The 112,710-nt window shown below is 70.3% G+C and carries 102 protein-coding genes, 3 tRNA genes and 2 pseudogenes (2 of these 107 cut by a window edge); 66 read left to right on the top strand and 41 right to left on the bottom strand.

The genetic code is table 11. From position 1 onward, the window contains the following. The 9 genes from ACLF3M_RS02700 to ACLF3M_RS02660 form a co-directional block, all read left to right on the top strand. On the top strand, positions 1–810 hold the end of the coding sequence (locus tag ACLF3M_RS02700; RefSeq protein ID WP_430655298.1) for a GumC family protein. Its footprint begins 1,428 nt before the window's first position; only the last 810 of its 2,238 coding nucleotides appear in the window; the start codon falls outside the window, past its left edge; the stop codon is at positions 808–810. Position 811: 1 nt separating this feature from the next. After that, entirely contained in the window at positions 812–2,137 is a 1,326-nt protein-coding gene (locus tag ACLF3M_RS02695) for an O-antigen ligase family protein (protein WP_430655297.1), read from the top strand. Between the two features lie 10 nt (positions 2,138–2,147). Continuing rightward, positions 2,148–3,359 (top strand): glycosyltransferase, encoded by a 1,212-nt coding sequence (locus tag ACLF3M_RS02690; RefSeq protein ID WP_430655296.1) that lies wholly within the window; start codon positions 2,148–2,150, stop codon positions 3,357–3,359. 341 nt (positions 3,360–3,700) lie between these two features. Then, on the top strand, positions 3,701–4,699 hold the full coding sequence (locus tag ACLF3M_RS02685) for a UDP-glucuronic acid decarboxylase family protein (RefSeq protein ID WP_430655295.1): 999 nt from the start codon (positions 3,701–3,703) through the stop codon (positions 4,697–4,699). Positions 4,700–4,765: 66 nt separating this feature from the next. Continuing rightward, positions 4,766–6,202, top strand: coding sequence for an exopolysaccharide biosynthesis polyprenyl glycosylphosphotransferase (locus ACLF3M_RS02680; RefSeq protein ID WP_430655294.1), 1,437 nt, complete (start codon positions 4,766–4,768; stop codon positions 6,200–6,202). A 41-nt stretch (positions 6,203–6,243) separates the two neighbouring features. Continuing rightward, positions 6,244–7,254, top strand: a complete 1,011-nt coding sequence (locus ACLF3M_RS02675) for an NAD-dependent epimerase/dehydratase family protein (protein ID WP_430655293.1) — start codon at positions 6,244–6,246, stop codon at positions 7,252–7,254. After that, positions 7,254–8,021 carry a WecB/TagA/CpsF family glycosyltransferase gene (locus ACLF3M_RS02670; protein WP_430655292.1) on the top strand — a complete coding sequence of 256 codons (768 nt, stop codon included), beginning with the start codon at positions 7,254–7,256 and terminating at the stop codon, positions 8,019–8,021. Before ACLF3M_RS02675 ends, ACLF3M_RS02670 begins: the two co-directional genes overlap by 1 nt. Before the next feature lie 70 nt (positions 8,022–8,091). Continuing rightward, positions 8,092–9,585, top strand: a complete 1,494-nt coding sequence (locus ACLF3M_RS02665) for a glucosamine inositolphosphorylceramide transferase family protein (protein WP_430655291.1) — start codon at positions 8,092–8,094, stop codon at positions 9,583–9,585. Continuing rightward, positions 9,582–10,319, top strand: a complete 738-nt coding sequence (locus tag ACLF3M_RS02660) for a class I SAM-dependent methyltransferase (RefSeq protein ID WP_430655290.1) — start codon at positions 9,582–9,584, stop codon at positions 10,317–10,319. The genes ACLF3M_RS02665 and ACLF3M_RS02660 overlap by 4 nt, the downstream gene beginning before the upstream one ends. A gap of 49 nt (positions 10,320–10,368) precedes the next feature. Here ACLF3M_RS02660 and ACLF3M_RS02655 read toward each other — a convergent pair whose 3' ends face one another. Then, the gene (locus ACLF3M_RS02655; RefSeq protein WP_430655289.1) at positions 10,369–12,690 is read right to left on the bottom strand and encodes a right-handed parallel beta-helix repeat-containing protein; all 2,322 of its coding nucleotides are present in this window, start codon (positions 12,688–12,690) and stop codon (positions 10,369–10,371) included. A 375-nt stretch (positions 12,691–13,065) separates the two neighbouring features. On the opposite strand from ACLF3M_RS02655, the gene asnB reads away from it, so the two are divergent. From asnB to ACLF3M_RS02630, 5 genes are read left to right on the top strand one after another with little or no spacing between them, the layout of a single operon-like run. Then, the gene (gene asnB / locus ACLF3M_RS02650; RefSeq protein WP_430655288.1) at positions 13,066–15,030 is read left to right on the top strand and encodes an asparagine synthase (glutamine-hydrolyzing); all 1,965 of its coding nucleotides are present in this window, start codon (positions 13,066–13,068) and stop codon (positions 15,028–15,030) included. After that, positions 15,027–15,308, top strand: a complete 282-nt coding sequence (locus tag ACLF3M_RS02645) for an acyl carrier protein (protein WP_430655287.1) — start codon at positions 15,027–15,029, stop codon at positions 15,306–15,308. The genes asnB and ACLF3M_RS02645 overlap by 4 nt, the downstream gene beginning before the upstream one ends. Then, complete coding sequence (locus tag ACLF3M_RS02640) at positions 15,298–16,839, top strand: class I adenylate-forming enzyme family protein (protein ID WP_430655286.1); 1,542 nt, start codon at positions 15,298–15,300, stop codon at positions 16,837–16,839. Before ACLF3M_RS02645 ends, ACLF3M_RS02640 begins: the two co-directional genes overlap by 11 nt. Beyond that, positions 16,839–17,834, top strand: a complete 996-nt coding sequence (gene nadE, locus ACLF3M_RS02635; RefSeq protein ID WP_430655285.1) for an NAD(+) synthase — start codon at positions 16,839–16,841, stop codon at positions 17,832–17,834. The genes ACLF3M_RS02640 and nadE overlap by 1 nt, the downstream gene beginning before the upstream one ends. Further along, positions 17,831–18,970, top strand: a complete 1,140-nt coding sequence (locus tag ACLF3M_RS02630; RefSeq protein ID WP_430655284.1) for a hypothetical protein — start codon at positions 17,831–17,833, stop codon at positions 18,968–18,970. Before nadE ends, ACLF3M_RS02630 begins: the two co-directional genes overlap by 4 nt. Positions 18,971–18,995: 25 nt before the next feature. Here ACLF3M_RS02630 and ACLF3M_RS02625 read toward each other — a convergent pair whose 3' ends face one another. Further along, positions 18,996–19,763 (bottom strand): SDR family NAD(P)-dependent oxidoreductase, encoded by a 768-nt coding sequence (locus ACLF3M_RS02625; RefSeq protein ID WP_430655283.1) that lies wholly within the window; start codon positions 19,761–19,763, stop codon positions 18,996–18,998. A gap of 147 nt (positions 19,764–19,910) precedes the next feature. Here ACLF3M_RS02625 and ACLF3M_RS02620 point away from each other — a divergent pair, with 147 nt between their 5' ends. The 5 genes from ACLF3M_RS02620 to ACLF3M_RS02600 are packed head-to-tail and all read left to right on the top strand — an operon-like array spanning position 19,911 to position 24,997. Further along, positions 19,911–21,521, top strand: coding sequence for an ABC transporter substrate-binding protein (locus ACLF3M_RS02620; protein WP_430655282.1), 1,611 nt, complete (start codon positions 19,911–19,913; stop codon positions 21,519–21,521). Continuing rightward, on the top strand, positions 21,518–22,531 hold the full coding sequence (locus ACLF3M_RS02615) for an ABC transporter permease (RefSeq protein ID WP_430655281.1): 1,014 nt from the start codon (positions 21,518–21,520) through the stop codon (positions 22,529–22,531). The genes ACLF3M_RS02620 and ACLF3M_RS02615 overlap by 4 nt, the downstream gene beginning before the upstream one ends. Continuing rightward, on the top strand, positions 22,528–23,430 hold the full coding sequence (locus tag ACLF3M_RS02610; protein ID WP_430655280.1) for an ABC transporter permease: 903 nt from the start codon (positions 22,528–22,530) through the stop codon (positions 23,428–23,430). The genes ACLF3M_RS02615 and ACLF3M_RS02610 overlap by 4 nt, the downstream gene beginning before the upstream one ends. Next, positions 23,427–24,260: an ABC transporter ATP-binding protein gene (locus ACLF3M_RS02605; protein ID WP_430655279.1), complete on the top strand. Its 834-nt coding sequence runs from the start codon at positions 23,427–23,429 to the stop codon at positions 24,258–24,260. The genes ACLF3M_RS02610 and ACLF3M_RS02605 overlap by 4 nt, the downstream gene beginning before the upstream one ends. Next, entirely contained in the window at positions 24,257–24,997 is a 741-nt protein-coding gene (locus tag ACLF3M_RS02600) for an ABC transporter ATP-binding protein (RefSeq protein WP_430655278.1), read from the top strand. The genes ACLF3M_RS02605 and ACLF3M_RS02600 overlap by 4 nt, the downstream gene beginning before the upstream one ends. A gap of 59 nt (positions 24,998–25,056) precedes the next feature. Here ACLF3M_RS02600 and ACLF3M_RS02595 read toward each other — a convergent pair whose 3' ends face one another. Continuing rightward, a complete protein-coding gene (locus tag ACLF3M_RS02595; RefSeq protein ID WP_430655277.1) occupies positions 25,057–25,986 on the bottom strand; it encodes a helix-turn-helix domain-containing protein in 930 nt (309 codons plus the stop codon). Positions 25,987–26,197: 211 nt separating this feature from the next. On the opposite strand from ACLF3M_RS02595, the gene ACLF3M_RS02590 reads away from it, so the two are divergent. The 6 genes from ACLF3M_RS02590 (at position 26,198) to ACLF3M_RS02565 (ending at position 31,525) form a co-directional block, all read left to right on the top strand. Beyond that, entirely contained in the window at positions 26,198–27,370 is a 1,173-nt protein-coding gene (locus ACLF3M_RS02590; protein WP_430655276.1) for a 4-hydroxybenzoate 3-monooxygenase, read from the top strand. 39 nt (positions 27,371–27,409) lie between these two features. Further along, positions 27,410–28,135 carry a protocatechuate 3,4-dioxygenase subunit beta gene (pcaH, locus tag ACLF3M_RS02585; protein ID WP_430655275.1) on the top strand — a complete coding sequence of 242 codons (726 nt, stop codon included), beginning with the start codon at positions 27,410–27,412 and terminating at the stop codon, positions 28,133–28,135. 3 nt (positions 28,136–28,138) lie between these two features. Then, positions 28,139–28,774, top strand: coding sequence for a protocatechuate 3,4-dioxygenase subunit alpha (pcaG, locus tag ACLF3M_RS02580; protein ID WP_430655274.1), 636 nt, complete (start codon positions 28,139–28,141; stop codon positions 28,772–28,774). Between the two features lie 157 nt (positions 28,775–28,931). Further along, positions 28,932–29,162, top strand: a complete 231-nt coding sequence (locus ACLF3M_RS02575) for a hypothetical protein (RefSeq protein ID WP_430655273.1) — start codon at positions 28,932–28,934, stop codon at positions 29,160–29,162. A gap of 319 nt (positions 29,163–29,481) precedes the next feature. Then, positions 29,482–30,588 carry a hypothetical protein gene (locus ACLF3M_RS02570; protein WP_430655272.1) on the top strand — a complete coding sequence of 369 codons (1,107 nt, stop codon included), beginning with the start codon at positions 29,482–29,484 and terminating at the stop codon, positions 30,586–30,588. Between the two features lie 145 nt (positions 30,589–30,733). Continuing rightward, positions 30,734–31,525, top strand: coding sequence for a hypothetical protein (locus ACLF3M_RS02565; RefSeq protein WP_430655271.1), 792 nt, complete (start codon positions 30,734–30,736; stop codon positions 31,523–31,525). Between the two features lie 22 nt (positions 31,526–31,547). On the opposite strand, the gene ACLF3M_RS02560 is transcribed toward ACLF3M_RS02565, so the two are convergent. The 4 genes from ACLF3M_RS02560 to ACLF3M_RS02545 all read right to left on the bottom strand — a co-directional run bounded on the left by ACLF3M_RS02560 (position 31,548) and on the right by ACLF3M_RS02545 (position 36,708). Next, complete coding sequence (locus tag ACLF3M_RS02560; RefSeq protein ID WP_430655270.1) at positions 31,548–32,096, bottom strand: recombinase family protein; 549 nt, start codon at positions 32,094–32,096, stop codon at positions 31,548–31,550. 1,084 nt (positions 32,097–33,180) lie between these two features. Next, complete coding sequence (locus tag ACLF3M_RS02555) at positions 33,181–34,041, bottom strand: DNA adenine methylase (RefSeq protein ID WP_430655269.1); 861 nt, start codon at positions 34,039–34,041, stop codon at positions 33,181–33,183. Next, the gene (locus tag ACLF3M_RS02550) at positions 34,038–36,218 is read right to left on the bottom strand and encodes a DGQHR domain-containing protein (RefSeq protein ID WP_430655268.1); all 2,181 of its coding nucleotides are present in this window, start codon (positions 36,216–36,218) and stop codon (positions 34,038–34,040) included. Before ACLF3M_RS02550 ends, ACLF3M_RS02555 begins: the two co-directional genes overlap by 4 nt. Before the next feature lie 415 nt (positions 36,219–36,633). Further along, positions 36,634–36,708: transfer RNA gene (locus ACLF3M_RS02545), tRNA-Thr, on the bottom strand. 100 nt (positions 36,709–36,808) lie between these two features. Here ACLF3M_RS02545 and ACLF3M_RS02540 point away from each other — a divergent pair. The 3 genes from ACLF3M_RS02540 to ACLF3M_RS02530 are packed head-to-tail and all read left to right on the top strand — an operon-like array spanning position 36,809 to position 40,187. Next, complete coding sequence (locus ACLF3M_RS02540) at positions 36,809–37,927, top strand: efflux RND transporter periplasmic adaptor subunit (RefSeq protein ID WP_430655267.1); 1,119 nt, start codon at positions 36,809–36,811, stop codon at positions 37,925–37,927. Then, positions 37,924–39,168, top strand: coding sequence for an ABC transporter permease (locus ACLF3M_RS02535; protein ID WP_430655266.1), 1,245 nt, complete (start codon positions 37,924–37,926; stop codon positions 39,166–39,168). Before ACLF3M_RS02540 ends, ACLF3M_RS02535 begins: the two co-directional genes overlap by 4 nt. Positions 39,169–39,221: 53 nt before the next feature. Next, the gene (locus tag ACLF3M_RS02530) at positions 39,222–40,187 is read left to right on the top strand and encodes a Bug family tripartite tricarboxylate transporter substrate binding protein (RefSeq protein ID WP_430655265.1); all 966 of its coding nucleotides are present in this window, start codon (positions 39,222–39,224) and stop codon (positions 40,185–40,187) included. A gap of 168 nt (positions 40,188–40,355) precedes the next feature. On the opposite strand, the gene ACLF3M_RS02525 is transcribed toward ACLF3M_RS02530, so the two are convergent. After that, the gene (locus ACLF3M_RS02525; protein WP_430655264.1) at positions 40,356–40,808 is read right to left on the bottom strand and encodes a DUF3237 domain-containing protein; all 453 of its coding nucleotides are present in this window, start codon (positions 40,806–40,808) and stop codon (positions 40,356–40,358) included. Positions 40,809–40,842: 34 nt separating this feature from the next. Between ACLF3M_RS02525 and ACLF3M_RS02520 the strand changes: the two genes are divergently transcribed. Continuing rightward, positions 40,843–41,646 (top strand): ABC transporter ATP-binding protein, encoded by an 804-nt coding sequence (locus ACLF3M_RS02520; protein ID WP_430655263.1) that lies wholly within the window; start codon positions 40,843–40,845, stop codon positions 41,644–41,646. Positions 41,647–41,655: 9 nt separating this feature from the next. Here ACLF3M_RS02520 and ACLF3M_RS02515 read toward each other — a convergent pair whose 3' ends face one another. Continuing rightward, positions 41,656–42,690, bottom strand: a complete 1,035-nt coding sequence (locus ACLF3M_RS02515) for a Rieske 2Fe-2S domain-containing protein (protein WP_430655262.1) — start codon at positions 42,688–42,690, stop codon at positions 41,656–41,658. A gap of 213 nt (positions 42,691–42,903) precedes the next feature. Here ACLF3M_RS02515 and ACLF3M_RS02510 point away from each other — a divergent pair, with 213 nt between their 5' ends. The 15 genes from ACLF3M_RS02510 to ACLF3M_RS02440 all read left to right on the top strand — a co-directional run bounded on the left by ACLF3M_RS02510 (position 42,904) and on the right by ACLF3M_RS02440 (position 56,531). After that, positions 42,904–43,941, top strand: coding sequence for an ABC transporter substrate-binding protein (locus ACLF3M_RS02510; protein ID WP_430655261.1), 1,038 nt, complete (start codon positions 42,904–42,906; stop codon positions 43,939–43,941). A 172-nt stretch (positions 43,942–44,113) separates the two neighbouring features. Further along, a complete protein-coding gene (locus ACLF3M_RS02505; protein WP_430655260.1) occupies positions 44,114–44,299 on the top strand; it encodes a hypothetical protein in 186 nt (61 codons plus the stop codon). A gap of 82 nt (positions 44,300–44,381) precedes the next feature. Continuing rightward, positions 44,382–45,185 (top strand): UDP-2,3-diacylglucosamine diphosphatase, encoded by an 804-nt coding sequence (locus tag ACLF3M_RS02500; protein WP_430655259.1) that lies wholly within the window; start codon positions 44,382–44,384, stop codon positions 45,183–45,185. 29 nt (positions 45,186–45,214) lie between these two features. Next, positions 45,215–46,270 carry a glycosyltransferase family 4 protein gene (locus tag ACLF3M_RS02495; protein WP_430655474.1) on the top strand — a complete coding sequence of 352 codons (1,056 nt, stop codon included), beginning with the start codon at positions 45,215–45,217 and terminating at the stop codon, positions 46,268–46,270. Between the two features lie 60 nt (positions 46,271–46,330). Then, positions 46,331–47,017, top strand: a complete 687-nt coding sequence (locus ACLF3M_RS02490) for a lysophospholipid acyltransferase family protein (RefSeq protein ID WP_430655258.1) — start codon at positions 46,331–46,333, stop codon at positions 47,015–47,017. Beyond that, a complete protein-coding gene (locus ACLF3M_RS02485) occupies positions 47,014–48,369 on the top strand; it encodes a 3-deoxy-D-manno-octulosonic acid transferase (RefSeq protein WP_430655257.1) in 1,356 nt (451 codons plus the stop codon). The genes ACLF3M_RS02490 and ACLF3M_RS02485 overlap by 4 nt, the downstream gene beginning before the upstream one ends. Further along, positions 48,369–49,355 (top strand): tetraacyldisaccharide 4'-kinase, encoded by a 987-nt coding sequence (gene lpxK, locus ACLF3M_RS02480; RefSeq protein WP_430655256.1) that lies wholly within the window; start codon positions 48,369–48,371, stop codon positions 49,353–49,355. Before ACLF3M_RS02485 ends, lpxK begins: the two co-directional genes overlap by 1 nt. Positions 49,356–49,360: 5 nt before the next feature. Then, the gene (locus tag ACLF3M_RS02475) at positions 49,361–50,125 is read left to right on the top strand and encodes a glutathione S-transferase family protein (RefSeq protein WP_430655473.1); all 765 of its coding nucleotides are present in this window, start codon (positions 49,361–49,363) and stop codon (positions 50,123–50,125) included. A 71-nt stretch (positions 50,126–50,196) separates the two neighbouring features. Next, the gene (locus ACLF3M_RS02470) at positions 50,197–50,793 is read left to right on the top strand and encodes a TetR/AcrR family transcriptional regulator (RefSeq protein ID WP_430655255.1); all 597 of its coding nucleotides are present in this window, start codon (positions 50,197–50,199) and stop codon (positions 50,791–50,793) included. Continuing rightward, on the top strand, positions 50,790–51,824 hold the full coding sequence (locus tag ACLF3M_RS02465) for an efflux RND transporter periplasmic adaptor subunit (protein WP_430655254.1): 1,035 nt from the start codon (positions 50,790–50,792) through the stop codon (positions 51,822–51,824). Before ACLF3M_RS02470 ends, ACLF3M_RS02465 begins: the two co-directional genes overlap by 4 nt. Then, positions 51,821–53,119: an ABC transporter permease DevC gene (devC, locus tag ACLF3M_RS02460; RefSeq protein WP_430655253.1), complete on the top strand. Its 1,299-nt coding sequence runs from the start codon at positions 51,821–51,823 to the stop codon at positions 53,117–53,119. Before ACLF3M_RS02465 ends, devC begins: the two co-directional genes overlap by 4 nt. Beyond that, positions 53,119–53,808, top strand: coding sequence for an ATP-binding cassette domain-containing protein (locus ACLF3M_RS02455; RefSeq protein ID WP_430655252.1), 690 nt, complete (start codon positions 53,119–53,121; stop codon positions 53,806–53,808). The genes devC and ACLF3M_RS02455 overlap by 1 nt, the downstream gene beginning before the upstream one ends. A gap of 45 nt (positions 53,809–53,853) precedes the next feature. Next, the gene (locus ACLF3M_RS02450; protein WP_430655251.1) at positions 53,854–55,074 is read left to right on the top strand and encodes an MFS transporter; all 1,221 of its coding nucleotides are present in this window, start codon (positions 53,854–53,856) and stop codon (positions 55,072–55,074) included. A gap of 219 nt (positions 55,075–55,293) precedes the next feature. Beyond that, positions 55,294–55,728, top strand: coding sequence for a helix-turn-helix domain-containing protein (locus ACLF3M_RS02445; protein ID WP_430655250.1), 435 nt, complete (start codon positions 55,294–55,296; stop codon positions 55,726–55,728). A gap of 134 nt (positions 55,729–55,862) precedes the next feature. Next, positions 55,863–56,531, top strand: coding sequence for a hypothetical protein (locus ACLF3M_RS02440; protein WP_430655249.1), 669 nt, complete (start codon positions 55,863–55,865; stop codon positions 56,529–56,531). Between the two features lie 319 nt (positions 56,532–56,850). Here the strand turns inward: ACLF3M_RS02440 and ACLF3M_RS02435 are convergent, their stop codons facing one another. From ACLF3M_RS02435 to ACLF3M_RS02425, 3 genes and pseudogenes are all read right to left on the bottom strand, one after another. After that, positions 56,851–57,543, bottom strand: a complete 693-nt coding sequence (locus ACLF3M_RS02435; protein ID WP_430655248.1) for a calcium-binding protein — start codon at positions 57,541–57,543, stop codon at positions 56,851–56,853. A gap of 169 nt (positions 57,544–57,712) precedes the next feature. After that, a pseudogene (locus ACLF3M_RS02430) lies at positions 57,713–58,603 on the bottom strand (calcium-binding protein); the annotation flags it as partial. Then, positions 58,501–58,713 (bottom strand): annotated as a pseudogene (locus ACLF3M_RS02425) (hypothetical protein); the annotation flags it as partial. The pseudogenes ACLF3M_RS02430 and ACLF3M_RS02425, both read right to left, overlap by 103 nt. A gap of 306 nt (positions 58,714–59,019) precedes the next feature. On the opposite strand from ACLF3M_RS02425, the gene ACLF3M_RS02420 reads away from it, so the two are divergent. Continuing rightward, complete coding sequence (locus tag ACLF3M_RS02420) at positions 59,020–59,277, top strand: hypothetical protein (protein ID WP_430655247.1); 258 nt, start codon at positions 59,020–59,022, stop codon at positions 59,275–59,277. Positions 59,278–59,288: 11 nt separating this feature from the next. Here the strand turns inward: ACLF3M_RS02420 and phnE (ACLF3M_RS02415) are convergent, their stop codons facing one another. The 7 genes from phnE (ACLF3M_RS02415) to phnC all read right to left on the bottom strand — a co-directional run bounded on the left by phnE (ACLF3M_RS02415) (position 59,289) and on the right by phnC (position 66,916). After that, positions 59,289–60,143, bottom strand: coding sequence for a phosphonate ABC transporter, permease protein PhnE (gene phnE / locus ACLF3M_RS02415; RefSeq protein WP_430655246.1), 855 nt, complete (start codon positions 60,141–60,143; stop codon positions 59,289–59,291). Continuing rightward, complete coding sequence (gene phnE / locus ACLF3M_RS02410) at positions 60,140–61,030, bottom strand: phosphonate ABC transporter, permease protein PhnE (protein ID WP_430655245.1); 891 nt, start codon at positions 61,028–61,030, stop codon at positions 60,140–60,142. Before phnE (ACLF3M_RS02410) ends, phnE (ACLF3M_RS02415) begins: the two co-directional genes overlap by 4 nt. Before the next feature lie 139 nt (positions 61,031–61,169). Beyond that, on the bottom strand, positions 61,170–62,126 hold the full coding sequence (phnD, locus tag ACLF3M_RS02405; RefSeq protein WP_430655244.1) for a phosphate/phosphite/phosphonate ABC transporter substrate-binding protein: 957 nt from the start codon (positions 62,124–62,126) through the stop codon (positions 61,170–61,172). Next, the gene (phnD, locus tag ACLF3M_RS02400; RefSeq protein ID WP_430655243.1) at positions 62,123–63,082 is read right to left on the bottom strand and encodes a phosphate/phosphite/phosphonate ABC transporter substrate-binding protein; all 960 of its coding nucleotides are present in this window, start codon (positions 63,080–63,082) and stop codon (positions 62,123–62,125) included. The genes phnD (ACLF3M_RS02405) and phnD (ACLF3M_RS02400) overlap by 4 nt, the downstream gene beginning before the upstream one ends. Before the next feature lie 189 nt (positions 63,083–63,271). After that, complete coding sequence (phnE, locus tag ACLF3M_RS02395; RefSeq protein ID WP_430655242.1) at positions 63,272–65,059, bottom strand: phosphonate ABC transporter, permease protein PhnE; 1,788 nt, start codon at positions 65,057–65,059, stop codon at positions 63,272–63,274. Between the two features lie 7 nt (positions 65,060–65,066). Further along, positions 65,067–66,029, bottom strand: a complete 963-nt coding sequence (gene phnD / locus ACLF3M_RS02390) for a phosphate/phosphite/phosphonate ABC transporter substrate-binding protein (RefSeq protein ID WP_430655241.1) — start codon at positions 66,027–66,029, stop codon at positions 65,067–65,069. A 59-nt stretch (positions 66,030–66,088) separates the two neighbouring features. Further along, on the bottom strand, positions 66,089–66,916 hold the full coding sequence (gene phnC / locus ACLF3M_RS02385) for a phosphonate ABC transporter ATP-binding protein (RefSeq protein WP_430655240.1): 828 nt from the start codon (positions 66,914–66,916) through the stop codon (positions 66,089–66,091). A gap of 192 nt (positions 66,917–67,108) precedes the next feature. On the opposite strand from phnC, the gene ACLF3M_RS02380 reads away from it, so the two are divergent. From ACLF3M_RS02380 to ACLF3M_RS02355, 6 genes are all read left to right on the top strand, one after another. After that, positions 67,109–67,453, top strand: a complete 345-nt coding sequence (locus tag ACLF3M_RS02380; protein WP_430655239.1) for an NIPSNAP family protein — start codon at positions 67,109–67,111, stop codon at positions 67,451–67,453. A gap of 111 nt (positions 67,454–67,564) precedes the next feature. Beyond that, positions 67,565–68,506 (top strand): metal ABC transporter solute-binding protein, Zn/Mn family, encoded by a 942-nt coding sequence (locus ACLF3M_RS02375; RefSeq protein ID WP_430655238.1) that lies wholly within the window; start codon positions 67,565–67,567, stop codon positions 68,504–68,506. Between the two features lie 63 nt (positions 68,507–68,569). Further along, positions 68,570–69,274, top strand: coding sequence for an endonuclease V (locus ACLF3M_RS02370; RefSeq protein WP_430655237.1), 705 nt, complete (start codon positions 68,570–68,572; stop codon positions 69,272–69,274). A 105-nt stretch (positions 69,275–69,379) separates the two neighbouring features. Further along, complete coding sequence (locus tag ACLF3M_RS02365) at positions 69,380–69,742, top strand: DUF423 domain-containing protein (protein WP_430655236.1); 363 nt, start codon at positions 69,380–69,382, stop codon at positions 69,740–69,742. Then, positions 69,743–70,657, top strand: a complete 915-nt coding sequence (locus ACLF3M_RS02360) for an SAM-dependent methyltransferase (protein ID WP_430655235.1) — start codon at positions 69,743–69,745, stop codon at positions 70,655–70,657. Continuing rightward, positions 70,637–70,719 (top strand) — tRNA-Leu (locus ACLF3M_RS02355). The genes ACLF3M_RS02360 and ACLF3M_RS02355 overlap by 21 nt, the downstream gene beginning before the upstream one ends. 13 nt (positions 70,720–70,732) lie before the next feature. Here ACLF3M_RS02355 and ACLF3M_RS02350 read toward each other — a convergent pair. The 12 genes from ACLF3M_RS02350 to ACLF3M_RS02295 form a co-directional block, all read right to left on the bottom strand. After that, complete coding sequence (locus ACLF3M_RS02350; protein WP_430655234.1) at positions 70,733–71,668, bottom strand: transglycosylase SLT domain-containing protein; 936 nt, start codon at positions 71,666–71,668, stop codon at positions 70,733–70,735. 198 nt (positions 71,669–71,866) lie between these two features. Next, positions 71,867–73,210: an aldehyde dehydrogenase family protein gene (locus ACLF3M_RS02345; protein WP_430655233.1), complete on the bottom strand. Its 1,344-nt coding sequence runs from the start codon at positions 73,208–73,210 to the stop codon at positions 71,867–71,869. Beyond that, positions 73,207–74,478, bottom strand: a complete 1,272-nt coding sequence (locus ACLF3M_RS02340) for a hydroxysqualene dehydroxylase (RefSeq protein ID WP_430655232.1) — start codon at positions 74,476–74,478, stop codon at positions 73,207–73,209. The genes ACLF3M_RS02345 and ACLF3M_RS02340 overlap by 4 nt, the downstream gene beginning before the upstream one ends. A gap of 118 nt (positions 74,479–74,596) precedes the next feature. Further along, positions 74,597–76,243, bottom strand: a complete 1,647-nt coding sequence (locus tag ACLF3M_RS02335) for a squalene/phytoene synthase family protein (protein ID WP_430655472.1) — start codon at positions 76,241–76,243, stop codon at positions 74,597–74,599. Then, complete coding sequence (locus ACLF3M_RS02330; protein WP_430655231.1) at positions 76,194–77,330, bottom strand: glycosyltransferase; 1,137 nt, start codon at positions 77,328–77,330, stop codon at positions 76,194–76,196. The genes ACLF3M_RS02335 and ACLF3M_RS02330 overlap by 50 nt, the downstream gene beginning before the upstream one ends. Then, on the bottom strand, positions 77,330–78,154 hold the full coding sequence (locus tag ACLF3M_RS02325) for a lysophospholipid acyltransferase family protein (RefSeq protein ID WP_430655230.1): 825 nt from the start codon (positions 78,152–78,154) through the stop codon (positions 77,330–77,332). Before ACLF3M_RS02325 ends, ACLF3M_RS02330 begins: the two co-directional genes overlap by 1 nt. 93 nt (positions 78,155–78,247) lie before the next feature. Then, positions 78,248–79,837 carry a phytoene desaturase family protein gene (locus tag ACLF3M_RS02320; RefSeq protein WP_430655229.1) on the bottom strand — a complete coding sequence of 530 codons (1,590 nt, stop codon included), beginning with the start codon at positions 79,835–79,837 and terminating at the stop codon, positions 78,248–78,250. Positions 79,838–80,086: 249 nt separating this feature from the next. After that, on the bottom strand, positions 80,087–81,691 hold the full coding sequence (gene crtI, locus ACLF3M_RS02315) for a phytoene desaturase family protein (RefSeq protein ID WP_430655228.1): 1,605 nt from the start codon (positions 81,689–81,691) through the stop codon (positions 80,087–80,089). 57 nt (positions 81,692–81,748) lie between these two features. After that, positions 81,749–83,389: an acyl-CoA dehydrogenase gene (locus ACLF3M_RS02310; RefSeq protein ID WP_430655227.1), complete on the bottom strand. Its 1,641-nt coding sequence runs from the start codon at positions 83,387–83,389 to the stop codon at positions 81,749–81,751. 221 nt (positions 83,390–83,610) lie between these two features. Continuing rightward, a complete protein-coding gene (locus ACLF3M_RS02305; protein ID WP_430655226.1) occupies positions 83,611–84,318 on the bottom strand; it encodes a hypothetical protein in 708 nt (235 codons plus the stop codon). Between the two features lie 148 nt (positions 84,319–84,466). Further along, complete coding sequence (locus ACLF3M_RS02300) at positions 84,467–85,306, bottom strand: aldose epimerase (RefSeq protein ID WP_430655225.1); 840 nt, start codon at positions 85,304–85,306, stop codon at positions 84,467–84,469. Position 85,307: 1 nt separating this feature from the next. Continuing rightward, a complete protein-coding gene (locus tag ACLF3M_RS02295) occupies positions 85,308–86,147 on the bottom strand; it encodes an NAD-dependent epimerase/dehydratase family protein (protein WP_430655224.1) in 840 nt (279 codons plus the stop codon). A gap of 143 nt (positions 86,148–86,290) precedes the next feature. Here ACLF3M_RS02295 and ACLF3M_RS02290 point away from each other — a divergent pair, with 143 nt between their 5' ends. Further along, positions 86,291–86,446, top strand: a complete 156-nt coding sequence (locus ACLF3M_RS02290) for a hypothetical protein (RefSeq protein ID WP_430655223.1) — start codon at positions 86,291–86,293, stop codon at positions 86,444–86,446. A 51-nt stretch (positions 86,447–86,497) separates the two neighbouring features. Continuing rightward, a complete protein-coding gene (locus ACLF3M_RS02285; RefSeq protein WP_430655222.1) occupies positions 86,498–87,856 on the top strand; it encodes an amidase in 1,359 nt (452 codons plus the stop codon). A 74-nt stretch (positions 87,857–87,930) separates the two neighbouring features. Here ACLF3M_RS02285 and ltnD read toward each other — a convergent pair whose 3' ends face one another. After that, complete coding sequence (ltnD, locus tag ACLF3M_RS02280; RefSeq protein ID WP_430655221.1) at positions 87,931–88,833, bottom strand: L-threonate dehydrogenase; 903 nt, start codon at positions 88,831–88,833, stop codon at positions 87,931–87,933. A 160-nt stretch (positions 88,834–88,993) separates the two neighbouring features. Continuing rightward, complete coding sequence (locus ACLF3M_RS02275) at positions 88,994–89,419, bottom strand: MarR family winged helix-turn-helix transcriptional regulator (RefSeq protein ID WP_430655220.1); 426 nt, start codon at positions 89,417–89,419, stop codon at positions 88,994–88,996. Positions 89,420–89,491: 72 nt separating this feature from the next. Between ACLF3M_RS02275 and ACLF3M_RS02270 the strand changes: the two genes are divergently transcribed. The 4 genes from ACLF3M_RS02270 (at position 89,492) to ACLF3M_RS02255 (ending at position 94,002) form a co-directional block, all read left to right on the top strand. Continuing rightward, positions 89,492–90,523 carry a 2,5-dihydroxypyridine 5,6-dioxygenase gene (locus tag ACLF3M_RS02270; RefSeq protein WP_430655219.1) on the top strand — a complete coding sequence of 344 codons (1,032 nt, stop codon included), beginning with the start codon at positions 89,492–89,494 and terminating at the stop codon, positions 90,521–90,523. Then, on the top strand, positions 90,523–91,224 hold the full coding sequence (locus ACLF3M_RS02265; RefSeq protein ID WP_430655218.1) for an alpha/beta fold hydrolase: 702 nt from the start codon (positions 90,523–90,525) through the stop codon (positions 91,222–91,224). The genes ACLF3M_RS02270 and ACLF3M_RS02265 overlap by 1 nt, the downstream gene beginning before the upstream one ends. A gap of 5 nt (positions 91,225–91,229) precedes the next feature. Continuing rightward, entirely contained in the window at positions 91,230–92,495 is a 1,266-nt protein-coding gene (locus ACLF3M_RS02260; protein WP_430655217.1) for an acyl-CoA dehydrogenase family protein, read from the top strand. A 79-nt stretch (positions 92,496–92,574) separates the two neighbouring features. After that, positions 92,575–94,002: an AMP-binding protein gene (locus tag ACLF3M_RS02255; RefSeq protein WP_430655216.1), complete on the top strand. Its 1,428-nt coding sequence runs from the start codon at positions 92,575–92,577 to the stop codon at positions 94,000–94,002. A gap of 136 nt (positions 94,003–94,138) precedes the next feature. Here the strand turns inward: ACLF3M_RS02255 and eutC are convergent, their stop codons facing one another. Further along, positions 94,139–94,879 carry an ethanolamine ammonia-lyase subunit EutC gene (gene eutC / locus ACLF3M_RS02250; RefSeq protein WP_430655215.1) on the bottom strand — a complete coding sequence of 247 codons (741 nt, stop codon included), beginning with the start codon at positions 94,877–94,879 and terminating at the stop codon, positions 94,139–94,141. Next, positions 94,876–96,237, bottom strand: coding sequence for an ethanolamine ammonia-lyase subunit EutB (locus tag ACLF3M_RS02245; protein ID WP_430655214.1), 1,362 nt, complete (start codon positions 96,235–96,237; stop codon positions 94,876–94,878). Before ACLF3M_RS02245 ends, eutC begins: the two co-directional genes overlap by 4 nt. Before the next feature lie 94 nt (positions 96,238–96,331). Between ACLF3M_RS02245 and ACLF3M_RS02240 the strand changes: the two genes are divergently transcribed. From ACLF3M_RS02240 to ACLF3M_RS02230, 3 genes are all read left to right on the top strand, one after another. Next, positions 96,332–96,883, top strand: a complete 552-nt coding sequence (locus tag ACLF3M_RS02240; RefSeq protein ID WP_430655213.1) for a thiamine pyrophosphate-binding protein — start codon at positions 96,332–96,334, stop codon at positions 96,881–96,883. Positions 96,884–96,887: 4 nt separating this feature from the next. Continuing rightward, positions 96,888–97,481, top strand: a complete 594-nt coding sequence (locus ACLF3M_RS02235) for a thiamine pyrophosphate-dependent enzyme (protein ID WP_430655212.1) — start codon at positions 96,888–96,890, stop codon at positions 97,479–97,481. Between the two features lie 124 nt (positions 97,482–97,605). Further along, complete coding sequence (locus ACLF3M_RS02230) at positions 97,606–98,580, top strand: hydroxyacid dehydrogenase (protein ID WP_430655211.1); 975 nt, start codon at positions 97,606–97,608, stop codon at positions 98,578–98,580. Between the two features lie 85 nt (positions 98,581–98,665). Here ACLF3M_RS02230 and ACLF3M_RS02225 read toward each other — a convergent pair whose 3' ends face one another. Continuing rightward, on the bottom strand, positions 98,666–99,637 hold the full coding sequence (locus tag ACLF3M_RS02225; RefSeq protein ID WP_430655210.1) for a Bug family tripartite tricarboxylate transporter substrate binding protein: 972 nt from the start codon (positions 99,635–99,637) through the stop codon (positions 98,666–98,668). A 47-nt stretch (positions 99,638–99,684) separates the two neighbouring features. Continuing rightward, positions 99,685–100,461, bottom strand: coding sequence for an enoyl-CoA hydratase/isomerase family protein (locus tag ACLF3M_RS02220; protein ID WP_430655209.1), 777 nt, complete (start codon positions 100,459–100,461; stop codon positions 99,685–99,687). Between the two features lie 82 nt (positions 100,462–100,543). Here ACLF3M_RS02220 and ACLF3M_RS02215 point away from each other — a divergent pair, with 82 nt between their 5' ends. Next, complete coding sequence (locus ACLF3M_RS02215) at positions 100,544–101,719, top strand: enolase C-terminal domain-like protein (protein WP_430655208.1); 1,176 nt, start codon at positions 100,544–100,546, stop codon at positions 101,717–101,719. 278 nt (positions 101,720–101,997) lie between these two features. Here ACLF3M_RS02215 and ACLF3M_RS02210 read toward each other — a convergent pair whose 3' ends face one another. Then, positions 101,998–103,023, bottom strand: a complete 1,026-nt coding sequence (locus tag ACLF3M_RS02210) for an alpha/beta fold hydrolase (RefSeq protein WP_430655207.1) — start codon at positions 103,021–103,023, stop codon at positions 101,998–102,000. Positions 103,024–103,136: 113 nt separating this feature from the next. Next, positions 103,137–104,483 carry an O-succinylhomoserine sulfhydrylase gene (gene metZ / locus ACLF3M_RS02205; protein ID WP_430655206.1) on the bottom strand — a complete coding sequence of 449 codons (1,347 nt, stop codon included), beginning with the start codon at positions 104,481–104,483 and terminating at the stop codon, positions 103,137–103,139. A gap of 264 nt (positions 104,484–104,747) precedes the next feature. On the opposite strand from metZ, the gene ACLF3M_RS02200 reads away from it, so the two are divergent. From ACLF3M_RS02200 to ACLF3M_RS02185, 4 genes are all read left to right on the top strand, one after another. Then, positions 104,748–104,822, top strand: a tRNA-Gly gene (locus tag ACLF3M_RS02200). Positions 104,823–105,573: 751 nt separating this feature from the next. Beyond that, complete coding sequence (locus ACLF3M_RS02195) at positions 105,574–106,113, top strand: hypothetical protein (RefSeq protein ID WP_430655205.1); 540 nt, start codon at positions 105,574–105,576, stop codon at positions 106,111–106,113. Between the two features lie 293 nt (positions 106,114–106,406). Beyond that, entirely contained in the window at positions 106,407–107,978 is a 1,572-nt protein-coding gene (locus ACLF3M_RS02190) for an ABC transporter substrate-binding protein (RefSeq protein WP_430655471.1), read from the top strand. Continuing rightward, positions 107,975–109,486 carry a M81 family metallopeptidase gene (locus tag ACLF3M_RS02185; RefSeq protein WP_430655204.1) on the top strand — a complete coding sequence of 504 codons (1,512 nt, stop codon included), beginning with the start codon at positions 107,975–107,977 and terminating at the stop codon, positions 109,484–109,486. Before ACLF3M_RS02190 ends, ACLF3M_RS02185 begins: the two co-directional genes overlap by 4 nt. A gap of 34 nt (positions 109,487–109,520) precedes the next feature. Here ACLF3M_RS02185 and ACLF3M_RS02180 read toward each other — a convergent pair whose 3' ends face one another. Beyond that, positions 109,521–110,129 carry a hypothetical protein gene (locus ACLF3M_RS02180; RefSeq protein WP_430655203.1) on the bottom strand — a complete coding sequence of 203 codons (609 nt, stop codon included), beginning with the start codon at positions 110,127–110,129 and terminating at the stop codon, positions 109,521–109,523. 318 nt (positions 110,130–110,447) lie between these two features. Continuing rightward, entirely contained in the window at positions 110,448–111,596 is a 1,149-nt protein-coding gene (locus tag ACLF3M_RS02175) for a hypothetical protein (protein ID WP_430655202.1), read from the bottom strand. Between the two features lie 306 nt (positions 111,597–111,902). Here ACLF3M_RS02175 and ACLF3M_RS02170 point away from each other — a divergent pair, with 306 nt between their 5' ends. Then, positions 111,903–112,710: the 5' end (the start) of a hypothetical protein gene (locus ACLF3M_RS02170; RefSeq protein ID WP_430655201.1), read on the top strand. 1,040 nt of this gene lie beyond the right edge of the window; the window shows 808 of its 1,848 coding nt (coding positions 1–808); its start codon is at positions 111,903–111,905; its stop codon lies beyond the right edge, outside the window.

The raw sequence follows: 112,710 nt of genomic DNA, 5'->3' as shown, positions 1-112,710 counted from the left end.
CTGTGGGTCGTGCTGCGGGAGCTCCGCCGCGGCAGCCTGCACGATCCCGACGGCGTGGAGGAGCTGCTGCAGATGCCGACCATGGCGCTGATCCCGCGCGTCGGCGCACTGCAGCGGGTGCGCGGCATGTCGGGCACGCGGCTTTTCGACGAGACGGCCTTCGGCGAGGCGATCCAGCTGATCCGCGTGCAGATCGGGCGGCTCGCGCCAGGACGCGGCGGGCGCATCGTGCTCTTCACCTCGGCGATCAGCGGCGAGGGCAAGACCTCGGTCGCGACGGCCTGCGCGCGGATGGCGGCGCGGGCGGGCGAGAGCGTGATCGTAATCGACTGCGACATGCGGCGATCGCGCATCGAGCGGATCTTCGGCAAGGCACGCCACGGGCTGGCGGAGCTGCTGTCCGGCCGCTGCGCGCTGGAGGACGCGGTGCAGACCGACGCGCAGACCGGGCTCAGCTACATCGCGTCCCATCCGCGCCGCGGCGGCATGCCGATGGACATGCTGGGCAGCGAGGAGATGGAGGCGCTGCTGCGCCGCCTGGTGGAGCAGTACGACCTGGTGGTGCTCGACACGCCGCCGGTTCTGGCTGTCGCCGATGCGCTGGCGGTCGCGCCCTTCGCCGACGCCACGCTGATGGTGGTGGACGCCGAGCGTACGCCGCGCCAGACCGTGCGCTCGGCGCTGAACCTTTTGATGCAGGCGGGCATCGACGTCGGCGGTATCATCCTGTCGAAGGTCAAGGCGCGCCACGCCCACAACTACGGCTATGAGCCGCGCTCGGGCGGACTCGCCCTGCCGCGGATCGGCTGAGATGCGCGCCGTCCCGCAGGAGAGGTTCCGCGCTGCCGCGATGCGCCCGGCCCGCCGGACCGAGGCGGAGCGGGCGCGCCGGCGCTGGATGCAGGCGGCGGTGCCGGCGCTGGTCTGCATCGTCCTAGCCTTCCACCAGGTGCTGCCGAAGCCGCCCGCGACCTCGAGCGACTTCTCGCCCTCCCGCGGGCTGGAGTTGCTGCTGATCGGCGCCGCGGTTCTGATCGCGATGACGCTGCCGGCGCGGCGCCACGCCCTGCCGCCGGTGTCCGGCTGGGCGATGGGGCTGGTGCTGTCCTTTGCAGGCTGGGCCTTCATCACCTCCATCTGGTCGCCGCTGCCGCTGACCGGGGCGGTGAAGGCGATCGAACTCGCGGCGATCAGCGTGGTGGGCTGGCGCATCGCATCCTCGGCGCCTGGCGAGGGCGAGGAGCGGCGGCGCGCGGTGTCGGATGCGGTGTTGCGCGCGCTGATGTTCGCGGTCGCCGTGCTGATCGTCTGCAACACCATCGCGATGCGCAACCCGCTGCCCATCGTGACGGACGAGGAGCCGGGCTTCAGCAACGAAGGCCAGCGCGATCGCCTCATGCTGGGCTTCAACCACCCGCTGTCCAGCGCCGCCATGCTGGCCTTCGGGGTGGTCTTCGCCTACGACACCAACCTGAAGCCGGCGAGCAAGGTGGCCGCGATGGGCTTCCTCGGCGTGCTGCTGCTGCTGTGCGACGCGCGCGGCCTGACCGCCGCGATTCCGGTCGGCATCGCGCTGGGCCTGTGGTTCCGCGCGAAGCCGTCGCTGATCATCGCCTGGATCGGGCTGATCGCGGTGGTCGCGGTGGTCGGCGGGGTGGCGCTGCTGCTGGCGTATGTGGATCCCGTCACGCTCCTGATCCGCGCCTTCGGCGAAGACGCCGTCACGCTGAACTCGCGCGCCGGTCTCTGGGCCTATGTCATCGACATCGCGATGCAGTATCCGCTGGGCGGCGTCGGCTTCTTCGGCACGCGGTTCTACATCCTCGCGGCCTTCCCCTTCGCCGGGCATGCGCACAACAGCTTCCTCGAGGTCTTCGTCTCCACCGGACTGCCGGGGCTGGCGCTGCTGCTGGGCTTCGTCGGGCTGGCGATCGGGCGGCTGCTGCGCAGCGGCGATCCGCTGCTCGCGGGATTGATGCCGCTGGTGCTGGCGGAAGGCAACCTGAACCCGCTGTTCTTCGTGCCGGCGGTGCCGATGATGCTGTTCACGCTGGCGCTGTTCGTGGCGTCCCCGAGGGAGGCGTCGGCGAGTTCCCGCGCGCCTGCCGCGCTGCGCCCCGCCGCGGCCTGGCGCTGAGGATCGCGTGATGCGCGTGCTGATGCTGCACAACCACTACCAGCTGCCCGGCGGCGAGGACGAGTGCTTTGCCGCCGAAGCCGCGCTGCTGGAAGCGCATGGGCACGAGGTCGAGCGGTTCGTGCTGCACAACGACGAGGTGCCGCGGCTCGGCCTGGCGCGGACGGCCGCGCGGACGATCTGGAACGCCGAAGCATACCGCGCCCTGCGGGAGCGCATCCGGCGGCATCGGCCCGATGTCGTGCATGCGCACAACCTGTTCCCGCTGATTTCGCCGGCGGCGTTGCGGGCGGCCAAGGCGGAAGGCGTGGCGGTCGTGCTGACTATGCACAATTTGCGCCTGTTCTGCGTCCGCCCGACCTTGTTCCGCGACGGCCGTGTCTGCGAGGACTGCGTGGGCCGCGCCTTCGCCTGGCCCGGGGTGCTGCACGGCTGCTATCGCGGCAGCCGGCCGATGAGCGCGGGCGTCGCGGCGATGAGCGGCATCCACCGGCTGCTCGGCACCTGGCGGGACTGCGTGGATGTCTTCGTCGCGCTGACCGGCTTCGTGCGGAGCAAGATGGTGCAGGGCGGCATCGCGCCCGACCGGATTATGTTAAAGCCGAACTTCCTGCTGCACGATCCCGGTCCCGGCCCGGCGGAGCGGCCGCAACATGCGGTGTTCGCTGGCCGGCTGACGCAGGAAAAGGGCGTGCCGGCGCTGATCGAGGCCTGGCGGCGCCTGCCCGGCGACGCGACGCTCGAGCTCTTCGGCGACGGGCCGCTGAACGATCTCGTGCGGCAGGCGGCCGGGCAGGACACCCGCATCATGCCGCGCGGCCACCAGCCGTTGCCGGTGGTGCAGGAGGCGATGCGCCGCGCCGGGCTGGTCGTCGCGCCGTCGGAAGTGCCGGAGACCTTCGGCCGCATCGCGATCGAGGCCTTCGCCGTCGGCACGCCCGTGCTGACCGTCGCGCTGGGCGGCCTGGGAGAGCTGGTCGAGGACGGTGTGACGGGTGCGCTGGTGCCGCCCGGTGATCCCGTCGCGCTCGCCGCGGCGGCGCAGCGGATGCTTGGAGATCCCGCTTCCCTCCGTCGCATGGGCGAGGCGGCGCGCGCGACCTTCGAGAAGCACTTTACGGCGGAGGCGAATCACGCGGCCCTGATGCGCGTCTACGCCGCGGCGCGCGGACGGGCGGCGTTGCTGGAAACTACGTCGGAACGAGCCGCCATCGCAAAATAGTATACGGGAACACTCGCGGATCGTCGAGGCGTCAACGCGGATTCTCAAATCAAGCGCGGATCGCAGGTAAGTTACGAGCAGAAAGACGCGATGGTGCTGTCGTTCTTCTACTGTCCCGCGGCGGGCCTGCCGGCGGGCGGGGCAGTGCCGCTTCGGGCGCCGGACCCGCCGCGGCAGGCAGAGAGGAAGACAATACAATCGCATACACGTCATTTGGTCCGAAGGAAGGCGGCGTGTATCACCCAAGCATAGAACGATCCGAGCCGACACTAACTTTCTAAGTGACTTGATCGTTACAAGAACAACGTCGGTTTGTGGTTCCGTTTCGAAGGAGAGCTGCCATGTCGGGCGTGAACAGGCGAATCCTGGTGACAGGCGGCGCGGGATTCATCGGGTCGCACCTCTGCGAGCGGCTCGTGCGCTCCGGCGAGGACGTGCTCTGCGTGGACAACTACTTCACGGGCACCCGCGCCAACATCGCCGCGCTGATCGGCGACCCCCGCTTCGAGGCGATGCGCCACGACGTCACCTTCCCGCTCTACGTGGAGGTGGACCGCATCTTCAACATGGCCTGCCCGGCGTCCCCCGTGCACTACCAGCACGACCCCGTGCAGACCACGAAGACGTCCGTGCATGGCGCGATCAACATGCTCGGCCTGGCCAAGCGCACCCGCGCGCGCATCCTGCAGGCCTCGACGTCGGAGGTGTATGGCGACCCGCGCGAGCATCCGCAGGCCGAGCCCTACTGGGGCCATGTCAACCCGATCGGGCCGCGCGCCTGCTACGACGAGGGCAAGCGCTGCGCGGAGACGCTGTTCTTCGACTATCACCGCCAGCACCGTCTGGAGATCAAGGTCGCGCGCATCTTCAACACCTATGGGCCGCGCATGCATCCGAATGACGGGCGCGTGGTGTCCAACTTCGTGGTGCAGGCACTGCGCGGCGATCCCATCACGGTCTATGGCGACGGCACCCAGACACGCAGCTTCTGCTACGTGGACGACCTGGTCGACGGGCTGCTGAAGCTGATGGACAGCCCGGGCGACGAGACAGGCCCGGTCAACCTCGGCAATCCCGTCGAGTTCACCATGCTGCAGCTCGCCGAGCTCGTGCTGACGCTGACGGGATCCTCCTCGCGCATCGTCAAGGCGCCGCTGCCGGCGGACGATCCGAAGCAGCGCCGGCCCGACATCACGCGGGCGACGAAGCTGCTGGACTGGAAGCCGACGACGCCGCTCGAGGAGGGGCTGAAGCCGACCATCGCCTATTTCCGCCTCGCGCTTGGCCTCGGCCCGGCGCGCAGCATCCACGCGCCGCGCGCCGCCGCCGGTACGCCCTGACGACGCCGCAGGGCGCCCCCCGCGCCCTGCAGCGAGCCCTCGTGCTTCCCCCCAACCGAGGTGACCATGATCCACTCTCATGCCGTCGCCGAACTGCGCGAGCTGATCGCCGACCCCTCGCCGCGCGCTCGCGCGGCGGGGCCGGCGTCGCGCGCGAACGACGACGCGCTGCGCGTGACGCTCGTGCTGATCGATGCGATGCAGGTCATGCTGGTCGGCCTGCTGACGCGCCATGCCTTCCCGCCGGTGGCGGCGGAGATCGGCACCGGGCAGACGCTGGGCCTGGCGCTGATCGCGGCCGTGCTGGCGACCACGCTGCGCCGCGCGATGCGCCCCGCCGGGGAACAGGACTGGCTGCGGCCGCCGCATGCCGCGGCCGCGCGCGCGCTGGCCGCGACCTGCATCGCGCTCGGCGCGCTCGCGGTCGTCATCCTGCTCAGCCGGCCGGAGGCGGCGCCGCAGGCCGCGGAATGGGTGCTGCTCTGGGCCTTCGTGTCGGGCGGCATCTCGGCGGGGCTGCGGCGCGGCACGGCGGCGCTGGCCGGGCGCATCGACGGCGCGGTGCCGCGCATGGCGATCGTCGGCACCACGGCGGAGACCGAGCCGCTGGTGCAGGCCCTCGCGCGCGACGTGCGTGAAGACTGGCGCTTCGCCGGCCGCTTCGACGACGCCTCGGACGATGACATTGCGCGGCTGATGCGCCTGGTGCAGGCGGGCGAGGTGCAGGTGGTGGCGCTGGCCATGCCGGGCTGCGACGCCGCGCGCATTGCGGCGCTGCGCGAACGGCTTCTCGACCAGCCGGTGCTGCTGTGCCTGGCCTTCGACGGATCGGCCTTGGCCTGGACGCCGCGGCGCACCGCGCTGCGCCTGATGGACATCGCGGGCACGCCGCATCGCGGCGGCGCCGGCGTCGCCAAGCGGGGGCTCGACCTTTTGGTCGGCGCGGCGGCGCTGGTGGCGCTGTCGCCGGTGCTGCTGGCGGCAGCGGTGGCGGTGAAGCTGACCTCGCCGGGGCCGGTGCTGTTCCGCCAGTGGCGCTTCGGAGCGGGGTCGCGCCCCATCGAGGTGCTGAAGTTCCGCACCATGCGCACCGACAGCTGCGACGTCACCGGCGCGCAGCGCACGGTCGCGCGCGATCCCCGCGTGACGCCGGTCGGCCGCTTCCTCCGCCGCAGCTCGATCGACGAGCTGCCGCAGCTCATCAACGTGCTGCGCGGCGAGATGTCGCTGGTCGGGCCGCGCGCGCATCCCATGCACATGCGCGTCGAGGGCGACTACTACTTCGAGGCGGTGGCGAACTACCGCGCGCGCCACCTGGTGCGGCCCGGCATCACGGGCTGGGCGCAGGTCAACGGGTCCCGCGGCGAGGTGGACACGCTGGAGAAGGCGCGCCGGCGTGTCGCGCTCGACCTCTGGTATATCGAGAACTGGTCGCTCGCCCTGGACCTCCGCATCCTGCTGCGCACCGCGCTCGGCGGCTTCGCCTCCACCAAGGCGGACTGACGATGTCCGCCGCGATCCCGACATTCCCCAAGGAGACTGACATGGACGGCATGCACAACCTGCGCCCGGTCGTCGTGACCGGCGCCGGCGGCTTCATCGGCGGGCACCTCGTCGCCGCGCTGCTGCGCGAGGGCCGGATGGTCCGTGCTGTGGATCGCAAGCCCGCGCGCGAATGGTACCAGCGCTTCGCCGACGCCGAGAACCTGGTGCTCGACCTCTCGGGCATCGAGGCCTGCCGCACGGCCGTGCGCGGCGCGTCGGAGGTCTACAACCTCGCCGCCGACATGGGTGGCATGGGCTTCATCGAGACGCACAAGGCGGAGTGCATGCTCTCCGTCCTGATCAGCACGCACATGCTGCAGGCCGCGGCCGAGGCGGGCGTGCGGCGCTTCTTCTACAGCTCCTCCGCCTGCGTCTATGCCGCGGGCAAGCAGACCCAGGCCGACGTGACGGCCCTGCGGGAGGAGGATGCGTATCCCGCCATGCCGGAGGACGGCTATGGCTGGGAGAAGCTGTTCACCGAGCGGATGTGCCGCCACTTCCGCGAGGACTACGGCCTCGAGACGCGGATGGCGCGCTACCACAACGTCTACGGGCCGCACGGGACCTGGAATGGCGGGCGGGAGAAGGCGCCGGCCGCGATCTGCCGCAAGGTGCTGGAAGCCAAGCTGTCGGGCAGCCACGAGATCGAGATCTGGGGCGACGGCGAGCAGACCCGCAGCTTCATGTTCATCGACGACTGTGTCACCGGCACGCGGCGCATCATGGACAGCAGCTTCCTCGAGCCGCTGAACCTCGGCAGCGACGAGCTGGTCTCCATCAACCAGCTCGTGGACATCGTGGAGACGATCGCGGGCGTGCGGCTGCGGCGCCGCTACAAGCTCGATGCGCCGAAGGGCGTGCGCGGGCGCAACAGCGACAATACGCTGATCCAGCGCGTGCTGGGCTGGGCGCCCGGGATCTCGCTGCATGACGGCATGGAGCGCACCTATCGCTGGATCCATGACGAGATGGTGCAGGGCGCCAGGGCGCGCGTCCACGAGACCGCCTGATGTCCCCGCCGCGCGTGAATGTCCTTGGCGTCGGCGTCAGCGCGCTCAATCCCGCGCTGGCCGTCGAGACGATCGCCGGCTGGATCGCGCGGCGGGAACGTCGCTATGTCTGCGTCAGCGGCGTCCATGGCGTGATGGAGAGCCAGCGCGACCCCGCCCTGCGCCGCATCCACAACGAGGCCGGCCTCGTTACGCCGGACGGCATGCCTCTGGTGTGGATGCTGAAGGCGGCCGGCCACCGCGAGTCCGACCGCGTCTACGGCCCCGACCTGATGCTGGCGCTGCTGGCGGAGTCCGAGAAGCGGGGCTGGCGCCACTACCTCTATGGCGCGTCGGAGGAGACGCAGGCCGCGCTGCGCGCCTCCATCGCACGCCGCTTCCCCGGCGCGACCGTCGCTGGCGGCTGGTCGCCGCCCTTCCGCCCCCTGACCGAACAGGAGGAGGAGGACGCGGTGGCGCGCATCAACGACAGCGGGGCCGACATCGTCTGGGTGGGCCTGTCCACGCCGAAGCAGGAACGCTGGATGGCGTCGCATCGCGCGGTGCTCGACGCGCCGGTGCTGATCGGCGTCGGCGCCGCCTTCGACTTCCACGCCGGCCGGGTCCGTCAGGCGCCGCGCGCGATCCAGCGCAGCGGCATGGAATGGGCCTTCCGCCTGGCTATGGAGCCGCGACGGCTGTGGCGCCGCTATCTCCGAAACAACCCGGAATTCGCGATGCTGGTGCTGGCGCAGAAGACCGGGCTGAGGCGCTGGAGCATCGAATGACACGGGTTGCCGTGCCGGCCAGGCTGCCCTCGCCGGCGGGTGCGCGCGGCGCGATGCGGAGCGCCGTGCCGTGAACGAGATTGCCGCATCGTACCCGCCTACCGAGGTGGGGCGCCACGCCGCGAGCGGGGCCGCCGCGCCGATCTGCCTGCTCGTGCCGCGCGTGCTCCGCTGGCATTTGGACCTGCTCACCCGGCTGGCGCGTGAACTGCCCGGCGCCCGGCCACGGCTGGTCGCCGCGGGACGGGCGACGACGGCGGGCTTCGTGCTGCGACATCGCGTTCCGGGACTGCAGCCGGGCGACGTGGAGCCGGAGCGCGACGCGCCGCCGGACGGCGTCGCCATCGACCTCACCGGCGCCGCCGTGCCGGCCGGTGCGGCGCTGCAGCCGCTGTTCGACGGCAGGCCCGGCGACGCCGCTCTGCTGAATGCGCTGCTCGCCGGGCGGAACCCGCACCTGCAGGTGCGGCGAAGCGGCGAGGTCGTCGCGCAGGGCTCGGCCTCGCTCGACGCCGCGAACACGCTGGGCGAGGCCTTCGACGCCGTGATCGACCGGCTCGGCCTGCTGCTCGCGCGCCTGCAGAGGGTAGGACCGGACGATGCCGTGCCGGCCGCTGCCGTCGAGCCCGCCCTCATGCCGGGCGCGCGCGCGGTGCTGCGCGACAGCGCGCGGCGCTTCGGCACCATCGCCGCGCGCGGCCTGTTCCGGCTTGCCTTCCAGCCCGGCCATTGGCGCATCGGCTGGCGTCTGGTGGATGGCGACGTCTGGTCGCGCGGCGACCTCGGCGGCGTCCCCTGGAACGTGCTGCCGAGCCCGCCCGACGCCTTCTACGCCGATCCCTTCGTCATGACGCACAAGGGCCGGCAAGCCCTGTTCTTCGAGGAGTTCGACCGGCGGCGCGGCAAGGGCCACCTTGCCGCGATCGAGTGCGGCGCGCAGGGCCCCGAGGGGCCGGTCATGACCGTGCTCGACATGCCCTGGCACCTCTCCTATCCCCAGGTCTTCGAGCATGCCGGCGAGGCCTGGATGGTGCCTGAGAGCATCGGCGCGCGCCGCGTCACGCTCTACCGCGCCGTGCGGTTCCCCGACCGTTGGGAGCGCGAGGCCGACCTGCTCACCGACATCGAGGCCAACGACCCGACGCTGCTGTTCCACGAAGGCCGCTGGTGGATGTTCGCGACGGTCGGCACCGGGGCGGGCTCCGGCTCCGACGTGCTGTGCATCTTCGTCGCACCGTCGCTGACCGGTCCGTGGCGGGCGCATCGTGCGAATCCGGTCCTGCTGAGCGGGGAGGCCGCGCGCGCCGCGGGCGTCTTCCTGCGTCGCGAAGGCAAGCTGTGGCGGCCCGTGCAGGAATGCGGCACGCGCTACGGCGCGGCGCTCGGCCTGGCCGAGGTCACGCGGCTCGACGAGGGCGGTTTCGCCCAGGTGGTACGGCACGCGATCCCGCCAGGCGGCCCGTGGCCCGGGCGACGGCTGCACACGTTGAACCGCGATGGCCGGCTCGAGGTGATCGATGGATCTGCCCGCGTGCCACGCATTGCATTCTGGGGAAAGCCATGACCTACAACCACGCCCAGTCGCTGCGCGCCTTGGCTCGGCACCTGATGTTCCGTTCTGGGCTGGACAGCGTTCGAATCGGTCTCAACCGGTGGCGCGGATTCAACATGGACCACCTGTCCGTAGGCGGCGAGCGCGCCCAGGTGTTCTCCGCGGTCTACCGCGACGGCATCTGGGTCCATCGCGAGGGCCAGGACAGCCGGTCGGGCATCGGGTCGACCAGCGACGCGACGCAGCTGCTGCGCAGCCGCCTGAAGGCGGTGCTGGACGAACTGCATTGCCGACGGCTCGTCGATGTCGGGTGCGGAGACTTCAACTGGATGCGCCACGTGCAGGGCGACTGGGATTACATCGGGCTGGATATCGTCGAGGACGTGATCGCTCGCAACGCCGAGCGGTATGGCGGGCCGCGCCGCGCCTTCCAGGTGCTTGATGCGACACGCGACCCCCTGCCGGCCGGCGATGTCGTGCTGTGCCGGGAGGTGCTCTTCCACCTGTCGCATGCTTCGGCGCTCGGGGCGGTGCGCAACATGGCGGCATCCGGGGCGCGCTGGCTGGTCGCGACGTCGGACATGCAGTTCTGGTTCAACGCCGACATCCGCGACGGCGACTACCGGCGGCTCAATCTCTGCCGGCCGCCCTTCCGGCTGCCGCCGCCGCAACGGATCATCCCAGACGATTCCGTCGCCCCCGGCCGCGTATTGGGCATCTGGCCGATGGAGTCGGTACAGGCATGAGGCGAAGCCCGCGTCCCGGCGGATCCCGCCGGGACGCGGGCCGCCTGCTTCAGCCGAACAGGAAGTCGCCCGCGGCGACCTTGGTCACGTTCTCCAGAAAGACATGGTGGCTGGTGCCGTTGCCGTAGAACACGTCGGTGCCGGTGACGCCGTTGTAGGTCGCGGCCTTGGTCGTCACCTGGGTTGCCGTGATGTTGCGGAACAGGATGTGGTCGCTGCCGGATTCGAAGTCGGTGATGCGATCGAAGCCGGCGCGCGGCCCGATGATGAAGGTGTCGCTGTCCCCGCCGCCGGTCATGATGTCGCCGCCCGCGCCACCGCGAATCGTGTCCTCGCCGGCCGTGCCGGTCAGCTTGTCGGCCGCGGTAGTGCCGGCGAGGCTCGCGCCGGCCGCCTCGACGAAGGCGATGCCCTTGGCGCCGTTGCTCGAGAACGCCAGGCTGCCGCCGACGACCGCCTTGCCGTCGTAGCTGACCGCATCGACATAGAGGTTGCGGTCGGTCGTCGTGGTCCCGCCCCAGTCGTCGTTGAGGAAGTTGACCGAGACGCTGTGCGTGCCGGCCGCCCAGTTCCCCTTGATCGTCAGCGTGTCGGACTGCCCCGAGCCGTGCAACGCCGAGGCGGTCCAGGTGCCGCCCTGCTGCACGCCGTCCACGCTGACGGTGTACTGCGCGCTGCCGTTCCAGGCATCCTGCGAGATCTTCAGCACCAGCGTGTCGGGCCCGGTGCCGACATTCAGCGCGACCGGCACGGAGGTCGGCGCGGCGGCCTCGGTGAAGGCGAGGCTCTGGGCGCCGTTGGTCAGCAGCGTCGCGGTCGCGCCGACGACCGCGGTCCCGCCATAGCTCATCGCGTCGACATAGAGGTTGCGGTCGGTCGTCGCGCTCCCGCCCCAGTCGTCGTTGAGGAAGGTGACGGCGACGCTGTGCGTGCCGGCCGCCCAGTTCCCCTTGATCGTCAGCGTGTCGGATTGCCCCGAGCCGTGCAGCGCCGAGGCGGTCCAGGTGCCGCCCTGCTGCACGCCGTCCACGCTGACGGTGTACTGCGCGCTGCCGTTCCAGGCGTCCTGCGAGATCTTCAGCACCAGCGTGTCGGTGCCGCTGCCATAGGCCAGCGCGGCGGGCGTGAAGCCCGTCGTGCCCCCGGTCGTGCCGCTCCCGGTCGTGCCGCCGGTGGTGCCGCCGGCGGTGCTGCCGGTGGTGCCGCCTGTCGTGCCGCCGCCCGTCGTCGTGCCCGACCAGGTCGCGTTGTAGATCGAGCCCGATCCCGCGGTGTCGTAGCCCAGCGCCTGCCACTGCGCGGCGGTGACGGTGCCACCATACACGAACTTCGCGGTGCCCGAGAGGTTGTAGTCGTCGTTGCCGAAGGTGATGGACCCGTCATTCGTCGCGGTGCCGCCGACGCCGTGCTGCCCGCTGGTCGCGATGACGGTGTTGTCGTGGATGCTGACGTTGCGCGTCAGCCACTCGCCCTGGCTGCCGGTGCCGCGGCTGCCCTCGTACAGCCAGATGCCGCCGCCGTTGTTGGCGATCACGTTGTTGTAGATGTCGGCGTTCTGGGCGTTGTAGACATAGATGCCGCCGCCCTGGAAACCCTCGTAGAGCGTCTTGTTATTGTCGGTGATCGTGTTGTTGCGGATCACCGTACCGTAGTCGAGCTCGATGAAGATGCCGCCGGCGGCGTTGCGGGTGATGGTGTTGCCGTCGATCACGGTGCCGGAGCAGTTGATGTCGGTCCAGATACCGGGGCCCGCCACGGTGTCGTGCACGTAGTTGTTCAGGAACTGCACGTTCGTGGTCTGCGCCAGCTTGACCGCCGCGCCGCTGCCCGTGGCGCTGAACGGCGATTCGCCCGACATGTGGTTGTTGGAGAACTCGCAGTTCTGGATGATCGCGCCGCTCACGTTCCACGACGCGATCGCGTTGTCGGCGTTGTCGTGGAAGTAGCAGTCCTGCACCAGCATGCCGCCGCCCAGCATCAGCACCGGCCCGTCCGCATTGCCGTAGAACTGGTTGCCGAGCACCTTCCAGCCACTGGAACCGCCGTCGGTGCCGAGGATGCCGATACCCGAACCCGGCGCGGCATAGTCGGTGAAGGAGATCCCGGCGATGGTGACGTTCGATACGCCCTGGCCCCAGAAGGCCTTCGTCGCGCCGTTGCCGTCGAGCACCGTGCCCTGCTGGCCGTAGAACTGGTCGCCGTTGCGCGGCGAGATGGTCTGGCCGTAGAAGGTCCCAGAGCCGAGCAGGAAGGCGGTGCCGGCCGGGTATTTGCTCACCACGGACATGATGTCCGTGCCCGCCGCGATGAACACCGCGCCTGCCGGCGCCGAGTAGGTGGTGCCGGTCAGACCGACGCTGGTTGAAGCCATGTGGCGTACCCTCAATCTGTGGTTGATCACAGCAATGAGAGCGCAGCGTCCCGGTATCAAGTCGCGATATCTGTCGTTTCGTCGCGCTTCGTCGCAATCGAAGCGAAGCCGGAATCAACGGCGAACCGGCGAGCCATGACTCTTCTGGAACGACTCTGGTTCATCGTGCCTCGAGATGGCCTAGACTGCGACTATCGGCCCGGTTTCAGCGAAGTACTCGGAGATGGCTTCGCCTGTTCTTGCCGCCTGCCGCGGCGAACCGCCGTCGTGACGGCTTGCACGCGCATCCGTGAGCGCCATCCAACGAACTCTTGTGGCGCCGAGACGCACGGCAGGGCCTAGCCTGCGGACCGCTTCATCGGGACCGAAGATTTCATGTGCGGCATCGCCGGCTATCTCTGTCAATCCGCGCCCCCTGATCCGGCCGACCGCCTGCTGCATGCGATGCTGGCCGAGGTCGCGCATCGCGGGCCGGACGGGCAGGGCGTCTTCCGCGACGGGGCCTGCGGCCTGGCCCATGCTCGGCTGTCCATCGTGGACCTCGCGGGCGGCGCGCAGCCCATGCTGGACGAGACCGGCGACCTCGCCATCAGCTTCAACGGCGAGGTCTTCAACCATGTCGAGCTGCGTGAGGAGCTGGCCGCGCGCGGCGTGCGCTTCCGTACGCGTTCGGACACCGAGGTGATCCTGAAGCTCTACGAGCGCGAAGGGCCGGACTGCCTGGCCAAGCTCAATGGCGACTTCGCCTTCGCGATCTGGGACCGCCGGCGGCAGCGCCTAATGCTGGCGCGCGACCGGGTCGGCGTGCGCCCGCTCTACTACGCGCTGCGCGGCGGGCGGCTCGGCTTCGCCTCCGAGATCAAGGCGCTGCTCGCCATGCCCGGCCCGGCACCGGAGATGGATCCGGTGGCGCTGGACCAGATCCTGTCGCTGTGGTTCCCGCTGCCGCCGCGCACGGCCTTCCGCGACATCCAGGAACTGCCGCCGGGCCACATGCTGCTGGCGACGACCGAGGGCACGACCCTGCGCCGCTGGTGGCGGCTCGATTACCCGCGCCTCGGCGAGGAACCGGCGGCGGTGCCGGAGAAGCGGATCGTCGAGGAGCTCAGCGCGCTGCTGGACGACGCCGTGCGGATCCGGCTGCGTGCCGACGTGCCGGTCGGCGCCTATGTCAGCGGCGGCATCGATTCGGCCATCATCGCGACGCTCGCGCGCGACGCCGTGCCCGGCCGGCTCGAGACCTTCTCGCTCACCTTCGACGAGGCGGAGTTCGACGAGAGCGCGGAGCAGGAGGCGATGGTCCGCGTGCTCGGCACCGACCACCACAGCCTGCGCTGTACGGCGCAGGACATCGCGGCGATGCTGCCCGAGGTGATCCGCCACGCCGAGCGCCCGCTGCTGCGCGCCTCGCCGGCGCCAATGATGGGGCTGGCGGGGCTGGTGCGGCGCAACGGCATGAAGGTGGTGCTGACCGGAGAGGGCGCGGACGAAGTCTTCGCTGGCTACGACCTCTTCAAGGAGGCGAAGCTGCGGCAGTTCTGCGCGCGTCAACCGGACAGCCAGATCCGCCCGCTGCTGTTCCGCCGGCTCTATCCCTGGCTGCCGGGCATCCGCCAGCAGGGGCCGGCCTATCTCAAGGCGTTCTTCGCGCAAGGGCTGGACCGCGTCGGCGATCCGCTCTTCTCGCACCTGCCGCGCTTCGCGGTCGCCGCCGGCGCACGGGCCTTCTATTCCGACGCGCTGCGCCAACGCCTCGACGGCTACGACGCGCTCGACGAGATGCGCGCCGACCTGCCCGCGGAGTTCGGGCGCTGGCACTGGCTGCACCGCGCGCAGTACCTGGAAGCGTCCTACCTGCTGCCGGACTACATCCTGTCCGCGCAATCCGACCGGGTCGCGATGCGCCACGCCGTGGAATCGCGCTTCCCCTATCTCGATCCGCGCGTGATCGATTTCGCGACGCGCATCCCGCCCGAGGTGAAGCTGAAGGGCCTGCGGGAGAAGCACGTGCTGCGCGCCGCCTTCGAGGATCGGCTCCCGCCCGCGATCACCAACCGCATCAAACAGCCCTATCGCGCGCCCGATGCGCGCGGCTTCTTCGGCCCCGGGGCGCCGGACTGGGTGGGGGATGCGCTGTCGCCGCGGAACCTCGCGGCGACCGGGCTCTTCGATCCCGACGCCGTGGCCCGCCTGGCGCGCAAGAGCGCGCGCGGGCCGATCGGCTTCCGCGACAGCCAGTCGCTGCTCGGCGTGCTGACGACGCAGCTTTGGCACAGCGAGTTCGGGCGGCGCGCGGCAGGCGCGCCGGCCCTTCTTCCCGCCCTGGAGACCGGTTCATGAACACCATCCGCGACACGATCCGCCAGCAGCTCGAGGACAACCTGCTCTACGGCAAGGGCGACCTGACGGACGACGCCTCGCTGCTCGAGGCCGGGCTGATCGATTCCACGGGCGTGCTGGAGCTCGTCGCCTTCCTGGAGAGCCGATTTGGCATCAAGGTCGAAGACACCGACATCGTGCCCGCCAACTTCGACTCCGTCGCCGGCCTGGTCGCCTATGTCCAGTCGCGGCTGCGGGACGCGCCGGCGCGTGCTGCTATGGCGGACCATGCGGATTGAGGATTTCCTGACGGCGGCCGCGCGGCGCTGGCCTGGCAAGGTCGCGCTGGTCTGCGGCGAACGTCGGATGACCTTCGCCGAGCTGGACGCGGCGTCGGACGCCATCGCGGCCGCGCTGGCCGCGCGCGGCGTCCGGCGCGGCGACCGCGTGGCCATCCTGGCGGAGAACGACGCCGACACGGCCATCGCCATCTTCGGCAGCGCCAAGGCCGGCGCGGTCTTCTCGCCCATCCATCCCGCGACGAAGCCGGCGAAGCTGCGCCAGATGCTGGACCATTGCCGCGCTGCCGCGCTGGTCGCCGGCGCGCGGCTTCTGCTGGTTGCCGAGGAAGCGGCGGCGGGCTCGGCCCATCTGCGCTGCGCGCTCGTCGCCGCGCCGGGCGGCACCAGGCCGCGCCTGCCCGGCGCGATCCTGTTCGACGAGGCGCTGGCCACGGCAGGGCGACCGCCCGCCGCGCCGGGCATCGCGCTCGACCTCGGCATGCTGGTCTGGACCTCGGGCTCCACCGGGCGGCCGAAGGGCGTGATGCTGACGCACCGCAACGTCGAGGCCGCGGCCGATGCCTGCATCGCCTATCTCGGCAATGACGAGCGCGATGTCATCCTGAACGTGCTGCCGCTGTCGCACAGCTATGGCCTCTACCAGCTGCTGACGGCGGTGAAGGTCGGCGCGACGCTGGTGCTGGAACGCTCCTTCGCCTTTCCGCAGGCCGTGCTGGCGCGGATGGCGGAGGAGCGCGTGACCGGCCTGCCCGTGGTGCCGACCATCGTCGCGATGCTGCTGCGGCAGGACGCGCCGGCGGGCGCCTTCGACGATCTGCGCTACCTGACGGTCGCCGGCGCAGCGCTGCCGCCCGCGCATCTCGACGCGCTGCGCGCGATGCTGCCGCGCACCGCGATCATCGCGATGTACGGCCAGACCGAGTGCAAGCGCATCAGCTGGCTGCCGCCAGGGCAAATTGACCGCCGCCCCGGTTCCTGCGGCATCCCGATCCCCGGCACCGAGGCCTGGATCGTGGACGAATCCGGCCGCCGCGTGCCGCCTGGGACCGTTGGCGAGCTCGTCGTCCGCGGCGAGCACGTCATGCAGGGCTACTGGGAGGATCCCGAGGCGACCGCGCGCGCGCTGCGCCCCGGCCCCAACCCGTGGGAGCGCGTGCTGCACACTGGCGACCTGTTCCGCGCCGATGCCGACGGCTTCCTGACCTTCGTCGGGCGCATGGACGACATCATCAAGACGCGCGGCGAGAAGGTCGCGCCGAAGGAGATCGAGGCCGTGCTCTACGAACTGCCGGTCGAGGAGGCCGCGGTGATCGGCGTGCCCGATCCCGTGCTGGGCATGGCGATCAAGGCGGTGCTCGTGCCGCGGCCGGGCGCGACGCTGACCGCGCGCGAGGTGCAGCGGCACTGCGCGGCGCGGCTCGAGGAGTTCATGGTGCCGAAGCTCGTCGAGTTCCGCGACGCGCTGCCCAAGACCGACAACGGGAAGATCAGCCGCCGCGCCGTCGCGGGGCTCGTGGAGGTGGCGTGATGCCGGATGGGGTGGGGCCCGCGCGCGGGCAGGGTTTCGGGCGCGACGCGCTGCGGCTGGATGCGGCGGCGGAGGTCGCGCGCATCGGCGCGGGGTTGCGCGACGGGCTTGCGACGATGCGCAAGCGCGGCGTGGTCGTCGGCCTGTCCGGCGGCATCGACAGCAGCGTCACGGCGGCGCTGTCCGTCGCGGCGCTGGGGCCGGACCGCGTCTTCGGGATCCTGATGCCGGAGCATGATTCCGACCCCGAAAGCGAGACGCTGGGCCGCATGCTGGCCGAGCGCCTCGGCATCGAATGCGTGCGGGAGGATATCGCGCCAGCGCTGCAGGCGCTGGGCTGCTACGCCCGCCGCGACGAGGCGATCCGCGCGATCGTGCCGGATTTCGGCCCGGGCTGGGGCTGCAAGGTCGTGCTGGACCAGGCGATGCGCGCGCAGGGCTACAACATCTCCGTCCTGGTCGTGCAGGCGCCGGACGGCACGCAGCAGCGCCACCGCCTGCCCGCCGCGGCCTATCTCGCGGTAATCGCGGCGGCGAACATGAAGCAGCGCACGCGCAAGCTGATCGAATACACCCACGCGGACCGGCTGAACTACGCCGTCGCCGGCACGCCGAACCGGCTGGAATACGACCAGGGCTTCTTCGTGAAGGGCGGCGACGGCGCGGCCGACATCAAGCCGATCGCGCATCTCTTCAAGACGCAGGTCTACCAGCTGGCCGATCACCTGAAGCTGCCCGAGGCGATCCGCCGCCGCCCGCCGACCACCGACACCTGGTCGCTGCCGCAGTCGCAGGACGAGTATTATTTCTCGGTCGACCACGCGACGCTGGATCTCTGCATGGCGGCGCTGGACGGCGGCGTGGATCCGCAGGCGACGGCGCGCGCGACGGGCCTGACGGAAGCGCAGGTCGGGATCGCCTGGCGCGACATCGCGGCGAAGCGGCGCGCGGCGGCCTATCTGCATGCCGGACCGCTGCTGATCGGGCCGCCGTGAACCTCGCACTGCCGCTCGTCGCGCGCCGGCAGGAAGAGCTGCGGCCCTTCCGGGCCGAGGACGTGCCCGAGGTCGCCCGGCTGTTCCAGCGGGTCTATGCGCAGCCCGAGGCGTCGGTGCCGCTGCTCGGATCCTGTCTTGTCGAGACCTTCCTGGAGCATCCCTGGGCGGCGCCGGACATGCCGTCGCATGTCTGCGTCGCGGCGGACGGCGCGATGCTTGGTTTCGTCGGCACGCTGCCGTTGCGGCTGCGGCAGGAGGGCCGGCCGATCCGCGCCGCCATCGCCTCGACTGGCATGGTGGACCGGCATGAGGAGAACCCGCATGTCGGCGCGCGGCTGATGCGCGCCTTCCTCAACGGGCCGCAGGACATTTCCCTGAACGAGACGGCGACGCCGCCGGTGCGCCGGATGTGGCTGGCGCTGGGCGCGACGCCGCTGCCGTCGCACAGCCTGAGCTGGATCCGCCTGCTGCGGCCGGCGGGCTTCGCGGCCTTCGCCCTGGCGCGCCGCGCGCCGATGCTGCGCCACGCCGCCGGGGCGGCCGGACTGGTGGACAAGGCGCTCGCCCGGCTGGTGCCGGTGCCGAGGCCGGTCGAGAAGCCCAAGGCGGCCGAGGGCGACGATGCCGATGCCGAGGCCTTCGCCGACCTCGTGTCGGGCGATTCGGCGGCGGCGCCGATCGCGCCGCAGCCCGACCTGCCCGCGCTGCGCTGGATGATCGGCCAGGCCGTGCGGAAGGAACGGCGCGGCGTGCCGGTGATCCGGATCGTGCGCGACCGGCGCGGCCGCGTCGCGGGCGGCTATCTCGGCCATCTCGGGCCACGGGGGCCGCTGCAGGTGCTCCACCTCGTCGCCGCGCCGGCCATGGCGGAGCTCGTCGTGGACGAGTTGCTGTGGCACGCGAGCGAACGCGGCGCCACGGCAGTGACGGGCCGCAACCGGCCTGAGCTGCCGGCGCTGATGGATGCGCTGCAGGTGCGCCAGGCGGTCTTCCTGCGCATGCAGGGCTTCTCGCTGGTGCACGCGCGCAACGCCGCGCTGGCCCAGGCGGTGGCGCGCGGTGAGGCCAGCGTCACCTGCCTCTGGGGCGATTCCTGGGCGCGCTTCACCGACGGGGATTTCCGCGGGGCCTGACGGGCGGCGCCGTTTGGCCGGGGCGTCAGCTCCGTGCGCGGGTGGAGGCGCCATCGCGGCGGTTGATGTGGCCGCCGCCGCCATTGTCGAGGATGGAGCCCGTCATGAAGCGGGCTTCGTCGGAGCACAGGAACACCACGAGCGCGGCGAAATCCTCCGGCTGGCCGGAGCGGCCGAGCAGCGAGCGCGCGCGGATCGCCTCCGCATAGCCCGGCGGCATGGAGACCAGCGCGCTGCCCTCGGCGAAGCCGGGGCGGGCGGAGTTCACGCGCACGCCGGACGGGCCGAGCTCGATCGCGAAGGCGCGCGTCAGGTATTCCAGCGCGCATTTCGACGCGCCGTAGGGCACGCCGTTGCCGCGGATCACCTCGGCCGCGGCGGAGGTGACGTTGACGATGGAACCGCGCCCCGCCGCCGCCATTGCGCCGCCGATGCCCTGCATCAACCGGAAGGGCGCGCGCGTGTTGACGGACAGGATGCGGTCGTATTCCGCCGGCGTGCACTCCATCAGGGGAATGAAGGGGTAGAGCCCCGCATTGTTGACCAGCGCATGCGGCGCGCCCCCGGCATTGGCCGCGGCGACAAGGCCGTCCAGCGCAGCGTCGTCGGTGAGATCGGCGGCGTGCAGCGTGATGCGGTCGGCGGGCAGGGCGGCGGCGGCCCAGGCGAGCGTCGCGGCGTCGTGGTCGGAGAGCACGCAATGCGCGCCTTCCCCGACGAAGGCGGCGGCAATGGCGCGGCCATAGACGCCGGCGGCGCCGGTGACCACGACCTTCTGGCCGGCGAAGCGCATGGGGACCTCCCTTCGGGTCAGCCAGTTTCCACGTCGCGAGGCGCGCCGCAAGGCAACCCGCGCGCTTGCGGCGCCGGGCCGGGGCGAGCAGTCTTGGCGCCGGCGACCCGCTCGGGGAGGCCCGCTCGGGGAGGAAGGAAGGCAACCATGTCCCAGGACATCACGCGCCGGGCCGCGCTGCTCGGCGGAACCGCCGCGCTCGCCGTGCCGCTGCTGGCGACCGGCACGCACCAGGCGGAAGCGCAGTCGCCCGCCGGCGTCATCGTCATGGCCAAGCAGATCGACGACATCACCAGCCTCGATCCCGCGGAGGCCTTCGAGTACTCGGGCAGCGAGATCATCGGCAACGTCTATCGGAAGCTGGTGACGACGCCGAACTCCGACCCCGCGCGCATCGTCGGCGACCTCGCGGAAGCCTGGGAGACGTCGGACAACCGCAGCTTCGCCTTCCGGCTGAAGCCGGGGCAGAAATTCGCCTCCGGCCAGCCCGTGACGGCGGAGGACGCCGCCTTCTCGCTGCGGCGCGCGGCCGTGCTGAACAAGGCGCCGGCCTTCATCATCAACCAGTTCGGCTTCACGAAGGACAATGCCGAGCAGCGCATCCGCGCGGCCGACCCGCAGACGCTGATCATCGAATGCGCTGAGGCGACGTCGCCGTCCTTCCTCTACTACTGCCTGTCCGCCGCCGTCGGGTCGGTGGTCGAGAAGGCGGCAGTGATGGCGCGCGCGCAGGGCGAGGATTTCGGGAATGGCTGGCTGAAGCAGAACTCGGCGGGCGGCGGCGCCTATGTTCTGCGCGGCTGGCGCGCCAGCGAGAGCGTGATGCTGGACGCCAACCCGAACGCCGATCCGCAGCCGCGCACGCGGCGCATGGTGATACGCCACATGCCCGACGGCTCCGCGCAGCTCCTCGGGCTGCAGCGGGGCGACGTCGACATCGCGCGCAACCTCGGGGCCGATCAGATCACGCAGCTGCGCAGCGACAGCCGCTACACCGTGCTGCCATCGCGCAAGGCGAACCTGCTCTATCTCAGCCTGTCGCAGCGCCACCCGATGCTGGCGAAGCCGGAGGTGCGCCAGGCCATCAAGTGGGCGATCGACTACGAAGGCATCCAGCGCAACATCGTCGCCAACATCTACGATGTGCACCAGGCCTTCCTGCCGGAGGGGCTGCCTGGCGCGCTGACCGACAAGCCCTTCTCCCAGCGCCAGGAGGAGGCGCGGCGCCTGCTGCAGGCGGCCGGCGCGGCAGGTGGCTTCGAGCTCAGCTTCGACTACCCCTCCGCCCCGCCCCAGTCCGATATCGCGCAGGCGGTCCAGGCGAACCTTGCCTCGGTCGGCATCCGGCTGCGCATGCTGCCGGCGGAGCAGCGCCAGGTCATCACCAAGACCCGTGCCCGGCAGCACGAGATGGCGCTGCTTCGCTGGGGGTCGGACTACTTCGACCCGCACAGCAACGCCGAGGCCTTCAGCATGAACCCGGACAACGGCGACAACGCGCGCAACCGCACGCTGGCCTGGCGGGCGAGCTGGGAGATCCCGCAGCTGACGGAGCAGACCGCGGCCGCGGTGCGCGACACCGATGCGGCGCGGCGCGTGGCGACCTACCTGGCGCTTCAGCGCGAACACCAGCAGGTCTCGCCCTTTGTCATCCTGCTGCAGGAAATCGAGGTTGCAGTCATGCGCACAAGCGTTACCGGCCTCGATCTCGGGCCAATGAACGACCGCAACCGCTACTCGGGTATCGCGAAGGGGTGAGTCCCCGGCTGCGGGCCTTCGGGGCGACCCTCGCCACCGTCCCGATCACGCTCTTCGGGCTGGTGCTGGTCACCTTCCTGATCGGGCGCGTGGTGCCGATCGATCCGGTGCTGGCGATCGTCGGCGACCGCGCGCCGCAGGACGTCGTGGAGCGCGCGCGGCTCGAGCTGGGCCTGGACAAGCCGCTGCCGCAGCAATTCGTCCGCTACGTCGAGCAGATCGCGTCGGGCGACCTCGGGCGGTCCGTGATGACGGCCAATCCCGTCACGCAGGACATCGCGCGCTTCTTCCCCGCGACCTTCGAGCTTGCGACGCTCGCGATCATCCTGGCGACGATTGTCGGCGTGCCGCTCGGCGTACTGGCGGCGGTGCGGCAGGGATCCTGGACGGACCAGGCGGTGCGGCTGTTCTGCCTGGCTGGGCACAGCCTGCCGGTCTTCGTGCTCGGCCTGCTGTCGCTGCTGCTGTTCTACGCGAGGCTTGGCTGGGCGCCGGGGCCGGGGCGGCAGGGCATCGCCTTCGACGGGATGGTGGATGTGCGCACCGGCGTGCTGACGCTGGATGCGGCGCTGGCCGGCGAGTGGGAGGCGTTGGGCGACGCGCTGGCGCATCTCGCGCAGCCCGCGGGGGTGCTGGCCTTCTTCTCGCTCGCCTACATCGCACGCATGGCGCGGGCTTTCATGCTGGCGGAGCTGTCATCGGAATACGTGACGACGGCGCGAGCGAAGGGGCTGAGCGAAACGCGCATCATCTGGCGCCACGCCTTCCGCAACATCGCGGTGCCGATGGTCACCGTCCTCGCGCTGACCTATGCCGGCCTGCTGGAAGGCGCGGTGCTGACGGAGACGATCTTCTCCTGGCCGGGGCTTGGGCAATACCTGACGGTGTCGCTGCTGAACGCGGACATGAACGCGGTGCTGGGCGCGACGCTGGTGGTCGGGCTGATCTACGTGGCCCTCAACCTGTTTGCCGACCTGCTGTATCGCCTGCTGGACCCGCGGGTGCGATGAGGGACGTCTCCCTTCGCGACTGGCTGCTGTCGGACGCGCCGGCGTCGCGCGCGCAGGCGAGCTGGGGGCAGGCCTATCAGACCTGGCTGGCCTTCCGGCGCAACAAGCTGGCCGTGGCGGGGCTGGCGGTGGCGCTGGCGATGCTGTTCGTCGCGGTCTTCGCGCCTTGGCTCGCGACGCATGACCCGGGCGTGCAGAACCTCGGCAACCGGCTGAAGCCGCCGATGGCCGGGCATTGGCTCGGCACGGACGAACTCGGCCGCGACATCTGGTCGCGCGTCGCCCATGGCGCGCGGCTGACGCTGGGGATGGTGGTCGCGGTCGTGCTGCTGGTCGCGCCCTTCGGGCTGCTGGTGGGGTGCGCGGCGGGCTACGCCGGCGGCTGGCTCGACCGCATCCTGATGCGCACCACCGACGTCTTCCTGGCCTTCCCGCGGCTGATCCTGGCGCTGGCTTTCGTCGCGGCGATGAAGCCGGGCGTGGAGAGCGCGATCGCCGCCATCGCGCTGACGGCCTGGCCGCCCCCTGCGCGTCTCGCCCGGGCCGAGACGCTGCGCATCCGCGATTCCGACTTCGTCGCGGCGGTGCGGATGCTCGGCGCGTCGCCCTGGCGGATCGTGCTGCGGCATGTGGCGCCGGTCTGCCTGCCGTCGGTTATCGTGCGGGTGACGCTCGACATGTCGTCCATCATCCTGACGGCGGCCGGTCTCGGCTTCCTCGGCCTCGGCGCGCAGCCGCCGCTGCCGGAATGGGGCACGATGATCGCGACGGCGCGGCGATTCATCCTGGAGCAGTGGTGGGTGCCGGTGATCCCGGGGATCGCGATCTTCCTGGCGTCGCTGTCCTTCAACCTGCTGGGCGACGGGCTGCGCGACGTGCTGGACCCGAAGCAGCGATGACGCCGCTGGTCGAGATCCGCGACCTGCACGTTGATTTCCCGGGGCCTTCCGGGCGCGTACCCGCCGTGCGCGGCGTTTCCATCGTCATGGCCCGCGAGAAGCTCGGCATCGTCGGCGAGAGCGGCTCCGGCAAGTCCGTCACCGGCCGCGCGCTGATGCGGCTGCTGCCTCCGCAGGCGCGCGTCGCGGCGCAGGCGCTGCGCTTCGACGGGATCGACGTCGCCGCGGCCTCGGCGCGCGACATGCAGAAGCTGCGCGGCGCGCGGATCGGGCTGATCCTGCAGGATCCGAAGTTCTCGCTGAACCCCGTTATGACCGCGGGCCAGCAGATCGCCGAGGCCTGGGCGGCACACCGGAAGGGCAGCGCGAAGGAGGCGCGCGACGCCGCCTTCGAACTGCTGGAACAGGTGCTGATCCGCGATCCGCGCCGCGTCTACGACGCCTATCCCCACCAGTTGTCGGGCGGCATGGGACAGCGCGTGATGATCGCGATGATGCTCGCGCCGCAGCCCGACCTGCTGATTGCGGACGAACCCACCAGTGCGCTCGACGCCACCGTGCAGGCCGAGATCCTGCGGCTGATCGACCGCCTGGTCTCGGACCGGGGCATGGGGCTGATGCTGATCAGCCACGACCTGCCGCTGGTCAGCCGCTTCTGCGACCGCGTCGCCGTCATGTATGCCGGCCACGTGCTGGAGGAGCTGCCGGCCTCGGAGCTGCACAACGCGCAGCACGCCTACACGCGCGGGCTGCTGGACTGCATGCCGCGGCTGGATCGCGCGGTGGCGCGGCTGCCGGTGCTGGCGCGCGATCCCGGCTGGCTCGCATGATCGAGGTGCAGGACCTCGACGTGCGTTTCGGCCGGGTGCACGCGGTGCGCGGCGCGTCCTTCTCCGTGGCGGGCGGCGAGACCTTCGGCCTGGTCGGCGAATCCGGCTCCGGCAAGTCGACGGTGCTGCGCGCCATCGCGGGCCTGGTCACGGACTGGACCGGCGGGATGGCGATGCAGGGGCGGCCGCTCGGCCGGCGGCGCGACCGCGCCTTCTTCCGCGCGGTGCAGATGGTCTTCCAGGATCCGTACGGGTCCCTGCATCCCCGCCAGACCGTGGACCGCATCCTGTCGGAACCGCTCGCCGTCCACGGCATCCCTGACGCCGAGGCGCGCATCCGACGCGGGCTCGAGGAGGTTGCGCTGCCTCGCGCTGTGCGCTTCCGCTACCCGCACCAGCTCTCGGGCGGCCAGCGCCAGCGCGTGGCGATCGCGCGCGCGTTGATCTCCGACCCCTCAGTCCTGCTGCTGGACGAGCCGACCAGCGCGCTCGACGTCTCCGTGCAGGCCGAGGTGCTGAACCTGCTGGCCGACCTGCGCGGTGCGCGCCAACTCACCTGCATCCTGGTCAGCCACAACCTGGCCGTGGTCGCGCATCTCTGCGACCGGCTGGCAGTGATGCAGCAGGGGCTGATCGTGGAAACGCTAGCCGTGCCCGACCTCCGTGCCGGCCGGGCCGTGCACGAGCACACGCGGGAGCTGATCGCGCTGTCCCGGGATCTGGAGGAGGCGGCGTAGCGCGGGTTGCCCGGGGAGGGTTCGGGAGGGACAGCGTCCCTCCCGAGGGGCAACGGGCGCTACGCCCCCCTCTCCGGATCCCCGAGCCGCCGATACGCCGCGGGGCTCATCCCCGCGCGCGCCGCGAAAAACCGGGAGAAGTAGGCGGGGTCGCGGAAGCCCAGGTCGAAGGCGATCTCCGACACCGACAGGCGTGTGTGGATCAGGTTGCGGCGGGCTTCCAGCATCAGCCGGTCGTGCAGGATGGCCTGCGGTGCCTTGCCCACGGCTTCGGTGCAGGCGGCGTGCAGGCGGTCCGTGGTGACGGCCAGCGCCTTCGCGAAGCGGGCGATGGGCCAGGCCTCGCGCAAATGCGCTTCGACCAGGCGGCGGAAGCGGCGGTGGATCTCGGCGCGCGCGGCGGCGGCGTGCGGCGCGCCGGCCTGGCGCGCGCGGGACCGCAGCAGCCCGACCAGCAGCAGGCGCAGCAGCGCCGTCACCGCGCTGCCCGATCCCGGCAACTCGCCCGCGGCCTCACGCGCCAGCGCCTCCAGCACTGCGCCGGCGTTGAGGTCGATCTGCTCGACCCGCGGCATCGGTCCCGCGAAGATCGATTCCGCGGCCTCGCGCAGCCGCGCGGCTTCGGCGTCGCGCCCAGGGCGCGCGGCGTTCGACTCTCCGCCGATCACGGTCTCCAGCACGTCGGCGCTGACCGAGACGACGATGCCGTCCGTGCCCGGCGTGAAGGAATAGGCATGCACCGCGCCGGTCGGGATCCAGACCAGCCAGGGCGCCTCGAAGGGCTGCTCGATCGCATCCACGCGCAGCACGCCGCCGCCCTGCGTGACCGCCAGCGCCTGGGCGAGATGGGCGTGGCGATGCACGCTGATCTCCCAGTCGTGGGAGGGTGCGCGGGATTGGATGCGCTCGGCATGGACGAAAGTGGTCGTGACCTCCGGCGCCTCGCCGAAGATGCCGATGGAGGGGATTCGGCGCGTGCCCGGACGCATGCGCGAAGGCTACCGCGCCGGCCAGATCCGTCCAAGACTTCACGGCTTGCGTGCAAGGCTTTTCCGTCGCCGCGAAGGCGCCCGCGCGCTAGACAGACGCCTGGAAGCACGGCCCGCCCAGAACCGTGGCCGAGCCCAGGAGGAACCGCCATGACCCGGCCCGGAAAGGTCCAAGTCGCGACGTCGCAGGCCGATCGGGCGGGGCGCTGACATGCGCACCCAGGTCGGCATCGTCGGCGCGGGGCCGGCGGGGCTGCTGCTCTCCCTCATGCTCGCCAGGCGGGGCATCGAGAGCGTCGTCATCGAATCGCGCGACCGCGCGGCGATCGAGGCGACGATCCGCGCCGGCATCCTGGAACGCAGCACGGTCGAGCTGATGGAGGATCTCGGCGTCGCCGGTCGCCTGCACGAGGAAGGCGTGACGCATGAAGGCACCATCCTGCGCTTCGCCGGCCGCAACCACCGCATCGACTTCAAGGCGCTGACCGGGCGCGTCGTCACGCTCTATCCGCAGCACGAGGTGCTGAAGGACCTGATCGCGGCGCGGCTCGCTCAGGGCGGCCCGATCCTGTTCGAGCACAAGGTCACGGCGATCGAGGATCTCGGGACGACGCGTCCCGCCATCCGCTTCCAGGGCCCGAACGGGCCCGATGTCCTGCACTGCGACGTCGTCATCGGCGCCGACGGCTTCCACGGCGTCGGCCGCCAGGCGATCCCGGAGGCGCAGCGCCGGGACTACTCGCGCGTCTATCCCTTCGGCTGGTTCGGCATCCTGTGCGAGGCCCCGATCTCCTCGCATGAGCTGATCTACGCCCGCCATCCCCGCGGCTTCGCGCTGATCAGCAGCCGCACCGCCGACGTGCAGCGCATGTATTTCCAGTGCGACCCCAACGACAGCGTGGACAATTGGCCGGAGGACCGGATCTGGGCCGAGCTGCAGGCGCGCGTCGCCGGCGAGGACGGGTTCAGGCTCAGGGAAGGCCGCATTTTCCAGAAGAACATCGTGCCGATGCGCAGCTTCGTCTGCGAGCCGATGCAGCACGGACGCCTGTTCCTCGCCGGCGACGCCGCGCATATTGTCCCGCCCACCGGCGCCAAGGGGCTGAACCTGGCGGCGAGCGACGTCTGGCACCTCGAACGCGCGCTCGGCGCCTTCTTCGCGGATGGCTCGACCGCGCTGATAGAGGGCTACACCGCGGCTGCGCTGAAGCGGATCTGGCGGTCGCAGCACTTCTCCTGGTGGATGACCTCGATGCTGCACAACTTCCCCGGCGGCAGCGACTTCGACGAGCGGCGGCAGATCGCCGAGCTGGACTTCGTCGCGACCAACCCCTCGGCGGCTGCGGCGCTGGCCGAGATCTATGTCGGGCCGGCCTTTGGCTGAGCCTACCGCTCCACGGCAAGGATGAGAGGACCAGACCCGATGCCCTATGCGAACGAGTTCCACCAACGCGACGTGGATGCCCACCCGCCGGCGCTCACGCCGATCTACAAGACCTCCGTCCTGCGGTCGCCGCGCTTCGCGCTGTGGTCGCTGCAGAACTCGCTGAGCGAGGTGACCGGTCCGGTCTTCGGCCACGACGAGCTGGGTCCGCTCGACAACGACCTCGTGCGGAACTACGCGCATGGCGGCGACCCCATCGGGGAGCGCATCATCGTCCATGGCCGCGTGCTGGACGGCAATGCGCGCCCGGTGCCGAACGTGCTGGTGGAGTTCTGGCAGGCCAACGCCGCGGGCCGCTACCGGCACGCCAATGACCGCTACGAGGCGCCGATAGACCCGAATTTCGGCGGCTGCGGCCGCTGCATCACCGACGGCGAAGGCCGCTACTTCTTCCGCACGGTGAAGCCGGGCGCCTATCCCTTCCGCAACCGCGTCAACGACTGGCGGCCCGCGCACATCCACTACTCCGTCTTCGGATCGGGCTTCGCGCAGCGCCTGATCACCCAGATGTATTTCGAGGGCGACCCGCTGATCCCGCATGACGCCATCCTCGGCACCATCCCCGACCCGAAGGCGCGGGAGAGGCTGGTCGCGAAGCTCGACCTCAACGCCTCGGTGCCGCTGCACACGCTGGCCTACAAATGGGACATCGTGCTGCGCGGCAGTCGCTCCATCCTGTTCGAGAACCGGCTGCAGGGGAACTGAGCCATGACCGCTTCGACGCCCGAGCTCGGCTACCTCCCGGAAACGCCGTCGCAGACCGCGGGTCCCTATGTGCATATCGGCCTGATCCCGAAGCAGGCCGGCTTCGACATCTTCGAGAACAACCTCGGCGAGACCATGGTCACGCCGGCGACGAAGGGCGAGCGCATCCGCATCGAGGGCCGTATCTACGACGGCACCGGCGCGCTGGTGCGCGACGCGATGGTCGAGGTCTGGCAGGCCAATGCCGCCGGCAGCTACGGCCACCCCGCCGACCGCCAGGGCAAGTCGGCCGATCCGGCCTTCCGCGGCTGGGGACGCACGGGCACGCATTTCGAGACCGGCGTGTGGGGGTTCGACACCATCAAGCCCGGCGCCGTCGCCGGCCGCGCGGGGCGGCCCATGGCGCCGCACGTGACCCTCTGGATCACCGCGCGCGGCATCAACACCGGGCTCTGGACACGGATGTATTTCGGCGACGAGGAAGCCGCGAACGCCGCCGATCCCGTGCTGAACATCATCGAGCAACCGGCGCGCCGTCAGACCCTGGTCGCGCGCAAGGAGATGCGCGACGGCAGGCCTGTCCATGTCTTCGACATCCGGCTGCAGGGCGAGGGCGAGACCGTCTTCTTCGATCTCTGACCGGCGCCGGGCGCCCGCCGCTGCCGCGCGGCGGGCGGCATGTTCCGGCGTGACAGCGGTGTGCGCGATCGTCATGTAACGGGCCTCGCGGCGCGCGGGGCGGGGCGCGCATCCTCCCCCCGCGCCCTTGCCGGAGCGCCTTCCGAGGATCCGCGTCATGGCCGACTTCGTCGTCGTCGTCGTGGCTGCCGCGCTGTCGATTCCCGCCGTGCCTGCCGAACGAAGCGCGGCGACCGTCCCACTTTCCGCGCCCACGGTCGGCTTCAGCATCTACCGCGACGCCGCGAGCTGCGAGGCCGCGGTGGCGCGCATGACGCCGCGCGCCGGCACGCGCATGGTCTGCGTACCGGTGGAGCCGCGCGACATGGAGAGCGCGTCGCTGTTCTGACGAGGCCGTAGCGGGCACAGGACTTCGCCTGGTGGAAAGGGCGTCCCGACGGGAAAGCCTGGTGCCGACACCCGGATTTGAACCGGGGACCTACTGATTACGAATGAAGAAATAACATAACAAAAACAGTTGCTTACGAAGGTGTTTCGATGTACAGTTTACAGGATCTAAACTGCACATCGGAGGCGCATTGGAGAAGTCGAGGCATTCAAAGAAGGGAGAGACAATACATATTCGGCGTGGACTAGCGCTGTACCAGACGCACGCGAGTCCATTTTGGTTTGCTCGTATTCGGGACAGCAAGTCGAACCGCTACACGGTGAGGTCGACGAAAGAGACGAGCAGGATCAAGGCTAGGGAGGCTGCTGAGGAGCTGGCAGCGGACTTACTCACGAAGGAGAAGCCTGCTCCGAACAGCTTCCAGTTCACCGTGTTCGCCGAGCGGTTTGAGCGCAAGGCTTCGGCGCTTTCGGCGTCCGGAGAGCGGAACGCCAACTACATGAAGACAGCTGTGTACTGTCTCCATAACGCGGAATGGGGACTGCTACAGCATTTCGCGAAGATGGACATCCGCGAGCTGCGCACACGGCATTGGACAGAGTTTCTCGCGCTGATCACCACACGGCGTCCAGATCTCTCGCCTTCTACGAAAAACACGCTGTCCGCCACGTTTCGCAACGTCATGAAGGTGGCAAGGGACGCAGGCGTCGTCGACGATTTGCCAGCCACCCCCCGCACGAAGCGAAGGGATAACCCTCGCGCCTTCTTCCGCTTTCACCCACTCGTCCCGAAGGAGTGCGATTCGTACAAGCTTCTGCTCGCAGCGGCACAGGAAGCTGCTCGCACCGGGCAAATGGTGCGTGGCACACGGATCACGGATGAACTCTACGACCTGATCCTTTTTATGGCGCACAGCTTCGTCCGCCCCACCGTCAGCGAGCTTTACGCGCTTCGGCACAACGACGTCCAGATTGCTTCTGACCCGAAGCGCCTAGTGATCACCATCCGGAATGGTAAGACGGGCTACCGCGTCGCGAATACAATGCCCGCGGCTGTGACCGTCTACGAACGCATTCTCAAGCGGTACCCGAAAGCGACCGGGGAAGACTTCATCTTCTTGCCGCACCACCGCAATCGCACGACGGGTGCGCGTGTCGTTGCGCGGCAGTTTAACCATGTGCTCACAACGGCTGGATTGAAGCGGGATCCGGCGACGGGTGCAGTTCATACTGTCTACTCGCTGCGCCACACCGCAATCTGCATGCGGATCATTCATAGCGAGGGGCAGGTCAACATCTTCAATTTGGCGAAGAACGCAGGCACCAGCGTTGAGCAGATTGAGCGGTTCTATGCTCGGCACCTTCCGCTTTCGGCGGGGATGGCTCGGAACCTGCAAAGCTTTGGTGGGGCTGTGATTGCGACGTAGCGGCGCACTCCGCTTGGCTTCCAACCGGTCTGCCCGGCTAAACGGGCTGGCACATCCCGTTGTACGGATCCGAAAGTTGTCGCTAGCCTGAAAACCTCGGCAAACGCGAATCGGGCGCGCCTGGCTGCGAATAGGAGAGCGGCGAGTGATTACCGGCATTCTAGAAGAGCTCGTTAAAAAATTAATTCCAGAAGACGCAATCGAAAAAATCATAGCTGCTGTAAAGAACAAAAATGACAGTAAAATTGGCGCAGAGCTCTTCGAGGTCTATCATGGATTTGTGATGGTTCACACTCATGCCATAGAAATTGTATCAGGTCTCCGATTTTTGCATGATCTAGTGTCTCGAAATAGTAAATATAATTATTCTAGATCAAACGTAGTACATCAACTGACCTCATCAATTGAGAGACAAATCTACCGAGTGACCGATCTTCTAAGAAACTTCGAGAACCTCAGCCGCTCAATTAACATCCTGAGTCCGCAAGGATTCAGAGTTATGGAGGCATTCTTAAGTCCGAAGGCGGATCTCTTGAGGCTGTTGATGAAAGCCATTGAACTATCAAGACAGAATGGCGATTCTGCTATATTTACTATCACAGACTCTGATTTCGTCCACTATCTAGAAAATATTTCTAACGGTGATAGGCGGGCTCCTTCTATGTTGAGGGCGCTAGCCTCACGTGAAATCAAGCAAATTACAGATAAGCGCTCAGAGTCGACTGAATTTACCAATCATGGCATTGATTTACCATCGGTGCTGACTGCGTATTTTGCTGGTAGAAGTCCGGAGATACAGCTCGACGCAGTAGGAAAAGCTCTGGATGTCTTTTACCAGGCAATCACTTCACAATTCACAATCCGCGAACTGCTCCCCAGAGTCCATCGAACCGAGAAGTGGGACCGCAATCGCCCCTCCCAGTCTGACAAAATATAGTTAGGCAGCGCTAAATGACCTTTCATATCTTCAGGCGAGAAATCGTGCTGTGGCTGACGGCATAGCTGCGGGCAATTTCCGTCAGGGCTTCCCCGGCATTGCGGCGTGCCACAGCCTCACTTTGCTGATGGAAAGTCAGTTTGGGCTTCCTTCCCATCTTCACGCCGCGAGCCTTGGCACGTTCTCGTCCATCCGATGTCCTGCTGCGGATTAGGTCTCGCTCAAACTCAGCGAGTCCGCCAAGGACCGTCACCATGAGTCGACCGTGCGGTGTAGTAGTGTCAGCCCACGAGTCACTGAGCGACTTGAAGCCTGCCTTCCTCTCAGCGATGCCAGCGAGAATGTTCAGCAGATCGCGCGTGGACCGCGCCAGGCGATCCAGGCGCGTCACGATAAGCACGTCTCCCTCTGCGAGCGCGACCAGCGCCCTTCGAAGTTGAGCCCTATCCGTCTTTGCTCCGCTGGCGGTCTCCCGGAATACCTTCTTGGCGCCCGCAGCCGTCAGCTGCTCCACCTGCGCTTCGACGCTTTGCCCGTCAGTGCTGACGCGCGCATACCCGTATGTTGCCATGAACCTATTATGCACATGATTTCTGCACAAAGAAAGTGAAATCGAATCAGTGAGTTAGATTCTGTGCGAAACTTTTGATATTTGCAGAAGCGAGCCGGAGGATACGGGGGGAACCGAGCCACGAGAGCTGAATCGCGAACGCCTAGTCTCATCGAACGGATCCTAAAAATTGCATGAGGGAAGGCATACCGCGACAGTGTATGCGACGTTCGCACCGCCACATCTCGACTTCAGGCACGTTTTACAAATCTATAATAGCATAACAATACGGCTTGCACGTAGAAGCTAAATATTGTATAATTTAGATCTGTTCTAGTATTTGGAGGCGTTGAAAATGAAGAGTTTAGAAAGTGAGATTAGAGATCTCGTATTGCAATATGGTGAACTGAAAATTCTTCAGTTTCAACTTAATAGAGCCGAGTTGCAGTTGAGGATGTTTGGAGAGCACGAAGCGCTAGGTGAGGTAGAGTACATCAAGCAGACTATTGCCGACAGACATGCCGATATTTGTTGCCCGCGCGCTGTCAACATGAAGATCCGTGCGATCCTCAAGCAGCACGGAAGCAGTATAATTTCCGAACGGCAATAACAGCGTATAAGTATTGTATATCCTTCTGAGAGTTGGGCAACTCGCAGCGGCGCACTGCCGACATACCTGTCCAGCCGACGTTCTCCGCGATGTCGTCTGAATGCAAACCGCCCCGTACGGTGCTGATGTGACACCCACTGCGTATTCTCCATGCTGGCGAGCGAAGGCGCTGAAGCATGGAGGCAGCCGACTGAGGGTTGGCTGTAGCCCTACGCGACCGGGCTCATGTGGTCGCACCGAAGGCGCCACCAAGCGCCACGACAGGCTCCGTGAAGCACCACGACCTGAAACCTCCAGCGAGTTGATCTGCTAGCTGCTGGAGCTTCCCGCCAGACACTAAGATGCGCGTAAAAGGAGACAGGCTGACCGCCCTTCCCAATACCGGTTGCGCAGGCAGATTGTGCCGACGACTTCATACGAAAAAAATCGGACACTTACTCCTATAACGGGGTAAGTGTGTCTCCTCCATCACCGAAAAAAGACCTAGCGATCAAATCACGAAACGGTATTGTGAGCGTTAGTACGTTTGTCGTATCTCATAGATACCTCTCTGCTCCATGTCATGCCCACGAGAAAAATAGCCTCCTCAGTCCTTCCGCGAAATCTAGCATCACCGGAAAGCACACTAGATCTGCCGATCACGTGCATTTCGGCGAAATCTTTATACAGTGCACGGACGCTCTCGTGATTGGCGTTAGTAACGATGATCTTAGCGCCGGAATCAACTTTCTTTCTGATCGTAGCAGCCAGTCGTTCTTGGTCAGCCCAGGAAAATATCTTCTCATTATACCGAATGAACCCGTTAACATTATGCTTTACGGTGTATGGGGGGTCGATGAAGACCAAGTCTGTACTCCTCAAATTTCGTAATGCTCTTTCAAAATCTCCTGCAAATAGCTCGGCGCCCGAAAGCAGCTGTGCCATAGATTCGAAATCGTCGTCCGGGAAAAGCACGGTATCTTTAGTTCCACGAGGTACGTTGAACTCGCCCCTCCGGTTTTCCCTATACAATCCGTTGAAGCACGTGCGGTTTAGATAGAGGAACCTTGCGGCGCGAGCTGCCTCGGAACGCGGTCGCTGGTCGCGTACCTCGTAGTAATAATCGTCGCTATGACGGGATGAGTGCGCGCGGAGCATCCGTTGCACAGCACGCCAGTCGTCCTTGATTGCTTGATACAAATTGATTAACTCGACATTCTTGTCACTGAGTAGAGCGGCTTGCGGTTCAAAATGGAAATACACGGCGCCGCTGCCGACGAAAGGCTCAACGTAGCGGGCATGGGAAACTGCAAATAGCTCGGGCGCCGCGTGAACGAGCCAGCGCTTACCTCCTGCCCACTTCAAGACGGGCTTCATTTCGTGATTACACCGCGCTCAATCAGCCCTTGATAGGCGGCGATCAGCATATTGATCTCTTCATCATCGTAGCCACGGTTATAAGGATGGGCAGACACACGGCGTAGCTTATTTACCTGATCGAACCAGGTGACGTACTTAGCCCGCCCTTTCTGCTCCCCGGGGAGCTGTATGCTGAGCGCCGTCTTAAAGTGTTCCCAGTTTTTGGGCGTCTCAACGATCTTACGAAGGTCGATGAAGTCAAGATAGGTGCCAAGATCCTTGCGGTCTTTTTCATCGGCTTCAAGCTGCTTTTCGAAAGCCTTCTTGAGAATCTCCTTGTTCTCGACCGCTTTGCGCAGGTAGTCGTCATCATTCGAAGGGTAAACTTCCCGGAGCTTATGAATTACGAATCTATGAACCGATTCCTGTATAGCGCGGACCTTTTGATCGGCGTCTCGGCGCCGGTCGGCGTCATACTTTCTCAGATCCTCGGCGAATCCAGCCGGGGAGAAATCAGGGTACTTGCTGCGGACGAGCTCCCTCAGGCGGTGCTGGAAAATCCGCGGACCACCCGAGCCGAACGGCACGCTGAACCGAGCGGTTAGCTCCTCATCGGAGGCGGCTTTGAAGTAGGCGACGCAGGGCTCGACGTACTTCTCGATCCGTTCGACGATGACCTTGGGGTGCAGGTCACGAGGGTCCTCGTGCTCCTTCTGCGCCATGAAGGTGATAACGTCTGCTGCTAGTCGGATGAGTCCGGCAGCGCCGACGTTTGTAGGAAACCTGGCGGCTTTGCCCTGATCCCAGCGCTGAGGGTTTGCAGCACGAAAAAGATCAAAATAGCTCTCAATCAGTTCGCTAAGATTCGGAACGGCGTCTCGGGGTCCGGACCAGGAAAGCGGTCCTTGGTTGAAGATGAGGCTGCCGTTCGCGTTGCTAACGCGACCTAGCAAGCCAGCCTGTAGTACAGCATCCACAAGATATGGAATGGTGATGATGCTCTCGTCGCTGCGCTTCAATTCGACGCCGGCGATTTTGTCGGCGAATGGACCTGTGTCGTTGTCTCTCATCAGGTCAAACGCGCGGGAGGCTATGGCGCGGAGCTGATCTTTCTTGTCCGTAGATTCTAGCTTGATTTCTCCAGTGATCTCGTCGAGCAGCTTCTTCTGAACGCTCTTCTGCTTGCTGTTAATATCAGCAAATATACGCGTCTCTTCGGCGATTGGAATGTTCTCGAAAGCTATGAAAGGCAGCTTGGGTCCTTTCTCGCCCTCGGGGAGCTCGGTGTACCCGTACAGACGATGCTGCCCGTCGATAATCCAGGCTGTCTTGTATAGGTTCGGTAACGTTAATTCGCCAGCAGCCACTCCGGAGCTGTCCTCCGGCTTGATAATCTCAAAGCGGGCTTTACGCTTAAAGTTCAAGATCACAGAGTTCGGGAAGAATCCACCCTTCCGCAGGAACTCCGCTATGCTCTTAATGCGAGGGCGGTGTATCAAACGCTGGTAGGAAGGCGCGGCTGACGGATCCCGCAGGTCACGGTGGTTAACGAACGCAGATGGTAAAACCACTTCGGGATCAGCGAAGAAGCTGTACGCTCTAAACGCCCCAAGCTTTGTCCTTAGAGCAAATATCTTATGTTCAAGTGCATCGACTTTAGTCTTCTCTAAAAATTCGGCGTGAAACTGATATCGTCCGGACGGTCCAAGGCGCTTCGCAAGCTCCTTGTAGTACGCCAGCTCACGCTCCGTTATGATTCGGATGTTGTTTTCGAGCGCCCTCGTGCGATCTGGCTCCGACCATTCAATATTTCTGGTGACGAAAATCCAAATTATCTTCTGATCGAACTCTCGACCGAAAAATTTCCGTAGCGTATTTGATATGCCCTTCTGATTGACGGCGAAATCACCTATGTCCTTTTGCAAAGAGCGCTTGCCGCGCTTTTCAGAAGACTTGCATTCGACTACTAGAACAGTCTGACTATCGTATGCAAATACATCAATCTGCTTAGAAACGGTACCTTGCTTATTGTTCGCTACTTCGATCTGAAAACCTCTGCCTACACTGAGGTGCTCGTAGCCCATCTGATAGGCTAGACACCAAAATTCATTCTCCAACTGCTCGTCGTGCGGCTTGAGTTTTTGGTATCGGTCGGTGTTTTGGTTCTCCCGGACTAGCTCCCAGCCGTTCGCCAAGGCGTACTCTGCCTCGTCCTTTCGAAATGTTTCGAAAGCATACCGCGATTTCCGCAGCCGATACTCTGCTTGGCGCCCGTGAGCATCGCTAGCCAAAGGTCCGAGCATTCTCGTCAGCGCCCCACCCGCCGCTCAACCAGCACCGATTCGCCGGTAACAGATCCTTTAAGGACAGTGAGGAGGAATCCTAGCCACCGCAATCCCGAGATTGGGGTCCGAGCGCCGAGGGATGGGGGACGTTTTCCCCTTGCCCGGATCTGGCGGGTGGGGATTCCCGGCAGCAGGTCGGCGCAGCGTCGGCAGGGGCACGCATTATCCGACGTACGCCGAAGGCGTTTACATCTGTTTATACGTTCTGGTTTGTCGGTCTTCGACCGACGACCAGCTTTTAAGGCACTGAAAATGCTGGGAAATGTGGTGCCGACACCCGGATTTGAACCGGGGACCTACTGATTACGAATCAGTTGCTCTACCGCTGAGCTATGTCGGCCCAAGGACCACCAGGGGTGGGCGCGGGCGGGCCTATAGCGCCCGGCCGGGCCGGGGGCAACCTCCCGCCGGCCGCGCCGGGTGCTAGGCTGCCGCCCGACATGACCCGCCGCCTGCTGATCCTGACCGTCCTGGCCCTGGCCGCCGGGGGCGGCGCCTGGGCCTGGACGGCGATCCCGCCCCGGGTCTCCATCGCCCTGGCCGTCACCGGGCCGGCGATCGAGGCGGTCTACGCCACCGGCGCGGTCGAGCCGGTCCAATGGGCGCGCGTCGGGCCCGCCACCCGCGCCCGCGTCACCGCCGTCCTGGTCGAGGAAGGCGCGCGCGTCACCGAGGGCCAGGTCATGGCCAGGCTCGACGAACGCCAGGCCCGGCTGCTGGCCGACGAGGCCGAGGCGCGCGCCCGCTTCGCGCTGGAGGACCTCACGCGCACCAGGACCCTCGTCGCCCGCGACATCGCGGCACGGGCCACACTGGAACGCGCCGAGCGCGACGCGCGGGCCGCGCGCGCCGCGGCCGATGCGCTGGTGGAGCGCCTGAACGACTTCATCGTCCGCGCGCCGACCGACGGCATCGTCCTGCGCCGCGACGTCGAGGTGGGCGAGGTCGTGGACACGCCCGCCAGCCTGTTCTGGATCGGCGAGCCCCGGCCGCTGCGCGTCACCGCGGAGGTGGACGAGGAGGACATCGCGCGCATCCGCGTCGGCCAGCGCGCCCTGCTGCGCGCCGATGCCTTCGCCGGCCGCGTCCTGGTCGGCGAGGTCGCGCAGATCACGCCGAAGGGCGACACCACCCGCAAGGCCTATCGCGTGCGGCTCGTCCTGCCCGAGGACACGCTGCTGATGATCGGCATGACGGTGGAAGCCAACATCGTCCTTCGCGAGGTCCAGGACGCCGTGCTGGTCCCGCCGGCGGCGGTGGTGCTGCCGGACGCGCCACGGCGCGCCGCCGCCAACGCGCCCGGGGCGCCGGCGCCGGGCGGGGTCCGGCGGGCCGTGGTCTGGGTGGCAGAGAAGGAACGCGCACGGCGTCGCGAGGTGGAGCTCGGCGTGCAGGGCCCGCGGGCAGCCGAGATCCGGCGCGGGATCGCGGCCGGCGAGGCGGTGATCCTCGACCCGCCGACGGGCCTGGCGGACGGGCAGGCGATCCGGCTCGGGCCGCCGGCGCCGGGGGCGGTGGTCACGACCCAGGCCGTCGCGCGTTCGGATGAGCCGCGATGAACCTCATCATCGAACTTGCGCGCGGCATGCTGAGCCGGCGGCGCCGGCAGACGCTGGTCTCGGTGACCGGGGTCGCGCTCGGCGTCGCCTTCTTCATCGCGATCGCGGCGCTGATGCGCGGCTTCCAGACCTATTTCGTCAACCAGATCATCGACGTCGCCCCGCACATCACGATCAAGGACGAGACGCGCACGCCGCCCGCCCAGGCCGCGGAGCTCGCGGCCGCGACCGGCGCGGTGGAGGTGCACGGCGTCAAGCCGCGGGACCGGATCAGGGGGATCCGCGCCGCCGGCGACAAGCTCGCGCTGCTGGAAGCCATGGACGGCGTCGCGGCCGCGCCCGTGCTCTCCGGCCAGGCGCTGCTGCGCTACGGCTCGCGCGACGTGTCGTCCGTAATCACGGGGATCGAGCCCGCGCGGCATGCCCGCGTGTCCAACATCGAGAAGGACATGATCGCCGGGAGGCTCGAGGACCTTCGCAGCACCGCCAACGGCATCGTCATCGGCGAGGCGCTGGCTTTCAGGCTCGGCGCGGGTCTCGGCGACACCATCACCGCGGTCTCGCCGCAGGGCGTTGCGCTGTCGATGAAGATCGTCGGACTGTTCCGCACAGGCATCCAGAACGTGGACCAGTCGTATGGCTATGCGCTGCTGAAGGTCGCGCAGGTGCTGCAGGACCGCCCGAACGTGGTCAACCAGATCCTGGTGCGGCTTGCCGACGTGACGCAGGCCGAGCGGCTGGCGCGGCAGATCGAGGCGCGCTTCGGCGACCGATCGGAAAGCTGGGAGGAGCAGAACGCCAACATCCTGACCGTCTTCGTGATCCAGAACGCGATCATGTATTCCGTCACCGGAGCGATCCTGCTGGTCGCGGCCTTCGGCATCTACAACATCATCTCGACGGTGGTGTACGAGAAGACGCGCGACATCGCGATCCTGAAGTCGCTCGGCTTCACCGAGGCCGACATCCAGCGGCTGTTCCTGGTGCAGGGGATCATCGCGGGCATCCTCGGCGCGCTGCTCGGCTGCCTGCTCGGCGCGCTGATGATCGAGGCGCTGGCCCAGGTGCGCTTCGGGCTCGAGACGCCTTCGGGCAACGACCGCTTCATCCTGGCGCGGGACTGGCGGGTCTATGTCGCGGGCAGCCTGTTCGCCGTGATGGCGGCTGGCATCGCGGCGGTAATACCGGCACGGCGCGCCAGCCGGCTCGATCCCGTGCAGATCGTGCGCGGCGCCGCGTAATCTCCTTGAGCCCCGACACCATTATGCAGCATAACGGTGGCGGGAGACCGTCCATGAACCTCACACGCCGCGCCGTCCTCGGCGCCTGCCTCACGCTGCCCTTCGCGCGCGCCGCGAAGGCCGCCTTTCCCGACCGCTCGATCCGCATGCTGGTGGGCTTTCCCGCCGGCACCGCGCCCGACCTGGTCGCGCGGCTGCTGGCCGATGCGCTGAAGGATGCCTGGCCCGCCGGCGTGGTGGTGGAGAACCGGCCTGGCGCCGCGGGCCACATCGCCGCGGCGGAAGCCTCGCGCGCCGCGGCCGACGGCTACAACCTGCTGTTCAGCGAGATCGGGCAGATCGCGATGGCGCCGTCCACCTTCGCGCGGCTGACCTACGACCCGAAGGACCTGGCGCCGATCGCGCGCGTCGTCACCTCGGACTTCGCGCTGGTGGTGCCGGCTTCGCTCCCCGTCGCGGACCTCGACGGCTTCGTCGCCTGGGCGCGGCAGCGGCCGACGACCTTCTTCGGCACCTTCGGGCCTGGCACGCTCGGCCATTTCGGCGCGGTGATGCTGGCCGCGCAGTCGGGCTTCAGCCAGGAATCGGTGCATTTCCGCGCGACCGGGGAGGGCATGACCGCGCTGCTGAACGGCGACGTGCAGGGGCTGTTCGGCTCCGTCGCGCTGGTCGCGCCGCATGTGCGCGCCGGGCGGCTGAAAGCGCTGGCGGTGACGGGGCCGCAGCGCTCGGCGCTGCTGCCGGATGTCGCGACAATGGCGCAGCTCGGCCGGCCGGGGCTGGAGTTCGAGGCCTGGTTCGGCGTCACCGCGCCCGTCGCCGTCCCCGCCGCGACGCAGGTGGAGCTCGAAGGACCGATCCTGCGCGCGCTCGCCAATCCGGCGGTGCGATCGCGGCTTCAGGAAGCCGGCTTCACCCCGGCGCCCCAGAACCGCGAGGCCTTCGCGGCGACCATCCGCGCCGACACCGCGCGCTGGGCGCAGGTGGTGCGGGAGACAGGGTTCCGCGCGCTGGAGTAGCCGGCCCGCCTTCGCCCGACGCACCGAAGCCTTCTCCCCCCTTGTCTTATGGGGGAGAGGGTTGGGTGAGGGGGAAGCGCAGTAAGAACGACGCGTTCTCCATCGTCGTTGCCCCCCTCACCCATCCCTCTCCCCCTTCGGGTGGAGAGGGTTATCCGCCGTTGGCTGCTACACCTCGTAGATCCTGACGCGCACGCTGTCGGGGCGGCGTTCGCCCAAGCCCAGGAACAGGCTGCGCGTCAGCCAGGCGTGCTGCGGCGCCGATGTCTCGAAGGCGGGCGCGGTGCGGAAATAGACGCGCTCCGGCGGCACCGCCTCGCCGCGCAACAGCCTCGCCATGTCCTCGAGCGAGGCGTGGCGCAGGCCGCGGTTGACGACATAGACCAGCGCGCCATCGTCGCAGCGGATGGTGTAGCGCGCCTCGATCTCCGCGACGCCGTCGGCGCGGATCAACTGGTAGTCGGCGCCGCCGGGCAGGATCTCGCCGTTCAGGCGCGGGCCGGTCACGCGGCCGCCGAGGATCGGCACGATGCGCCGCTCGCCGAGCGGCCCGGCGCCGAAGCCGATGGGCGTGGCGACGCCGGCCGCGACCTCGCCCACGAAGTCGAATGACGGCTCCATCGCTCTCCTCCCCCGGCCGCTATAGGCTCGGCGCGTGTCAGACGCCACAGCCCCCGTCGAGGCCGCCGCCACCGCCGCGCTGATCGAGGCGCGCGGCGTCACGCGCACCCTGCCGGAAGGCAGCGGATCTTCGCGCGCCGAAGGCGCGACGCTGGTGCGCGACGTCAGCCTGTCCATCGGCAAGGGCGAGTTCGTGGCGGTCACCGGGCCGTCGGGGTCGGGGAAGTCGTCGCTGCTGTATCTGCTGGGCCTGCTGGACCGGCCGACGACGGGGGAGGTGCTGCTGGAAGGCCGCGACACCGCGGGGCTTAGCGCGGGCGAGATGGCGGCGCTGCGCCTCGCGCGGCTCGGCTTCGTCTTCCAGTTCCACTTCCTGCTGCCGGAGTTCTCCGCGCTGGACAACGTGCTGATCCCGATCCGGCGGCTGGGGCGGCTGAAGGACAGGGCGGCGCGGGACCGCGCGCGCGCGCTGCTCGCGACGCTCGGCCTGGAGGACGCCGCGGCGAAGCTGCCGGAGCAGCTTTCGGGCGGCATGCGGCAGCGCGTGGCGATCGCGCGCGCGCTGGCCAACGACCCCGCGCTGATCCTGGCGGACGAGCCGACGGGGAACCTGGATACGAGGAACGCGGCGGCGGTGTTCGACACCTTCGGGGAACTCGTCGCGCGGGACGGGCGGACGGTGATCGTGGTGACGCACGATCCGGGGCTCGCCGCGCGGACGACGCGGGAGGTGCATCTGGTGGATGGGAAGGTGATGTATGATGAGAGGGTGAGGCGCGAGCCTCAGCCCCCTCCCCATCCCTCCCCCGCGAAAGCGGGGGAGGGGGAAGAAGGGTAGCGGGGGGCGCTACTCCTCCCGAGGCAGCCGCGCCTCTTCCTCGCCGTGCTCGGCCAGCAGCGCGGCGAGCCGGCGGCGCATCTCGATCCCCGGCTTGTCGGAGGGCATGTGCAGCTCCTCCGACATGGAAAGCGGCACGTCCCAACTGCTGCTTTCCAGGATCAGCCGGTCCTCGTTGGTGACCTGGCGGTCGAAGGCGATGACCTTCTCGGCCGGCGCGTCGGCCTCGGTGTCGTTGCGGTAGACCCACTGGCAGATCATCGACCGCCGGTCGTCGATCGGCGTGGCGGCGGTGACCAGCACATGCGTCAGCCCCGTGGGGTAGTCGATGCGGCTCGCGCGCATGAAGGGCAGGAACCAGCGCCCCTCAATGACGCGCAGCGTGCGCTCGGCATCGGTCTTCAGCAGCTCCTTCGAGACGCCCTTGTTGGTCACCGGCGCCTCGCCGCGCATGACGAAGCCCCAGGGCTTGTGCTCGATCTCCACCGGCGCGGGGCGGGGTTCGGCGAGGATGCCGAAGCTCTCGGCATGGACATAGGACAGGTGCGCCATGTCGAAGCTGTTCTCCATCAGGCGCAGGCCGGGGACGGCCCATTCCTCGTGGAACTCGTCGATCTGGCGGAAGCCGGGCAGGGCGGCCTCGGGGATATCGGGGATCGGCGCGATGGGATCCTCCAGCGCGACCCAGATCCAGCCATAGCGTTCCGCGGCGTGGTGGCGCTTGGCACCACCCTTCATGCCGCGGAGAGGCTCATGCGCCTGCGGCACCTTGCGGCAGCGCCCGTCCGCGCCGAAGGCCCAGCCGTGATAGGGGCAGGCCAGCGCCGGACCGTCCGGAACCTCGTGGTCGAGGAAGCCGAGCGACAACTTGGCCCCGCGATGCGGGCATTGGTCTGCGATCGCGGCCGGGCCGTCCTTGGCCTGCCACAGCACGATGTCCCAACCCATCAGGCGGAAGGGCACGGGCTTCCCGCCGGCGAGATGCGCCTTCGGCATCACGGGATACCAGAAGCGGCGGAAGACCTTCTGCTTCGTCGCGAGCATGGCGCGATGTTCGCGATCCCCGGCAGCGGCTTCAACGGGGGATCGCGCGCGATCGGGCCGCGCTGCGGCCGATGCGCACACGGGATAAGCAGGCGGCGCCCGGCTTCTGGGCAGGGCGCAGCGATCCCTCTCGGCGCGCCGCGGCATCCGCCTTGCAGGCCCGCGCGGTGAACCGGGCCGCCGGGAGGCCCGCCGCAAGGAGAAAACGACGCCATGACGCCCACCCGCCGCCGCCTGCTCGGCGCCGCCGCCGCCTTGCCGCTCGCCGCCCCCGTTGTCGCGCGGGGCCAAGCCGCGCTGACCCCGGTGCGCTTCATCCTGGACTGGGCCTTCCAAGGCCCGCAGGGCTGCTACCTGCTCGCGCTCGACCGCGGCTTCTTCCGCGACGAGGGGCTGAACGTCACGATCGACCGCGGCTTCGGCTCGGCCGACACGCCGGTGAAGGTGGCTTCAGGCGCCTATGAGTTCGGCGTGGCCGACATCTCGCCGACCATCCGCATGCGCCTCAGCCAGCCCGGCACCGACATCGTCACCCCCTTCGTGCTGCAGCAGGGCAGCCCCCTGGCGGCGATGACGCTGCGCCGGACCGGCATCACCAACCCCAAGCAACTCGAGGGCAAGCGCGTAGCAGCGCCGGAGACGGATGCCGGCCGCCAGCTGTTTCCGGCCTTCGCGCGCGCCGCGGGCGTCAACGCGTCGACGATCAGCTGGCAGACCGTCACGCCGCAGCTGCGCGAGCCCATGCTGGCGCGCGGCGACGCCGATGCGATCACGGGCTTCGAGACCTCGGGCGTGTTCAGCCTGCGTGCAGTCGGCGTGAATGCCGCGGACATCGTCTCCTTCCGCTATTCCGCCGCCGGCGTGCAGCTGCTGTCCACCGCGTTGCTGGTCCGCCGGCCCTATGCCGAGGCGAATGCGCGCGTCGTGACGGCGATGATCCGCGCCATCGTGCGCGGCCACATCGAGGCCTTCCGCGACCCCGACGCCGCGATCGCCGCGCTGGTGCGCCGCGACCCGACCGCGCCGCAGCCGCTCGAGAAGGAGCGGCTGGTCGCCAATTTCGAGTTCATCCGCACGCCGGAGGTGATCTCGGGCGGCTTCGCGAACCTCGCGATGCCGCGGGTGCAGGGTGCGATCGACACGATCCGCACGGCCTTCGACATCGCGACGCCGCTGCCGGCGGGCGAGCTCTACATGCCCCAATTCCTGCCGCCGGCGGACCAGCTGCGCTTCCCGGGGGCGGCGGGGTAGGGACGGGGGTCGGGGAAGGGAAGCACGTGTCGGGGGGAAGCACTGGCGGGGGAGGGACATGGGCGCTGCCGGCCGAGGTAGCGCCCTCCTCCCGTTTCCGTGAGTTGGATTACGGCAGGAATATGGCGTATACGACTCGCCCATGCCACAATCCCGCCTCGGAGGACACAGCTTGCTCATCGGCCTCTGCCTCCTGGCCGGCTTCTCCGCGTTCGCGGGGCTGACCAGCGTCGTGGCGGTGCTGCTGCTCGGCCTCGGCGCGGCCGGCCTCCTCGCCTCGCTCGGCTTCGGCGCTGTGGCGCTCGGCTGCGCTCTCTGGGCCGCCTTCCTGGCCTTCGCGGCGCCGCGCCCGGCCTGACCCCACGACAGGCGCGGCGGCGCAACGGAGGCGCCGTCGCCGCGTTGCCCGCGCGGAGCGCAGCCGCGGGGCCTGACGACGCATGCACAGCAACCAGCCGAGGCGTCGCTACCGCAGCGTCTTCCTCTCCGACACGCATCTCGGCACGCGGGGCTGCCGCGGCGACTTCCTCGTGGACTTCCTCCGGCGCACGGAATGCGAACGGCTCTACCTCGTCGGCGACATCCTGGATGGCTGGCGCCTGCGCAAGTCCTGGTACTGGGACCACCACCATGACGAGGCGATCCGCCTAGTGCTGAAGGCCGCGCGCCACGGCACCCAGGTCACCTACATCCCCGGCAACCACGACGAGGTCCTGCGCGGCTGGCTCGGGCTCGAGGTCGCGGGCATCCGCCTGGCCAGGGAGGCGGTGCATCCCGGCGCCGATGGCCGCCGCTTCCTGGTGATCCATGGCGACGAGTTCGACTGCGTCATCCGCTACGCCAAGCTGCTCGCCCATCTCGGCGACCGCGCCTATGGCATGGCGCTCGTCGCGAACCGCTGGTTCAACGCGGCGCGGCGGCGGCTCGGCTATCCCTACTGGTCGCTCTCGCAATGGCTGAAGCGCCGGGTCAAGGAAGCCGTGAAGGCGGTGGACCGCTTCGAGGTCGCGCTCGCCCAGGAAGCGAAGCGGCGAGGGCTGGACGGCGTGGTCTGCGGACACATCCACCACGCCGAGATGCGTGTCGTCCACGGCGTGCTCTACATGAACGACGGCGACTGGGTGGAAAGCTGCACCGCGCTGGTCGAGCACGAGGATGGCCGGTTCGAGCTGCTGGACTGGGCGCGGGAGAACCGCCTGTCCTTTGCCGACGGGGCCCCGGGCCCGGTCGCCGCCGCCGCGTGATCCTGACGCCCCCCCGGCTGCCCTGGGGCATGCACGGGCCGCCCGGCGGACTGCGCCGCGACGCGGGCCGCATCCTCGTGGTCACCGATGCCTGGCACCCCCAGGGCAACGGCGTGGTTCGCACCCTGGCGATGGTGGAGGAGCGGCTTCGCGCGAGGGGCGACGCGGTGGCGGTGATCGGGCCCGATCGCTTCGCCACCCTGCCGATGCCGGGCTATGGCGAGATCCGCCTCGCCCTCGCGCCGCGGCGGCGCCTGGCGGCGCTGGTGGACCGCTTCGCGCCGGAGGCGCTGCACGTCGCGACCGAGGGGCCGCTGGGCTGGGCGATGCGGCGGCTCTGCCTTCGTCGCGGCTGGCGCTTCACGACCTCCTTCCACACGCGCTTCCCGGACTACCTGGAGGCGAGGATCCGCCTGCCGCCGGCCTGGTCCTGGGGCGTGCTGCGGCGCTTCCACGAGGCCGGCGCCGGCACCTTCTGCGCGACGCCATCCCTCGCGCACGACCTGGCCGCGCGGGGCTTCACCCGCATCGTGCCCTGGTCGCGCGGGGTGGACCTGGCGACCTTCCGGCCCGAGGCCGCGGCGCTGGGCGAGGCCGAGCCCTGGGAAGCCCTGCCCCGGCCGATCTTCCTCGCCGCCGGACGCGTCGCGGTGGAGAAGAACCTCGAGGCCTTCCTCTCGCTCGACCTGCCCGGCAGCAAGGTCGTGGTCGGCGACGGGCCGGCGCGCGCGGGGCTGATGCGCCGTTTCCCCCGCGCGCATTTCGCGGGCTGGCAGGACGGCGCGCGGCTCGCCCGGTCCTACGCGCGGGCGGATGTGCTCGTCTTCCCCTCCCGCACCGACACCTTCGGCCTCGTGCTGCTGGAGGCGCTGGCCTGCGGCACGCCGGTGGCGGCCTTCCCGGTCACGGGGCCGCTCGACGTGATCGGCGGGCTGCCGGTCGGCGCGCTGAACGAGGACCTGCGCGCAGCCTGCCTGGCCGCGCTGGCGCTCGACCGCGCGGCCTGCCGCCGGCATGCCGCCCGCTTTTCCTGGGACGCCTGCGCGCGTCGCTTCCGCGACGGCCTGGTGCCGGTCCACGCCTGATTTCCGCCCCCGCCGCGGCGTGGTAGGGCGGGCCATGGCTTCCCCCCGGCCCCGGGCCGCATGCGCAAGTTGATTCGGCACCCCGCCGTCCAGGCGGGGTTGGCGCGCATCCTCGGCGGCTATATCGGCCTGGTCGCGTGGACAACGCGCTGGCAGCTGGTCGGCGCCGCGCCAGGGATCGAGGCGATCCGCGCCGGCCGCCCGCTCGTCATCGCCTTCTGGCATGAGCGCCTGCCGCTGATCCCCGCCCTGTTCCGCCTGGCCATCGCCGAGGAACCCGCGGTCGCGCGGCTGACCCCGCATGTGCTGGTCAGCCGCCACCGCGACGGCCGCTTCATCGGCAACGCCGTGGAACGGTTCGGCGTGCGGATGGTCTACGGGTCGTCCAGCCGCGGGGGTGCGGCGGCGCTGGCGTCGCTGCTGCGCGTGCTGCGCGGCGGCGACCCAGTGCTGATCACCCCGGACGGGCCGCGCGGGCCGCGGCGCGTGGCGGCGCCGGGGGTGGCGCAGCTCGCCGCGGCCTCCGGCGCGCTGGTGCTGCCGGTGGGTGCGGCGAGCAGCGCGCACCGCATCCTGTCGAGCTGGGACCGGATGATGCTGCCGCTGCCCTTCGGCCGCGGCGCGATCGTCTGCGGGCCGCTCATCGCCGTGCCGCGCGACGGCGCCGAGGCCGCGCTGCCCGCCATCGCCGCCGCGCTGGATGCCGCCTGCGCCGAGGCCGAGGCTGCCGTCGGGATCCGGCGTTGAGTATCGCGCTCGCGGCCTGGCGCATCGGAGCGACGCTGATCGCGCCGCTGCTGCCGCTGCACCTCGCGCGTCGCGCCCGGCGCGGCAAGGAGATCGCGGCGCGGCTGCCGGAGCGCCGCGGGGAAGGCGCCGCGCGCCCGGCCGGGCGCCTCTTCTGGCTGCATGCCGCAAGCGTCGGCGAGACCGTCTCCCTGCTTCCGGTGATCGAGGCGATGGCCGCGCGCGATCCCGCATTGAGCCTGCTGGTCACCACGGGCAGCGTGACCTCGGCCGAGCTGCTGGCCCGCCGCGTGCCGAAGGCCATCGCATCGCGGGTGATCCACCGCTTCGCGCCGCTCGACGTGCCGGCCTGGGCGGCGCGCTTCATCCGGGACTGGCGGCCCGACGCCGGCGCCTTCGTGGAAAGCGAGCTCTGGCCGAACCTGCTGGCCGCCGCCGCCGCCCGCGGCGTGCCGATGGCGCTGGTCAATGCACGCATGAGCGCACGCAGCGCCGCCCGCTGGGCGCGGCTGCCCGGGCTGCTGCGGGAGACGCTCGGTCGCTTCCGCCTGGTCCTCGCGAGGTCGGAGGAGGATGGCGCGCGGCTCGCCGCCTTCGGCATCGCCGCGCCCTGCTGGGGAGACCTCAAAGCCGCCGCGCCGCCCCTGCCGGCCGACCCGGCGGCGTTGGCGGCGCTGAAGCGGGCGGTGGGGGAGCGATCGGTCCTTCTCGCCGCCTCCACCCATCCCGGCGAGGATGGCGCGGTCATCGCCGCCCACCGGGCGCTCGCGGCGGAACGGACGCTGCTGACCGTCATCGTCCCCCGCCACCCCGAGCGCGGCCTCGCCGTCGCCGCCGCGGCCGAGGCGGCGGGCCTTGCCACCGCCCGCCGGAACGCCGGCGAGCCGCCGGGGCGGGACATCGCGGTCTATGTCGCGGACACGCTGGGGGAGCTCGGCCTGTTCTACCGGCTGGCCGATGCGGCCTTCGTGGGCGGGTCGCTGGTGCCGCATGGCGGGCAGAACCCGCTGGAGCCCGCCCGGCTCGGCTGCGCCATGGCCTTCGGGCCGTACATGGGCAATTTCGCCGAGCCGGTGGCGCGCCTGCTGGCCGCGGGCGGGGCGGTCCGGGTGCCCGACGCCGCCACGCTGGCGGAGACGCTTCGCGACATGCTATGGGTACCCGGCCGCGCGCGGGCCCTGGCCGATGCCGCCGCCGCGGTCGCCGATCGAGACACCGGCTTGCCGGGCCGGGTCGCGGGGGCGCTGCTGGACCTGTTGCCGCCCGAAGCCCAAGGGGCCGACGGCGGACGGGCTGACGGTAGCCGGACCCCGACGACCAGCGGGGCGTGGCAAGGAATGAACGAGGGCTGATGCGAGCACCCGGATTCTGGGTGGGGAGCGGGGGAATTGCGCCCCTGCTGCTGTCCCCCTTCTCCGCGATCTATGCGGGCGCGACCGCGCGGCGCATGGCGCGCTCGGGCTGGAAGGCACCCGTGCCCGTCATCTGCTGCGGCAACGCGACCGCCGGCGGAGCGGGCAAGACGACGGTGGCGCGCGACCTCGGCCGGCGCCTGGCCGACCGCGGCATCGCCGCGCATTTCCTGCTGCGCGGCTATGGCGGCAGCATGAAGGGGCCCGCCCGCGTGGACCCCGACAGCCACGACAGCACCATGGTCGGTGACGAGGCGCTGATCCTGGCGGAGCTCCGCCCGACCTGGATCTCGGGCGACCGCGGCGCCGGTGCGCAGGCCGCGGTGGCGGCGGGCGCCCAGGCGATCGTGATGGATGACGGGCTGCAGAACCCGACGCTGGAGAAGGACCTCTCGCTGCTGGTCATCGATGGCGGCTTCGGCTTCGGCAATGGCCGCGTGATCCCCGCAGGGCCGCTGCGCGAACCCGTCGAGCGCGCCGCCGCGCGCTGCCAAGCCGCCGTGCTGATCGGCGAGGACGAGACCGGCGCGCTGGCGCAACTGCCGCCGTCGCTTCCCGTGCTGCGCGCGAAGCTGGTGGCGGGGCCCGAGGCGGCGATGCTCGCAGGCCAGCCGGTCTTCGCCTTCTGCGGGATCGCCAATCCGCCGAAGTTCTTCGCGACGCTGCAGGAAGCCGGCGCGGTGGTGGCGGGGCGCATGCCGTTTGCCGACCACTACCCCTATGACGAAGGCGACTTGAAGGAGATCCTGGCCCAGGCCGAGGCGCTGCGGGCGCTGCCCGTGACGACGAAGAAGGATTTCGTCCGCATCCCCGCGCAGTTCCGGTCGCGCGTGACCGTCGTGACGGTCGGCATGGGCTGGGAGGAACCGGCGGCGATCGAGAGCCTGCTCGATCCGCTGGTCGCCAGGGTGCCCATGCCGGCGTGAGCCCGATGCCCGCCGTCGAGATCTACTCCATCGCCGTCTGCCCCTTCGCCCAGCGCACGCGGATCGTGCTCGGGCTGAAGGGCGTCGCCTTCGACCTCACCGAGATCGACATCACGAAGCCACGGCCCGACTGGTTTTTAGCGCTCAATCCACTGGGGCAGGTGCCGGTGATCCGCCACGCCGGGCGCGTGCTGAACGAATGCAGCGTTATCAACGAATACCTCGAGGAGGTCTTCCCCGACCCCCGCGTCTTCCCCGTGGACCCCTACGAACGCGCGCAGTCGCGCATCCTGATCGATCATCTCAACTCTGGCTTCGTGCCGGCGATGTACACGCTGCTGATGAACCAGGACCCGGCGAAGCATCCGGCGCTGGTGGAGAAGGCGCTGGCATCCTGGCGCTGGCTCGACGCCTTCCTGACGCGGCACAACCCGGACGGGGTCTGGCTGTGGGAGGATTTCGGCATGGCCGACCTCTCCGCCGCGCCCTTCTTCATGCGCTGGTGCCTGAACGACTGGTACCGGGGCTGGGTGCCGCCGGAGCATGGCTTTGCCCGCGTCCGCCGCTGGCGTGATGCGTGCCTGGCGCACCCGCTTGTGGTCTCGACGGGGATGCCGGCGGAAGATTTCATCAAGCTCTATGCGGACTACGCGCTGGGCTACGGGAACGGCGCCGTGCCGGCTGGGCATGAGCGGTCGTCCTTCGACTTCGGCTGGCCGCTATCGGACCGCCCGATGCCGCCGGTGCCGGATTGGGTGAAGTCCCGCTGATGCCGGGCTGACTGCACCGTCCGGACGGTCGACCTCTTGTCAAACCGTCCGGCCGGTATAGTTATCCCCGCATGACCGACGGACCGGCAACGACCTCCCACGACGCCCCCACCCGCGTCCTCGACGCCGCGGAGGCCATCGTCATGGCCCGCGGCGTCGGCGGCCTGACCCTGGAAGCCGCCGCGCGCGACGCCGGCGTGTCCAAGGGCGGGCTGCTCTACCACTTCGCGTCGAAGGAGGCGCTGCTCGACGCCATGCTCCGGCGCCTCGCCGGCTTCATGGAGCAGCAATACGAGTTCGGCGTTTCCCAGCAGCCGCCCGGCCCCGGCCGCATCGCGCGCGCCTGCCTGGAATGGGGCTTCGGCGAGGCCGATCCCACCGGCGAGGGCCCGCTGCGCGCCTGCGACGACCGCCACGACCGCGCCGCGGCCGTCTTCCTCGCGGCCTTCCATCACGATCCCCGGCTGCTCGACCCCATCCGCGCGGTGGTCGCGCGCATCCGCGCCGACATCGCGGCGGACGGCCTGCCGCCCGGCGTCGGCAATGCCATCAACGCGGCCTGCGACGGCATGCTGCTCGCGCGCCTGTTCCGCCTGTATGAGCCCTCGCCGGCCGAGCGCGCCGAGACCCGCGCGGCGCTGCTGCGGCTGCTGGAGGGCACGCCGTGACCCGCGGCGCGAAGCTGCTTTCTGCCGCCGTTCTCCTCGCCGCCGCGGGCGGCGCCGGCTTCCTCTGGATGGCGCCGGGCGAGGCCGAGCGCGCCCCCGCCCCGGTCGCGACCGGCCCCGTCGGCGTCGGCGCCCTCGGCCGGATCGAGCCGGCATCGCGCATCCTCCGCCTTGGCCCCGCGCCGAACCTGGACGGCGCCCGCATCGACCGCCTGCTCGTCGTGGAGGGCGATGCGGTGCAGGCGGGCCAGGTGCTGGCGGAGTTCTCCGACGCCGCGCTGAAGGATGCCGCGCTGCTGCAGGCCGAGGCCACCGCGGCCCAGGCCCGCGCCAGGCTCGATCGCACCCGTGCCGCTGGCCGCCCGTCCGAGATCGCCGCGCAGCGCGCCCGAATCGAGGCGCTGCGCAACGCCGAGGACAGCGCCCGCCGCGAGGCCGAGCGTGCCGAGCGGCTGGAGCGCAGCGGCGCCGGCGCCGAGGCGACGGCCGAACGCGCCCGCTTCGTCGCCAACCGCAGCCGTGCCGAGCGCGCCGAGGCCGAGGCCGTGCTGGAATCCCTGCTCCGCCCGCGGCCGGAGGATGTCGCGCTGGCCGAGGCCGAGCTCGCCGGCGCCGAGGCTGCCGCCACCCGCGCGCGCGCCGAGGCCGACCTCGCCAGGCTGCGCGCGCCGATCGCCGGCACCGTCATCCGCGTCATCGCCCGCGCCGGGGAACGCGCCGGCAGCGACGGCGTGATCGAGATCGCCGACCTCTCGCGAATGGACGTCGTCGCCGATGTCTATGAGACCGACCTGCCGCGGCTGCGCCTCGGCGCGCCGGCCGAGGTGCTGGTACCCGGCGAGGCCGCGCGGTTTCCCGCGACGTTGCGCGAGATCGGCTGGCAGGTGCGCCGCACCACCCAGGCCAACACCGACCCCGTCGCCGCGGTGGATGCCCGCACCGTCGAGGTGCGGCTGACGCTGGGGCCGGAGGCCGCGGCCGCGCTGGCGCGGCGGTCCAACATGCAGGTCCAGGTCGCGATCCCGCCATGAACGACCTTCCCGACCGCGCGAAGCTGCTGCCCTGGGCGCCCGAGCTGACGGGCGACGCGCCGCAGCGGCCTTCCGCCCCGGCGTCCGAGCCCCGCGCGCCTTTGGCGCGACGCACGCCGCCCGGTTTCGCGGCCTCCACCTGGTTCGCGGTGCGGCTGGCCTGGCGGCAGCTGCGCAGCGAGAAGGCGCGGCTGGCGTCCGCCATCGCCGGCGTGCTCTTCGCCTGCGTGCTGGTCTTCATGCAGCTCGGCTTCCGCGGCGCGCTGTTCGAGAGCGCCACGAACCTGATCGGCGCGATGCGCGGCGACCTCTTCCTGATGCACCCCATGACCACCGCAAGCTTCCGCCCCGAGCCGCTGCCGCGGGTGCGCGCGCAGCAGGCGCTTGCGTTGCCGGAGGTCGAGCGCGCGGTGCCCGTCTATCTCGCCCAGGCGACCTGGCGGAACCCGATGGACGGCACGCGCCGTGCCATCCAGCTGATCGGCGTGGACACCGCCGCCGGCGTGCTGGATTTCCCGGGGCTCGCGCCGCTGGTGGAGGCGCTCAAGCGCGCCGACACCGTCGCCTTCGACACGCAGTCGCGCCCCGAATTCGGCCCCGTCGCACGCCTGCTTGCCGAACGCGGCGGACCCGTCGAGGTCGAGATCGGCAGCCGCCGCATGGACGTCGTGGGCACGATCGAGATCGGGCCGTCCTTCGGCGCCGACGGCAACGCCGTGCTGTCGGAGGTCAACTTCCGCCGCGTGGCAAAGGAACGCAACGTCGCCGCGGTGGACCTCGTCGCGATCCGCTTGCGCGAGGGCACCGACCTTCGCGCCGCGCAGCAGCGGCTTCGCGCGGTGCTGCCGCCGGACGTGATGGTGCTGACCCAGGCGGAGCTGCGCGCGCATGAGCGCCGCTACTGGGAGGAGGCGACGCCGATCGGCTTCATCTTCGCCTTCGGCAGCGCCATGGGCCTCGTGGTCGGGATGGTGATCGTCTACCAGATCCTGTTCAGCGACATCGCGGGCCACCTGAAAGAGTACGCGACGCTGAAGGCGATGGGCTATTCCGGCTTCTACCTCGCGCGCGTGGTGCTCGGCGCGGCGCTGATCCTGGCCGTGGCCGGCTTCGTCCCGGGGCTGCTGCTGAGTTTCCTGCTGTACGACTTCGTGGGCAGCGCGACCTTCCTGCCGCTGCGGCTCGACGTCCAGATGGGCGTGTCGGTGTTCCTGATGATCTTCGCGATGTGCGTCGTCGCGGGACTGCTGGCGGTCCGCAAGCTGCGGGACGCCAACCCGGCGGACATGTTCTGATGACCCCCGTCGAGCTCCGCGGCGTCACCTACACCTATGCCGGCGACGAGAACGCCCGCCCGGTGCTGCGCGACGTGGACCTGACCGTGCAGACCGGCGAGATCGTTCTCCTGACGGGCCCCTCTGGCAGCGGCAAGACGACGCTGCTGACGCTGATCGGCGCGCTGCGCGCGATGCAGCAGGGCTCGGCCCGCGTGCTCGGCCAGGAGCTCGCCGGCGCGTCGGAGGCGGACCGCGTCCGGCTGCGCCGTCGCATCGGCTTCATCTTCCAGCACCACAACCTCCTGGGCTTCCTGACCGCGCGGCAGAACGTCGCGATGTCCCTCGAGCAGGACGGCACCATGAGCGAGACGCGGCGCCTGGCCCGGGCCGGCGAGCTCCTTGCCGCCGTCGGCCTCGCCGGCTTCGAGGAACGCCACCCCGCGAGGCTCTCCGGCGGGCAGCGCCAGCGCGTCTCCGTCGCGCGCGCTCTCGCCGCCGATCCGCCGCTGCTGCTGGCGGACGAACCGACCGCCGCGCTCGACAAGGCGACGGGGCACGAGGCCGTCACCCTGATGCGCGGCCTCGCGAAGTCGCGCGGCGTCGCGATCCTGATGGTCACGCACGACCCGCGCATCCTCGACATCGCCGACCGGATCGTCGCGATGGAGGACGGCCGCATCGTCCAGGCCGAGACCGTCCCGGGTTGAGCCCCGCCCGCTGCCCTGCGAAGCTGCGGGGCAGAAGGACACCGGGTGGAAGCGTTGGAGTCGAGACAGGGTCGCGGCGTGCTCGCGGTGCCGGAGTTCCGGCGCCTCTGGCTGACCGGGCTCGCGGTCTCCGTCGCGCGCTGGCTCGAGATGCTGGTCGTCGGCGTTGTCGTGTTCCAGCAGACCGGCTCCCCCTTCCTCGTCGCCGCGATGACGCTGCTGCGCGTCGCCCCGATGGCGCTGCTCGGCCTGCTCTCCGGCATCGTCGCGGATCTCGTGCCGCGGCGGAGCGCGCTGCTGTCCATCCTGCTGATGCAGGGCGCGGCGCTGGCGGCGATGTCGGCGCTGGCGCTGGCGGACGCGCTGCAGGTCTGGCAGGTCGCGCTGGCCTGCGTGGTGGGCGGCATCGGCTGGGCCGCGGACAATCCGGTGCGGCGGATGATGATCGGCGAGAGCGTCGGCCCGGCGCGAATCGGCGCCGCCATGTCGCTCGACGTGCTGTCCAGCAACATCAGCCGCGTCGGCGGCCCGGTGCTGGGCGGCGTGCTGCTCGGCGGGCTCGGCGCCGGCGCCGCCTTCGGCCTCGCCGCGGCGCTCTACCTCGTCGCGGTCGCGGTCGCCTTCCGTCTACGCGCGGGCCGCCGCGCCGCGCGGCGGCGCGGCGCGACCATCCTCGGCGAGCTGCGCGAGGGGCTGACCGCAACGCTCGCGATCCCCGAGTTGCGCGGCGTGATGGTGATCACGATGGTCTTCAACCTGTTTGCCTGGCCCTGCACCAGCATGATCCCCGTGATCGGGAAGGACGCGCTCGGCCTCGGCCCGGGCGGCATCGGCGTGCTGGCGAGCATGGAAGGCGTCGGCGCGCTGGCCACCGCCGCGCTGGTCGGAGCTTTGCTGCGCCCGTCCTTGCATGGCGCGACCTATCTCGGCGGCACGGCCTTCTACCTTCTGATGATGATCGGCTTCGCGGTCGCGCCGGGCCCGGTGCCGGCCGCCGCCGCACTGATGGCGAGCGGCATCGGCGGCGCCTGTTTCGCGACCATGCAGGGCACGCTCACCTGGCTCGTCACGCCGCCAGAACTGCGCGGCCGTGCGCTCGGCCTGCTCTCCACCGCAATCGGCAGCGGCGTGATCGGCTTCTTGCAGGTCGGCCTGCTGGCGAACTGGCTCGGCGCGCCGGCGGCGACCTGCTTGGTCGCGGGGTGCGGCCTTGTCATGCTCGGGCTGTCGCGACCGCTGTGGCTGCCCTTGCTGCGCGCGGGCTGACGGCCAGAGGCCGAAGCGGGCTGACGGCGCGAGGCCGCAGTGGGCTGACGTCAACAGGCCGCAACGGGCACCTCTGTCGCACTCGTGAAGGTAGCGTTCCCTCGGAGCGTTTTCCTCGCAGGCGAAACTCACGCTGATGTCATGCGCGCCTGGGTGGAACGCGGTGCCTAGTGGCGCATTGCAACCCCACAAGCTTCACCCGGGCGAGGAAGAAGACGCATGTCCACGACCGAGACCGAACGACGCGCGCCCGCCGCGCCGACCGAGCGGCCGGGCCAGCGCGCCAATGCCGCCGACCGCCATGTTGGCGCCCGCATCCGCGAACGCCGCGTGATGATGGGACTGTCGCAGCAGCAGCTCGCCAAGATGATTGGCGTGACGTATCAGCAGGCGCACAAGTACGAACGCGGATTGAACCGCATTTCGGCCGGAAGGCTGTTCGAGATCGGCCAGGTGCTCGGCGTCCCCGTCTCCTGGTTCTTCGAGGGGCTGCTGCCAGAAAGCGAGACGCAGGAAGCCAGCCCCCGCCAGCGCATGTGCCTCGAGCTCGCCCGGAACTTCGCGCTGATCGACAATGAGAAGCACCAGGAAGCGCTGAGCCAGATGGCCCGGGCGCTCGCCGCGCAATCCCAGGCGGAGCGCGACGGCAGCTGACCGGCGAAACCCGGGCCGCGCGGGCGCGTTGCTTCGCGGCGCCGGCGAAGCCGCGCTGACGGATCGGGACGATGCGACGGGAGACGGTGGAGGTTCGGACGCGCCGCGTTCGCGCGAGGCGGCGGCCGCTTTTGGTGGCGCTGGGCCTTGCGATTTGCGGCTTGGTCGCGGTCGGCGTCTGGGCTGGCGCGGGCGGCCCGCCGCCCATCCGTCCGCCCGGCGCCGGCCTTCCGCCCGCGCTGTCCCGCTCCGCGCCGGAGCCCGACAGCCGCGCCGAGATCGCGGCGGAGGAGGCGCGGCTGGCCAATCTGCGCCTCGCGCGGACGCGGCTCGAGCAGGAGGTTGCGGCGCTGCGCGACCAGGCCGAGCAGCTGCGCCGGGAAGTGCCGGCCTCGGTCGCGCCCCCGGTCACCCCCGCGAACGCGCCCCCGGCCATCGCCGGCCCTGCACCCACCGCCCCGCCCAACGTTGCGGCCAGTGCCCCGCCGGCACTCCAGGCCTCGGCGGAGCCGCTGGGACGGCTGCGCGTCTTCGTCCATCACCGCGCGCAATCCGCCGCCGGCGCGGGGGCCGCGACGGAGCTCGCGCAGGCGCTGCGCAACGCGGGCGTGCAGGTGCGTGAGATCAGGCCCGCGCCGTTCGTCCCCTCCACCCCCGTGATCCGCTACTTCCACGAGGAGGACCAGGCTGCCGCGGCGCGGCTGGCGGGCCGGCTCGGCCGGGGCTGGGCGATCCAGGATTTCCGCGCCTATGTCCCGCAGCCGCCGCCGCAGACGCTGGAGATCTGGCTGCCGACGAGCTGAGGCGTCAGTAGAACTCGAAGTCGGACTGCGACAGCGTGACGGTGTTGGTGAAGATGGCGACGGCGGCACCCTGCTGCCCGCCCGAACCATCGAGGTCGAACCAGAGCATTCCTGGTGCCGTCCTGGTTCGAGACGACGTAGAACAGTGGCGTGCCGGCCTGCTGCGGATCATCGTAGAGGAAGCTCGGTTGGGATCCGGCGGATCCGAAGCTGCTATTCCTGATCAGCAGCCTGTCGGCGCCGCCGGTGAAATCCACGATGCGGTCGGTGGACTCGCCCCAGCTGCTGAAGCGGAAACGGTCCGCGCCATCCCCGCCGGTCAGCGTATCCGCGCCGTGCCTTCCAGCGTGTCGTTGCCGATGGCACCTTCCAGCGTGTCGTTGCTGGCGCCGCCTTCCATCTCGTCGTTGCCGGTGCCGCCAGAGAGCGAATCCGCGCCGTTGCTGCCGAACAGCACGTCGTCGCCGCCGAGGCCGGAGACCGTATCGTTGCCGGAGCCGCCATCGAGCGTCTGCGCGCCATCCGCCCCCACCAGCTCGTCGTTCCCCCCCGAGCCGGTCGCGCTGCCATTGCCGCCCAGCAGGACCAGTCGCTCGATGTTGGTCCAGCCGTCCCGCCAGGTGGTGCTCACCGTGGTGCGGACCTCGTCGAAGCCCTCATTCGCTGCTTCGACGAAGCTGTCGGCCGTGCCGTCGCCGCGCCAGACATAGACGTCGTTGCCCGCGCCGCCGGCCATGTAGTCGTTGCCGCCGGACCCGCCATCCATCGCGTCGTCCTGGTCGCCGCCGAGCAGCGTGTCCGGCTCGAAGCCACCGACCAGGCTGTCCGCGCCGCCAAGGCCGTGCAGCGAGCCGCCGCCCGCATTGGCGAAGGATAGCGTGTCCCCGCCGGTGCCGCTGCCGTAGAGCACGTAGAACTCGAAGCCGGTGACCACGGTGCGGTCTCCGATCACCGTCGCGCTGCCGCTGCCAGACGGCGCGACGAAGGTCAGCCCGTCGTTGCGCCAGAGCATATTGAGCTCGAGACGGTCGGCATTCGCCCCGCCGGCTAGCGATCCACCGCCACCGCCCGAGATGATCGCCGCCGAGCATCAGATCCGATCCCGTCCCGCCGTTCAGCGTATCCTCGCCGCTGCCGGGACCGTCGCCGACCAGCGTGTCCGCGCCGGCCTCGCCCGCCAGGCTATCGGAGCCGGCGCCGCCGACCAGCGAATCCGCGTCGTCGCCGCCGGCCAGCGCGTCATTGCCCGCGCCCGCGCTCAGCGTGTCGTTGCCGGCGCTGCCGATCAGCGAATCCGCCTGCGCGATGCTGCCGCCGCTATCGACGGCGATCGAATCGGCGCCCGACTCGCCGGTGACCAGGAAGCGCTCCATGCGCAGGATGCGCGTGCCGTCGCCCGAAACCGTGGCCTCGGTGTTGGGATCGCCGGCGGCCAGGCCGATCGCGCCGGCCTTGCCCCTCAAGTCCAGCACCAGCGTGTCGGCCGCGCCGGCGCCGGCGAAGGCGCTGCCCTGGAGCGTGTCACCGCCGCCGCGGGAGACGAAGGTGGACGGCGCGAAGGCGGATAGCGAGTCCGCTGCGGCCGCGCCGGTGCCATCGGCCACTAGAGTGCCCGCGCCGTCGGCGATCAGCGTGTCCGCGCCGTCCCCGCCATCGACCTGGTCGAGCCCCGCGCCCGCATACAGCAGATCGTCGCCGGCCTCGCCCTTCAGCGTGTCCCAGCCGGCTCCCCCGCGGATCGTGTCGTTGCCGCCGCCCCCCGCGATGCTGTCGCCGTCCTCGCCACCCGCGATCGCGTCGCCGCCTGGGCCGCCATCGGCGGTGTCCGCCCCGATCCCCCCGCTGAGCTGATCGGCCTGGCTGCTGCCGCGCAGCGAATCCGCGCCCTCGCCGCCATCCAGCACGGTAGGGCCGCTACCCCCAGCAGCGTCGCCGCCCGCTGCGTCTCGGCTCCCCAGATGGTGTCCGCGCCGATACCGGCCGAGACGGAATCCGCCCCGCCCAGGGCGACCAGAAGGTCGTCGCCGTTGCCGCCTAAGAGCGTGTCGCGCGAGGTGTCCGCCCCGCCCCAAACGCTGTCCGCACCGAGGCGGCCGATCAGCGAATCCGCTCCCGCGTCCCCGATCAGCGCATCGCTGCCGCCGAGCCTCAGCGGGGTGTCGCTGCCGGCAAGGCCGAACATCGTGGCGCCGCCGCCCGGCACGGTGAAGGCGTCATTGCCGCCGGTGAGACGCCGGAACTAGGCGGCAGTGGAGCAGGCATTGGTCATCAATCATTGCGTGTATGAAACCACATATTGTCAACGCAGAGGCTGGATGAAAGGCCGATCCCGCATTGCCCTGCCTGTGGTCAGGGCAATGTGGGCCCAGCCTTCTCCGGCCCGGCGATTCACGCTCTTCGTATGCCCGCCTGCGGCGTGCACACTTAGAGCGATTGCGGGCTAATGCCGGGGTGAAACGCTTCGTCCACCCGGACGTTGCGGTCGGGCATGATCCTCCAGCTTGATCCGCCGCTGCCGCTGGTGACGCCGAAGGGCAAAGGCCTGGCGCATTTCCTGTTGGATTACGGCGCCGAGAGCCACCTGCTCTGGGTGGTCTTCCTCGACTCCGACGGCAGTTGCTGGACGGTCCCCAACTCGGAGATCCGCATCGAGGCAAACTGGTCCATTGGCCGGCGCCCGCCGCCGGACGGCCACCCCGTCTCGAATGGCTGGGCGAACAAGGCGCAGACCAACGGCAGGGGCTGACCGTCTCGCCTCTAGTGGCGGACCATGCCCTCCCGCGTGCCGATCAGGCGCGCGCGGACCCGGGCCGACAGGGTGTCGATGATCGCGACGGTCACCAGCAGCAGGATGATGATGAAGGCGACCTCGTCCCAGGCGCGGATGCGGATGCGCTCCGCGATGGAAAGCCCGATGCCGCCGGCGCCGACGATGCCGAGGACGGAGGCCGAGCGCGTGTTGCTTTCCACGAAATAGAGTGCCTGGGCCAGCATCACCGGGAAGACCTGCGGCAGCAGGGCGAAGCGCACGACGAGGGAGGGCTTCGCGCCCACCGCGCGCACGCCTTCCATCTGGCGGCGCTCGGCGTTCTCGATGGCCTCGGCATACAGCTTTGCCAGCACCGCGACATCGGCGACCGCGATCGCGAGCAGCCCCGCGAGCGGCCCCAGGCCCACGGCGCGCACGAAGACCAGCGCCCAGATCAGCTGGTCCACGCCGCGGAAGCCGTCGAAGATCCGCCGCAGCGAGAAGTGGAACAGCCAGTTCGTCACGACGTTGCCGGCGCCGAGGAAGCCGAGCGGCACCGCCACGAGCGCCGCGATGAAGGTGCCGAGGAAGGCCATCGCGACGGTCTGTGCCAGTGACTGCGCGATCTCGTCCCAATGCTCGCCGGGCGAGGGCGGGATCATCAGCCGGACGATGACGCCGAGATTTTCCGACCCCTTCGCGATGCGGCCGGGGGTGATGTCGAACCAGACGCAGCAGCCCGCGATCCAGGCGACCAGCAGCAGCCAGAGGGTCAGCCGCCAGAGGCGCCTGCGCAGCGGCGGCACGAAGGCCGCGGGCACGCGGGCCCTGGCGAAGGCGAGGTCGTCGGCGGCGCCGCTCATGCCCTGCCGCCCTCGGTCAGGCGCCGGCGCAGCCGTTCGGAGCTGAGGTCGATCAGCGACACCGCAACGATGATCAGCACGACGATCGCGCTGATCTCCTCGTAGTAGTTCTGCGCGATGACGGCGTAGAGCTCCTGCCCGATGCCGCCGGCGCCGACGAAGCCGATGACGCTCGCGCCGCGGACATTGATCTCGAAGCGCAGGATCGCATAGCTCAGCAGGTTCGGCGCGATCTGGGGCAGGATGCCGAAGCGCATCTGCTGCACCCAGCTGCCGCCTGCGCATTTCACGCCGTCCGCGGCGCCGAGCTCGGTATTCTCGATGACCTCCGCGAAGAGCTTGCCGCAGGCGCCGATGGTGTGCAGCGCGATGGCCAGGATCCCGGCGAGCGGCCCGACGCCGAAGGCCCAGACGAAGATCAGGGCGTAGACGATCTCGGGCACCGTCCGGCAGGCCTCCAGCAGGCGGCGCACGGCGCCGGCGAGCCAGGGGCGGGGGGCCACGTTCCGCGCCGCGAGGAAGGCGAGGAAGAAGGCAATCACGGTGCCGGAGAGCGTCGCGAAGGCCGCAATGTTCGCGGTCTCCAGCAGCAGCAGCGACCATTCGTCGAGGCGGTAGAACCAGTAGGCGATCGAGCCTTCCTGCTTCACCCCGTCGAACAGGTGGTTCCACCGCAGTTGCGGGATGGTCTGCGCGAAGTATTCGCCGAAGCGCGGGATGCCGTCGGCGAGCCTGGCGGGGCTGAGCTCCGCGACCCAGGCGGAGACCAGCAGGCAGGCCAGCAGGATCGTGCCGTAGAGCAGCGTCGCGCGGCGGCGCTGCGCGAGAAGCTCGGCTCGGCGGCGTTCGAAGGTGGAGATGGCGGGCGGGGCGACGGTGGCGGACATCAGCGCACGCGCCGGCTCTGTCGCGCGCCCCCTCCCCATCCCTCCCCCGCAACTGCGGGGGAGCGGGAAGCAAGGGCCGGGTCGGGCCACTTGGCCCTCCCCCGCAGTTGCGGGGGAGGGTCGGGAGGGGGCCGCTTCGTCACCGCTGCCGCCTCGCCGCGGCCTCGGCGCGGGCCATGGCGATCACCGGGTCGAACATCGATTGCGTCGCCGGCGCATAGCCCGCCGTGGCGCCGCGTTCGATCTGGTGGAAGACCTCGGGGTGCTGCGTGGGCAGCGCCAGCATGAAGGCGCGGAGGTCGTCGCGGAAGGCCGGCGGCGTGTCGGCGCGCACCGCGGTCGGGCCGTTCGGGATCGGCCGCGACCGCCAGATGATGCGCAGCCGCGCCATGTCGAGCATACCCTTCTCGACCATCGCGCGCAGCGCGCCGCGGGTGAAGCCCTGGCTCTGCTCGCCGACGCCCGATGCCCAGGTCACGCCGGCGTCGTACTGCCCGGCCAGAACCGCGACGATCGCCTGCTCGTGCCCGCCGGCAAAGCCGGTGCGGGAGAAGAAACGGTCCACGTCGATGCCGGCCTCGCGCAGCTCGCTGCGCGGCACCAGGTAGCCCGAGGTCGAGTTCGGATCGGCCCAGGCCAGGCTGTGCCCGCGCATCTGCTCGAGCGACATGATCGGACTGTCCGCGCGGACATACATCACCGCGACATAGGACACCGTGCCATCGGCGTCGCGCGCGACGACCAGCGGCTCGATGTTGCCCTGCGTGTCGAGCCAGATCCGCGCATAGGGCAGCGGCCCCATGGTCGAGACCTCCAGTTGCCGTGCGGCGAAGGCCTGCATCACGCCGGCATAGTCGCCGGCGGGATAGATGCGCACGGGCACCCGGAACTGCGCCTCCAGCGCGGCCTGAAAGCCGCCGAAGCGGGCGAGCCGGTCGGCCTCGTTCTCGCCGCCCAGCAGGCCGACGCGGATTTCCCGCAGCTGGTCGGCCCAGGGCCGGCGGCCCGGCGGCGGCAGGCTCTGCGCGCGCGCCGCAGCGGGCAGCGCCAGCAGCGCCAGCGCCGCACGGCGCGTGGCACCGCGGATCGTCGTCAACGCTGGCGCCTCGCCTGCGCCTCGGCGCGCGCCATGGCCAGGATCGGCTCGTACATCGCGTGGGTCGCGAGGCCATAGCCCGCGCCGGTGCCGCGCTCGATCTGGCGGTAGATCTCGGGGTAGGCACCGGGCAGCGCCAGGTGGAAGGCGCGCATGTCGTCCTTGAAGCCCTGCGGCAGGTCGGCGCGCGCGGCGATCATCCCGCCCGGGATCGGCCGGCTGCGCCAGATGATGCGGATGTCGTTCATGTTCAGCTGGCCCTTGTCCACCATCAGGCGGAAGGTGCCGCGGTTGAAGCCGCGGGCCGGGTCGCCCTCGGCCGAGGTCGCGGTGACGCCCGCGTCGTATTGCCGGTTCAGCACGGCGACGACGCCCTGTTCCTGCCCGCCGGCAAATCCGGTGCGGGAGAAGTAGGTCGGGATGTCGATGCCGGCCTCGCGCAGCTCGCTGCGCGGCACCAGGAAGCCCGAGGTCGAGTTGGGGTCGGAGAAGGCCAGCGACTTCCCGCGCATGTCGTCCAGGCTGCGGATCGGGCTGTCCGCGCGGACATACATGACGGAGAGGTATGTCGCGACGCCGTCCTCGTTCAGCGCGGTGACCAGCGGCTCGATGTTGCCGTTGGTGTCGAGCCAGATCCGCGCATAGACCAGCGCGCCCATGCCCGAGATCTCGAGCTGCCGGGCCGAGAAGCCCTGGACGACGCCGTTGTAGTCCGCGGCCTCGTAGATGCGCGTGGGGACGCCGAAATGCTGGGAGATGAGCTCCCGATAGGCGCGCGTGCGGGCCAGCCGGTCGGCCTGGTTCTCGTCGGTCAGCAGGCCGATGCGGATCTCGCGCACCTGGTCGGCCCAGGGGCGCCGCCCGGCCGGCGGCATGGGCGGGAAGGCCGGGGCCTGGGCTAGCGCGGGCATGGCGGCGGCCATCCCGACCAGGGCGAGGGCCTGCCGGCGGGGCATGGAGGCACGTGTCATCATGGCGTCATCTGCCTCCACCGCGGCCCGCCGGTCAACGGCGGAGCGCGGGGGCGTTCATGCCAACGCCGGCTTTCGGCGACCCGCGGCCTGCGCAGCAGCCTGAGGCCGCGCCCGCCGCTTGAGGGCACCAACATGACGATACCGACGAGCCGCTGAATGCGGCCGTTGGTATCAGTGCGCCGCGATCCCCTGGCGCGACCCGATCAGCGCGTGGCGGATGCGCGAGGAGATCAGGTCGATGACCGCCACCGTCGCGATCATCAGGATGATGATGAAGGCGACCTCGTCCCAGTGCCGGACCTTGATCCGCTCGGCGAGCTGCAGCCCGATCCCGCCCACGCCGACGACGCCGAGCACGGTCGCCGCGCGGGTGTTGCTCTCGAAGAAATAGAGCGCCTGCGCCAGCATCACCGGCAGCACCTGGGGCAGCAGGCCGAAGCGCGTACGCATCAGCCCGCTGCCGCCGACCGCCTCGATGCCCTCGGCCTGCTTGCGCTCCGCGTTCTCGATCGCCTCCGCATAGAGCTTGGCCAAGACCGCGATGTCGGCGGTCGCGATCGCCAGCACGCCGGCCAGCGGGCCGAGGCCGACGGCGCGCACATAGGTCAGCGCCCAGATCAGCTGGTCGATGCCGCGGAAGCCATCCAGGAAGCGCCGGACCGAGAAATGCGCGAGCGCATTGGTCACCACGTTGCCCGCGCCGAGAAAGCCGAGCGGCACGGCGATGGTCGCGGCGACCAGCGTCCCGAGGAAGGCCATGGCGACGGATTCCGCCATGCCCCACAGGATCTCCCGCCAGAGCTCGCCGGGGGAAGGCGGGATCATCAGCGTCACGATGGTGCCGAGCCCGGACAGCCCGCGCGCGATGCGGTTGGGCGTGATGTCGAACCACCAGCAGAGGAAGCCGAGCCAGGCGATAGCGCCGAGGCCGATCCCGATCCGCGCCGCGCGCACCGCCGGCGTGGCGCCGAAGGCCGCCGGCATTGCCGCGCGCAGCGCATCGAGGTCGCGCGGCAGCGGATGCGGCAGCGGCGCCGGCCAGGGCTTGCGCGCCGACGGCACGGCGGCGGAGATGTTGCGGCGCAGCCGCTCGCTCAGCAGGTCGATCGAGGCGACGGTCAGCACGATCAGCAGCACGATCGCGCTGATCTCCTCGTAGTAGTTGAAGGCGATGACGTGGTAGAGTTCCTCGCCGATGCCGCCCGCGCCGACGAAGCCGATCACGCTCGCGCCGCGCACGTTGATCTCGAAGCGCAGCAGGGCGTAGCTCAGGAAGTTCGGCAGGACCTGGGGCAGGGCGCCGAAGCGCACCCGCGCGAACCAGCCGCCGCCGGCGGCGCACACGCCCTCCACCGGGCCGGGCTCGATGTTCTCCACCACCTCGGCGAAGAGCTTCCCGTTGGCGCCGACGGTGTGGATGATGATGGCCAGGATGCCGGCCAGCGGGCCGATGCCGAAGGCCCAGACGAAGATCAGCGCGTAGACGATCTCCGGCACCGTCCGGCAGACCTCGAGGAAGCGCCGCGCCAGCTGGTAGGCGATCGGCGAGGGCGAGAGGTTCCGCGCCGCGACGAAGCAGAGCAGGGTGGCGGCCAGCGTTCCGACCAGGGTGCCGAGCAGGGCCATCTGGCTCGTCTCGAAGAGCAGCCAGGCCCATTTGTCGAGCCGGTACATCCAGGCCGCGAGGCTGCCGTCCGTTTCCCAGCTCGCGAACAGCACGTCTTGGCGCAGCGTCGGCAGGGTGCGCCAGATGTATTCGCCGATGCGCGGGATGCCGTCGGCCAGCGTCGTCGGCTCGACCTGGCTGACCCAGCCCGCGACCAGGACGCAGCAGAACAGCACCGCGCAGGCAACCAGCGTGGCGCGGCGGCGCATCCGCCGCGCCTGACGGAAGGCGGTCTCGCCGCGCGCGACCGGGTCACGCGCGGCCAGCGCCGCCGACGTCAGCGCGATGTCCACGAAGCCGTCAGGACCGGCGGCGGCGCTCGGCGGCCTCGTCGCGGCGGAGCTGGACGATCGGGTCGAACATCGCATGCGTCACCGGGGCGTAGCCCTGGCCGCTGCCGCGCTCGATCTGCTGGTAGACCTGCGGGTGCGTGGCGGCCAGCGCGACGTGGAAGTCGGTGAAGTCCTTCTTGAACTCGGCCGGCAGGTCGCGGCGGACGGTCATCGGGCCGTTCGGGATCGGGCGGGACGTCCAGATCACCCGGAGGTCGCGCATGTCGAGCATGCCCTTCTCGACCATGGCGCGCAGGTTGCCGCGGCTGTAGCCCTGGCTTTCCTCGCCCTGGCCGGATGCCCAGGTCGCGGCCGCGTCGTACTGGCGCTGCAGCACGGCGACGACGGCCTGCTCATGCCCGCCGCCGAAGCCGGTGCGGGAGAAGTACTGGCCGCTTTCCGTGCCGATCCCGGCGCCACGCAGTTCGCTGCGCGGGATCAGGTAGCCCGAGGTGGAGTTCGGGTCGGCCCAGGCCAGCGACTTGCCGCGCAGCTGCTCGAGGCCGGTGATGCCGCTGTCGGCGCGCACCACGATCACCGAGACGTAGGAGATGCCGCCGTCGTTCTCCCGCGCGACGAAGAGCGGCTCGACGCCGCCATTGGTGTCGAGCCAGGCCCCGGCATAGGCCGAGGCGCCGAGCGAGGAACCCTCGATCTGACGGGCGCTGAAGGCCTGCATCACGCCGGCATAGTCGGCGGCCGGGAACAGGCGGACGGGCACGCCGAAGGTCTGCTCCATCAGCGCGCGATAGGCCTCGAAGCGGCCGAGGCGGTCGGATTCGTTCTCGCCGCCGAGCAGGCCGAGGCGGATCTGCGGCACCTGCTGGGCCCAGGGGCGGCGCCCCGCGGCCGGCATGGCGGGCGTCTGGGCGACGGCCGGCGCGACGGGCGCCGCGGCAAGGAGGCCGGCGAAAAGCCTGCGGGTCAGCATGGGTCGGGGACTCCCGGTCGTGTTGGGGGGATTGACGACCGGACCGACCCGAGGCGTGCTCAGGCGGCGACGGTCGCCGCGCCCGCGGTGCGCTGCGGCGCCGGGGTGGCGGTGGGGTCGGCGGACTCCTCGAACTCGTCCTCGGAGACGCCGTAGATCTCCTGCACGCGCGCCGCCGTCAGCTCCGCCGGCGGGCCGTCGAACATCACGCGGCCGGCCTGCATCGCGACGATCCGGTCGCAATAATGCCGCGCGGTGTTCAGGTGGTGCAGGTTGGTCAGCACGGTGAGCCCGTCTTCGCGGTTCACCTGGCGCAGCGCGTCCATCACGACCTTCGCGTTGCGCGGATCGAGGGAGGCGATCGGCTCGTCGGCCAGCAGCACCTTCGGCTGCTGCAGCAGGGCGCGGCAGATCGCGACGCGCTGCTGCTGCCCGCCCGACAGCGTGTCGGCGCGCTGCAGCGCCGTGTCGGCCAGGTCGAAGCGGTCCAGCGTGCGGATCGCCTGCGCGCGCTCCTCCGGCGTGAACATGCAGAGCAGGGAGGTCAGCGTCGCGAAGGGGCCGGTGCGGTGGTTCAGCCGCCCGATCAGCACGTTGGTCAGCACGTCCAGCCGCTGCACCAGGTTGAACTGCTGGAAGATCATCGCGCAGTCCGTCCGCCAGCGGCGGAGCGCGGCGCCCTTCAGCGCCGTCACGTCCTGCCCGCCATAGAGGATCCGCCCCTCGGACGGGTCGGTCAGGCGGTTGATCATGCGCAGCATCGTGGACTTGCCGGCGCCGGAGCGGCCGATCACGCCCACCATCTGCCCGTCGGGGATGACGAGCCGCACGTCGCTGACGGCCGTCACCGCGCCGAAGCGCCGCGTCAGCCCCTGGAGTTCGAGCATGCCCCTGCCTTTCCGTACCGCGCCTCTAGAGGCGCCCGATGACAACCGAATGATGGTCCGGTGACGTCCGCATGTCTCTTACCGGATCGTGGACGAGGCAACGGCTTTCGCGCGCCGATCCGGGGACGGCTTTCGCCCACGCGCCTGCGGCGCGATGCTGGGCCCGCAGACCCCATCATGCGGAGAACGCCCATGGCCCACGGCCTCGTCGACGTCCGGATCTACACCACGCTGCCGAACCGCCTGCCGGAGTTCGTCAGGCTCTACGAGGAGCTTGCCTGGCCGCTGCAGCTGAAATACCTGGAGAACTGCCTGGGCTGGTACACGACGGTGGAAGGCGAGCTGAACACCGTCGTCCACATCTGGGGCTATGCCGACCAGGCCGACCGGGAGCGCCGGCGCAACGCCATGGCCGCCGACCCGGCCTGGGGGACCTACCTGAAGGAAGCCGCGGCGCGCGGCCTTCTGATCAGGATGGAAAACCGCATGGTCCGCCCAACCGGCTTCTTCTCGGCCTTTCAGGCGCAGAAGGCGTAGCGCGGCCTATCTCCCCCCCTCCCCCGTGGACGGGGGAGGGAGGTGCGCGCCTTGCTTGAGACGGCCCTCTTCGATACATGTAATGATATAACGTAGCGTTCCAGGTACCCCATGCGCCGTCGAAGCCTCCTCGCTGTCCTCGCCGCACCCGCCTGCCTGCCCCGGCGGGTTGCCGCGCAGGCGCCGCTGCGGGTGGTGGCGTCCTTTTCCATCCTGGGGAACATGGTCGCCGAGATCGCCGGACCGCGCGCGCAGCTCCGCGCCATCGCCGGGCCGAACACCGACGCCCATGCCTTCCAGCCTCGCCCCTCCGATGCCGAGGCGCTGCGCTACGCCGCGCTGGTCGTGCGCAACGGGCTCGGCTTCGACGCCTGGATGGACCGCGTGATGCGCAGCGCCAGCTATCGCGGCCCGGTTGTCACCGCGACGGAGGGCATCGCGCCGCGCTCCATGCCCGCCCATCTGCACCATGGCGGGGCGGAACGGCGCCCATCCCAGGCCGGCGGCCCGCGGGAGGTCCCGGACCCCCATGCCTGGCAGGACCTCCGCCTCGGCATGGCCTATGTCCGCAACTTCGCCCGCGGCCTGGCCGCCGCCGATCCCGCCCACGAAGCGGCCTACCGGGCGGCCGGCGAGGCCTATGCCGGCCGGCTGCAGGCGCTGGATGGCTGGGTCCGCGCCGAGGTCGCGGCCGTGCCGGAGGCGCGCCGCAAGGTCGTCACCAGCCACGACGCCTTCGGCTATTTCGGCGCGGCCTACGGCATCCGCTTCCTCGCGCCCCAGGGCGTCTCCACGGAATCGGAACCCAGCGCGCAGCAGGTCGGCGCGCTGATCCGGCAGATCCGCGCCGAGGGCATCACCGCCGTCTTCCTCGAGAACATGGGCAACCCCGCGACACTGGAGCGCCTGGCGCGGGAGGCCGGGGTGCGCGTGCGCGGCCGCCTCTATGCCGACGCGCTGTCCGAGCCCGCTGGCCCGGCGCCGAGCTACGAGGCGATGTTCCGCCACAATGTCTCGCTGCTGGTGCCCGCGATGCGGGGCGAGGTGGCGTAGAGCCTCACCGCATCCTGTTCGCCGCGGCCTGGACCGGCGGGCGCGATGGGCCAGGATGACGGGATGCCCTCGCTCCCCGACGGCCTTCCTTTTCCCGCGACCGCGGCCGAGGCGCGGCTGCTGGTCCCGGCGCTCGCCGAACGCGTCGAGACCGCGGACCGCACCGGGGAGGTCAGCGTGATCGGCGGTGCCGACGCCTCCTCCACGCGCTTCGATCCCACGCGGACGGTGCATGCCGCGATCGTCGCGCTGGGCTGGCCGTCGCTGTCGCCGCTCGGCCGCGGCGGGGCGACGACGACGGGCGGGCTGCCCTATGTCCCGGGGCTGCTCGGCTTCCGCGAAGTGCCCGCGCTGGCCGAGGCCTGGGCGCGGCTCGATCCCAAGCCGGACCTCGTCATGATGGACGGGCACGGGCTCGCGCATCCCAAGGGGCTCGGCATCGCCTGCCTGCTCGGCCTGGTGCTGGACGTGCCGGTCATCGGCGTCGCGAAGTCGCCGCTGGTCGGCGAGGTCGAGGGCACGCTGCCGGACGACGCCGGCGCGAGCGCGCCACTGGTGTTCAAGGGCAGGCGCATCGGCGTAGCCCTGCGCAGCCGGCGGGGCGCCAACCCACTCTACGTCTCGCCAGGGCATCGCGTGTCGCAGGAGACGGCGCTGGACTGGGTGCGGCGCTGCCTGACCGGCCGCCGCCTGCCCGCGCCGACCCAGGCCGCGCATGAGGCCGCCGGGGCGCTGCGGCTTTCCGCGCGGGCGGGGCCGGGACCATGACCCGCGCCGACAGAAGCGCGGCTCATGGTCATGCCGTTCATCCATACGCGTTTTCCGAGTCGTCAGGCGATTCCGCCTGACTGGAAAATGCTTTAGCACGCCGGCATGTCCCGGATCTGGATCGCGCTCGGCGCCGTCTTCGGCCTGGTCTCGGTGGCGATGGCCGCGGTCGCCTCGCACGGGCTCGCGCCGGACCGCGCCGCGCTGGCGACGACCGGCGCCTCCATCGGCGCCTGGCACGCGCTGGCGCTGATCGGCGCGGGGCTGCTGGCGGAGCGCCGGCGCGGGCGGATGGTGCATGTCGCGGCGGCGCTCTTCGCGGCGGGCACGCTGCTGTTCTGCGGCGGCGTCTTCGTGCGCGCGCTGACCGAGCACTCGATCGGCCTGGTCACGCCGGTCGGCGGCACGGTGCTGATGGTGGGCTGGGGCGTGTTCGGCGTCGCCGCCTTGCTCGCCCCGCAGCGCTGAATGATCGCGAGCGCCTACCTCGCCGCCGAGGGCTTCGAGGCGGAACTCGCGGAGGAGCTGCGCCGCGCCGGCCGCCGCGTCGAGGCCTGGCACGGCCGGCTCGCGCTGTCGCGGGATCCGCCGCTTGCTTCGGCCTGGGCACTCGACGTCTGGACCGACCCGCGGGAGATCGCGGCCCCGTCGGTGAAGGCGGCCTCCGACGCGCTGCGCGCGATCCAGCGGAACTGGTCGGCCTACGCCGCCACGCATCACCGCCGCGCCGCGCTGATCACCGAGCGTCTGCCGCCGGTGAAGGCGCGGCCGCTGGCCTTTCCGGAACCAGCGCCGACATCCCATCTCGGCGCTTGGACGCTGCTGGCGCCGGACCGCCTGCTGGCTTCGCCGGTCAAGGCGAGCCCCTTCATCAACGGCGAGGTCGCCTTCGTCGAGGACAGGGAAGGCCCGCCATCCCGCGCCTACCTCAAGCTGTGGGAGGCGCTGACGCGGCTCGGCCGCCATCCCGGCCCTGGCGAGCGCTGCATCGACCTCGGGGCCTCGCCCGGCGGCTGGACCTGGGCCCTGGCGCGGCTGGGCGCGCGGGTGGAGGCGGTGGACAAGGCCCCCCTCGATCCCCGCGTCGCCGCCATGCCCGGCGTGACCATGCGCAGCGAGAGCGCCTTCGGCCTGGATCCCGCGAAGGAGCCGCTGGTGGAGTGGCTGTTCAGCGACGTGATCTGCTATCCCGCGCGGCTGCTCGCACTGGTGCGCCGCTGGATTGCGGCCGGGGCGGCGCGGAACCTGGTCTGCACCATCAAGTTCCAGGGCTCCACCGACCACGACGTCGCCGCGGAATTCGCAGCGATCGAGGGTGCCGTGCTATTCCATGGTGCGCACAACAAGCACGAGTTGATGTTCGCCCGCCTGGCGGAACGGTAGACGCAGCGGACTTAAAATCCGCAATCCCTCGGGGTGTGCCGGTTCGAGTCCGGCGGCGGGCATCCCCCCCTCGACCTACGGCGCCGAGGCCAGCACGATCGTCTCAACCTGGCGCATGCGCGCGAGCATCGCGGCATGCGGGCCGCGGCGCGGATCGAGCGATCCCTGGATGTCGGCATAGACCTCGTTCAGGCTGCGATGGCGGCCTGAGCGCGCGATGAACACCGATCCGTTCGCGGCCACGATCTCGGGCGAAACGTAGGACGCCGCGCGATGCGACGGCGTGCGGGCGAGTTGCCGCAGGAAGCGCTCCGCCCCGACCTGGCCGAGGAAGTGGACGAGATACACATCGGCAGCCCTGACCGGTCGCTTCAGCACCTCGGCCAGCCGCGTCTGGGCCTTCCGGATCCGCGTCATCGCGAGCGCCGCCGACAATCCGGGATCGTCGCGCAAGGCGAGGATCTCGGCGAGCAGCGCTGCGTCCGCCACCGAGACGTCGCCGGTCGAGCGGTCCGTCACGACGGCCGCGGCGTGCGCATCGAGCCCATGTGCCCGCCCGTGATCCCTGATCGTCTCGAGCCAGGTGTCGCGCGTGAACTGCATCAGCCCACGTGCCGACGAAGCCGGGTTCTCGGCATCGGGATCGAAGCGGCTCTCCCGCCAGGCGAGGGCGAGCAGAAGCACGCCGTCCGCATCGCGTGCGCCCGCCGCGGCCCACACGGCCTCCAGCACGCCCGGTTCGACATTCGGCAGGATGGGTGCGGCCTGCGCGGTCCTGACCGACGGCGGTGTCGGCCGCGCGGCGGCGGTCGCCCGTGTCGGTGCCCGGGCGGCGAGCCTGGCCGTCGGGCGCGCCGTCCGGCGATCGTCCGCGCGGACCTGCTTGGCGGCGGCGTCCGCGCGGGCCCGCCCGGTCGCCTCGGCCGGCGAGGACGCGAAAGGTGCGACGAGCAGGTTAAGCGCCAGTGCCACCGCAGCGACGGGCGTCCGGCCCGCGCGGCGCGCGGGCATGAGGCGTGCGTGCCTGTCCACAGTCTCCTCCTCGGGGGGCGAGAGGGCAGCCGGTCGTCCGGTCCGACCGGGGGGGCAGGTGGTCGGCCGGGGCATCGCTGCCGCGAAAGCGGGCAGCGCTGACTGAGCTATAGATCGAAGCCACCAGCCTAAAGTGTCACCAGGACGCGAGTTCCTGGGCTCGCGACACCGCGAGGTTCAGCGCTTCTTCAGCAGCTGCGCCGTCAGCTTCGCCGCGATCGGCTTGCGCGGCAGGTCGAAGAAGCGCGAGAGGCTCCAGCGCCCGTGTCGCACCCGGGCGCGCATGTCGGAGAATTCCCGGAAGCCCGCGCGCCCGTGGTAGCGCCCCATCCCCGACGCGCCGACGCCGCCGAAGCCGAGCGCGGGGAAGGCCGCGTATTCGACCGCGCGCCCCGTCACCAGCGCGCCCGACCGCGTGCGGGCCGCAATCCTTTCCTCCTCCGCGCGCGTCGCGCCGAAGAGATAGATCGCGAGCGGCGCCGGCCGCGCGGCGATCCAGGCAATGGCCTCCTCGAGGTCGCGCATCTTCTGGACTGCGAGCAGCGGGCCGAAGATCTCCTCGCGCGACAGCGCTGCCCCGGCCGGCGCTTCGGCCAGCGCGATGGCGCGCCGGCGCCCCGCATCCGCGCCGAGCGGCGTGACGCGCGCATCCCGCGCCAGCGCGTCCAGCCGCGCGGCCTGCGCGTCCGACGCCACCGCGCCTTCCGGCTCGGCGATCCCCGACGCGCGGCAGGCCGCCTCGAAGGCGACGGCGTCGTGGCCGACCAGCAGCACGGTGTCCGGCGCGATGCAGGTCTGGCCGGCATTCACCGCCTTGCCCGCCAGGATGTCCCGCGCGGCGGCGTGGAGCTCGGCGCCGGGCAGCACGATGCAGGGGCACTTGCCGCCGAGCTCCAGCGTGACCGGCACCAGGTTGCGCGCAGCGGCCTCGGCCACCTTGCGCCCCGTCGCGGTGCCGCCGGTGAACACCAGGTGGTCCCAGGGCTGCGCACAAAAATCCGCTGCGACATCCGCGCCGCCCTGCACGCAGCACGCGACGTCGGGCCCCAGCGCGGCGTCGAGCACCTCGGCCAGGATCGCCGCCGTGCGCGGCACGAATTCGGATGGCTTCACGCAGACCCGGTTGCCCGCGGCGATCGCGTCCACCACAGGCCAGAGGGCGAGCTGCACCGGGTAGTTCCAGGGCGCGACGACGCCGACCACGCCCTTCGGCACCGGCTCCTCCGCCGCCGTCGTCGGCCAGAAGGGATAGGGCACCCAGGCCCGCCGCGGGCGAGCCCACCAGCGCAGCCAGAAGCGCGAGTATTTCGCGGCGTCGGCGACGATCAGCACGTCGGCCAGCAGCGTGTCGTAGCGCGAGCGCCCGCCGTAATCCGCGTCGAGCGCGCGGGCAAGATCTTCGGCACGGTCCAGAACGGCCTCCGCGAGCCGCTTCAGCAATTCGCGCCGCTGCGCGACGGACAGTCGCCCGTCGCGCGCCTCTGCGGCGCGCAGCGCGGCCAGAGCCTCGGCAGGGGTCACGCCGTTTCCTTCGGCAATGGCGTCGCCATCAGCGCCGCCGCCGCGGCCTCGCCGGAGCGGATTGCGGCCTCGATCGTCGCGGGCAGTTCGGGCAGGGTCCAGTCGCCGGCGAGCGCCAGATTGGCCAGGGGCATGCGCCTCGGCCTCGGGCGCGGGCCGGTGCCGTGACGCGGCGTCGCGCGCCGTTCGCGGACGGCGCGCGCGCGCGGCGGATCGACGGGCCAGTCGCCCGGCAGGTCGAAGCGGATCGCGGCCTCTCGCACCTCGGGCCAGATCCGCGCGGCGGCTTCCTCGTCCGACAGGCCCACGGAATCGTCGGCCGCGCTTACCGTGACGGAGACACCCTCGGGCCGCACCAGCACCCATTGCGCGAGCCCGCCGAGCAGGCCGATGAAGCGCACCGGCCCGTCGGTCTCCTGCGCGAAATGCACGTTCAAGATCGGCGCGTGGCGGTCGGGCACCGGCACCTCCGGCAGCAGCCGCGCGACCTCCCAGGGCGGCAGCGCCAGGATCACCTGGTCCTCCGGCGCGAGGTCCACGACGTGGTCGCCGAAATCGAGCGTGATCGCCTTGTCGCCGTCGCGCCCGATGCCACGCAGCCGCGCGCCCGCCTGCAGCGAGGCGCCGTGGCAGGCCAGCGTCGCGACGGCGGGCGCGACCAGATCGGGCCCGAGCCCGCGCGAGGCGACATAGAGCTTCGCCGCGCCCGGCATCGCCAGGCGGCGCAGGATCACGCCGAGCAGCTTCGCCGAGGCTTCGTCGGCCGGCGTGTTCAGCGCGGCGACGGTCAGCGGCTCCACGAGGGATCGCAGCAGGTCGGGATGCGCGGCGAAGGCCTGCGCAATGGTCCGGTCGGCGCCCGGCAGCGCCAGCCCGATCAGGCTGCCGAGCCCGCCCATCGACATGCCGTTGGGCCGCTTTGCCGCGGTGATCCAGCCGAGCGGCGAGAGCGCAACGCGGCGCGCGGAATGGTCGTCGAGGTCGAGAACCGGCAGCCCCTCGGGCTCAGGCTCGACCCAGCCTTCGCGCGCGCCGATCGCGGTCAGGAAGCGCAGCGCGACGCGGTTGGCGCCGAGCAGGGCGTGGGTGCCGTTGTCCGTCCCGTCGGGCAGCGCGCGCGCGCGGCCGCCGGCCGCCGGCGACGCTTCGTGGATCGTGACTCGATGGCCTGACTTGACGAGGAGGAGCGCGCCCGCGAGGCCCGCTACGCCGGCGCCGACGACGTGGAAGGTCATGGTCGGGAACGGTGGCGTGGAAAGCGGCCCCATCCCCGTCCCTCCCCCGCAAAAGCGGGGGAGGGGGGAGTGGCGGCGGGGGAGGGCGCACCAACCCTCCCCCGCCGTTGCGGGGGAGGGCAGGGAGCGGGCTCAGGAGACCCAGCCATCATCACGCCGGCCTCAGCGCGATCAGCGCCATCCGCAGCTTCTCGCCGCGCGTCAGCCGGGCGCGTGTCCGCGGGGACGCGAAGCCCTGGGCCAGCATGCGCTCCAGCAGCATGCGGTAGCCCGCCATCATGACCTTCGCCGGCTTCAGCGCGCGGGCGTCGTGCTGCGACAATTCCACCTCCGCGCGTCCGAAGCCGGCGCGCGCCTGCTTTGCCAGCGCCTCCAGGCAGCGCGCGAAGCCAGGATGCGCGACGATGGCCTGCGCGTCCCCCGTCGCGACGCCGTGCTGGTCCAGCAGCGAGCGCGGGACGTAGACGCGGTCGCGTGCCGCATCCTCCTCGGCGTCGCGGACAATGTTCACGAGCTGGAACGTCCGCCCGAGCGCGAGCCCCCAGGCCTCCGCGCCCGGCGCGCCGAAGATGCGCACGGCCATCGCGCCGACGCTGCCCGCGACGCGGCGGCAGTAGAGGTCGAGCCCCGCCTCGTCGGCGATGCGCACGCGGTCTTCCGCATCCGTCTCCATGCCCGCGACCATCGCGCCGCATTCCGCCAGGGGCAAGGAAAAGGCGTCGCGCGCCCAGGCGAGTTCGGACGACAGCGCGCAATCCGGGCGGTCCAGCTTGGCGCGCCAGGCCGCCAGGAAGCGCCGCTTCTCCGCGACCGGCATGGCGGCATCGGCGATGTCGTCCACCGCGCGGCAGAAGCCATAGACCGCGAACAGCGCGCGGCGCCGGTCGCCTTTCAACACCCTCATGCCGCGGGTGAAGGAGGACCCCGCGCGTGCCACCCGCGCGCGCACCACCGCCGCGTCCGACGGCGCGCGCAGTACAAGCGCCGCGAAGGCTTGCGCGAAATCCGCCTTGCCGAGCGCGACGCGCCCCGAAACGGGATCGGCCGCGCGCAGCCTCCCCAGCAGCGTCCAGGCGAGCCGTAGCGTCACCGCAGCCTGATGGCGCAGGCGCGACCGCAGCAGGCGGGGCAGGGGGGCGGTGGTCTCCAGCAGCGCCTCGACACGATCCAGCGCGGCGTCCAGGATCTCGCGACGCTTCGGGTTCGCGGGCGCGAAGAAGGCGCCCTCGCCACCCGCGAGCGCCATCCAGGGTTCCGGCAAGTATATCCGGTCCAGCGCGTCGCGGTCCGGTACCAGGTCCTGCAGGTGGTTCAGGATCTGCAGCGCCGTGCAGAGCGCGTCGGAGGCGTGATGGCCTTCGGCGCTCTCGCCATGCACACGCAGCAGCATCCGCCCCACGGGATCGGCGGAGCGGCTACAATAGTCCTCCAGCGCTGCCCAGTCGGCGTAGCGCCGCTGAACCGCGTCCTGGCGGAAGGCGGAGAGCATCAGCACGGCCTCCTCCTTCCCGACATCCGCAAGTGCCAGGTCGGCGGTCGCCTCGAGCGCGTCCAGCCGGCGCAGCTTCTCCTCTGCTGTCAGCCCAGCGGAATCCGCGATGTCGTCGGCGGTGCGGACGAAGCGGTAGAACTGCATGACCTTGGCCCGCGCCGCCTTCGGCAGCAGCAGCGAGGCCGTCGGGAAGTTCTCGGAGTCATGGTCCCGCGTCGGCGGGCCCACGGCGATGGCGCCGCCCCCTTCCACGACGCTAGGCCGTGCCGTCGGGCTGATACGCAGCGCCTTTCCCGCGCGCGTCATACGCACGACCTTTCCACCCCGCGGGCTTGCCCATCCAGCCCCGCACCAGCGCGGTCCACTGGATCGCCAGCGCCACCGCGACGGCAAGCGGATGCAGCGGGATCGTCCAGATGGGCTCCCGCACCCGCATCGTCACGGCCGTCCGTAGCGCGAAGCCGATGGCGATCGCCAGCACGGCCCAGGGGTTCGGCAGCAGCGCGAGCGGCCAGAGGAAAGCGCCGGCCAGCAGCGCCGTCCAGATCGGCAGGCCGATCGGCGTTGCCATGCCCTCGCGCGCGTTCTTGACGAAGCCAGCCCAGCTCTCGGCGAAGCCCGAATACATGCGGCAGGTCGCCAGCGGCGCGCCCTCCACCACCTCCGTCGCGAAGCCCTGCGCGCGCATCCGCCGGGCCAGCTGCAGCGCGTCGTGCAGCAGGTGGCGGATCGCGGCGTGCCCGCCCGTCGCCTCATAGGCCTGGCGCTCGACGAGCATGAGCTGCCCGCAGCCCGCCGCCATGTCCGCCCGCCTGGTGAAGGCGCGGCCGCCGCCCGGGAGGTAGCAGAGCAGGAGGAAGTTGATCATCGGCACGGTCACGGCCTCGCCGAGCGAGCCGATCTCCTGCCGCGGCACGCCGGTGACCATGGCACTGCCGGTTTCCGCGGCATGGCCCGCCATCAGCGCCGCGGCGTCGGGCTCCAGCCGGACATCGGCGTCGATGAAGAGGAGATGCGTGCCCGTCGCGGCCTCCGCTAGGCGCGCGCAGGCATGCACCTTGCCCGTCCAGCCCGGTGGCAGGGGCGGGCAGGCAACCAGCCGCACGCGCGGATCGGCCGCCGCGAACTCGTCCACGATCGCGGCGGTGCGGTCGGTGGAGCCGTCATCCATCACGACGACCTCGACCGCGACCCCGCGCGAGGCCAGCGCGTGGCGCAGGCAGCTCGCGATGTTGGCTTCCTCGTTCCGCGCCGGCACCAGCACCGAAACCAGCGTCCCGGCCGGAGGCGTGCCGCGCGGCGGGCGCACCAGCACCAGGTTCGCCACCGCCATGCAGGCCGGGAAGGTCGCCAGCCACAGCGCGACCCAGGCCCAGGTGAACTCCAGCGGCATCAGCCCGCTTCCTCCCGCGGATCGTGCCCAGGGTCGTGCCGGGGATCGTAGCGCCGCCCGGTGACCACCGCGACCAAGCGGCGCCAGAGCGGGAAGATGCCCCCCATGCCCTCGCGGCCGCGGATCAGCGCCTCGAACCGGGCGGGATCGCGGGTGATGGCGTCGCCGGCCAGGCGGTCCATGGTGGCGGCCAGAGCGTCGGACAGCGCCACCGACCGCGCGTCGCGGTCCAGCACGACGAGGTCCTGGCCGGCGATCGGATCGCCGAAGGCGCACAGCATCTCGGCCTTACGCTCGGTCCAGAAGGGGTAATCGAGCGCAAGCGGCACGAAGACCGCGTCGGGCGCGAATTCCGGCAGACGGGTCATGCCGGGCGCGATCGGCACGGGGCGTTCCCGCACGTCGGAAAATCGCCCCGGTGCGTTCATCCAGAGCATTCGGCCGGGATCGGCCAGCACCTCCTTCGCGAGCTTGAGGAAGGCGACGGCGCCGCGCGGCGTGCCGGTCTCCACCCCGAAGACGCCGAGGCTGCGCATGAAGGGGTAGCGGTCGAGCGCCAGCTTATCCATGGGGATGAACATGCGGCGTTCGCGCATGAGCCCCTGGGACAGCAGCATGAACGCGACGCCGTCCCACCAGCCCGGATGATTGGCGAAGACCACGACGGGACGGTTGCCGTAGTTCCGCGGCAGACCCCAGCGCGCGACGCGGCAGGCCCGCATATGCTTGCGGAAGAAGCCGCGGAACCAGAAATGGAAGAACGCCATGCGCCACGGGCTGAACGACCCGATCGGGTCTTCCGGTGCGGCGTTGCTGGACTTCATGGCTGGATGTGGCCTGGCTCTCTGCCCCCTCCCTGGCCCTGCCCCGCAGCGGCGGGGGAGGGGACGAGCGGGCGGGGAAGGGGAAGAGTAGGGTTACTCCGCCGCCGCCGCCAGTTCGCGGTCGCGGCGGCCGGCCTGGCGGGCGCGCTCGCCCATGCCCTTGCCGCCGGCATCGGTGTCCATGGCGTCCGCCGCGATCCAGCCTGACATCATCACCATCGGCATGCCTGGCCCCGGATGCGCCGCGCCGCCGCAGAGATAGAGGCCCTTCACGAACTTGCTGCGGTTGCCCGGCTTGAAGGCGCCCATGAAGCTGCCGTGCGACGCCAGCCCGTAGATCGCGCCGTCCAGCACCTTGTAGCGGTTGTGGATGTCCACCGGCGTGAGCTGGCTCTCCACCACGATCCGCTCCTCGATGTCCTCCATCCCCGCGGTGCGCTTCAGCTTGTCGAGGATCTTCTGCCGATAGGCCGGGAACATCTTTGACCAGTCATGGCCGGGGCGCAGATGCGGCGTGTGGACCAGGACATACAGTGCCTCGCCGCCCGGGGGCGCCGTGGTGTCGTCGCTGCAGGAGGTCGCGGCGAGATAGGCGGTCGGGTCGGGCGCGGGCTCGCCCCGCTTGTAGATGGCGTCGAACTCTTCCTCCGCGTCGCGGGAGAAGACGAAGCAGTGATGCGCGAGGTGGTCGTAGCGCTTCCTGAGCCCGAGATAGAGCACGATGCCCGAACACGCCGGCTCGAACCCCTTGCCGTCGTACTTGCGCGCGGGCTCGCCGCCGACGAGCTCACGATAGGTGCGGATCGCATCCATGTTGGAGATGACGGCGTCGCAGGCGATCCTCTCGCCCGTGGACGTCACCACGCCCTTCACGGCCCCGTCCACGATGTCGAAGCCCGTGACCTCGGTGCTCGGGTGCAGATCGGCGCCGAGATCGCCGGCGAGCTTCGCCAGGCCCTCGGCCACCGCGCGCGTGCCGCCGACGGGATACCAGACGCCCTCATGCGCCTGCATGTCGGCGATCGAGGTCAGCACCGCCGGCGCCAGGTAGGGCGAGGACCCCACATACTGGCAGTAGTGGTCGAGCATCTGCGCGAGCCTGGCATCCGGCACATGGCCGCGGATGACCTTGGCGACCGTGCGGCCCATCTTCAGGCTCAGCACGTCCTTCAGCGTGTCGGGCTTCAGGTTCATTCGGAAGTTCAGCGTGTCGGCAATGCCCTCGACCGGCTTCCAGAAGAAGAAATTCTCGGAGACGCGGTGCAGGTTCTCCGCCTCAGCCTGCAGCTTTTTGTAGCCCTCGCCCTGGCCGGTGCCCGGCGCGAAGCGGTCCATCTCCGCCGCCATCCGGTCCACGTTCTCCATCAGGTCGATCCGCGTGCCGTCGTCGAAGAAGCAGCGCCACTGCGGATCGAGCCGGATCAGCGGCAGGTCCTGCGCCTGGTCGCGGCCGGCCTCGGCGAAGATCCGGCGCAGCACGCGCGGCACCGTCAGGATCGTCGGCCCCATGTCGAAGCGGAAGCTGCCCGACCCGTCCGGCGCATCCAAGGTCAGCACCGCCGCCTTGCCACCCAGCCACGGGTTCTTGTCGAGCACCGTCACCTTGTGCCCGCGCGCCGCCGCCACCGCCGCCGCAGCGAGCCCACCCAGCCCGGACCCGACCACCACCACCCGCTGCGCCATGCGTGCGTCCTCCTATGGGGCTGAAGCGTAGCATGCTGACGAGGTTGCTGCGGGGGCGCTGCCCCCGCGCCCCCGCCGGGGGGCGAGCCGCCCCCCGGACCCCGTCATCTGTTTTTCAGTGCCGAAGAAGAGGGGGCCGAAGTGCCCCCCTCTTCTTCGGCACTAAACCGATCGCAGGTCCAGGAGGCCGCTGCCTCCTGGTGGGGGGTGCAGGGGGCAAAGCCCCCCTGCGGCGACCCCGTCTGCAATCTAACGTTCAGGTCCATAGGCGGCCGCCGGCGTGGCCGCGGCGAGGTCGCCGGCGACGGTCGGGCGGGAGGGGGCGGTGGTCAGGCCGAGGTCCTTGGAAAGGAGGTTGGCCGTGATGCGCGCGCCCTCGTAGATCACGGGCAGGCCGCTGCCGGGGTGGGTGCCGCCGCCGACGAGGTAGACGCCCTCGACGTCGCGGAAGCGGTTGCCCGGCCGGAAGTAGAGCATCTGCGGCAGTTCGTGCGACAGGTTAAAGGTCGCGCCGTAGCCGACGGCGTAGTCGTCCCGCCAGTCCTGGGGGGCCACGATCTTCTCGTAGCGGATATGGGGGCGCAGGTCGGGCAGGCCGAGCGCCTGGAGGCGGTCGAGGGCGACTTCCCGGTAGCGTGCGGTCTGGGCGGGCCAGTCCGGCTGCTTCAGCAGGTTCGGCACGGGCACCAGGACGTAGAGTGCGGTGTGGCCCTCCGGTGCCAGGGTCGGGTCGGTGGCGCCGGCGTGTTGCACATACATCGAGGGCACGTCGGGGATGGTGCCGCGCTCGATCTGGGCGATGTTCTCCTGGTAGCCCTCGCTCAGCAGCACGGTGTGGTGCGCGAGTTCGGGGCAGGGCCGGTCGAGCCCAAGGTAGAGCATGAAGGTCGAGCAGGAGTAGTTCGCCTTCTCGATCTTCCGGTCGGGCCAGGTCTTGCGCAGCGAGGCCGGGATCAGCCGGGGGATGGCGTGGGCGAAGTCGCCGTTGACCACGACCGCGTCGGCGTCGTGTCGCCTGCCAGCGACCTCCACGCCTTTGGCGCGGGTCCCTTCGAAGGCGATGCGGTCCACCGGCGTGTCCAGCCTGATCTCGGCGCCGAGCCGCTCGGCAACGCGCGCCATGGCGCTGGACACGGCGCCGCAGCCGCCGATGGGATGGAAGATCCCGTGGTCGTATTCGAGGTAGGAGAGGATGGTGAAGAGGGACGGGCACCGGAAGGGGCTCATCCCGAGGTACTTTGTCTGGAAGCTGAAGGCGAGGCGGACGCGCGGGTCACGGAAGTGCCGCGCCAGGTCCTTGTCCACGGTGGACCAGGGCCGCAGCTTGGGCAGAGCGCGGATCATGTCCCACTTGACCATGTCGAGCGGGCCTTCGAAGGCGCGTTCGAGCACGGGTCGGAAGACCTCGAGCTTCGCGCGGTTCTCCGCCATGAAGGTCCTGAGGCCCTTGGCGTCGCCCGGCGCGAATTTCGCGAGTTCCGCCTCCATCCGCTCCAGGTCGGAGGAGCAGTCGAGCTGGGTCTGTCCGCCGGCATGCTCGAAGACCAGGCGGTACTGCGGATCGAGCCGGCGGAGGTCCACCTCGGATTCCAGCTCCGCCCCGCAGCGCTGGAATACCTCCTTCAGAATGCGGGGGTAGAGGAAGAAGGTCGGGCCGAGGTCGAAGCTGTAGCCGTCCTCGGTGGTCAGCGTGCGCGTGCGCCCGCCGACCACGGGGTCGCGCTCATAGACGGTGACGCGAGCGCCGGAGGCGGCCAGCAGCATCGCGGCGGCGAGGCCGCCGGGGCCTGCCCCGACGATGGCGATCCTGGTGCTCGGGCGCCTGACGGCGGGGGAGGCAAGCGTGTTGTTCATCGTTTCCGCAGCCAGATGCCCCCGGCACGGGAAGTCGCAAGGGGCAGCGCGGCTAACTCATGCCGCGACGGGGGCTGCGGGGGAAGCCATGCTAGCGTTGGCAGCCTCGATTTCCAGGCACCGCCCGGCGGCCCGCGGCAGCAGCCGGGTCAGGTAGAAGGCGGCCAGACCGGCACGGTCCCGCTCCACGGCGGCGGCGCGGGCCAGCATCCAGCCGCCGACCGTCCAGCCGCAGGCCTCGAGATAGGGGACGGCGAGCGACTGGGCGAGGTCAGGGTCGCGGGCCTGGATGGCCAGCATGGTCGCGGTCGCCTGGCCGAGCTGGGCGGCGGCGGGACCGAGGCCGGGGACGGCGGCGATCTCGGCCAGCAGGGCGCGCATGGCGGCGCCGCCGTCCTTCGCGACCTTGCGGACCAGCAGGTCGATCGCCTGGATGCCGTTGGTGCCTTCGTAGATCGGGGCGATCCGGGCGTCGCGCAGGACCTGGGCGGCGCCGGCATCCTCCACGAAGCCCATCCCGCCATGCACCTGCACGCCGAGCGAGGCGACGTCCACGCCGCGGTCGCTGCACCAGGACTTCACGATGGGGATGAGAAGCGCGAGCCGCGTGCCGGCTTCCTCGTCCTTCAGCAGGTGCTGGCGGTCGAGCGCGGCGGCGGCCTCCAGCGCCATCAGCCGGCCGGCCAGCGTGACCGCGCGCATCTCCGTCAGCATGCGCGCGACGTCGGGGTGCTGCGCGATGGGCCGGCCGCCCTGCACGCGCTGGTCGGCATAGGCTTCGGCAAGTGCCAGCGCACGGGCCCCCTGACCGACGCCCTGCACGCCGACGCCGAGGCGGGCGGCGTTCATCATCGCGAACATCGCCTGCAGCCCGCGGTTGGGCTCGCCCACCATCTCGGCCTCGGCGCCATCGAACAGCATCACGCAGGTCGGCGCGGCGTGGATGCCCATCTTCTTCTCGATGCCGCCGCAGCGCAGCGCGTTGCGCGTGCCGTCGTCCCGGATGCGCTGGGCCGCGAAGAGGCTGATCCCGCGCGAGCCCGGCGGCGCGTCGGGCAAACGGGCCAGGATCAGGTGCAGGATGTTGTCGGTGGTCTCGTGCTCGCCCCAGGTGATGTAGATCTTCTGGCCGTGGATGGCGTAGCGCCCGTCGCCGAGGGGTTCCGCGCGGGTGCGAATGGCGCCGAGGTCCGAACCCGCCTGCGGCTCCGTCAGATTCATCGTGCCGGGCCATTCGCCGGTGACGAGCTTCGGAATCCAGCGCGCCTTCTGGTCCTCCGAGCCGAATTCCAGCAGCAGGTCGATGGCGCCGGTGGTCAGCAGCGGCCCGAGGAAGAAGGACATGTCGGCCGAGGAGGCGAGTTCGCAGACCGCGGTCCAGATGGAATGCGGCAGGCCCTGGCCGCCGAAGGCCTCCGGCGCGGCGACGCCCTGCCAGCCTGATTCGACCCAGGCCTTCATGGCGGCGTGGTAGCGGTCGGGCACGGTGACGCGGCCATTGGCGTAGTGCGCGCCTTCCCGGTCGGCGGACTGCCAGTTCGGCGCCAGGACCTCCGTGCAGAAGCGGTCGCACTCGCCGACGATCGCGGCGATGTCCTCGGCCGCGAGCGGCGCGCCGGCGGCGGCGGCGATGCCCGGCAGGTCCACCACCCGCGTGAGGCCAAGGATGAGGTCGTCGGCGGCCGTGCTGCGGGTCATGCCGTATGTTCCTCCGTTCGGTGGCGCAGCCTGGGCCCGGGCGTCGCCGACAGGGCCTTCGCGCGTCGCGCGCGCGAGCGCAAGCCCCGCGTCGGGGTGAAGCATCCTGGCGATGTCAGGAAAAGGGGGCGGGCCTGGCGGCCTCGCGGCAACTCGCCCGCGGCGGCGGGCCTGGCGAGAGGGGCGGGGCGCCCGCAGGCGCCCCGCTGGTCATCCCCCGCTCAGTGCATCCGGCTGCGGCTGGTGCCGCCGCCGCGGCCGGCGGTGCCGCGCGTGCCGCTGCCCGTGCGACCCTTGGACGCCGTCTTCGACGCGGTGCCGGTGCGGCGCGTCGTGGCGGCCTTGGCGGTGCGCGTCGCCTTCGCCTTCGACCCGTTCGCGCGGGTCGAGGCCTTCGCCGCGGTGCGGCCGGTGCCGGACTTGGCGGTGCTGCGGCTGCCGGCGGTGCGCTTGGACGCGGCCGCACCGCGCTTGGCGGTCGTCGTGCCGCGCGAGGCCGAAGCGGTCTTGCGCCCGCTCGCCGCCTTGCCGCGCGTGCCGGCCGCCTTCTTCGCCGTGCCCGTCGCGGCCTTGCCGCGCGTGGCGCTCGCGGCCTTGCCGCGCGTGCCAGTCGCCTTCTTCGCCGCGCCGGTTCTGGCCGTGCTGCGGGAGGACGAGGCGCTCTTGCGCGTGCCGGCGCTGGCCCGCCCGCCCTTCGCCGCCGCGGCGGTGCGCCCGGCCGCGCCGCGCGCACCGGTCTTGGCCGTGGTCTTGCGGCCGGTCGAGGACGACGCCTTGCGCGTCGAGGAGCCCGACGCCTTGCGCGTCGTGGAGGATGCCTTCCGCGTCGTGCCGGTGCGACGTGTCGCGCGGCGGCGCGGCTGCTCCTGTTCCTGCGGCTGCTGCTCGCCGCCTTCCTCCATCCTGTTCTCGTTCATCTCGTCGCTCATGGCGTGGTCGCTCCTGCTTTTCCGTTTGCCGGTTCGGCGGTCGCGGCGCGGACCCTACCGTGCCGCCGCGCCTGCCGCGCGCGCCTCGGCGTGCGCGGTTGCAGGGGCGAACGTCACGTCGCGGCGATTGTTCCCAAAGGAGGTGCGCTCAGTGCCAATGAATCATCAGTGAGCCCGCGAGCGACTCGCCGGGAGACAGCACATGCATCGCGCCGTGTGCCGCGGCGGCGGGATTGTTGATGGCATCCGGCGCGTGCGTGACGGGCTCCACCGCGATGGCGCTGCCGTCGCGCGGCGTGAAGAAATGCATGTTCCGCGCCCAGGCGCCGGTCGCGCGCATCACCATGCCATGCCCGTCCGGCCAGTCGATGCGCGCGCTTCCGTCCCAGCCGGCATAGTGGCCATCAACCCCATCCGGCGCGTCGCCATCGCCGAGCAGGCCCCCGCTCGGCCGCGGCGCGATCGCGAGGTTGCGCGCGTCACGCCCGAAGACGATCCGCGCGCCGGCGGCGATGCGCGTCCCTGCGGGCCGGTCGAAATAGGGATGCCAGCCGAAGCCCATCGGCGTCGGCACGGCGCCCTCGTTGGTCAGCGCGACGTCGAGGGCCAGGTGGTCGGGCGCGATGCGCGCATCCATCCGTGCGACGCCAGTGAAGGGCGTGCGGTCGAAGCGGCAGGAAAGAACGACGCGGTCGGACGCCGCCGCCTCCACCGTCCACGCCATCTCCCGCAGGAAGCCGTGGATTGCGGTGTTCTCCTCCGGCCGGTTGATCGGCATGCGGTGCTCGACGCCCGCGACGACGATGCGACCGGCGTCAAGCCGGTTGGTCCAGGGCGCCATGAGGAAGGAGCCATGGAAGCCGCGGTTGGGATCGGCGCCGTCCGGCATCGGGCGCAGGATCGCGCGGCCCATCGCGTCGAGCCGCGTGAAGGCGGCACCACGGTCGGGCAGGATGGTGGCGATTGCGTCGCCGGCGCGGATGTCCATGTCAGTCCAGCGCGAACGGATCGCGGGGCGAGAAGCCGCCCTGGCGGCTGTATTCGATCGGGCAGTAGAAGCCGCCCTGGTAGCGCTCCTCGACGGGGTTGCCCGAGACGACCTTCTCGATCTCGGCGCGGTTGGTCTCGGCGCTGTCCTGCGGCTGCCAGCCGATGCGGTCGCGGTGGTCCTTCGCCCAGAAGCTCTTCGGGTTGTTCGACGCGCCCCAGATCACGCAATGCCCGACGCGCTCGGCCTCGATCGCGCTGACCATCATGCGCGCGAGGTCGGGATAGGACAGCCAGGTCGCCAGCCCGCGCGCGTTGTTCGGCTTCGGCAGGCAGGAGCCGATGCGGACATTGACGTTCTCGACGCCGTGCTTGTCCCAGTAGAGCCGGCCCATCAGCTCGCCATACGCCTTCGACAGGCCATAGTAGCCGTCGGGACGGAACTGGCAGTCGTAGTCGAGCTTGCCCTCGTTCCCGACCGGTCGTTCGTGGAAGCCGATCGTGTGGTTGGAGCTCGCGAAGACCACGCGCGCGCCCTCGCGCCGCGCGGCTTCGTAGATGTGGTAGAGTCCGCGCAGGTTGGGGCCGATGATGGTCTCGAAGGGCTGCTCGGTGGCGTTGCCGCCGAAATGCAGGATGGTGGAGCAGCCCTCGGCCTGGCGGACGATGGCGAGCGATTCCTCGAGGTCGGCGCGGACGAAGCGAGCGCGCGGCGGCAGCGGGTCGGGGAAGGGCGCGATGTCGGTCAGTCGCAGCGTGTAACCCGCGGCACCAAGCTCCTTGGCCAGCATGCGCCCGAGCGCGCCGGAGGCGCCGGTCAGCAGAATCGGCTTGTCGTTCATGCGGATCGTTCCTCGTGCCTACCGTGTGATGCGCGGCAGGGTCGGGCAGGCGTGGCGCGAAGGCAAGACGGGGGATCGGTGCGCAGCCGGGCGGGAACGCGGCGACCTTTCATGCGCTGGCGTCGTGATGCAGGGGATCTCTGATGGATCGTGACGGTGAAGCCAGGCCTGCCGAGATGCCCGACGTGCCGCTGGTGCCCGCCGGCGCGGTGGGATTCCTGCTCTATCCCTTTGCGGTTCAGTTGATCCTGGCCAACCCCCCGGCGAACGACGCCGGACGAAAGCCGCGCCCGGGTTGACCGGCAGGGCGCGACGCCCAAGCATCCGGCCCTGGTTCGCTGGATGATCCCATGCCCTTCCCCACCATTGCCGAGGCGGCCGCCGATCTCGCGGCAGGCCGCACCACCTCCGTCTCCCTGGTTGAGGGGGCGCTGTCGCGCATCGCCGATCCCGCCGGCGAGGGCGCGCGCGCCTTCATTGCGGTGCAGGCGGATCAGGCGCGGGCGAGTGCCGCGGCGATGGATGCGCTGCGCGCTGCCGGCCGCGCACCGGGCCCCTGGGCCGGCATCCCGATCAGCATCAAGGATCTCTACGATCAGAAGGGCGTGGTGACGCGCGGCGGATCGGTGGCGCTGGACGACGCGGCGCCGGCGGAGGCGACGGCGGTGTCAGTAGCGCGGCTGGAACGCGCGGGCTTCGTCGTGCTGGGGCGCACCAACATGACGGAATTCGCCTTCTCCGGCCTTGGCGTGAACCCGCATTACGGCACGCCGCTGAGCCCTTGGGACCGCGCGACGGGGCGGATTCCGGGGGGCTCGTCCGCGGGCGCGGCGGTCGCGACCGCGGACGGGATGGGCTTCGCGGGCCTGGGGTCCGACACCGGCGGGTCGTGCCGCATCCCCGCCGCGCTTTGCGGCATCGTGGGCTGGAAGCCCACAGCGCGGCGCGTGCCGCTGACGGGCACGCTGCCGCTGTCCTTCACGCTGGACAGCCTCGGGCCGCTCGCGCGCTCCGTTGCCTGCTGCGCGCTGCTTGACAGCATCATGGCGGGGGAGGAGCCGCAAGGGACTTCCGTCGCGCCCAACCTGCCCATGCCGGTCGCGGGGCTGCGGCTCGGCGTGCTGCAGGGCTACGTGACCGAGGGCTGGGACGCGACCGTGACCGCTTCCTTCGAGCGCGCGCTGTCCACACTGTCCGCGGCGGGCGCGCGGATCGGGAAACTGACAGTGCCCGAGCTCGTGGAAATCCCCGCCGCAATGTCGAAGGCCAACTTCGCCGCCAGCGAGGCCTGGGCCTGGCATCGCGATCTCGTTGCGCGCAAGGCCGCGTCGTACGATCCCCGCATCCTCGGCCGCATCCGCCGGGGCGAGGCGATGGCGGCCGCGGACTACGTGGTGCTGATGCAGGAGCGTGCGCGGCTGATCGCCGCCATCGCCGCCCGCACCGCTGATTTCGACGCCGTGGTGATGCCGACCTGTCCCGTTGTTCCCCCGGCACTGATGGAGGTGGAGGACGAGGCGGAATACGGCCGCATCAACCTGCTTCTGCTGCGGAACACGACGATCGGCAACTTCCTCGACCGCTGCGCCATCAGCCTGCCCTGCCACCGCGCGGGCGAGCCGCCGGTCGGCTTCATGCTGATGGGCGAGACGATGGGCGACGCGAGGCTCCTCGACGTCGCGCGCGCGGTGGAGGCAGCGCTGGCCTGAATGCCTCCCTCCGCGCAAGCGGCTCCCTCCTCCGCCAGCGGGGGAGGGAACGGCCCTGGCGGCTGAGTGCAGCCCTACCCCTTCCTCCTGTCATTCGGCAGCGCGATCCCCGTCAGCGCCTGCCACACCCGGATGACGAACCCATCATCCGCGCGCCCCTGACCCATCGCGCTCGCGGCCGTGAAGAGCTGCTGCGCGGTAGTCGCGATCGGCACAGGATGGTCGAGGCTCCGCGCCATCTCCGCGACCAGGCCGAGGTCCTTGACGAAGATGTCCACCGCGCTGCGCGGGGCGTCGTCGCCCTCCAGCACGCGGGCCATGCGGTTCTCGAACATCCAGGAATTGCCGGCCGCGCTCGTCACCACGTCGTAGAATTGGCGGGGATCGGCGCCGGCCCGGATCGCGAGCGACAGCGCCTCCGCCGCGACCGCGATGTGCACCCCCGCGAGAAGCTGGTGCGCGACCTTGACCGTGGCGCCGATGCCGACGGCGTCGCCGAGCTCCCACACTTTCGTCGCGACGGCGTCCAGCACCGGCCGCGCCCTGTCGAAGGCGGCGCGCAGGCCGGAGGCCATGACCGTCATCTCGCCGCTCGCCGCCTTGGCCGCGCCGCCCGAGACCGGCGCGTCGAGATAGAGCAGGCCGCGCCCTTCCGCCTCCGCCGCCAGGCGCTTCGCATCCGCCGGCGACATGGTGGCGGAGGCGACGATCACCGCCCCGGGCGCGAGTCGTCCCGCGCATCCCTGCTCGCCGAACAGCGCGGCTTCGGTCTGCGCGGCGTTGACGACGAGCACCAGCACGGCCTCCGTGCCCGCGGGGATCTCCGCGGGGCTCGCGCAGGCCGTGCCGCCGGCGGCGGCGAATTCGGCCCGGGCGCTGTCGCGGAGGTCGCAGCCCGCCGTTGCGAGCCCCGCGCGCAGGCAGGACTTCGCCGCGCCCATTCCCATCGCGCCGAGCCCGATCACCGCGACCTGCATGACGTACACTCCCCGTGTCGCAGCCAGCCTCGCCGCTGCCGCGTGTCAGCGCAAGACGAGCACCAGGATCTGCACGACGGCAGCGACGACCATGAGCACGAGGAAGATGCGGTTCAGCGTGGACATCGGCGGCATGGCGCGCAGATGGGCCCGCGTGGCCTCAACCGGAAGGGGTGACGATCCCGCGCAGCAGCGCCTTCAGCGCGGGCGCGGCTTCGGCATGGCGGGCGAGAAGCGCGGCTTCGTGCCGCCGCGCCTCGGGGATGAGGTCGCCCGCCAGCCTCTCGCCGGCGCGCGTCAGCAGGATGCGGGTCTGCCTTCCCTCCCGCCTGCGCTTCACCAGCCCGTCCTCCGCCATGCGGTCCAGCAGCTTCGTCATGGTGGGCTGCTGCATCAGGCAGGCAGCGGCCAGCGCGCCGACGGTCTCGCCGCGTTCAGCGCCATGCAGCGTGGCGACGACGCGCCAGACCGGCACGGCGACGCCGCGTTCCTTCAACCGCGCGTGGAAGCCGGCCGAGGCGACGTGGGAAGCGCGCGCGAGCAGGTAGAGAAGGTAGTCCTCGACGAAACGGGGCGGGCTGGCCATGACCTAACATATGACTTTTCATGCGTGGCGTTCCAGCATTAGGATGCCCGCCGGACGGAAAAGGGGCGCCGCGTGCGAGACGACCGCATCGAGCCGCACTGGATCGACGCCTTCGAGGCAGTGCTGCGCCTGTGCAAGGCGCAACCGGACGAGACGGTCTGCCTCCTGACGGAAAGCCGGTCGCGCGCGCTGAACGGCGACCTGGCCGAGCTTGCCGCGCGGCGGCTTGGTTGCCGGACCTTCCGCCTGGTCGTGCCGACACCGCCGGCTTCGCGGCTGCCGATGCGCTCCACCGGCGCCTCGCGCGCGCTGCAGGGGCATCCCTCCGTGCTGGCGGCGCTGAAGGCGTCGTCGCTGATCTTGGATCTGACCCTGGAAGGGCTGCTGCACGCGCCGGAACTGAAGGAGATCCTGGCGAGCGGCGCGCGCGTGATGATGGTCAGCGACGAGCACCCCGAGGTGCTGGAACGCCTGGTCCCGCGCGCCGAGGACGAGGCGCCGGTCAAGGCCGCGGTGAAGCGCCTGCGCGCCGCGAGCGAGATGCGCGTGACCAGCGCCGCCGGCACCGACCTGACGGTGGCCATTGCCGGCGCGCCCTCGGCCGGCGTCTGGGGCTGGACCGACCGGCCCGGCACCATCGCGCATTGGCCCGCCGGCGTCGTCGTCGCCTTCCCGCAGGCCGGCACGGTCAACGGCACGCTGGTGCTCGCGCCCGGCGACGCCAACCTCACCTTCAAGCGCTACATCGAAAGCCCGGTCCGCCTGACGCTGCGCGACGACCACATCGTCTCGATCGAGGGCAGTGGCGTGGACGCCATCCTGATGCGGGAGCACCTCGAGGCCTGGGGCGAGCCCAGCGCCTATGCCGTCAGCCATGTCGGCTGGGGGCTCAACCCGCGCGCGCGGCGCGAGGCGCTGTGGTTCCACGACCGCGGCGACATCAACGCGACGGAGCTTCGCGCGGCGGCGGGGAACTTCCTATTCTCGACCGGCGCCAACGAATTCGCGGGCCGCTACACCGAGGGGCATTTCGACATCCCGGTCTTCGGCTGCACCATCGCGCTGGACGGCGAGGCGGTCGTCCGCGACGGAAAGGTGGTGTAATGTCTGTCATCCTGCTGCACGGCATCGGCGGCGCGTCCTGGGGCGACGGCGTGCCCGGCGCCTGGGACTGGCCGATGCCGGGCTTCCACGGCACCGCCGCGCTGCCCGAGATGACCTTTTCGGCGCTGGCCTCCGCGCTGCGCGACGCGATGGATGCGCGCGGCGTCGCGCAGGCCGCGCTGGTCGGGCATTCCATGGGCGGCATGGTCGCGATGGAATTCGCGGCGACCTTCCCCGACCGCGTGTCGAAGCTGGTGCTCTACGCCACGACGCCGGCCTTCGGCGGCCGCGACCCGTCCTTCGCCGAGGCCTTCCTGGCCTCGCGCCTCGGCCCGCTGGAAGGCCGCACCATGCCGGAAGCCGCACCCGCGCTGCTGGCGGGCATGTTCGCCGAGGGCGCCGACCAGGCCGGCATCGCGCGCGCGATCGGCGCGCTCGCGGCGACGCCGAAGGAGGTCTACCAGGCGACGCTGCGCTGCCTGACGACCTTCGACCGCCGCGCCGACCTGCCGGGGATCACGGCGCCGACGCTGCTCATCGCCGGCGAGCACGATCCCGCAGCGCCGCCCAAGACGATGCAGCGCATGGCCGACGCCATTCACGGCTCGCGCCTGGTGACCATCGCGGGCGCCGGGCACTTCGTCCACATCGACAGGCCCGCGGAGTTCCGTGCGGCGCTGCTTCCCTTCCTCGCGGAGTGACCGACATGGACGCGCTGCCCGCCACCGGCCTCGCTGACGCGCCGATCTACGACCCCGACGCTTTCCGCCTGACGGCGCTGGAAGCGGAGCTCACGGCTAAGGCGCGCGAGTTCGGGCAGCGCGTCCTCGCGCCGCGCGCGGCGAAATGGGACCGCGAGGCGTCCTTCCCCACCGACAACTACCGCGACATGCACCGCGAGGGGCTGCTCGGCGTCTGCATCCCTCGGGACGACGGCGGCATCGGCGCGGACTTCCGCGCGTATTGCCTGACCGCCGCCGAGATCGGGCGCTATTGCGGCGCGACCGCGCTGACCTGGAACATGCATGTCTGCTCCACCCTCTGGACTGGCGCGCTGACCGAGGACCTGGATATGGACCAGGCGACGCGCGAGACGCATCGCCGGCGCCGCCGCGTCCACTACGACCGCATCCTGAAGGACGGGCAGGTCTATTCGCAGCCCTTCTCCGAAGGCGGCGCGGCCGCGGCCGGGACGGTCGCCTTCGGCACCACGGCGAAGCGTGTGGATGGCGGCTTCCTGGTCAACGGGAAGAAGATCTTCGCGTCGCTGGCAGGCCATGCCGACTACTACGGCATCCTCTGCACCGAGCTGCATGAGGGCTCGACGCTGTCGCGCCGCGACACGCTCTATCTCGGCGTGCCGGCCAACGCGCCGGGCGTGACGGTGGATGGCGAGTGGGATCCCTTGGGCATGCGCGGCACCGTCTCGCGCAACCTGATCTTCAAGGACGTCTTCGTGGAGGAGGACGCGGCGCTCATGCCGCCGGGCCTCTACTTCCAGGCGGCCTCGCGCTGGCCGCACATGTTCATGACGCTGACGCCGACCTACATGGGCCTGGCGCAGGCAGCCTACGACTTCACCGTCCGCTACCTCCGGGGCGAGCAGCCCGGCACGCCGCCGGTCAAGCGGCGCATGTACCCCACCAAGCAGATCGCGGTCGCGCAGATGCGCGTGATGCTGGAGGCGACGAAGGCGCTGTGGTTCCAGGCCATCACCGATGCGCGGCCGGACCCGACCAAGGAACAGATGCTGCGCGCGCTGGCCGCCCAGCACACGGTGATGGAGAACGCGAACGCGATCGCGACACTCGCGATCCGCACCTGCGGCGGCCAGTCCATGCTGAAGTCGCTGCCGCTGGAGCGCATCTATCGCGACAGCCGCTGCGGATCGCTGATGCTGCCCTGGACGGCGGAGCTGTGCCTGGATCGGCTGGGTCGCGACACGCTGTACGAGAAGGGCGAAAGCGATTGATGCTCTCGCATTCGATCCAGACCTCCGGTGCTCGCGCCGCCTTGGGCGAGGCTCCGCCCTCCGGTCATCGGATGCGGCCGTGATCTGGCGCTGGCTCGAGCGTCACGCGGACCACGCGCCCGACAAGGTCGCGCTTCGCTTCGAGGACGCGGCGACCACCTATGCGGCACTTGCTTGCAGCGTGGAACGGACCGCCGCAGCGCTGTCTGCACGTGGCGTCGGCCGCGGTGATCGGGTCGGCTTCCTCGGCCAGAACCATCCCTCGCAGCTCGTGCTGCTCTTCGCGCTGGCCAGGCTCGGCGCGATCCAGGTTCCGCTGAACTGGCGCCTTGCCGCGCCGGAATGGACCTTCATCCTGGAGGATTCCGGCACCCGCCTGCTCTGTGCGACCGCCGAGATGCTGGCTAGCGCGCAAGCCGCCGCGCCGCATGGCTGCGACGTGGTGCAGGCCGACGCACTGTCCGGGTCCGGCGGCGATCCCGTGCCCGCGACCGGCGAGGACAGCGATCCCCTGCTGCTTGTCTATACCTCCGGCACCACGGGCCGGCCGAAGGGCGCGCTGCTGGACCAGCGCGCGCTGCTGTTCAACGCGCTGAACGGGCTGCACGCCTTCGACCTCACCGGCGCCGATCGCGTGCTGACGGTGCTGCCTCTCTTCCATGTCGGCGGCCTCAACATCCAGACCACCCCGGCACTCTATGCCGGCGCCGAGGTGATCCTGCATCCCCGCTTCGACGCGGAGGCCTTCTTCGATGCGGTCGAGCGCGAAAGGCCGACGCTGTCGCTGGTCGTGCCCGCGGTGATGGCCGCGCTGGCCAGGCATCCGCGCTGGCGCGATGCGGACCTGTCGTCGCTGCGCGCCGTCGGCGCGGGATCCTCCGATGTGCCGGTCCCGCTGATCGAGGCCTTCCACGCCAAGGGCGTGCCGGTCCAGCAGATCTACGGCGCCACCGAGACCTGCCCGACCGCCATCGTGCAGACCCGCGCCGAGGCGCTCGCCGCGCCCGGTTCCATCGGCCGCCCCGCGATGCATGTCGAGGCTCGCCTCGATCCGCTGAGCCATGAGATCCAGCTGCGCGGCCCCTCCGTCCTGCGCGGTTACTGGAAGCGCGACGACGCGCTGCTGCCCGGCGGCTGGTTTCCGACCGGCGATGTCGGCCACGTCGACCCAGAGGGTCGCTTCTGGTTCACCGACCGGCTCAAGCACGTCATCATCTCGGGCGGCGAGAACATCTACCCCGCCGAGGTCGAGCGCGTGCTGGTAGCCGCGCCCGGCGTCATGGAAGGCGCCGTGGTCGGCCGCGCCGATCCGCAATGGGGCGAGGTCCCCGTCGCCGTCGTCGTCCCCGGCGAGGGCTTCGACGCCACGGCGGTGCTCGCGCACTTCGAGGGGCGCATCGCGCGCTTCAAGCGGCCGAAGGCGGTGGTGGTGGTCGAGGCGCTGCCGCGCACTGCGCTAGGCAAGGTTGCGACGGGCGCGCTGAAAGCGATCGTCGGCAAGGGCTGAGGTCGCGCCCACCCCCACCCCGACCCTCCCCCGCAAGCGGGAGAGGGAGCAGGCGCGCAATTTTCCCTCTCCCGCTTGCGGGGGAGGGTGGCTGAGCGAAGCGAAGCCGGGTGGGGGTTGGCGGCACCGCGGCCAGTCACGTCACCAGCTTCGCCACGCTCCCCTCGATCTCGGCCGGCTGCTCGTCCTTCAGCGCGACCCCTGTCCCTCCCAGCCGCTTCGCCGCCGCCAGCAGCCACAGCAGCTTGCGCGCGGCCTCTGCCGGCGCCAGGCCGGCGTCGCGCACATTGCTGATGCAGTTGCGCTCCGCATCGCTCCGCCCGCGCCGCGGCGCCCAGGTCAGGTAGATGCCGAGGCTGTCGAGCGAGGACAGCCCCGGCCGCTCCCCGATCAGCACCGCGACCGCCGAAGCGCCCAGCGCCTCGCCGACCTCGTCGCCCAGCGCAACGCGGGCCTGGCGCGCGACGACCAGCGGCGCCACGTCCCATCCGGCCTTGCGCAGGCCCGGCAGCAGCGCGTCCAGCACCGCGGGCGCCTGCATCTGCACGCCGCTCGCGCAGAGCCCGTCGGCGACCACCAGCGCGACGCAGCCCGGTCGTGCCTCGGCCGCCAGCGCCGCGCGATCCTCCGCGCGCAGGCGCCGCCCGAGATCCGGTCGCAGCAGGTAGGTCCGGCGGTCCGCTGCCTCGCTCGCCACCACCCGTGCGCTGGCAAAGGCGGCGACGTCGAGCTCCGACCACACGGCATCCCGCGCCAGCGCATGCGCTTCCTGGAAGTCGAGATGCGCCGAGGTAGGCTGCGCGTGCCCGGCGCGACCCAGGCCGACCCGCGCCGTGGTGAAGCGCCGGAGGTCCCGCCACAGGACCGGTGTGCTCATGCCAGCACCGGGGGCATCGACGCGGGCAGGCGTTCCGGCGTGCGCCCTGCCAGGCCCATGCGATCGAGCCAGGCCGCGAATTCCGGCGCCGGCGTCTTGCCCAGCGCGGCGCGGGCATAGAGCCCGTCATGGAAGGACGTGGACTGGTAGGCCAGCATCACGTCGTCCGCCCCCGGCACGCCCATGACATAGGTCACGCCCGCGACGCCGAGAAGCGTCAGCAGCGCGTCCATGTCGTCCTGGTCGGCCTCGGCGTGGTTCGTGTAGCAGACGTCCACGCCCATCGGCAGTCCGAGCAGCTTGCCGCAGAAATGGTCCTCGAGCCCCGCGCGGGTGATCTGCTTGCCGTCATAGAGATACTCCGGCCCGATGAAGCCGACGACGGAATTGACGAGCAGCGGCCGGAAAGCGCGGGCGACGGCGTAGGCGCGCGCCTCGATGGTCTGCTGGTCGCAGCCGTGATGGGTGTCGGCAGACAGCGCGCTGCCCTGTCCCGTCTCGAAGTACATGACGTTGTCCCCCAGCGTCCCGCGCTTCAGCGCGAGCGCGGCGTCATACGATTCCCGCAGCACGGACAGCGAGACGCCGAAGCTCTCGTTCGTCTTCTGCGTCCCGCCGATGGACTGGAAGACCAGGTCCACCGGCGCGCCGCGCCGGATCGCCAGCAGCGTCGTCGTGACATGCGCGAGCACGCAGGTCTGCGTCGGGATGTCGAAGCGCGCGCGGATGCCGTCCAGCATCGCGAGCAGCCGGCACAGATTGTCCACATTGTCGGTCGCGGGATTGACCCCGATCACCGCATCCCCGGCGCCGAGCAGGAGCCCGTCCAGGATCTGCGCCGCGACGCCGCGCGGATCGTCCACGGGATCGTTCGGCTGCAGCCGGATGGACAGCGTTCCCGGCAGCCCGATGGTGTTGCGGAAGCGCGTCGTGACGCGGCATTTCGCGGCGATACTGACGAGGTCCTGCAGCCGGCAGATCTTGCTGACCGCCGCGACCATCTCCGGCGTCAGCCCCGGCGCAAGCGTGGCCAGCGCGGCCGCATCCGCCTCCGCGAGAAGCCAGTCGCGCAAGCCGCCGACCGTCAGGTGCGACACCGGCGCGAAGGCCGCGCTGTCATGCCCGTCCAGGATCAGCCGCGTGACCTCGTCGGCCTCGTAGGGGACCACCGCCTCGGCCAGGAAATGCGCCAGCGGCACCTCTGCCAGCGCGCGCTGGGCGGCGACGCGTTCCGCCGCACTCGCCGCCGCCACCCCGGCCAGCGCGTCGCCCGATCGAAAGGGCGTCGCCCGCGCCAGCAGCGTGCGCAGGTCCCCGAACACATATCGCGTCCCGCCGACGCTGTGCGCGAACCCCATGCCGGACCTCCGCCCCACACATGGCGCGATCCCATCGGTCTTGCCAGCCCTTCGACGCCGCCGGAGGATGCGCCCCGACCACCGGGAGGACGCGATGGACCGCGACGCGCTGGAGATGCGCCCCGATGCGGCAACGGACTGGCCCGACCGCATCTTCGATTGCCTGAAGCAGCACGGCATCACCCAGGTCGCGCTGGTGCCGGATGCCGGCCACGCCCGGCTGATCCGCCGCTGCCTGGCCGATGCCTCCATGCAGGTCGTGACCCTGACCACCGAGGAGGAGGGCGTCGCCATGCTGGTCGGCGCCTGGATGGGCGGCGCCAAGGGCGTGCTGCTGATGCAGTCCTCCGGCGTCGGCAACTGCATCAACATGCTGTCGCTGCCGGTGCTGCACCGCGCGCCCCTGCCGATGATCGTCACGATGCGCGGCGACTACGGCGAGTTCAATCCGGCCCAGGTGCCGATGGGCAATGCGACACAGGCCGTGCTGGAGGCGATGGGCACGCTGGTGCGCCGCGCCGATGTCGCGCAGGACGTGGCCTCCGTCGTGGATGCCACCATCCGGCTCGCCTTCAACACCTATCGGCCGACGGCGGCGCTGCTGGGGCAGCGGCTGATCGGCGCCAAGACCTTCGGCAAGGACTGAGACGATGCCGGGAACGATCGACCGCCGCGACGTGGTGCGCGGCCTGCTGGCCGACCGCGGCGACCTCCTGGTCGCGGCGGGGCTCGGCGCCTCCGCCTGGGACATCACCGCTGCCGGCGACCGGGCGGAGAACCTGCCGCTCTGGGGCGGGATGGGGGGCGCGGCGATGCTGGGCCTCGGCCTGGCGCTGGCGCAGCCGAAGCGGCGCGTGCTGGTGATCACGGGCGACGGCGAGATGCTGATGGGCCTCGGCGCGCTCTGCACCATCGCGGTGACGAAGCCGGCGAACCTCGCCGTCGTCGTGCTGGACAACGAGCACTACAGCGAGACCGGCGGGCAGGAGACGGCGACGCGGCACGGCGTGGACCTCGCCGCCATGGCGCGCGGCGCGGGCATTGCGGATGCGCGCGTCGTGACGGAGATGGGCGGCGTGGAAAGGCTGCGCGCCGACATCCACGCGGCGTCGGCGCCGTTGTTCGCCGTGGTGAAGGTCGCGCCCGGCAACCACCCGCTGGTGCTGCCGCCGCGCGAGGGCGCCCATCTCACCGCGCGCTTCCGCGAGACCGTGCTCGGGCCGTCCGCCCACCATCAGCTGTGATGCCTCAGGCGCCGGCGGCGGCTCCGCCGCCTTGGCTCGCCGCACTTGCGGCGGCGCCCGTTCGGGCGCTCGGCCGGCTGCGCCGGCCGCCTTGCCCGCCCGACTTCCTCGACCGGAGTTGCCCGTGCCCCACGTCATCTGCCCACAGGTCATTCATCCCGATGCCCAGGCGCTGATCGCCTCGACGCCGGGCTTCACGATCGAGATCCTGCCGGACCGCCGGCCCGGCACACTCGCGGCACGGTTGCCCGACGCGGATGCGCTGATCCTGCGCACCATCCGCGTGGACCGCGCCTTCCTGTCCAACTGCCCGAAGCTGCGCATCCTGGCGCGGCACGGCGTAGGCTACGACATCATCGACGTGCCCGCGCTGACCGAACGCGGCATCCCGCTGACCATCACGCCGGAAGCCAATGCGGTCTCGGTTGCCGAGCACACGCTGATGCTGATGCTGGCCTCGATGCGGAAGCTGAAGGCCTATGACGCCAACATCCGCAACCTGGTCTGGGGTGGGCAGGCGGACGCGCCATCCTTCGAGTTGTCCGGAAAGACGGTTCTGGTCTTCGGTTTCGGGCGCATCGGCACGCGGGTCGCCCGGCTCTGCAAGGCCTTCGACATGCGGGTGCTGGTGCGCGATCCCTACATGCCGAAGGGCACGATCCGCGGCGCGGGCTACGAGCCCGTGGAGGATGTGACGGCTGCCCTGGCTGAGGCCGACATTGTCACCATGCACTGCCCGTCGAATGCCGAGACGCGGGGCATGGCAGACGCGGCCTTCCTTGCGTCCATGAAGCGCGGTGCGGTCTTCGTCAACGCGGCGCGCGGGACGATCGTGGACCAGGCGGCGCTGGACGGCGCGCTGCGGTCGGGCCATCTCGGCGCCGCCGGCCTCGACGTGTTCGAGGAGGAGCCGATCGAGGAGGAGATCCCGCTGTTCTCCGCGCCGAACCTGGTGATGACGCCGCATGTCGCGGCGAGCACGCAGGAAGGGCTGCGGCGCATGGCGATGGAAAGCGCCGAGGCGGTGATCGCGTGTTTCGAGGGCAAGCTCGATCCGGATGTCGTGGTGAACCCGGAGGCTCTGCGGCGGAACCGATAGACGGCTCGCTTGTGAAGCACCCCCACCCTAACCCTCCCCCGCTGACGGGGGAGGGAATTCGCGGAATGGGAGAGGATAAGCGCTATCAGTCAAAGCGGATGTTCGCGCGGCGGATCAGCGCGGCGTAGCGATCGGCGTCACGGCGCAGAAGGTTGGCCGCATCCGCCGCGCTGCCGCCGCCTGGGATGAAGCCGGCGTCCACGACGCGCTGCCGCAGCCCGGGATCGCGCAGGACCTTGTTCACGGCGTCCACCCAGCGGCCGATCACCGGCTCCGGCAGGCCGGGCGGGCCCATCACCATGTACCAGACGCTCTGGTCGAAGCCGGGGAAGCCGCTCTCCGCCACGGTCGGCACGTCGGGCAGCCATTCCACGCGGTCGGGCAGCGTTGTCGCCAGCGCGCGCACGCGGCCGGCGCGGATATGCGGCAGATAGGTCGGCAGCGTGTCGAAGGCGATGTCGATGCGTCCGGCCAGGATCTCGTTCACGGCCTGGCCGGTGCCGCGGAAGGGGATGTGCTGCATGGCGATGCCGGCCTCGGCCGACAGCGCCTCGGCCGCCAGGTGCTGCTGCGTCGCGACGCCCGAGGAGGAGTAATTCAGCTTCCCCGGATGGGCCTTCGCGTAGTCCAGCCATTGCCGGAAATCCTGCGCGGGGGAGGATGGCGGCACCACCGCCACCAGCGGCACCGTGCCTGCCAGCACCACCGCGGTCTGGTCGCGGATGATGTCGAAGGGCGGCGGCGTGATGGTCGGCGGCACGACGGCCGAGGCGCTAACGGTTGTCATCAGCATCTGGTAGCCGTCCGGCCTCCCCCGGGCATTGGCGGCCGCCGCGATGGTGCCCGAACCGCCCGCGCGGTTCTCGATCGCGATGGGTTGGCCGAGCTCGTCCTGCAGTTGCGGCTGCAGCAGGCGGGAGATGATGTCGGTGCCGCCGCCCGGCGCGAAGCCGACCAGCAGGGTGACGGGCCGCGCGGGGTACGCGCCCTGGGCACGGGCCTGCCTCGGCAGTGCGGCCGTGCCCGCGGCGGCGACCAATGTGCGGCGCGGGATCATGGCGCCTCCTCCCTGCGGTTCTTCTGGGCGGGGAGGATGGCGCGGCGTCAGCGCCCGGTCCAGTTGGGGGCGCGCTTGTCCAGGAACGCCTTCACGCCTTCCTGAAAATCCTCGCTGCCGAAGCACATCGTGACGAGGTCGTCACCATGGATCGCCCCAGCCGCCAGGCGCAGCCGCTTCAGCGCGAATTTCGTCGCGGTCAGGGTGCGCGGCGCCAGGCCCGCGATGTGGGTGGCAAGCTCCATCGCACGGGCCTCCAGCGCATCCGGCGTCTCCAGCAGCTCCGACACCAGGCCGAGGCTCAGCGCTTCCGGTGCCTCGACCAGCCGTGCCGTGAAGACCAGCTCCTTCACGCGCGCGGGGCCGATCAGCGCGGCGAAACGGGAATAGTTCGCCATGGACAGACAGTTGCCGAGCGTCCGCGCGATCGGCAGGCCGAAGCGGGCATTCGCGGCCGCGATGCGCAGGTCGCAGACGCCGGCGATGCCGAGGCCCCCGCCGGTGCAGGCGCCGGCGATGGCGGCGATGACGGGCTTCGGGCAGTCCTCGATCGCGGACAGAACGCGGTCGATCCGGACCTCGTAGTCCAGCGCGTCCTGCCCGGTCCTGAATTCGGTGAACTGGCTGATGTCGGTGCCCGCCGCGAAGGCCTTCCCGCCGGCGCCGGTGATGACCCAGGCGCGGATCGCGTCGTCGTCCCTCACCCGCGCGGCCTGCTCCACCAGGCCTTCGTACATGGCGAAGGTCATGGCGTTGCGGGCCTGGGGGCGGTTCAGCGTGGTCCAGGCGATCGGGCCGCGCGTCTCGTGCAGGATGTCGGGCATCGGTTTCCTCCGGCTTGCTGCCCCCTTGTGCGGCCGGGGTGCCCGGCGCGACAAGAGGGCCAGGAATACCGGGAACAAAGCCATGCGCATCGTGAGCGTGAAGCAGGGCGTCGCGCCGATCAGCAGCGAGATCGCCAACGCCTATATCGACTTCTCCAAGATGACGGCCTCCATCGTCGCCGTGACCGTCGAGGGCGAGGGCAAGCGCGCCACCGGCTACGGCTTCAACTCCAACGGCCGCTATGCCCAGCCCGGCCTGCTTGCCGAGCGCTTCGTCCCTCGCCTGACCGAGGCGACGGAGGCGCAGGTGACGGACAGCCAGGGCCGCCTCGACCCCGCCGGCGCCTGGTCCGTGATGATGAAGAACGAGAAGCCCGGCGGCCATGGGGAGCGCAGCGTCGCCGTCGGCGTGCTCGACATGGCGCTGTGGGACGCTGCCGCGAAGCTGGAAGGCGTGCCGCTCTGGCGCCTGCTCGCGGACCGCTACAACAACGGCAAGGCCGATGCCGCGGCCTGGGTCTATGCGGCCGGCGGCTATTACTATCCCGGCAAGGGCGTGGACGCGCTGGTGGACGAGATGAAGCGCTATCTCGACATGGGCTATTCCACCGTGAAGATGAAGATCGGCGGCGCGCCCGGCACGCCGCTCAAGGCTGCGCTGGTCGAGGATGTCGGCCGGATCGAGGCCGTGCTGAAGCTGCTCGGCGGCGACGGCTCGCGGCTCTGCGTCGACGTCAACGGCCGGTTCGGCCTGCATGCCGCGCTGAGCTACGCCGCGGCGCTGCAGCCCCTGAACCTGCGCTGGTACGAGGAGCCGCTGGACCCGCTGGACTACGCGACGCATGCGACGCTGGCCGAGCATTATGGCCCGCCGATCGCAACCGGAGAGAACCTGTTCTCCATGCAGGATTGCCGCAACCTGATCCGTCATGGCGGGCTGCGCTCCGATCGCGACATCCTGCAGTTCGACCCCGCGCTGTCCTATGGCCTGGTCGAGTATCTCCGCACGCTGCAGATGCTGGTCGAGCATGGCTGGTCGCCGCGGCGCTGCGTGCCACATGGCGGGCACCAGTTCGCGCTGAACATCGCAGTGGGCCTGGGTCTCGGCGGCAACGAGAGCTACCCCGAGGTCTTCGCCCCCTTCGGCGGCTTCGCCGACGACGTGCCGGTGAAGGACAGCCGCGTGCAGATGCCCGATATCCCCGGCATCGGCTTCGAGGCGAAGAACGCGCTCTACGCGGTGTTCAAGACTTTGTAGCCGGCGATTCACGCCTCCGGCGCTGCGTGCCTGCGGCGATCGCGGGCTGGACCTGCGTTGCCCTGACTGTGGTCAGGGCAACGCAGGTCACCTTTCTCTGGCCCGGTGATTCACGCTCCTCGTATGCCCGCCTGCGGCGTGCACACTCAGAGCGATCGCGGGCTCGACCCGTATCGGGCTGACTGTCGTCAGCCCGATACGGGTCCAGCTTTCCTTGACCCGGCGATTCACGGCCTGGCGTGCCCACCTTCAGTGAGCACACTCAGGCCGACCGCGGGCTAAGGGACTGGCCTGACCAGCCAGCGCCGCGCCTCGGTATCGGCGCCGGAGGGAAGCGGCGCGGTCGGGACGGTGACGAAGGACACGACGTCGCGCACGACGTCGTCGCGGTTCCCGCCGGCGAGCAGCAGGTGGTAGCCCTCGGGATAGACGCCGATCCGTACCGGCGCGTCGGGCGCCACGCGCCGCATCGCCCGGCGCGAGGCATGCGTCGGCACGATCATGTCCTTGTCCCCGATCAGCAGCAGCGTCGGCGCGCGCGTCCCGTCAGCGCGCCGGCAGCAGGCCGGCAGCGCCGCGACCGCCGCGTCCATCAGGTCCACCAGGCCCACCGCGGAATCGACCCGCGTCTCGCGGATCGCGAGGGGATCGCGGCCGAGCCGCCGCAACGCCTCGGTGTTGTCCGACGCCACGATGCCGCCGACGCCGCCCGACACGCTGAGCGCGGGGATGGTGCGGGCGACCAGCCACAGCCCGCCGCGCATCGGCCCGTTCATGTAGTCGCGCGACCAGAGCGCCGGCGTCAGCAGGAGATAGCCATCCACCGGCGGCGGCGTGGCGCTGCCGCTCGCCACGATCGCGACCGCCCCGCCCATGCTCTCGCCGAGCAGATAGAGCGGCAGGCCGGGATGGCGGCGCCGGATCACCTGCGCCGCGGCGACCGCATCGGCCGCCATCGTCTCGGTCCCTGCCCAGTAGCCGCGGTTGGGCGCCCGGCCGAAGCCGCGCTGGTCATAGGCATAGACCAGCAGCCCGGCCTCATGCAGGGCGGGCAGGCTGTCGGTCAGGAAGTTCCCGCTGTGGTCGTTGAAGCCGTGCAGGGCGAGGATCACGGCGCGCGGCGGGCCATCGGGGGCGAAGCGCCGCAGCGGCAGGCGCGCGCCGTCCGGCGCGACGATCGCATCCCCCACCAGGTCGGGCGCGATGCTGGCCGGCCCGCCCGGGATGACCACCGGCGAGCAGGCCGCGCCAAGCAGCGCCGCGCCGCAGAAGACGATCCGGAGGAGGTGGCCGATCCCGTGCACGATCGGCCACCGCCATCCCCGATCCGTGAACTTGCGTCAAGTAAAAGCCGACGCCGGTTACAGGACTCGACGCAGGCCTGGCCGTCCGGCGATGGCCTGACGCAACCGAAGACCTACTTCCGGCGCGACGGCGCCGCCGGCAGGTCGAGGCCGGCCTCCGCCAGCAGCGGCGGCGGCGCGGAACGCCGCGGCCTCTCCGGCCTGGCCGGCGCGGCCGCCGGCGCCGGCTCCTCGGCGGCCGGCGTCCAGGCCTTGCGCGGCGCCGGTGCGATCGCATCCAGCGCCTCCGACAGGTCCTCGATGAGGTCGGCGACATCCTCGAGCCCGACGGAAAGACGGATCGTGCCATCGCCGATGCCGAGTCTGGCGCGTTCCTCCGCGCCGACGCGCATATGCGTCGTCGTCGCGGGATGCGTCGCGAGCGACTTCGCGTCGCCGAGGTTGTTGGAGATGTCCACCAGCCTCAGCGCGTTCATGAAGCGGAAGGCCGCGTCCTTCCCGCCCTTGATGTCGAAGGTCACCAGGCTGCCGCCGGCCGCCATCTGCGCCTTGGCCAACGCCTGCTGCGGATGGTCCGCACGGAAGGGATAGAGCACGCGCCCGACCTCGCTGCGCTCGGCCAGGAAGTCGGCGATGGCGGCTGCGGAGCGGCACATCGCGGGCAGGCGCAGATGCAGCGTCTCCAGCCCCTTGATGATGACCCAGGCGTTGAAGGGGCTGATGGAGGGCCCGGTGTTGCGGATGAAGGGCTGCAGCACCTCGTCCACCCACTTCTTCCGACCCATCACCGCGCCGCCGAGCACGCGGCCCTGGCCGTCCATGTGCTTGGTCAGCGAATAGACCACGACGTCGGCGCCGAACTGCAGCGGCTTCTGCAGCAGGGGGGTGGCGAAGACGTTGTCCACCACCACGATCGCGCCGGCGGCATGCGCGAGGTCGCAGACCGCGGCGAGGTCCACCAGCTCCAGCATCGGGTTGGACGGCGTCTCCAGCAGCACCAGCGCGGCCGGCTTCGACAGCGCCCGCTTCCATTGGTCGAGGTCGCCGCAATCCACGAACTCCGTGGAGATGCCGTAGCGCGGCAGCAGGGTGGAGACGATCCAGTGGCAGGACCCGAACAGAGCACGGCTCGCCACCACCCGGTCGCCGGTCTTCAGCTGCGACAGCATCGACGCATGCACTGCCGCCATGCCCGTCGCGGTCAGCCGGCAGGCCTCCGCGCCTTCCAGCAGGGCCAGGCGCTCCTCCAGGATGGTCACCGTCGGGTTGCCGAAGCGGCTGTACTGGTAGTGCTGGGCGGTGCCGAGGAAGGTGGCCTCGGCCTGCTCGGCGTCGTCATAGACGAAGCCGGAGGTCAGGTAGAGCGCCTCCGACGTCTCGTCGAAGCCGGACCGCATCTGCCCGCCGCGCACGAGCTGGGTGGCGGGGCGGAGGGAGCGTTCGGGCAGGCGCTTGGCCATCGGGACACCTCTGCGCGCGCGGGGCGCGAATACGGGCGTCCGGCCCCCTGCACGGGGCGAGGGCAGCGATCTGCCCTGCGGCCGTTTAGCGCGCTTGTTTTCGGTGGAGGGCCACCGTCCTTTCGGAACCTCGCCGCAAGCAGGCCGGACAAATCGCGAGGGGCATCGCTGCCGGCACCGTGCTTACGTCCGTCACCCCGGCGGGGTCAAGGCCGCTTGCCCGGGGCGGGGCGGCCCCCCTATAACGGGAGCGCCTCAAGGGCTGCGGGCGTAGTTCAGAGGTAGAACGTCAGCTTCCCAAGCTGAATGTCGTGGGTTCGATTCCCATCGCCCGCTCCATTTTTCAGTAGGTTAAAGCTGAAGGATGGTAAGGACGGGGGCACTAGCCTGAGCGGGGGCACACCAGAGTCGACCGGCGGATCGAATGCGATCCAGGCTGTCGGCCGCGCCGCCTTCGGGCTTCGTCGTCCGCGCTCGTCGGGCGGTCGTCCGGCAGAAACCGCAGAAAGCCGCCGCTACCGGACGAGCAGACGGGCCGGACAAGGTTTTCGCCTTGTTCTGACATCATCGTCAGATGGCGAGCACTCATCCCTCTTCCAGACACCCTCGTCCGCAAGGACGGGCGGCGACCTGGACGCCGACCGGCGTTGCATCACATGGGCTAGCCTCGCAGCGTGACGCTCGCTGAAGCCGGACGGTGGCGAGCGAGGTGCCCTCGGCCGCGAAGCGCGTACCTGCCGATGAGCTGAAGCATGCTTTCATCCTTATTTCAGTTGCCAGCTCGTGCCTGCGCATGCGCGAATGAGCCGTGATGGACGCGTGACGAAACCCTCGTCGAGAGTAGCGGGATCGCGGATCCCATTCGGCCAAGGCGCCGCCCGTGGGGCGCCCGTCAAGGCGCTTGCGCATGCGCCCCTGCACGCCTCCAGCAGCGGCTTCGGATGGCAGGGCCTGCACGTCGAGGCCGGCCAGAACGCCGGCTGGTCCGTCGACGACCTCGTCGTCCGCGGCCACTACCTCGCCGTCAATCGCGCACGAGGTCGATGCGGGGCGTATCGCCGGGCTCGGCATCTGCCAGGGCTCGTTGGAGATGATGCGCGCGCTCGCCGACGAGCAGACGATCAGGGCTGGCGCGACGATCGCTGGCCACTACAGGGACCACGACGCGGACGTGCAGTGGCTCGGTGAAGCCGCGCTCCAGCTGCGGCTTGAGCGCGGCTGGAAGGCGCGATTCCGCTTCGACGAGACGGGTGAGGTGGAGTACGTGCCTGGCGTCGACGCCGAACGAATGGATGTCGGCATGCCCGGAAAGTTCGTTTGGGACTGGTACCACACCTGGGCCGATCGCGGCATCTGGGACAACCGCTACGCTGTCATGAACGATGCCGACCTGCTGGGCTACGAGAGCCTGAGCGCTGCCGCCCGGCTCACGAAGCCGTATCTGATGATCCACAGCGACTATTCCTTCTTGCCAGAGGCCGCCCGGCGCCATTTCGCGGCGATCCCGAGCGCACAGAAGGAGCTCTCCTGGGAGGGCGATACTCCGCACCTCGCCTACTACGACGCTCCGGAGGTGATCGACCCGACCGTCAAGCGTCTCGCCGGCTTCTTGGGGAATGCGCTGCGCTGATTCCGTCGGGGAAGTGGCGGGGCAACCCGCCCATTTCGCCATGAGAATACGAGGCGACCGGACTGCCGGATTCTCCTCTCGCGTCAGACCGCAACGGACTGCGTTCCGCCCTGCTGCGACCTTCGCTGCCAACTCGATCGCGGCGCCACTGCGCGATTGCGGACAGGACAGGGCTGCCAGTCCGCCGAGTGCCGGCGCAGGAGGAAGGCGGCCAGGCCTCAGGTTCAACTTCGAATAGGCGCGCGCCCACGGAACACCTAGATTTCGATCTTGGACCCCGGAGAGATGTTCTCATGCGTCGGCGCCCATTGATGGCGGCATTGGCCGCGGGCTTGGCACCTCGGATTGCCCGGGCGGCGGCCGTGCTGCGCTTCGTGCCCCAGGCCGATCTGGCCATCCTCGATCCCGTCTGGACAAGCGCGAACATCACGCGCAACCACGGCTACCTCGTCTTCGACACGCTCTATGGCATGGATGCCGCGTATCGCATCCAGCCCCAGATGCTGGAGGGGCACGTCGCGGAGCAGGAAGGCCGCCTGTGGCGGTTGACCCTGCGCGAAGGCTTGCGCTTCCACGACGGGGAGCCGGTCCGTGCGGCGGATGCGGTCGCCAGCATTCGTCGCTGGGCCGCCCGCGATGCGTACGGCGCCGCGCTGATGGCCGCGACGGACGAGTTGTCGGCCGCATCGGACCGCGTCGTCCAGTTCCGCATGAAACGCGCCTTCCCGTTGCTGCCCGAGGCCCTGGGCAAGCCGGGCGTGAACATGCCCTGCATCATGCCCGAGCGTCTCGCCCGAACCGACGCCGGCACGCGCGTGACAGAGATGGTGGGGAGCGGGCCCTTCCGCTTCGTCGCGGGAGAATGGTCCCAGGGCAACCGTGTGGTTTATGAGCGGTTCGACGGCTACGTGCCGCGCCAGGGCGGGCAGCCCAGCATGACGGCAGGTCCGAAGGTCGCGCATTTCGACCGTGTCGAGTGGGTGATCATCCCCGATCCCTCAACGGCCGCCGCCGCCCTCGCGGCCGGCGAGGTCGATTGGTGGGAACGCCCCACGCCCGACATGCTGCCGCTGCTTCGCCGTAACCGCCGGGTGACGGTGCGGGTGCTCGATCCCACCGGCGCGCTCCAGTTCCTGCGCTTCAACCACCTGCACCCGCCCTTCGACAATCCCGCCATCCGTCGGGCCATCATCGGCGCGGTCGCGCAGCAGGACTACATGATCGCGGCGGCCGGCACTGACCCCGCGATGTGGGATGCGCGCTGCGGCGCTTTCACGCCCGGCATGCCGATGGCGAGCGAGGTGGGCATGGATCGTCTCACCGGCCCGCGCGACCTCGGGCGCGTGCGTCGCGACCTCGCGGCCGCGGGCTATAACGGCGAGCGGGTCGTGTTCCTCGGCGTCAGCGACGTGCCTGAGATCAAGGCTGTGACGGAGGTTGCCGCCGACATGTTCCGCCGGATCGGGATAAACCTCGACTATCAGGTTCTAGACTGGAACACGGTCCTGCAGCGCCGCACCTCGACGGCACCGCCCGACCGGGGTGGCTGGAACGTGCACCACTCCGGCTTCCCCGGCCTCGACATGGCGAGCCCCGCGTCCAACCTCGCCTTGCGCGGCAACGGACGCAGCGCGTGGTTCGGCTGGCCAACCTCGTCGCGGCTCGAGACCTTGCGCGACGCCTGGTTCGAGGCTCCGGACCCCGCCGCGCAGAAGCGCATCTGCGACGAGATGCAGGCCACTATGTTCGAGGACGTGCCCTACATCCCCCTCGGCCTGATCCGCCGCGCCATGGCCTGGCGCAGCGACCTCGTCGATATGGTCGAGGGCGGCGTCGTCTTCCACGGCGTGCGGCGCGCCGGATGAAGGTCGCGCTCGCCGGCTTTTTCCACGAGACCAACACCTTCTCGCCGATCCCGGCGGACCTCGCCTCGTTCCTGCGACCGGGCACGCTGCCCGGGCTGACCAGGGGGAACGACATGGCTCCGGTGCTCGGTGGGCTGAACGTGCCGATCGCTGGCGCGATGCAAGCGCTCTCCGCGGCGAGGCACGAGCTGCATCCCGTCGCCTGGGCCAGCGCCGTGCCCTGCGGTCCGGTCACGCGCGACGCCTTCGAGACGATCGCAGGCTTGATCCTCGACGGCATCGCGAAGGTGCCTTCGCTCGACGGCGTCTACCTCGACCTGCATGGGGCGATGGTGGCCGAGGACGATCTTGATCCGGAACTGACGCTGCTGCGGCGGTTGCGCGCGCGGCTCGGACCCGACGTGCCGGTGGTGGCGAGCCTCGACCTACATGCCAATCTCTCGCCCGAACGCGTGGCGGCGCTGGACGGGCTGGCGACCTTTCGCACCTATCCGCACCTCGACATGGATGTCACAGGGGCGCGTGCCGCGGCGCTGCTCATGCGCTGCATGGCTGGCGAGCGCTTCCACAGTGCCTTCCGCTCGCTGCCTTTCCTCATCCCTCTACATGCTCAGGGAACGACAACGGGCCCCGCCGCCCGGCTCTTCGAAGCCTGCGAGGCCCTGGGGCGGCACCAGGGCATCGCCGGCGCCGAGCTGGCGCTCGGTTTTCCTCCGGCCGACGTGCCCTATGCCGGGCCCGCGATCGTCGTCCTTGCAGGCGTAGCGGCGGATGCCGAGCGGGCAGCGGATGACATCGCGCGCTGGCTGCTGCAGGCGGAGCACGAGTTCGACGCCGCGTTGCCCGGTCCGGAGGCGGCAATCCGGGAAGCGATCGCCGCGGCGAGGCACGCGGCCGGGCGGCCCGTCGTCGTCGCCGACACGCAGGACAATCCTGGCGCGGGCGGGATGGGCGACACGGTCGGCCTGCTGCGCGAGTTGATCGCGCTGGACGCACCCGATGCGGTGTTCGCCCTGCTGCACGACCCCGCGGCCGTGAGTCAGGCCCATGCGATCGGCGCAGGTGCCGCCGCGCCTTTTCGACTCGGCGCCCATGCCGCCACGGTGCCCGGCGAGGCGCCGGTGGAAGCCAGCTTCACCGTCGCGCGCCTCGCCGACGGCCGCATCACGGCCGTCGGCCCGATGTATCGCGGCATCCGCTGGGACGTCGGCGCCACCGCCCTGCTTCGGCATCGAGGCGTGCGCGTGCTGGTCTCGGAGCGGCGCCTGCAGGCGGCGGACACGGCGATACTGCGGCATGCCGGGATCGACCCGCGGCAGGTCGCCATCGTCGTGCTCAAGAGCACCGTGCACTTCCGCGCGGAATACGAGGCGATGGCCGCTCGCATCATCGTCGCGGCCGCGCCGGGTCTGAACCTCGCGGATCTCCGCGGCTATGCCTATCGCCGCCTGCGCCCGGGTGTGCGGCCAATCGATCCCGGTCGCCGCGTCGACGACGGCAGAGCGTGACGGAGCCGCGCATCCGACCAGCGGCCGCTTAGGCTCAGGCGACGCTCGCGATCACCGCCCGGCCATGCAGAAGCTGGGTAAGAGAAACCGTCGGCAGGCCTTCACGCAGCAGCGCCACGGCCGCTTCGTGGCAGGCCAGGGCCTCGTCTGGCGTGTCGAAGAATGTGGCAACCACTGCCTGGTCCGGTTCGCGGTCGCTTCGCGCCATCCAGACTGCCCGGAAGCCCGGGGAGCGCGCGATCATCGGCAGCGTCCGCTGCTCGACGAAGGCTCGGGTGTCCTGGGTTGCCGGGACACCGGCCAGCACGCGGACAAGGACGTAAGGAAGCGGCTCGCCCGGTGAGGCTCGCCTGGGCGCTTCCTCCCTCACGAAGCACTCGCCCGAGAATTCGTCGCCGCGGCGGGGAAAGAAGTCCAGGTGCCCTGCCAGCCATTGCCGAGCCGCGTTGGTCGAGCGGTACGCCGCCTCCGCGTCAGCGGCGCCGCTGACGCTGACCCCGGCGCCCGAACCATCCCAGAACGCCACATACGCCTCGACGCCTGGCAGGGCTTTCAGGGCCGGCAGCAGTTCGTCGCTGACCGACTTTTCGACGACGTCACGGTCGACCCCGATCACGGGATACCGGCGCAGGTTGATGTGCACGATCTGGCCTCCTGCAGGCAACGCGTCGCTCCAGGGCGTTCGACATCGTGCGACGGCAATCCACTGACGGCGGTGCGCGGCCAGGGTTGCATCTGGGTCCCGCTTCCCCCGGAGCTGGAGCCACGCCGCTACGTCACCGTACGGAGCCGCGGCGCGAGGGCGGCAGCGTCAATCGCAAGCCGCACCACAGCGGCGAGTAGCGGCAGCGTCCAACTGCCGACCGCCGTGATAGCAGCGCGACGGCCGGTCCAAGTGCGACGCCGAGGAAGCCGATGATGATTCCGCCAGTCGCGGCTTCCGCCACGCGCTCCAGCAGCGTCACTCGCGCGAGCTCGGCCAGCGCAATTCACTGCCAGCTCGACGCCGTCCCGCCAGCGAGGGCGGCGGCGAGAACGAAGGCGAGCCGTCCAGCAGCGTCTCCTCGACGATGCGCATCACGGCCTCCAGCATGGCAGGGCGCGGGAACGCATTGCGGTCGGTGAAGAGGGCCGCGAGCAATGGCCGTGCCTGGTCGAGCGGAAGTCCCACCGCCCAATGGTCGGCGTTCAGGTAGCCGAGCAGCACGGAACCCGGAATCACCTGGTCGGTGAACAAGGTCTGGCTGTCGTTGCGTGGATCCATCGCGGACAACCGGTCATGCATCGGCACCAATATGGAGGAGGTATCCTGCCGCGCGGTGAAAGCCCCGAGCGAGAACATCGGCACGCCACTCGACGAGGGGGAATAGCTCGCAAGTGCCGCGAGACGCGTGGACCGCCTGAGGCTCTCGAAGGCGCGACCGTCGCCTTCGTCGCATCCGGAGCCCGGCGCGTTGCGCGCCAGCCATGGCAACAAGCGCGGTGGATTGTCCGCCAGCGGCGAGCCCGCGACCGTGCCGGCCAGGCTGACGGCGGCCGCGATGTGAGGGCGGATCTCTGGGTAGCGCGCCAGGGCTTCCAGCATGTCTGCCGTGCCCTTGGAATAGCCGACCAGGACCAGGCGTTCGCCTGGCGCGAGCGGCTCCGCGAGTACGCGATTACGGATGAGCTCGGCGTTCCGCGTCGAGGAGGACAGACCCTCGACTGGCACTTCGATGCTCTGCCAGCCGATGGTGGCCAGATGCGCGCGGGCGTCGCCGAGGATGGTGACCAGGCCCGCAAAACAGTCCGCGCCATAGCCGGGAACGATGGCCAGGCGCAGCGGGAGGCGCGGCGGTCCTTGCCAGACTGGCCGCCCACTTGGCTGAGCCTCGCCGCCAAGCCTGTGCAACATGGCTTGGCAGGTGCGGGTCGAATCCGGCGGGGTGACGGCACAGAGTATCTCGCGAAAACGGGCGCGAAAGTCCACCACGCCGGCGGCGCCTGCGGGCACCAACATGGCTGGCGGAGCCGCAAGGTCGGGGGCCAGCAGCGGCGTCGACGTGCAGCCGCCCATTGCAGCGACACACAGGCCGAGCCTCAGGCAGCGCCGGACCATGCCGATAGCCATCGGGAGCAGAGCCTTCCTTTGAACGCGCCGCCGATCGTGCCTTTGCGACATCGATGAGGCGGCGCGACCTCGCAGTCGTATCGGCGAGCCGACGTATCATCTTGGACTGATTTGGAGAACCGGCCAGAAAATTCGCAACGGCGGGTAGGTTTGGCTGTCAAATCGGGTCGTCGGGTAACACGCCCGGCCGCCGCCACTACCAGCAGGCGTCGGTCGGCCATGCGCGCCCGATTTTGATAGGTGCAAAGCCTTCAAATAGGCGCACCCTTTCGCTCCAGCGCATCTAGGGAATGTCGGGGAGGATCAATGGACATTTCCTCGATGGAGCAACCGCGAAATCGCCGATCCCTGCTGGCGGGCGCGCTGGGAGCGTCGCTCCTCACGGGATGCCGCAATGGCTTCGTCCCGCAACAGGTGCCTGGACCGGAGCCTGGCGGCAACTACGTCGCGCTGACTTCCCCCATCGTCGTGGTCAGTGACACCCAGGAGCACGAATCGACAGGCTACCCATTGCTCGATAACGCGAGTGCGATTGACGCTTATGTCGAGGTGAGCCAGCGCCCACCACAGCAGACGCTCTTCGGACGCCGCATTCTCGAGTGGGCATTGCAGAACCACCCGACAGAACCGTTCATTCACCTCGGCGATGTCCTGGACATGTCCTGTCGTACAGAGGCAGAGCGCATCGGCAAGGTCTTCGGTGCAGCGAACCGGCCTGGCGCGATCCTGCCCGGCAATCACGACGGCCTTTTGTTCGGTATCTTCGCCTACGATCTCCAGGTCTCTTCACTCGATCCCGGAGCAGATCGGTGGAACCGCGCCTGCCGCCGGGGCGCGACACCTGGGGACCTCGCACACAGGACAGACAGGGAAGCGTTCATCAAACCCGACTTCATCACACGGTACATCACGGGCCAAGCCCGCGTCGCACCGCGTGGCGCAGGTCTCGTGCCGCCACCCTCTTCCGGTGATCGAAGCGTCAGCTGGCGCAACCCCGATCCAGACGCGTTCGTGTCAGGCATAGAGGCGCATCTGATCGACGGACGCGACTATGCCAATTCGTTCATCGCGCAGCGCCTGCGACTACCGCGGGCGCCGGGGGCAACGCGGGGCG

The sequence above is a fragment of the Falsiroseomonas sp. HW251 genome (genome assembly GCF_050563545.1).
Classification (GTDB): Bacteria; Pseudomonadota; Alphaproteobacteria; order Acetobacterales; family Acetobacteraceae; genus Falsiroseomonas.
Note: the sequence above shows the minus strand (reverse complement) of the source record. Positions and strands in the feature narration are given on the sequence as shown.

Coding starts and splice junctions, on each gene's coding strand:
- ACLF3M_RS02695 (WP_430655297.1), top strand. CDS start 812: ATGCGCGCCGTCCCGCAGGAGAGGTTCCGCGCTGCCGCGATGCGCCCG.
- ACLF3M_RS02690 (WP_430655296.1), top strand. CDS start 2,148: ATGCGCGTGCTGATGCTGCACAACCACTACCAGCTGCCCGGCGGCGAG.
- ACLF3M_RS02365 (WP_430655236.1), top strand. CDS start 69,380: ATGTCCCGGATCTGGATCGCGCTCGGCGCCGTCTTCGGCCTGGTCTCG.
- ACLF3M_RS02320 (WP_430655229.1), bottom strand. CDS start 79,837: ATGGCGCAGCGGGTGGTGGTGGTCGGGTCCGGGCTGGGTGGGCTCGCT.
- ACLF3M_RS02675 (WP_430655293.1), top strand. CDS start 6,244: ATGGACGGCATGCACAACCTGCGCCCGGTCGTCGTGACCGGCGCCGGC.
- ACLF3M_RS02195 (WP_430655205.1), top strand. CDS start 105,574: ATGATGCGCGCGCTCGCCGACGAGCAGACGATCAGGGCTGGCGCGACG.
- ACLF3M_RS02555 (WP_430655269.1), bottom strand. CDS start 34,041: ATGAAGCCCGTCTTGAAGTGGGCAGGAGGTAAGCGCTGGCTCGTTCAC.
- pcaH (WP_430655275.1), top strand. CDS start 27,410: ATGCCCTATGCGAACGAGTTCCACCAACGCGACGTGGATGCCCACCCG.
- phnD (WP_430655241.1), bottom strand. CDS start 66,029: ATGCTGACCCGCAGGCTTTTCGCCGGCCTCCTTGCCGCGGCGCCCGTC.
- ACLF3M_RS02325 (WP_430655230.1), bottom strand. CDS start 78,154: ATGAAGTCCAGCAACGCCGCACCGGAAGACCCGATCGGGTCGTTCAGC.
- pcaG (WP_430655274.1), top strand. CDS start 28,139: ATGACCGCTTCGACGCCCGAGCTCGGCTACCTCCCGGAAACGCCGTCG.
- ACLF3M_RS02510 (WP_430655261.1), top strand. CDS start 42,904: ATGACGCCCACCCGCCGCCGCCTGCTCGGCGCCGCCGCCGCCTTGCCG.
- ACLF3M_RS02620 (WP_430655282.1), top strand. CDS start 19,911: ATGTCCCAGGACATCACGCGCCGGGCCGCGCTGCTCGGCGGAACCGCC.
- ACLF3M_RS02655 (WP_430655289.1), bottom strand. CDS start 12,690: ATGGCTTCAACCAGCGTCGGTCTGACCGGCACCACCTACTCGGCGCCG.
- ACLF3M_RS02275 (WP_430655220.1), bottom strand. CDS start 89,419: ATGGCCAGCCCGCCCCGTTTCGTCGAGGACTACCTTCTCTACCTGCTC.
- ACLF3M_RS02330 (WP_430655231.1), bottom strand. CDS start 77,330: ATGCCGCTGGAGTTCACCTGGGCCTGGGTCGCGCTGTGGCTGGCGACC.
- ACLF3M_RS02590 (WP_430655276.1), top strand. CDS start 26,198: ATGCGCACCCAGGTCGGCATCGTCGGCGCGGGGCCGGCGGGGCTGCTG.
- ACLF3M_RS02350 (WP_430655234.1), bottom strand. CDS start 71,668: ATGCCCGCGCGCCGCGCGGGCCGGACGCCCGTCGCTGCGGTGGCACTG.
- ACLF3M_RS02220 (WP_430655209.1), bottom strand. CDS start 100,461: ATGCCCGACATCCTGCACGAGACGCGCGGCCCGATCGCCTGGACCACG.
- ACLF3M_RS02645 (WP_430655287.1), top strand. CDS start 15,027: ATGAACACCATCCGCGACACGATCCGCCAGCAGCTCGAGGACAACCTG.
- ACLF3M_RS02290 (WP_430655223.1), top strand. CDS start 86,291: ATGGATCGTGACGGTGAAGCCAGGCCTGCCGAGATGCCCGACGTGCCG.
- phnE (WP_430655245.1), bottom strand. CDS start 61,030: ATGTCCGCCACCGTCGCCCCGCCCGCCATCTCCACCTTCGAACGCCGC.
- asnB (WP_430655288.1), top strand. CDS start 13,066: ATGTGCGGCATCGCCGGCTATCTCTGTCAATCCGCGCCCCCTGATCCG.
- devC (WP_430655253.1), top strand. CDS start 51,821: ATGAACGACCTTCCCGACCGCGCGAAGCTGCTGCCCTGGGCGCCCGAG.
- ACLF3M_RS02640 (WP_430655286.1), top strand. CDS start 15,298: ATGCGGATTGAGGATTTCCTGACGGCGGCCGCGCGGCGCTGGCCTGGC.
- phnC (WP_430655240.1), bottom strand. CDS start 66,916: ATGCTCGAACTCCAGGGGCTGACGCGGCGCTTCGGCGCGGTGACGGCC.
- ACLF3M_RS02515 (WP_430655262.1), bottom strand. CDS start 42,690: ATGCTCGCGACGAAGCAGAAGGTCTTCCGCCGCTTCTGGTATCCCGTG.
- ACLF3M_RS02490 (WP_430655258.1), top strand. CDS start 46,331: ATGCGCAAGTTGATTCGGCACCCCGCCGTCCAGGCGGGGTTGGCGCGC.
- metZ (WP_430655206.1), bottom strand. CDS start 104,483: ATGGCCAAGCGCCTGCCCGAACGCTCCCTCCGCCCCGCCACCCAGCTC.
- ACLF3M_RS02455 (WP_430655252.1), top strand. CDS start 53,119: ATGACCCCCGTCGAGCTCCGCGGCGTCACCTACACCTATGCCGGCGAC.
- ACLF3M_RS02500 (WP_430655259.1), top strand. CDS start 44,382: ATGCACAGCAACCAGCCGAGGCGTCGCTACCGCAGCGTCTTCCTCTCC.
- ACLF3M_RS02445 (WP_430655250.1), top strand. CDS start 55,294: ATGTCCACGACCGAGACCGAACGACGCGCGCCCGCCGCGCCGACCGAG.
- ACLF3M_RS02680 (WP_430655294.1), top strand. CDS start 4,766: ATGATCCACTCTCATGCCGTCGCCGAACTGCGCGAGCTGATCGCCGAC.
- ACLF3M_RS02375 (WP_430655238.1), top strand. CDS start 67,565: ATGCGCCGTCGAAGCCTCCTCGCTGTCCTCGCCGCACCCGCCTGCCTG.
- ACLF3M_RS02340 (WP_430655232.1), bottom strand. CDS start 74,478: ATGGGGCCGCTTTCCACGCCACCGTTCCCGACCATGACCTTCCACGTC.
- ACLF3M_RS02335 (WP_430655472.1), bottom strand. CDS start 76,243: ATGACGCGCGCGGGAAAGGCGCTGCGTATCAGCCCGACGGCACGGCCT.
- ACLF3M_RS02285 (WP_430655222.1), top strand. CDS start 86,498: ATGCCCTTCCCCACCATTGCCGAGGCGGCCGCCGATCTCGCGGCAGGC.
- ltnD (WP_430655221.1), bottom strand. CDS start 88,833: ATGCAGGTCGCGGTGATCGGGCTCGGCGCGATGGGAATGGGCGCGGCG.
- ACLF3M_RS02245 (WP_430655214.1), bottom strand. CDS start 96,237: ATGGGGTTCGCGCACAGCGTCGGCGGGACGCGATATGTGTTCGGGGAC.
- ACLF3M_RS02225 (WP_430655210.1), bottom strand. CDS start 99,637: ATGATCCCGCGCCGCACATTGGTCGCCGCCGCGGGCACGGCCGCACTG.
- ACLF3M_RS02215 (WP_430655208.1), top strand. CDS start 100,544: ATGCGCATCGTGAGCGTGAAGCAGGGCGTCGCGCCGATCAGCAGCGAG.
- ACLF3M_RS02610 (WP_430655280.1), top strand. CDS start 22,528: ATGAGGGACGTCTCCCTTCGCGACTGGCTGCTGTCGGACGCGCCGGCG.
- phnE (WP_430655246.1), bottom strand. CDS start 60,143: ATGAGCGGCGCCGCCGACGACCTCGCCTTCGCCAGGGCCCGCGTGCCC.
- ACLF3M_RS02380 (WP_430655239.1), top strand. CDS start 67,109: ATGGCCCACGGCCTCGTCGACGTCCGGATCTACACCACGCTGCCGAAC.
- ACLF3M_RS02530 (WP_430655265.1), top strand. CDS start 39,222: ATGAACCTCACACGCCGCGCCGTCCTCGGCGCCTGCCTCACGCTGCCC.
- eutC (WP_430655215.1), bottom strand. CDS start 94,879: ATGAGCACACCGGTCCTGTGGCGGGACCTCCGGCGCTTCACCACGGCG.
- ACLF3M_RS02240 (WP_430655213.1), top strand. CDS start 96,332: ATGGACCGCGACGCGCTGGAGATGCGCCCCGATGCGGCAACGGACTGG.
- ACLF3M_RS02305 (WP_430655226.1), bottom strand. CDS start 84,318: ATGAGCGACGAGATGAACGAGAACAGGATGGAGGAAGGCGGCGAGCAG.
- ACLF3M_RS02595 (WP_430655277.1), bottom strand. CDS start 25,986: ATGCGTCCGGGCACGCGCCGAATCCCCTCCATCGGCATCTTCGGCGAG.
- ACLF3M_RS02300 (WP_430655225.1), bottom strand. CDS start 85,306: ATGGACATCCGCGCCGGCGACGCAATCGCCACCATCCTGCCCGACCGT.
- ACLF3M_RS02605 (WP_430655279.1), top strand. CDS start 23,427: ATGACGCCGCTGGTCGAGATCCGCGACCTGCACGTTGATTTCCCGGGG.
- crtI (WP_430655228.1), bottom strand. CDS start 81,691: ATGAACAACACGCTTGCCTCCCCCGCCGTCAGGCGCCCGAGCACCAGG.
- ACLF3M_RS02670 (WP_430655292.1), top strand. CDS start 7,254: ATGTCCCCGCCGCGCGTGAATGTCCTTGGCGTCGGCGTCAGCGCGCTC.
- ACLF3M_RS02310 (WP_430655227.1), bottom strand. CDS start 83,389: ATGACCCGCAGCACGGCCGCCGACGACCTCATCCTTGGCCTCACGCGG.
- ACLF3M_RS02525 (WP_430655264.1), bottom strand. CDS start 40,808: ATGGAGCCGTCATTCGACTTCGTGGGCGAGGTCGCGGCCGGCGTCGCC.
- ACLF3M_RS02625 (WP_430655283.1), bottom strand. CDS start 19,763: ATGCGCTTCGCCGGCCAGAAGGTCGTGGTCACCGGCGCCGCCGGCGTC.
- lpxK (WP_430655256.1), top strand. CDS start 48,369: ATGCGAGCACCCGGATTCTGGGTGGGGAGCGGGGGAATTGCGCCCCTG.
- ACLF3M_RS02470 (WP_430655255.1), top strand. CDS start 50,197: ATGACCGACGGACCGGCAACGACCTCCCACGACGCCCCCACCCGCGTC.
- ACLF3M_RS02175 (WP_430655202.1), bottom strand. CDS start 111,596: ATGGCTATCGGCATGGTCCGGCGCTGCCTGAGGCTCGGCCTGTGTGTC.
- ACLF3M_RS02660 (WP_430655290.1), top strand. CDS start 9,582: ATGACCTACAACCACGCCCAGTCGCTGCGCGCCTTGGCTCGGCACCTG.
- ACLF3M_RS02560 (WP_430655270.1), bottom strand. CDS start 32,096: ATGGCAACATACGGGTATGCGCGCGTCAGCACTGACGGGCAAAGCGTC.
- ACLF3M_RS02265 (WP_430655218.1), top strand. CDS start 90,523: ATGTCTGTCATCCTGCTGCACGGCATCGGCGGCGCGTCCTGGGGCGAC.
- ACLF3M_RS02685 (WP_430655295.1), top strand. CDS start 3,701: ATGTCGGGCGTGAACAGGCGAATCCTGGTGACAGGCGGCGCGGGATTC.
- ACLF3M_RS02260 (WP_430655217.1), top strand. CDS start 91,230: ATGGACGCGCTGCCCGCCACCGGCCTCGCTGACGCGCCGATCTACGAC.
- ACLF3M_RS02190 (WP_430655471.1), top strand. CDS start 106,407: ATGCGTCGGCGCCCATTGATGGCGGCATTGGCCGCGGGCTTGGCACCT.
- phnD (WP_430655243.1), bottom strand. CDS start 63,082: ATGCCCCGCCGGCAGGCCCTCGCCCTGGTCGGGATGGCCGCCGCCATG.
- ACLF3M_RS02360 (WP_430655235.1), top strand. CDS start 69,743: ATGATCGCGAGCGCCTACCTCGCCGCCGAGGGCTTCGAGGCGGAACTC.
- ACLF3M_RS02535 (WP_430655266.1), top strand. CDS start 37,924: ATGAACCTCATCATCGAACTTGCGCGCGGCATGCTGAGCCGGCGGCGC.
- ACLF3M_RS02600 (WP_430655278.1), top strand. CDS start 24,257: ATGATCGAGGTGCAGGACCTCGACGTGCGTTTCGGCCGGGTGCACGCG.
- ACLF3M_RS02185 (WP_430655204.1), top strand. CDS start 107,975: ATGAAGGTCGCGCTCGCCGGCTTTTTCCACGAGACCAACACCTTCTCG.
- ACLF3M_RS02495 (WP_430655474.1), top strand. CDS start 45,215: ATGCACGGGCCGCCCGGCGGACTGCGCCGCGACGCGGGCCGCATCCTC.
- ACLF3M_RS02435 (WP_430655248.1), bottom strand. CDS start 57,543: ATGCTCTGGCGCAACGACGGGCTGACCTTCGTCGCGCCGTCTGGCAGC.
- ACLF3M_RS02295 (WP_430655224.1), bottom strand. CDS start 86,147: ATGAACGACAAGCCGATTCTGCTGACCGGCGCCTCCGGCGCGCTCGGG.
- ACLF3M_RS02475 (WP_430655473.1), top strand. CDS start 49,361: ATGCCCGCCGTCGAGATCTACTCCATCGCCGTCTGCCCCTTCGCCCAG.
- ACLF3M_RS02235 (WP_430655212.1), top strand. CDS start 96,888: ATGCCGGGAACGATCGACCGCCGCGACGTGGTGCGCGGCCTGCTGGCC.
- nadE (WP_430655285.1), top strand. CDS start 16,839: ATGCCGGATGGGGTGGGGCCCGCGCGCGGGCAGGGTTTCGGGCGCGAC.
- ACLF3M_RS02575 (WP_430655273.1), top strand. CDS start 28,932: ATGGCCGACTTCGTCGTCGTCGTCGTGGCTGCCGCGCTGTCGATTCCC.
- ACLF3M_RS02370 (WP_430655237.1), top strand. CDS start 68,570: ATGCCCTCGCTCCCCGACGGCCTTCCTTTTCCCGCGACCGCGGCCGAG.
- ACLF3M_RS02540 (WP_430655267.1), top strand. CDS start 36,809: ATGACCCGCCGCCTGCTGATCCTGACCGTCCTGGCCCTGGCCGCCGGG.
- ACLF3M_RS02420 (WP_430655247.1), top strand. CDS start 59,020: ATGATCCTCCAGCTTGATCCGCCGCTGCCGCTGGTGACGCCGAAGGGC.